The sequence below is a fragment of the Salinicola endophyticus genome (assembly GCF_003206575.1).
GTDB lineage: Bacteria > Pseudomonadota > Gammaproteobacteria > Pseudomonadales > Halomonadaceae > Salinicola > Salinicola endophyticus.
Genome location: NZ_PZJO01000001.1, coordinates 338,546 through 452,300, shown reverse-complemented (window position 1 = coordinate 452,300; position 113,755 = coordinate 338,546). Strand labels below are relative to the sequence as shown.

The 113,755-nt window shown below is 66.6% G+C and carries 97 protein-coding genes (1 of these 97 only partly in view); 43 read left to right on the top strand and 54 right to left on the bottom strand.

The features are described 5' to 3' along the window. Nucleotides 1-187: 187 nt before the first annotated feature. From DOM66_RS01990 to DOM66_RS01975, 4 genes are read left to right on the top strand one after another with little or no spacing between them, the layout of a single operon-like run. On the top strand, nt 188-622 hold the full coding sequence (locus tag DOM66_RS01990) for a type 2 periplasmic-binding domain-containing protein (RefSeq protein WP_110675683.1): 435 nt from the start codon (nt 188-190) through the stop codon (nt 620-622). Further along, the gene (locus DOM66_RS01985) at nt 615-1,808 is read left to right on the top strand and encodes a hypothetical protein (protein WP_245392341.1); all 1,194 of its coding nucleotides are present in this window, start codon (nt 615-617) and stop codon (nt 1,806-1,808) included. Before DOM66_RS01990 ends, DOM66_RS01985 begins: the two co-directional genes overlap by 8 nt. 2 nt (nt 1,809-1,810) lie before the next feature. After that, nucleotides 1,811-4,636: a bifunctional diguanylate cyclase/phosphodiesterase gene (locus DOM66_RS01980; protein ID WP_110689089.1), complete on the top strand. Its 2,826-nt coding sequence runs from the start codon at nt 1,811-1,813 to the stop codon at nt 4,634-4,636. A 33-nt stretch (nt 4,637-4,669) separates the two neighbouring features. Further along, nucleotides 4,670-5,446 (top strand): PEP-CTERM/exosortase system-associated acyltransferase, encoded by a 777-nt coding sequence (locus DOM66_RS01975; RefSeq protein WP_110675679.1) that lies wholly within the window; start codon nt 4,670-4,672, stop codon nt 5,444-5,446. Between the two features lie 154 nt (nt 5,447-5,600). On the opposite strand, the gene DOM66_RS01970 is transcribed toward DOM66_RS01975, so the two are convergent. Further along, on the bottom strand, nt 5,601-6,677 hold the full coding sequence (locus tag DOM66_RS01970; RefSeq protein WP_110675677.1) for a tartrate dehydrogenase: 1,077 nt from the start codon (nt 6,675-6,677) through the stop codon (nt 5,601-5,603). 238 nt (nt 6,678-6,915) lie between these two features. Between DOM66_RS01970 and DOM66_RS01960 the strand changes: the two genes are divergently transcribed. After that, the gene (locus DOM66_RS01960; RefSeq protein WP_110689088.1) at nt 6,916-7,830 is read left to right on the top strand and encodes a LysR family transcriptional regulator; all 915 of its coding nucleotides are present in this window, start codon (nt 6,916-6,918) and stop codon (nt 7,828-7,830) included. Between the two features lie 241 nt (nt 7,831-8,071). Here the strand turns inward: DOM66_RS01960 and DOM66_RS01955 are convergent, their stop codons facing one another. Then, complete coding sequence (locus DOM66_RS01955; RefSeq protein WP_110689087.1) at nt 8,072-9,013, bottom strand: ABC transporter substrate-binding protein; 942 nt, start codon at nt 9,011-9,013, stop codon at nt 8,072-8,074. 48 nt (nt 9,014-9,061) lie between these two features. Continuing rightward, nucleotides 9,062-10,285 carry a TauD/TfdA family dioxygenase gene (locus tag DOM66_RS01950; protein WP_245392340.1) on the bottom strand — a complete coding sequence of 408 codons (1,224 nt, stop codon included), beginning with the start codon at nt 10,283-10,285 and terminating at the stop codon, nt 9,062-9,064. Between the two features lie 317 nt (nt 10,286-10,602). Here DOM66_RS01950 and DOM66_RS01945 point away from each other — a divergent pair, with 317 nt between their 5' ends. Together DOM66_RS01945 and DOM66_RS01940 are read left to right on the top strand one after the other, a co-directional pair. Then, nucleotides 10,603-11,466, top strand: coding sequence for a LysR substrate-binding domain-containing protein (locus DOM66_RS01945; RefSeq protein WP_110675668.1), 864 nt, complete (start codon nt 10,603-10,605; stop codon nt 11,464-11,466). Nucleotides 11,467-11,531: 65 nt separating this feature from the next. Continuing rightward, nucleotides 11,532-11,996: a hypothetical protein gene (locus DOM66_RS01940; RefSeq protein WP_110675666.1), complete on the top strand. Its 465-nt coding sequence runs from the start codon at nt 11,532-11,534 to the stop codon at nt 11,994-11,996. Nucleotides 11,997-12,014: 18 nt separating this feature from the next. Here DOM66_RS01940 and ltaE read toward each other — a convergent pair whose 3' ends face one another. Together ltaE and DOM66_RS01930 are read right to left on the bottom strand one after the other, a co-directional pair. Next, nucleotides 12,015-13,031, bottom strand: a complete 1,017-nt coding sequence (gene ltaE, locus DOM66_RS01935; RefSeq protein WP_110689085.1) for a low-specificity L-threonine aldolase — start codon at nt 13,029-13,031, stop codon at nt 12,015-12,017. Between the two features lie 76 nt (nt 13,032-13,107). Beyond that, complete coding sequence (locus tag DOM66_RS01930; RefSeq protein WP_110675662.1) at nt 13,108-13,971, bottom strand: sirohydrochlorin chelatase; 864 nt, start codon at nt 13,969-13,971, stop codon at nt 13,108-13,110. Nucleotides 13,972-14,188: 217 nt separating this feature from the next. On the opposite strand from DOM66_RS01930, the gene DOM66_RS01925 reads away from it, so the two are divergent. Together DOM66_RS01925 and DOM66_RS01920 are read left to right on the top strand one after the other, a co-directional pair. After that, complete coding sequence (locus DOM66_RS01925; protein ID WP_110689084.1) at nt 14,189-14,485, top strand: YciI family protein; 297 nt, start codon at nt 14,189-14,191, stop codon at nt 14,483-14,485. 5 nt (nt 14,486-14,490) lie between these two features. Beyond that, nucleotides 14,491-14,838, top strand: a complete 348-nt coding sequence (locus DOM66_RS01920; protein ID WP_110675658.1) for a hypothetical protein — start codon at nt 14,491-14,493, stop codon at nt 14,836-14,838. 144 nt (nt 14,839-14,982) lie between these two features. Here DOM66_RS01920 and DOM66_RS01915 read toward each other — a convergent pair whose 3' ends face one another. From DOM66_RS01915 to DOM66_RS01905, 3 genes are all read right to left on the bottom strand, one after another. Beyond that, on the bottom strand, nt 14,983-15,903 hold the full coding sequence (locus DOM66_RS01915; RefSeq protein WP_110689083.1) for a methylenetetrahydrofolate reductase: 921 nt from the start codon (nt 15,901-15,903) through the stop codon (nt 14,983-14,985). 521 nt (nt 15,904-16,424) lie between these two features. Next, on the bottom strand, nt 16,425-17,222 hold the full coding sequence (locus DOM66_RS01910) for a M90 family metallopeptidase (protein ID WP_232825217.1): 798 nt from the start codon (nt 17,220-17,222) through the stop codon (nt 16,425-16,427). A 44-nt stretch (nt 17,223-17,266) separates the two neighbouring features. Further along, on the bottom strand, nt 17,267-18,829 hold the full coding sequence (locus DOM66_RS01905; protein WP_110675655.1) for a bifunctional GNAT family N-acetyltransferase/carbon-nitrogen hydrolase family protein: 1,563 nt from the start codon (nt 18,827-18,829) through the stop codon (nt 17,267-17,269). Between the two features lie 258 nt (nt 18,830-19,087). Here DOM66_RS01905 and DOM66_RS01900 point away from each other — a divergent pair, with 258 nt between their 5' ends. From DOM66_RS01900 to DOM66_RS01890, 3 genes are read left to right on the top strand one after another with little or no spacing between them, the layout of a single operon-like run. Then, nucleotides 19,088-20,248: a porin gene (locus tag DOM66_RS01900; protein WP_110675653.1), complete on the top strand. Its 1,161-nt coding sequence runs from the start codon at nt 19,088-19,090 to the stop codon at nt 20,246-20,248. Nucleotides 20,249-20,258: 10 nt separating this feature from the next. Continuing rightward, on the top strand, nt 20,259-20,675 hold the full coding sequence (locus DOM66_RS01895) for a hypothetical protein (RefSeq protein ID WP_157958844.1): 417 nt from the start codon (nt 20,259-20,261) through the stop codon (nt 20,673-20,675). A 3-nt stretch (nt 20,676-20,678) separates the two neighbouring features. After that, nucleotides 20,679-22,271 (top strand): diguanylate cyclase domain-containing protein, encoded by a 1,593-nt coding sequence (locus tag DOM66_RS01890; RefSeq protein WP_110689082.1) that lies wholly within the window; start codon nt 20,679-20,681, stop codon nt 22,269-22,271. A gap of 7 nt (nt 22,272-22,278) precedes the next feature. Here the strand turns inward: DOM66_RS01890 and DOM66_RS01885 are convergent, their stop codons facing one another. The 6 genes from DOM66_RS01885 to DOM66_RS01860 form a co-directional block, all read right to left on the bottom strand. Then, a complete protein-coding gene (locus tag DOM66_RS01885) occupies nt 22,279-22,899 on the bottom strand; it encodes a flavin reductase family protein (protein ID WP_110689081.1) in 621 nt (206 codons plus the stop codon). 78 nt (nt 22,900-22,977) lie between these two features. After that, a complete protein-coding gene (locus tag DOM66_RS01880) occupies nt 22,978-23,691 on the bottom strand; it encodes a dienelactone hydrolase family protein (RefSeq protein ID WP_110675645.1) in 714 nt (237 codons plus the stop codon). 275 nt (nt 23,692-23,966) lie between these two features. Next, a complete protein-coding gene (locus DOM66_RS01875; protein ID WP_110675643.1) occupies nt 23,967-24,632 on the bottom strand; it encodes a GntR family transcriptional regulator in 666 nt (221 codons plus the stop codon). A gap of 30 nt (nt 24,633-24,662) precedes the next feature. Continuing rightward, nucleotides 24,663-25,574, bottom strand: a complete 912-nt coding sequence (locus DOM66_RS01870) for an aminotransferase class IV (RefSeq protein ID WP_110675641.1) — start codon at nt 25,572-25,574, stop codon at nt 24,663-24,665. A gap of 32 nt (nt 25,575-25,606) precedes the next feature. Further along, nucleotides 25,607-27,019, bottom strand: coding sequence for a Na+/H+ antiporter NhaC (nhaC, locus tag DOM66_RS01865; protein WP_110675639.1), 1,413 nt, complete (start codon nt 27,017-27,019; stop codon nt 25,607-25,609). 355 nt (nt 27,020-27,374) lie between these two features. Continuing rightward, complete coding sequence (locus tag DOM66_RS01860) at nt 27,375-28,064, bottom strand: glutathione S-transferase family protein (RefSeq protein ID WP_110689080.1); 690 nt, start codon at nt 28,062-28,064, stop codon at nt 27,375-27,377. 146 nt (nt 28,065-28,210) lie between these two features. Between DOM66_RS01860 and DOM66_RS01855 the strand changes: the two genes are divergently transcribed. After that, complete coding sequence (locus tag DOM66_RS01855; RefSeq protein WP_110689079.1) at nt 28,211-28,879, top strand: IclR family transcriptional regulator; 669 nt, start codon at nt 28,211-28,213, stop codon at nt 28,877-28,879. A gap of 151 nt (nt 28,880-29,030) precedes the next feature. After that, nucleotides 29,031-30,113, top strand: a complete 1,083-nt coding sequence (rluF, locus tag DOM66_RS01850; protein WP_110689078.1) for a 23S rRNA pseudouridine(2604) synthase RluF — start codon at nt 29,031-29,033, stop codon at nt 30,111-30,113. A 9-nt stretch (nt 30,114-30,122) separates the two neighbouring features. Here the strand turns inward: rluF and DOM66_RS01845 are convergent, their stop codons facing one another. The 6 genes from DOM66_RS01845 to DOM66_RS01820 form a co-directional block, all read right to left on the bottom strand. Continuing rightward, nucleotides 30,123-30,524 carry a GlcG/HbpS family heme-binding protein gene (locus DOM66_RS01845; protein WP_106419363.1) on the bottom strand — a complete coding sequence of 134 codons (402 nt, stop codon included), beginning with the start codon at nt 30,522-30,524 and terminating at the stop codon, nt 30,123-30,125. Between the two features lie 40 nt (nt 30,525-30,564). Beyond that, nucleotides 30,565-31,821, bottom strand: coding sequence for a glycolate oxidase subunit GlcF (gene glcF / locus DOM66_RS01840; RefSeq protein WP_110689077.1), 1,257 nt, complete (start codon nt 31,819-31,821; stop codon nt 30,565-30,567). A 9-nt stretch (nt 31,822-31,830) separates the two neighbouring features. Further along, complete coding sequence (glcE, locus tag DOM66_RS01835; RefSeq protein ID WP_110675629.1) at nt 31,831-32,976, bottom strand: glycolate oxidase subunit GlcE; 1,146 nt, start codon at nt 32,974-32,976, stop codon at nt 31,831-31,833. A gap of 23 nt (nt 32,977-32,999) precedes the next feature. Further along, nucleotides 33,000-34,499: a glycolate oxidase subunit GlcD gene (gene glcD / locus DOM66_RS01830; RefSeq protein WP_110675627.1), complete on the bottom strand. Its 1,500-nt coding sequence runs from the start codon at nt 34,497-34,499 to the stop codon at nt 33,000-33,002. 247 nt (nt 34,500-34,746) lie between these two features. Next, complete coding sequence (locus tag DOM66_RS01825) at nt 34,747-36,444, bottom strand: L-lactate permease (protein WP_110675625.1); 1,698 nt, start codon at nt 36,442-36,444, stop codon at nt 34,747-34,749. 476 nt (nt 36,445-36,920) lie between these two features. Then, nucleotides 36,921-39,272, bottom strand: a complete 2,352-nt coding sequence (locus DOM66_RS01820) for an FdhF/YdeP family oxidoreductase (protein WP_110689076.1) — start codon at nt 39,270-39,272, stop codon at nt 36,921-36,923. Nucleotides 39,273-39,542: 270 nt separating this feature from the next. Here DOM66_RS01820 and DOM66_RS01815 point away from each other — a divergent pair, with 270 nt between their 5' ends. After that, on the top strand, nt 39,543-40,256 hold the full coding sequence (locus DOM66_RS01815) for a glutathione S-transferase N-terminal domain-containing protein (RefSeq protein WP_110675621.1): 714 nt from the start codon (nt 39,543-39,545) through the stop codon (nt 40,254-40,256). A gap of 52 nt (nt 40,257-40,308) precedes the next feature. Next, the gene (locus DOM66_RS01810) at nt 40,309-40,995 is read left to right on the top strand and encodes a glutathione binding-like protein (RefSeq protein ID WP_110675619.1); all 687 of its coding nucleotides are present in this window, start codon (nt 40,309-40,311) and stop codon (nt 40,993-40,995) included. A 252-nt stretch (nt 40,996-41,247) separates the two neighbouring features. Here DOM66_RS01810 and DOM66_RS01805 read toward each other — a convergent pair whose 3' ends face one another. The 8 genes from DOM66_RS01805 to DOM66_RS01770 all read right to left on the bottom strand — a co-directional run bounded on the left by DOM66_RS01805 (nt 41,248) and on the right by DOM66_RS01770 (nt 49,834). Next, nucleotides 41,248-42,210 (bottom strand): D-2-hydroxyacid dehydrogenase family protein, encoded by a 963-nt coding sequence (locus DOM66_RS01805; RefSeq protein WP_245392339.1) that lies wholly within the window; start codon nt 42,208-42,210, stop codon nt 41,248-41,250. Nucleotides 42,211-42,277: 67 nt separating this feature from the next. Beyond that, nucleotides 42,278-43,102 (bottom strand): amino acid ABC transporter ATP-binding protein, encoded by an 825-nt coding sequence (locus tag DOM66_RS01800; RefSeq protein WP_110689075.1) that lies wholly within the window; start codon nt 43,100-43,102, stop codon nt 42,278-42,280. Beyond that, a complete protein-coding gene (locus tag DOM66_RS01795; RefSeq protein WP_110675281.1) occupies nt 43,095-43,760 on the bottom strand; it encodes an amino acid ABC transporter permease in 666 nt (221 codons plus the stop codon). Before DOM66_RS01795 ends, DOM66_RS01800 begins: the two co-directional genes overlap by 8 nt. Before the next feature lie 22 nt (nt 43,761-43,782). Then, entirely contained in the window at nt 43,783-44,424 is a 642-nt protein-coding gene (locus DOM66_RS01790; RefSeq protein ID WP_110689074.1) for an amino acid ABC transporter permease, read from the bottom strand. 100 nt (nt 44,425-44,524) lie between these two features. Further along, nucleotides 44,525-45,433 carry a transporter substrate-binding domain-containing protein gene (locus DOM66_RS01785; RefSeq protein WP_245392338.1) on the bottom strand — a complete coding sequence of 303 codons (909 nt, stop codon included), beginning with the start codon at nt 45,431-45,433 and terminating at the stop codon, nt 44,525-44,527. A 419-nt stretch (nt 45,434-45,852) separates the two neighbouring features. Further along, nucleotides 45,853-46,794 (bottom strand): CobW family GTP-binding protein, encoded by a 942-nt coding sequence (locus DOM66_RS01780; RefSeq protein WP_110689073.1) that lies wholly within the window; start codon nt 46,792-46,794, stop codon nt 45,853-45,855. Further along, the gene (locus tag DOM66_RS01775; protein ID WP_110689072.1) at nt 46,794-48,434 is read right to left on the bottom strand and encodes an amidohydrolase; all 1,641 of its coding nucleotides are present in this window, start codon (nt 48,432-48,434) and stop codon (nt 46,794-46,796) included. The genes DOM66_RS01780 and DOM66_RS01775 overlap by 1 nt, the downstream gene beginning before the upstream one ends. Continuing rightward, on the bottom strand, nt 48,431-49,834 hold the full coding sequence (locus DOM66_RS01770; RefSeq protein ID WP_110689071.1) for a sodium/glutamate symporter: 1,404 nt from the start codon (nt 49,832-49,834) through the stop codon (nt 48,431-48,433). Before DOM66_RS01770 ends, DOM66_RS01775 begins: the two co-directional genes overlap by 4 nt. 280 nt (nt 49,835-50,114) lie before the next feature. Here DOM66_RS01770 and pdxR point away from each other — a divergent pair, with 280 nt between their 5' ends. Beyond that, complete coding sequence (gene pdxR, locus DOM66_RS01765) at nt 50,115-51,575, top strand: MocR-like pyridoxine biosynthesis transcription factor PdxR (RefSeq protein WP_110689070.1); 1,461 nt, start codon at nt 50,115-50,117, stop codon at nt 51,573-51,575. Between the two features lie 194 nt (nt 51,576-51,769). Here the strand turns inward: pdxR and DOM66_RS01760 are convergent, their stop codons facing one another. Further along, a complete protein-coding gene (locus DOM66_RS01760) occupies nt 51,770-53,134 on the bottom strand; it encodes an aspartate aminotransferase family protein (protein WP_110689069.1) in 1,365 nt (454 codons plus the stop codon). A 322-nt stretch (nt 53,135-53,456) separates the two neighbouring features. On the opposite strand from DOM66_RS01760, the gene DOM66_RS01755 reads away from it, so the two are divergent. Together DOM66_RS01755 and DOM66_RS01750 are read left to right on the top strand one after the other, a co-directional pair. Further along, nucleotides 53,457-54,227: a sulfite exporter TauE/SafE family protein gene (locus tag DOM66_RS01755; protein ID WP_223161866.1), complete on the top strand. Its 771-nt coding sequence runs from the start codon at nt 53,457-53,459 to the stop codon at nt 54,225-54,227. A 51-nt stretch (nt 54,228-54,278) separates the two neighbouring features. Beyond that, entirely contained in the window at nt 54,279-55,037 is a 759-nt protein-coding gene (locus DOM66_RS01750; RefSeq protein ID WP_110675274.1) for an SDR family NAD(P)-dependent oxidoreductase, read from the top strand. Nucleotides 55,038-55,128: 91 nt separating this feature from the next. Here DOM66_RS01750 and DOM66_RS01745 read toward each other — a convergent pair whose 3' ends face one another. Continuing rightward, nucleotides 55,129-57,684, bottom strand: coding sequence for a membrane-bound PQQ-dependent dehydrogenase, glucose/quinate/shikimate family (locus DOM66_RS01745; RefSeq protein ID WP_110689068.1), 2,556 nt, complete (start codon nt 57,682-57,684; stop codon nt 55,129-55,131). 311 nt (nt 57,685-57,995) lie between these two features. On the opposite strand from DOM66_RS01745, the gene DOM66_RS01740 reads away from it, so the two are divergent. From DOM66_RS01740 to DOM66_RS01710, 7 genes are all read left to right on the top strand, one after another. After that, nucleotides 57,996-59,291 carry a hypothetical protein gene (locus DOM66_RS01740; RefSeq protein WP_110675272.1) on the top strand — a complete coding sequence of 432 codons (1,296 nt, stop codon included), beginning with the start codon at nt 57,996-57,998 and terminating at the stop codon, nt 59,289-59,291. Between the two features lie 433 nt (nt 59,292-59,724). Further along, nucleotides 59,725-60,852: a branched-chain amino acid ABC transporter substrate-binding protein gene (locus DOM66_RS01735; RefSeq protein WP_232825189.1), complete on the top strand. Its 1,128-nt coding sequence runs from the start codon at nt 59,725-59,727 to the stop codon at nt 60,850-60,852. 100 nt (nt 60,853-60,952) lie between these two features. After that, on the top strand, nt 60,953-61,867 hold the full coding sequence (locus DOM66_RS01730; RefSeq protein WP_035471257.1) for a branched-chain amino acid ABC transporter permease: 915 nt from the start codon (nt 60,953-60,955) through the stop codon (nt 61,865-61,867). Nucleotide 61,868: 1 nt separating this feature from the next. Beyond that, complete coding sequence (locus DOM66_RS01725; protein ID WP_110675270.1) at nt 61,869-62,858, top strand: branched-chain amino acid ABC transporter permease; 990 nt, start codon at nt 61,869-61,871, stop codon at nt 62,856-62,858. Nucleotides 62,859-62,868: 10 nt separating this feature from the next. Beyond that, the gene (locus DOM66_RS01720) at nt 62,869-63,645 is read left to right on the top strand and encodes an ABC transporter ATP-binding protein (protein WP_110675269.1); all 777 of its coding nucleotides are present in this window, start codon (nt 62,869-62,871) and stop codon (nt 63,643-63,645) included. Continuing rightward, a complete protein-coding gene (locus DOM66_RS01715; protein ID WP_110675268.1) occupies nt 63,642-64,427 on the top strand; it encodes an ABC transporter ATP-binding protein in 786 nt (261 codons plus the stop codon). The genes DOM66_RS01720 and DOM66_RS01715 overlap by 4 nt, the downstream gene beginning before the upstream one ends. Nucleotides 64,428-64,462: 35 nt before the next feature. Then, a complete protein-coding gene (locus DOM66_RS01710) occupies nt 64,463-65,497 on the top strand; it encodes a trans-3-hydroxy-L-proline dehydratase (protein WP_110689067.1) in 1,035 nt (344 codons plus the stop codon). A 66-nt stretch (nt 65,498-65,563) separates the two neighbouring features. Here DOM66_RS01710 and DOM66_RS01705 read toward each other — a convergent pair whose 3' ends face one another. From DOM66_RS01705 to DOM66_RS01675, 7 genes are all read right to left on the bottom strand, one after another. Next, complete coding sequence (locus DOM66_RS01705) at nt 65,564-67,633, bottom strand: FUSC family protein (RefSeq protein ID WP_110689066.1); 2,070 nt, start codon at nt 67,631-67,633, stop codon at nt 65,564-65,566. Between the two features lie 4 nt (nt 67,634-67,637). Next, nucleotides 67,638-68,663, bottom strand: a complete 1,026-nt coding sequence (locus tag DOM66_RS01700; protein ID WP_110675265.1) for an efflux RND transporter periplasmic adaptor subunit — start codon at nt 68,661-68,663, stop codon at nt 67,638-67,640. Then, nucleotides 68,663-68,881 (bottom strand): DUF1656 domain-containing protein, encoded by a 219-nt coding sequence (locus DOM66_RS01695; RefSeq protein ID WP_110675264.1) that lies wholly within the window; start codon nt 68,879-68,881, stop codon nt 68,663-68,665. Before DOM66_RS01695 ends, DOM66_RS01700 begins: the two co-directional genes overlap by 1 nt. Before the next feature lie 195 nt (nt 68,882-69,076). Beyond that, complete coding sequence (locus tag DOM66_RS01690; protein ID WP_110675263.1) at nt 69,077-70,660, bottom strand: GGDEF domain-containing protein; 1,584 nt, start codon at nt 70,658-70,660, stop codon at nt 69,077-69,079. Beyond that, nucleotides 70,630-71,205 (bottom strand): molybdopterin-dependent oxidoreductase, encoded by a 576-nt coding sequence (locus DOM66_RS01685; protein WP_198651762.1) that lies wholly within the window; start codon nt 71,203-71,205, stop codon nt 70,630-70,632. Before DOM66_RS01685 ends, DOM66_RS01690 begins: the two co-directional genes overlap by 31 nt. 38 nt (nt 71,206-71,243) lie before the next feature. Next, a complete protein-coding gene (locus tag DOM66_RS01680; protein WP_110689065.1) occupies nt 71,244-71,708 on the bottom strand; it encodes a GNAT family N-acetyltransferase in 465 nt (154 codons plus the stop codon). 138 nt (nt 71,709-71,846) lie between these two features. After that, nucleotides 71,847-72,716, bottom strand: a complete 870-nt coding sequence (locus DOM66_RS01675; protein WP_110675261.1) for a DMT family transporter — start codon at nt 72,714-72,716, stop codon at nt 71,847-71,849. Nucleotides 72,717-73,072: 356 nt separating this feature from the next. Between DOM66_RS01675 and DOM66_RS19425 the strand changes: the two genes are divergently transcribed. From DOM66_RS19425 to DOM66_RS01650, 6 genes are all read left to right on the top strand, one after another. Beyond that, nucleotides 73,073-73,243: a hypothetical protein gene (locus DOM66_RS19425; protein WP_157958818.1), complete on the top strand. Its 171-nt coding sequence runs from the start codon at nt 73,073-73,075 to the stop codon at nt 73,241-73,243. Then, entirely contained in the window at nt 73,227-73,757 is a 531-nt protein-coding gene (locus tag DOM66_RS01670) for a DUF192 domain-containing protein (protein ID WP_232825188.1), read from the top strand. Before DOM66_RS19425 ends, DOM66_RS01670 begins: the two co-directional genes overlap by 17 nt. A 476-nt stretch (nt 73,758-74,233) precedes the next feature. After that, the gene (locus tag DOM66_RS01665; protein ID WP_110689159.1) at nt 74,234-75,208 is read left to right on the top strand and encodes a TAXI family TRAP transporter solute-binding subunit; all 975 of its coding nucleotides are present in this window, start codon (nt 74,234-74,236) and stop codon (nt 75,206-75,208) included. 315 nt (nt 75,209-75,523) lie between these two features. Next, complete coding sequence (locus DOM66_RS01660; protein WP_110675259.1) at nt 75,524-78,115, top strand: TRAP transporter permease; 2,592 nt, start codon at nt 75,524-75,526, stop codon at nt 78,113-78,115. A 94-nt stretch (nt 78,116-78,209) separates the two neighbouring features. Continuing rightward, entirely contained in the window at nt 78,210-78,647 is a 438-nt protein-coding gene (locus tag DOM66_RS01655) for a DUF4385 family protein (RefSeq protein WP_110675258.1), read from the top strand. 47 nt (nt 78,648-78,694) lie between these two features. Then, nucleotides 78,695-79,486: an MOSC domain-containing protein gene (locus DOM66_RS01650; RefSeq protein WP_110689064.1), complete on the top strand. Its 792-nt coding sequence runs from the start codon at nt 78,695-78,697 to the stop codon at nt 79,484-79,486. A 221-nt stretch (nt 79,487-79,707) separates the two neighbouring features. Here the strand turns inward: DOM66_RS01650 and DOM66_RS19420 are convergent, their stop codons facing one another. Then, nucleotides 79,708-79,905 (bottom strand): hypothetical protein, encoded by a 198-nt coding sequence (locus tag DOM66_RS19420; protein ID WP_157958817.1) that lies wholly within the window; start codon nt 79,903-79,905, stop codon nt 79,708-79,710. Nucleotides 79,906-80,063: 158 nt separating this feature from the next. On the opposite strand from DOM66_RS19420, the gene DOM66_RS01645 reads away from it, so the two are divergent. Both DOM66_RS01645 and DOM66_RS01640 read left to right on the top strand, forming a co-directional pair. Further along, nucleotides 80,064-80,708 carry a carbonic anhydrase gene (locus DOM66_RS01645; protein WP_110675256.1) on the top strand — a complete coding sequence of 215 codons (645 nt, stop codon included), beginning with the start codon at nt 80,064-80,066 and terminating at the stop codon, nt 80,706-80,708. Nucleotides 80,709-80,750: 42 nt separating this feature from the next. Beyond that, entirely contained in the window at nt 80,751-82,334 is a 1,584-nt protein-coding gene (locus DOM66_RS01640; RefSeq protein WP_110675255.1) for a SulP family inorganic anion transporter, read from the top strand. Nucleotides 82,335-82,459: 125 nt separating this feature from the next. On the opposite strand, the gene DOM66_RS01635 is transcribed toward DOM66_RS01640, so the two are convergent. Both DOM66_RS01635 and cra read right to left on the bottom strand, forming a co-directional pair. Beyond that, a complete protein-coding gene (locus DOM66_RS01635) occupies nt 82,460-84,397 on the bottom strand; it encodes an alkaline phosphatase D family protein (protein WP_245392336.1) in 1,938 nt (645 codons plus the stop codon). Nucleotides 84,398-84,418: 21 nt separating this feature from the next. Beyond that, nucleotides 84,419-85,399 carry a catabolite repressor/activator gene (gene cra, locus DOM66_RS01630; protein ID WP_110675253.1) on the bottom strand — a complete coding sequence of 327 codons (981 nt, stop codon included), beginning with the start codon at nt 85,397-85,399 and terminating at the stop codon, nt 84,419-84,421. Nucleotides 85,400-85,729: 330 nt separating this feature from the next. On the opposite strand from cra, the gene ptsP reads away from it, so the two are divergent. The 5 genes from ptsP (at nt 85,730) to DOM66_RS01605 (ending at nt 92,992) form a co-directional block, all read left to right on the top strand. Continuing rightward, the gene (gene ptsP / locus DOM66_RS01625) at nt 85,730-88,618 is read left to right on the top strand and encodes a phosphoenolpyruvate--protein phosphotransferase (protein ID WP_110689062.1); all 2,889 of its coding nucleotides are present in this window, start codon (nt 85,730-85,732) and stop codon (nt 88,616-88,618) included. Further along, nucleotides 88,618-89,595, top strand: coding sequence for a 1-phosphofructokinase (pfkB, locus tag DOM66_RS01620; RefSeq protein ID WP_110689061.1), 978 nt, complete (start codon nt 88,618-88,620; stop codon nt 89,593-89,595). Before ptsP ends, pfkB begins: the two co-directional genes overlap by 1 nt. Beyond that, nucleotides 89,592-91,406 (top strand): PTS fructose-like transporter subunit IIB, encoded by a 1,815-nt coding sequence (locus DOM66_RS01615; protein ID WP_110689060.1) that lies wholly within the window; start codon nt 89,592-89,594, stop codon nt 91,404-91,406. Before pfkB ends, DOM66_RS01615 begins: the two co-directional genes overlap by 4 nt. Nucleotides 91,407-91,608: 202 nt before the next feature. After that, complete coding sequence (locus tag DOM66_RS01610) at nt 91,609-92,370, top strand: class I SAM-dependent methyltransferase (protein ID WP_110689059.1); 762 nt, start codon at nt 91,609-91,611, stop codon at nt 92,368-92,370. Nucleotides 92,371-92,458: 88 nt separating this feature from the next. Continuing rightward, nucleotides 92,459-92,992, top strand: a complete 534-nt coding sequence (locus DOM66_RS01605; RefSeq protein ID WP_110675248.1) for an O-acetyl-ADP-ribose deacetylase — start codon at nt 92,459-92,461, stop codon at nt 92,990-92,992. Nucleotides 92,993-93,014: 22 nt separating this feature from the next. On the opposite strand, the gene DOM66_RS01600 is transcribed toward DOM66_RS01605, so the two are convergent. The 4 genes from DOM66_RS01600 to folB all read right to left on the bottom strand — a co-directional run bounded on the left by DOM66_RS01600 (nt 93,015) and on the right by folB (nt 96,238). Continuing rightward, nucleotides 93,015-93,707: a response regulator gene (locus DOM66_RS01600; RefSeq protein ID WP_110689058.1), complete on the bottom strand. Its 693-nt coding sequence runs from the start codon at nt 93,705-93,707 to the stop codon at nt 93,015-93,017. Continuing rightward, entirely contained in the window at nt 93,707-95,179 is a 1,473-nt protein-coding gene (locus DOM66_RS01595; RefSeq protein ID WP_110675246.1) for an ATP-binding protein, read from the bottom strand. Before DOM66_RS01595 ends, DOM66_RS01600 begins: the two co-directional genes overlap by 1 nt. A 181-nt stretch (nt 95,180-95,360) precedes the next feature. After that, nucleotides 95,361-95,885, bottom strand: coding sequence for a 2-amino-4-hydroxy-6-hydroxymethyldihydropteridine diphosphokinase (folK, locus tag DOM66_RS01590; RefSeq protein WP_110675245.1), 525 nt, complete (start codon nt 95,883-95,885; stop codon nt 95,361-95,363). Then, the gene (gene folB / locus DOM66_RS01585; RefSeq protein ID WP_110675244.1) at nt 95,885-96,238 is read right to left on the bottom strand and encodes a dihydroneopterin aldolase; all 354 of its coding nucleotides are present in this window, start codon (nt 96,236-96,238) and stop codon (nt 95,885-95,887) included. The genes folK and folB overlap by 1 nt, the downstream gene beginning before the upstream one ends. A gap of 186 nt (nt 96,239-96,424) precedes the next feature. Here folB and DOM66_RS01580 point away from each other — a divergent pair, with 186 nt between their 5' ends. After that, nucleotides 96,425-97,102: a glycerol-3-phosphate acyltransferase gene (locus DOM66_RS01580; RefSeq protein ID WP_110689057.1), complete on the top strand. Its 678-nt coding sequence runs from the start codon at nt 96,425-96,427 to the stop codon at nt 97,100-97,102. A gap of 75 nt (nt 97,103-97,177) precedes the next feature. Here the strand turns inward: DOM66_RS01580 and tsaD are convergent, their stop codons facing one another. Continuing rightward, entirely contained in the window at nt 97,178-98,206 is a 1,029-nt protein-coding gene (gene tsaD, locus DOM66_RS01575) for a tRNA (adenosine(37)-N6)-threonylcarbamoyltransferase complex transferase subunit TsaD (RefSeq protein WP_110689056.1), read from the bottom strand. A gap of 439 nt (nt 98,207-98,645) precedes the next feature. Between tsaD and rpsU the strand changes: the two genes are divergently transcribed. From rpsU to rpoD, 3 genes are all read left to right on the top strand, one after another. Beyond that, nucleotides 98,646-98,861, top strand: coding sequence for a 30S ribosomal protein S21 (gene rpsU, locus DOM66_RS01570; RefSeq protein ID WP_081919436.1), 216 nt, complete (start codon nt 98,646-98,648; stop codon nt 98,859-98,861). A gap of 240 nt (nt 98,862-99,101) precedes the next feature. Further along, complete coding sequence (dnaG, locus tag DOM66_RS01565; protein ID WP_110689055.1) at nt 99,102-101,039, top strand: DNA primase; 1,938 nt, start codon at nt 99,102-99,104, stop codon at nt 101,037-101,039. A 319-nt stretch (nt 101,040-101,358) separates the two neighbouring features. Beyond that, a complete protein-coding gene (gene rpoD, locus DOM66_RS01560) occupies nt 101,359-103,221 on the top strand; it encodes an RNA polymerase sigma factor RpoD (RefSeq protein ID WP_110675240.1) in 1,863 nt (620 codons plus the stop codon). A gap of 185 nt (nt 103,222-103,406) precedes the next feature. Here the strand turns inward: rpoD and DOM66_RS01555 are convergent, their stop codons facing one another. The 9 genes from DOM66_RS01555 to DOM66_RS01515 all read right to left on the bottom strand — a co-directional run. Then, complete coding sequence (locus tag DOM66_RS01555) at nt 103,407-104,525, bottom strand: porin (protein ID WP_110675239.1); 1,119 nt, start codon at nt 104,523-104,525, stop codon at nt 103,407-103,409. Nucleotides 104,526-104,585: 60 nt separating this feature from the next. After that, entirely contained in the window at nt 104,586-104,888 is a 303-nt protein-coding gene (locus DOM66_RS01550) for an EF-hand domain-containing protein (protein WP_110689054.1), read from the bottom strand. Between the two features lie 379 nt (nt 104,889-105,267). Continuing rightward, entirely contained in the window at nt 105,268-106,869 is a 1,602-nt protein-coding gene (locus tag DOM66_RS01545; protein ID WP_110689053.1) for an ABC transporter ATP-binding protein, read from the bottom strand. Nucleotides 106,870-106,879: 10 nt separating this feature from the next. Then, the gene (locus tag DOM66_RS01540) at nt 106,880-107,851 is read right to left on the bottom strand and encodes an ABC transporter permease (RefSeq protein WP_110689052.1); all 972 of its coding nucleotides are present in this window, start codon (nt 107,849-107,851) and stop codon (nt 106,880-106,882) included. A gap of 76 nt (nt 107,852-107,927) precedes the next feature. After that, nucleotides 107,928-108,854 (bottom strand): oligopeptide ABC transporter permease OppB, encoded by a 927-nt coding sequence (gene oppB, locus DOM66_RS01535; RefSeq protein ID WP_110675235.1) that lies wholly within the window; start codon nt 108,852-108,854, stop codon nt 107,928-107,930. Between the two features lie 46 nt (nt 108,855-108,900). Next, nucleotides 108,901-110,481 carry a peptide ABC transporter substrate-binding protein gene (locus DOM66_RS01530; RefSeq protein ID WP_110689051.1) on the bottom strand — a complete coding sequence of 527 codons (1,581 nt, stop codon included), beginning with the start codon at nt 110,479-110,481 and terminating at the stop codon, nt 108,901-108,903. 61 nt (nt 110,482-110,542) lie between these two features. After that, nucleotides 110,543-112,138 carry a peptide ABC transporter substrate-binding protein gene (locus DOM66_RS01525; RefSeq protein ID WP_110689050.1) on the bottom strand — a complete coding sequence of 532 codons (1,596 nt, stop codon included), beginning with the start codon at nt 112,136-112,138 and terminating at the stop codon, nt 110,543-110,545. Nucleotides 112,139-112,312: 174 nt separating this feature from the next. After that, nucleotides 112,313-113,293: a C40 family peptidase gene (locus DOM66_RS01520; RefSeq protein WP_110689049.1), complete on the bottom strand. Its 981-nt coding sequence runs from the start codon at nt 113,291-113,293 to the stop codon at nt 112,313-112,315. 31 nt (nt 113,294-113,324) lie between these two features. Beyond that, nucleotides 113,325-113,755, bottom strand: partial view of a peptide ABC transporter substrate-binding protein gene (locus DOM66_RS01515; RefSeq protein ID WP_110689048.1) — the end only. The gene runs 1,168 nt beyond the window's last position; the window shows 431 of its 1,599 coding nt (coding positions 1,169-1,599); its start codon lies beyond the right edge, outside the window; its stop codon occupies nt 113,325-113,327.

Below are 113,755 nucleotides of genomic sequence, written 5' to 3'. Positions count from 1 at the left end.
AAATGATACAAGCTGTTATTTTAGGTCTGAGAAGTCCGAGTTACTCCGGAGGAGTGTCTCCGCAAGGAGTGGCGTGGGAGGCCGGCATTGCGGTAGCGCGACGGTCAATTTCGGAGTCGAACGTGTCCTTGGTGATGAGCAGACCAACAATAAGCATCCAGGGGATCGAGCTGCGGAGTCGCATGACATGCGGCAACCGCTGATCGCTTGTATCTGCCTCGTAGCGGCGCTTCTCTTTACCGTCAAGAGCCGCGGCGACGACCCTATGGTGGTCCTGATCGCCAACCCATCAGTCATTCAGAGCTCTTTATCGCTGGAGACTGTCAGGGCGATTTTCGCCATGCGCCAACGGACCCTGGCCGATGGGCAGGCGATACACGTCTTCGTGCTGCCGGACGGCGACCCGCTGCACGAGGCCTTTGCCAAAAAGATACTCGGTGTCTATCCCCATCAACTTCGTCTGGCCTGGGACAGGGCTGTCTTTTCCGGTACCGGACAGGCGCCGAACGAGGTCGCCACGGCGGCGGAGATGGTGAAGGCCGTGGCCACCACGCCTGGTGGCATCGGCTACGCCTACCGTTCAGAACTGACGAATCAGGTTCGGGTGATCGACATTGATTAATGTATTGCGAAGCGCGACGCAGCGCTGGCTGAGTGTGCTGGGTGTGACGTTCGCGGCTCAGGCGCAGGCCGTGGAAATGCCGGACACCTTCCAGGTCCACGGTTTCATGAGTCAGGCACTGATCTTGACCGATCACAACGACTTCTTCGGTCCGAGCAGTCGCGATACCGGAAGCCTGGAGTATACCGAACTGGGACTCAACGCCTCCTTCCGGCCGCGCAGCAACGTACTCGTAGCGGGACAGGTGCTGAGTCGCAAGGCGGGGGGGTACGGCGATGCCTGGAAGCCGACTCTCGATTACGGTGTCATCGACTATCAACTGCTCTCGGGAGAGCGGCGCGTCCTTGGACTCCAAGTAGGCAGGTTCAAGAATCCGTTTGGTATCTATAATCAAACCCGTGACGTGCCCTCGACCCGTGCCGGCATTCTGTTGCCTCAGTCCATCTATTTCGATAGAAGTCGCTCGCTGGGACTGGCATCCGATGGCATCACGGTTTATGACGAAGAACGCTTCTCTAGGGGGACGCTATATATCCAAGGGGGGTTAGGTATTCCCCAGGTCAATGGCGATGCCGAGATATCTCTATCTCCAACCAAGCCCTCCCTGGATGGTCGGATTTCCTCCATTTTGCAGGTGCTTTATGCCCACGACGGCGGTCGTGTCAACTTGGGTGTCAGTGCTGCCAGGGTCAGGTCTTCATTCCAGTCGCGGCAGAACCCGAGTGCTAAAGGGGAGTTTGTTTTTCAGCCGGTCATTTTGTCTGCGCAGTACAATGCAGAAAGATGGAGTTTGACGGCTGAGTATGAATATCAGCATAAAGAGCTGAAAGATTTCGATAATGATATCTATAACAGCACTGCCGACGGGGAAAGCTGGTATGTGCAATATCAGTTTCGCCTGACGCCAGACTGGCAGTGGTTGCTTCGCTATGATCAGACGGTGAGTGATAGAAATGATCGGGAGGGTAGCCGCTATGCGAGTGAAGGTAGAGGGCCGAGCTATTCCAGATTTGCGCGAGACTTGTCAACCGGCATCAAATGGTCGCTCAGTTCGAGATGGATGGTTCAGGCGGAGTGGCATCATGTCGATGGCACCGCATGGCTCCCAAGGCAGGACAACGAGAGTGACGAAGAGACGACCAGGCGCTGGAATATGCTGCTTTTTCAGACATCCTATAGCTTCTGATAATGAGCAAAAATGAAAAGCCGTACCGGCTCAGCTTGAAGTGGAAAGCCTTTGCGCTGACGAGCTTGGTGCTGGTGAGCCTGGCCTTGCTGATCAGTTGGATCAGCTACCGAAGCCTCATGTCACAGTTCGACGAAAATCAACTGGCCAATCAAGAGAGGCAGCGGCACCAAATCAGTGTGGCGTTACGTAGTTCCGCGTCCGAGTTGAAGCAGCTGGCCGCGATCGTCGCCGCGTCGGAAGCCCTGAAAGTCTCATTGAGTCAAGAGGGGAGTGTGCCGGTTTCAGAGGCATTGGATTCGCAATGGCCGACGTTACAGCTCGATGCCGGCGTCGATGAGCTGGTGATCTACGACACGCAAGGCGAGCATCTGGCGACCTACGGTGGCCTCTATAGCGAAGCCCCTGAAGTACCGCCCGAAAAAAGCTGGCTGATGAACATCATTGCCAGCGAGAGCCCTGACGATAGATTGATATGTAAGATGACGTGCCGCCAATACGTCGCCGTGCCCATCTTGGTCGAGGGGGACAACGCCGGCGTTTTGCTGCTGTCCAGATCACTGGTCGATGTGATGGGAGAGTTCCAGAGAAGCTCTGGTGATGACCTGGCGCTGCTGTCCGAGGGAAAGGTCAATTTGGAGAAGACGGGGCTGCACGCTGATCATCGGCTGCAGCCCTGGAACTCCTTGGTACTGGCGATGACCCACTACGACGAGACCCTGCCTCTCTTGCGCGAGGCGTCGCGCCACTTGTCGTTACCAGCACTCGTGAAACGCCATCGCAGTATCGAGTTTCGAAGGCAGCAGTACATGATTGGCGCCGTCGCGTTGAACCAAGCCGGTTCATCAGGTGGCGGGGGTGGTTATTTCATTTCTTTCGATAATGTGACGCAACAGTTGGCTGAAATAAAAGCCTCGACGCGATCTGTTGCGCTGGCCAGCGTGACGGGATGGCTCTGGGCCGAAGCTTTTCTTTTGCTCATTCTGTGGCGCCCTACACGAAGAATTCGCACGCTCAGCCTGTACCTTCCCGGCCTCGCCAAAGGGGAGTTCGAGGACGTTAGAGGACGAATCTCTCGCCACTATTCCGGCAAGGCCCGCGATGAGATCGACGTGCTTTCCGATACGGCCGTCGAGCTTTCCTTCCAGTTGGAAGCCCTGGAAATGGAGGTAAAGTCTCGAGGCATCGAGCTGGAAAACCAGGTGGATGCGTTGGAGAGGGAGCGGGATCTCGTCAATAATCTCATGAACTCTGCCCAGGTTCTGGTCGTCGTCCATGATGGTGACGACAAGATACTGCTGGCCAATCGCTATGCCGCTTTCATGGTCGGCAAGGTGAGTGACGAGTTGATGGGGCAATCTTTCAAGAGCTGTTTCTTGCCTCTGGGTGGTGAATGGGGTTTGTCGTCACTCCCGGGGCGCTCTGAAGAGAGCGAACTGCATGCGCCGGATGGCTCGAGTAAAGCGATTACCTGGAGTCATGCGCCGCTCGTATCCTGGTCGAGCGCACCGGGCGCGATGGTGTCCGTCGGGGTGGATATCACGGAACGCAAGAATGCCGAGATTCGACTTGCCTGGTTGGCCCATCGTGACCCCTTGACCGAACTCTATAATCGACGTTATTTCGAAGAGGCGTTGGCCAGAGCCGTCACACCGCACAATAGCGGGGCCATGCTCTATCTGGATCTGGATCGATTCAAGGAGCTGAACGAGCTCGGCGGTCACCAGGCCGGTGATAGATTGCTCGTGATGATTTCCGATCTGTTTCGCGGTCAATTCAGTCATATTGGTCTAGTGGCGCGGCTTGGCGGTGATGAGTTTGCTGTATTGCTGGAGAACGCCAGTGCTGACCGAGCCGTCGAGGTGGCAGAAAAAATCATACTGAATCTGGATGAAATCAGTCTGGATGTGGATGGACAAAAGTATCGTGCTGTCGCCAGTATTGGTGTTGCATGCTATCCCGAAAATGGGGGGTCACCCAAAGAGCTCATGGCGAGCGCCGATTTTGCAATGTATCGCGCCAAAGAGGATGCGTTGAAAAGATGGCATCTGCTGTCGTCCACGGCGGATCGGGAGTCTCTGCAAAAGCGCGTCTATTGGGAAGAGCAAATAAGGCTCAGCCTGGAAAACGATGGTTTCGAACTTTGGCGTCAGCCGATCAGGAGTGTCAGCGGAAACGAAGCGGAGCACTATGAGCTTTTGATCCGCATGATCTCGCCGGACACTGGGGAGCTCGTTTCGCCTGGCCTCTTTATCCCTGTTGCGGAGAGGAGTGGTCAGATTCTGGCGATCGACCGCTGGGTCATTTCGAACAGCCTGAGCATGATGCGGTCGATACCGAACTCGTCGACGCGGTTTGCGCTCAACATCTCTGGCCAGTCTCTTAGAGACGAGACGCTGACTGCGTTCCTGGGGCAGCAGTTGCACGACAGTGGCGTGGCGCCGGAAAGGCTGATCATCGAGGTGACGGAAACAGCGGCAGTGACAGATTTCTCGACGGCGCGCGCGATTCTTCAGGACATCCGGAAAATGGGGTGTGCGATAGCGCTGGATGATTTTGGTGTCGGGTTCAGCAGTTTTTACTATCTGGATCAGCTGCCTGCTGACTATATCAAGATCGATGGCTCTTTTATTCAGGATCTCCCGGAAAATAGAAGGAGCCAGATGCTTGTCAAAGGTATCGCTGAAATCGCCAAGGGGTTCGGTAAGTGTACAGTGGCCGAGTTTGTCGACCGACAGGAAGTCTACGACATTCTCAAGATATACGGCATTGACTACGTTCAGGGATATTGGGTGGGGCGCCCTGAAAAGGCGTTTCCTGACAGTTAACGCAGCTTTCAGAGTGCCACGTATGGGGAGCGTATGAACCTGTACGATCAGTTCAATGATCAATTTGAGTTTGTCCTGGCGATCAACGAACAGGAGCGACATCAGGTATACCGCCTGCGCTATCAGGTCTATACCCATGAATTCGGGCATGAGATGCCTGGCGATCCGCAGCGCGGGCTCGAATACGACGCCTTCGATCAGTCTGCGCTGCACTGCTTTGTCAGACGGCGTGACACGGGCGAGGCAGTCGCCTGCATTCGGGTTATCTACCCTGGCAGCGATCAGGGGGAGCTGGCCTCGATGCCTATCGAATCGAACGCTGCAGGATACTTCGTCAATCCCTTGCTGACGCCCTGCAATTTACCCCGACGACTGATCTGTGAAGTCTCCAGGGCAGCGATACTCGGCAGGTACCGCAAAAAGCGCGCGACTGACAGGAAATGGGAAGGAGCGGAGTCGGATTTTCCCTCTTCCGAGCAGGACTATCGGGTAGCGTCGCTCTTGGGCGTCTCGGTCTATCTGGCGTCGACCGTGATGATCGGCTTGTTGGAGAGGCAGCACGCCTTTGCGCTGATGGAGCCCAGACTGGCCAGATTGCTCAGACGCTTTGGCTTGAACTTCCTCCAGATCGGCGCCGAGCAGCAGTTCAACGGCGTGCGCGCGGCCTACTACGTGGATCAGCATCGAGCCCGGGAGAACCTCAAGGAGGATCTGGCGCGCTTCTATAGAGGCATCGCCCGCTCACTCGCCAGTCAGTTCAGGCAAGACATCCGGCCGAAACCAAAAGCGATGGCCTTTGGGCAGCGATGACCGGTGTGATGGCTGTCTTGCGGCTGATCAGGCAAGACACTGTGCGTGCCTCCTTCACTTCTATCAGCGCCTTTGACTGATTGCTTGCCTGATTCCTGCCGCCGGGCGCGACGGGAGGGCGCATCCAACCCGGGATGCGCCTGTCGCGGCGGTGTCAGAGCGCCTCGGCGATCGCCCGGCCCAGGCTCTCGGTGGTGCCCTGGCCCTTGATGTCCGGGGTGAGCAGCGTGCGGTCATCGCTGGCCAGCACGTGCTCGATGGCGCTGACGATGGCGGCGCCGGCGGCGTCGTGACCCAGATGTTCGAGCATCATCGCGCCGCACCAGATCTGGCCGATCGGATTGGCGATGCCCTGGCCGGCGATGTCCGGGGCGCTGCCGTGGACCGGTTCGAACAGGCTGGGGAACTTGCCCTCGGGATTGATGTTGGCCGAGGGCGCGATGCCGATGGTGCCGGTACAGGCCGGGCCGAGGTCGGAAAGAATGTCTCCGAACAGGTTGCTGGCGACAACCACGTCGAACCAGTCCGGGTGCAGCACGAAATTGGCGGTCAGGATATCGATATGGAACTGATCCACGCCGATTTCCGGGTAGTGCGCTGCCATCGCCTTCACCCGCTCGTCCCAGTAGGGCATGGTGATCGAGATGCCATTGGATTTGGTCGCCGAGGTCAGCTTCTTGCGCGGGCGGCTCTGGGCCAGCTCGAAAGCGTACTTGAGCACCCGGTCCACCCCGGTCCGGGTCATCACGGTCTCCTGCATCACCGTCTCGCGTTCGGTGCCTTCGAAGATCTTGCCGCCGATGCTCGAGTACTCGCCCTCGGTGTTCTCGCGCACCACGTAGAAGTCGATGTCGCCGGGATGGCGGTCTGCCAGCGGGCTCTTGATGCCCGGCATCAGCCGGCAGGGGCGCAGGTTGATGTACTGGTCGAAATGGCGCCGGAACTGCAGCAGCGAGCCCCACAGCGAGATATGGTCAGGCACTTTCTCCGGCCAACCCACCGCACCGTAGAAGATCGCGTCGAACCGCGACAGGATGTCGAACCAGTCGTCCGGCAGCATCTGGCCGTGCTCGAGGTAGTAGTCGCAGCTGCCGAAGGCGAACTCCTCGAACTCGAGCTCGATATCGAAACGACGGGCGGCGGCCTTGAGCACGCGCAGGCCTTCCGGCATCACCTCGGTGCCGATGCCGTCGCCGGGAATGACGGCGATGCGATGGGTCTGGCTAGCCATGGGGATTACCTCATGAAGTCGATGAGATGATGGAGCGCGCCGGCGGGCGTCTCCTCGGGAGCGCAGGGCAGGTCCTCGCCGTCGACCCGGGCGACCTCGATGGTGAAGTGCGCGAACCCCGGAAACAGGCGCGCGTCTCGCGTGCCTGCCTGCAGATATGCCTGCAGTGTAGGCCCTCTCTTCCTGGCGATAATCGGGCTATCATGCAATCCATTGTTGAATACAGGTGGAGAATGGCGTGGCAGCGCTCGACGATCTGGCCTTTTTCCAGCATATCGCCCGGGCGCGCAGCCTGACCGGGGCGGCACGCGAGCTGGGGGTATCACTCTCCGCGGTCAGCAAGCGCCTGCAGCAGCTGGAGCAGCGGCTGGGTGTGGCATTGGCGACCCGCACCACCCGTCGCCTGACGCTCACCCCGGAGGGGGAGCGCTACCTGCAGCGCGGCGCACTGATCCTCGACGATCTCGGTGAACTCGAGAACTCGCTGCGCGAGCAGGGCTCGGCGCTGAGCGGGCGGTTGCACGTCAACGCCACCTTCGGCTTCGGCCGTCGCCACGTGGCGCCGCTGCTCTCGCGCTTCGCCGCCTGCCACCCTCAACTCTCGCTGCAGCTGGAGTTGAGCAACTTCCCGCGTGGGCTCGACGCCCAGGGCGTGGATATCCACATCCGGGTGGGCGAGCCGCCGGATGCGCGCTGGATCGCCCGGCGGCTACTCGCCAACCGCCGTATCCTGTGTGCCGCCCCGGCCTACCTGGCCGGCCGGCCACCGCTAAGGGTGCCGGAGGATCTGGCCCAGCACGACTGTCTGGTGATACGCGAGAACGATACCGACTATGCGCTGTGGCGCTTCGAGTCCAGCGCGGATCCGCGCGAGCAGCGTACGGTGCGCGTGCACGGCCGGCTGTCGAGCAATGACGGCGAGGCGATGACTCGTCTGGCGCGTGATGGCCACGGGGTGCTGCTGCGCTCCTGGTGGGACGTACATGGGCTGCTCGCGCGCGGTGAACTGGTCGAGCTGCTGCCCGAGTGGCGCGGAGTCGCCGCCGACTTCCATCTGCTCTACAGCGCGCGTGCCCGCGAGAGCCTGCGGGTCAAACGCTTCGTCGAGTTCATGGTGGCGGAGATGGCGGGGCGGGTGCCGCCGTTACCCTAGCTTGGAGACGACGCCTGGCGGCACTCGTCGATCTGGCGCAGGGAGCGGCGCCCGGGCTCGACCTGGAAAACAGTCAGGCAAAAAAATGCCCACCAGGGGATGGTGGGCAAGTAAGGGATCATTCAAGGGAACACCTACTCAGAGTGCCGCTGTGTGGCTTAGTTCCCGGCGAGATCAAAAAATCTCGGAAAAAATGTAACGCTTGTGTGCTATGGCGCCAGGCTGTGCTCGGCGCGGCGCCTCACAGCGAGAACGCCGCCTTCACCGCCGGCCAGGCGGGCTCGCCGGCGGTGGTCTCGACGTCCTTCAGCATCGCCTGCACCTGCTCCGGATGCGCCGTGATCCACGTCTTGGCCACCGCCTGCTGCGACTCGCCGACCTGACCGTACTGCTGGATCATCCAGCTCTGCGCCGCGGCGGAGAAGGTGAACTGATCGAAGAAGGTCACCAGGTTGGGATGTGTCTCGGCGTAGGCGCTGGCGATCAGCGTGCGCACGTCGCTGGCGCCGTTGCCCTTGCCGAACAGATTCTTGCTGTCGCTCAGATAGCGCATCGGGAACTCGAGATTCATCCAGTGCGGCTTCCAGCCGACCCACACGATCGGTTCGTGGTTGTCGATGTGGCTCTTGACCGCGCTGAGCATGCCCACGGTGCTGGTGTCGACCAGCGTCCAGTCGCCCAGCCCCCAGGTGTCTGAGTCGATCGCCTTGTGCAGGATCTCGCTCGCGGCGGAGCCGGCACCGAAGCCATAGATCTCGCCACCGAACTCGTCGCGATGGGCGTCGAGATCGGCGAACGAGGTGATGCCACTCTCGTAGACAGACTTGGGCACTGCCAGCGTCATCTGCGCGCCGGTCACGTTGGTGGCCAGGCGGCGCACGCTGCCCTTCTTCTCCAGCGGCTCCAGCATCGGCTGCTGGGCCGGTAGCCAGGCCCCCAGGAAGAGGTCGACGTCACCACTATCCAGGCCCTGGTAGATGACCTGCAGCCCGATCTCCTCGGTCTTGGGGTGATAGCCGAGGGCGCCCAGGAGCTGACTGGCGATCTCGGTCTTGACGCTGATGCCGGGCCAGGCGGGCGCCCCGAAGACGATGGTGTCGTCCGCAGCCTGGGCCGCCGGCATGGCGCTCAGGCCCAGGCCGGTGCCCAGCAGCAGGGCGGACAGGGTGGTCGCATATCTCATTGTCGTTCTCCTTGATGGCGGGGAAGGGCTCGCGTCAGCGGCAGCCTGTCAGCGTGTCAGCACGCGCAGATGCGACTGCAGCATGTCGAGATCGAGATAGGTGCCCTGGAGGTGGCGCTTGCCGGTGTTGGGGTCGAAGGCGTTACGCCCATGCAGCACACGGCGATTGTCGAACGCCACCATCTGCCCCGGCGCCAGGGTCAGCTCGACCCGGCGCTGCGGCTCGCGCAGCACCTGCCAGAAGGCGTGGTAGGCGTCGTACCAGGCATCGATCTGCGCCAGCGGCAGGCTCAGGGTGTCACGAATCCAGTTGTTGAAACGGATCTCGCACGGCTCGCCGTCGCTATCCAGGTCGATCACCGGTTGGCGCACGGCGATATCGTGGCCATCGTCCTGGAAGCGGAAGTCGATCGGAGTCTCGCTGAGCAGGCGAAACGCCTGCGGATCACGCTCACGCAGCTCGCGCGCCGCGGCAAAGCCGTCGGTGAAGCTCGACTCGCCGCCCTCGGCGTCGTTCTCCAGGCAGTAGAGCAGCTGGATGTCCGGCGGCTGGCGCCAGTTGGGGAGATCGGTGTGCAGCGCCAGGCCGATCGCGGTATAGGCCGCGTTGTTCGGATTGGGCACCGAGCGCACGTCGAAGCGGGCACCGAAGTTGGTCGCGCGCTGCGGGCCGATCTGCTCGGCGATCCGGGAGACCGTCTCCAGCTCGCGCGGGCCATCGTCGAGCAGCACCAGGCCGTCGCGCAGCAGCGCCTCGATCCAGCGCTGGCGCCCGGCTTGGCTGTCGCTGAACTCGGCGTGGCTCACGTGGTGCGGGGAGAAGTCGAGTTGCCACGGCGCGGCGCGGGGCAGCAGCGTGTCCAGCGCCTGGCCGGGACGGCGCTGATGGAGCCAGCCGGCATCGAAGCGCGAGCGATGGCCATCGGCCCAGGTCAGGCTCAGGCAGTCGGCGGCGACCTCCAGCTCGGCCAGGGCGTCGTCGGTGCCGAGAGTTGTCCACAGTGGGTCGTCGAGCAGCGAGTAGAGCCGTTCGCGGGTCAGCGGGTGGCGGCACGCCGAGCAGGCGCAGTGATCGCGCAGCCAGCGCTGAGGAAATTCGCCGTGACTGCCATCGGCCCAGCTCAACCCCACCTGGCGTGACTGCCGCCTGGCCTCCACCAGGGCGACGTCGGGCGCGCCCTCGCCCTGGCGGTAGCGGCGTAGCTCGGCCATCTCGACGCGCGCCTCGGCGCTCGGGGTGGAAGCGGGGGGAAAGGCATTACCGGATGACAAGACTCGAACTCCCGATGGCGTGGCCATCTCTTGTGGGCGAATGACGGATGAGCGGATCAGCGATGGGCGAGTGAAAGGCGCGCGTCGACGCCTCGCGTCTCGCGGTATCGATACAGGATGCGGATGGCGGTGAAGGGTGACAAACGATTAATCTGTCGGCTAAGGCCAAGCTGAGCTAATACCCTGCTTAGGCTATGGCCTATGCCATGCGCGTTCGCGGTCTGTTGCAACATCTCCCATGATCCGTGTCGATGCCGAAGTCGACAGCGATGTCGAAGCCGGAGCGCGATCACAGGGAGAGACGAGGAGAGAATTCCATGGCCCAACTACCTCCGGTGCTCTGGCTACATGCGTTCGAGGCGGCCGCGCGTACGCTCAGCTTCACCGCCGCGGGGCGTGAACTGGGGGTGACCCAGTCGGCGATCAGCCAGCGTATCCGGCTGCTCGAGGATCGCGTCGGGCAGCCGCTGTTCGTGCGCCATCCGCGCAGTCTGGCGCTGACCCCGGCCGGGCGCGCCTGGCTGCCCAGCGTGCAGGACGCTTTCACGCGGCTGGCCGAAGGCACCGCCGAGGTGTTCGGGCCGAGCCCCGATGCGCCGGTCACCCTGCGCGCCACGCCAGCACTCCAGCAGACCTGGCTGGCGCCACGGCTGCTGCGTTTCCAGCAGGCCCACCCGCAGGTCACCCTGCGCCTGGTGAGCGCGATCTGGGCAGATGACTTCGGTGCCGAAGGGGTGGATCTGGAGCTCCGCTATGGCCATGGCGAGTGGCCCGATCTCACCGCGCAGTGCCTGGGGGAGGAGCGCCTGCTGCCGGTATGCAGCGCGGCATTCGCCCAGCGCCTGCGTGAGCCCGCCGATCTGGCCGGCGAGACGCTGCTGCACGCCGCGGGGTTCGCCGCCGGCTGGCCGAGCTGGCTGGCCCTGGCGGGGGTCGCCGGGCTCGAGAGTCGCTGTCGGGCGATGATCTGCGATACCCACGTGACTACCCTGGCGCTGGCCGGCTATGGCGGGGGGATCGCGCTGTCGCATCGCCGCCTGCTCGAGGCGAGCCGCGACCTGGTGGCGCCCTTCGCCCTGGACATGGCCACCGACGAGGCGTTCTGGCTGGTGCGTCCGGCCAGCCGTCAGCTGCGGGCCCCGGCAGCGGCGCTGTGGGATTGGCTGCTGGCGGCGAACTGAGCCGGGCCGGCCGCGGCGCAGGTGCGCTATGCTGAAAGCCTTTCCCGCCAACTCCGAGGTGGAACATGTCTGTGATATCGCGATCCCGCCGCCCGCTGGCCACGGCGTTGCTGACGCTGAGCCTGGCCCTGGTGGCGGCGCTGCCCGCGGCCGGTGTCGCGCTGGCGCAGAGTGTCACCGGTATCGACCCGCACACCGGCAAGCGCGTGCAACTGCCCGACAACAACCACGACGGCCGCGCCGACTATGTGCCGCGGCGCCTGGAGATCCAGGTGGTGCCCGGCATCAATACCGCGCCCAACCCGCCGCCGACGCGGGACGACTCGGCCGGTGGCACGATCTGCCATGGCCGCGACGGCGGCACCACCATCTCCACCGCGCGGCGGGTCTGCGATCCCGACGCGCCGAGTGGTGATGGCGGGCCAGGGGCCAGCTCCACCACCACCCGCTCGACCACGACCACCACGACCACCACGACGCGCTCCACGCCGACGCGTCCCGCTTCCGGCTCGTCCACCCGGGTCGACTGAGTGAGCCGTCGGTGCGGATCAGTGGCTGGCGAAGTAGCGCGCGAAGGCGTCCACCACCTGATCGATATCCGCCTCGGAAACATCCCGGTGGGTGACGAAGCGCGGCGCGTAGAGCGCGCCGACCAGGATGTCGCGCTCCCTCAGCCAGGCGTGCAGGTGCTCGGGGTCGAAGGTGTCGCCGCGGTTGAAGCGCACGAATACCATGTTGGTCGCCTGCGAGGTCACCTCGATGCCGTCGATGGCGCCGAGTCCTGCCGCCAGGCGCTCGGCCTTGGCATGATCCGCGGCCAAGGCCGGCAGATGGTGTGTCAGCGCATATTCGCAGGCCGCTGCCAGTAGCCCCACCTGGCGCATGCCGCCGCCCACCACCTTGCGCCAGCGCCGGGCCTGATCGATCAGCGCCTGGCTGCCCACCAGTACCGAACCGGCCGGCGCGCCGAGACCCTTGGAGCAGCAGATCGAGACGCTGTCGAAGGGGGCACACAGCGCTTCCAGCGTCGAGCCGCTGGCGGTCACGGCATTGCCCACCCGGGCACCGTCGAGATGGGTGGCGAGGCCATGGCGGCGGGCCAGCGCGGTCGCCTGATGGACGTAGTCGGCATCCAGCACCTGCCCATTGAAGGTGTTCTCCAGCGCCAGCAGCCGGGTCCGGGCGAAGTGCGGGTCGATCGGCTTGATCGCGGCAGCGATCTTCTCCATCGGCAGGCTACCGTCGGCGGCGTTGTCGATCGGCTGCGGCTGGATGCTGCCCAGTACCGCCGCGCCGCCGCCCTCCAGGCGATAGGTGTGCGCCTGCTGGCCGACGATATATTCGTCGCCGCGCTGGCAGTGGCTCATCAGCGCGACCAGGTTGCTCTGGGTGCCGGAGGGAAAGAACAGTGCCGCCGCCTTGCCGGCCTGGGCGGCGGCGTAGTGCTGCAACTGATGGACACTGGGGTCGTCGCCCCAGACGTCGTCACCCAGGGGAGCGTCGAACATCACCTGGCGCATCTCGGCGCTGGGTCGGGTCACGGTATCGCTGCGTAGATCGATCATGGGAAGCGCCTTTGAAGTGTCGTTGCAGAGGGTCGTGCTGAGGGTCGCCTCGGCCAGGCGCCTGGTCGGGCGTCGCTCACGCCGGCGGCGACGCCGAGGCGAGCGCCATCAGCAGGGGACCACCGGCGAGTGCCTGCTGCAGGCGAGTGGCAAGGATCTCGACGATGGCGTCGTTCTCGCCCACCAACCGCGTTGTTTCCACGCTCAGGCCGGGGGAGCGGGACATCGCCTGGGTGCAGATCTCGGCGATATCGCCTCCCTCGCCGGCGTGGCGGCCCGGAGAGAGAAACAGCATCGCGAGGATCACGTCACCCTCGGCCAGGGCCGGGGAGGCGAGCAGATCCTCCAGCAGTGGCTCGTTGAATCGGTAGGCATCGCCCTCGCGGCGCTCCATCGAGGCAAAGGTCACACACGCGACCTCATCGGCCAGCAGCGCGCTCAGCTGCCCGGTGAGGTAGTTGCGCACCGCCGTGACCTCGGGGATCGGGCTGCCGTGGTCGACCAGCACGACCTGCGGGCGGGGCCGGCCTGTCATGCGTTCGCGCACGTTGTCGGCGAGAAGCTGTGCCAGGCGCAGATCCGGCGCCAGCAGCGTATCGATCAGCGGCGGGGCGACCTTCACCGAAAGCTGGGGGTAGTTGGCCTGCACCTCGGCCAGCCGCTCCGGCAGATAGCGCGTCAGCGCCTGGCTCGGCCCGAAGAAGAAGGGCAGGATCAGCAGCTCGGTCACGCCCGCGGCGGCATGGCGCTCGGCCAGCGGGCCCAGCGAGACGGCCTTGTGCCCGCCGAGCTGCTCGGGTGGAATCTTGAACGAGTGCAGCAGCGAGGTGGCCTCGACCGCCTCGCCACTGGCCTGGCTCAGGGCCTCGGCGAGCCGGCGCAGGTTGAGCGTCGCGGCGGGGCGCAGGGAGCCGTTGTCGACGAGCAGAATCTTTCGCATGAGACCTCTAAGTGGATGCGGGCATTCGGTACGGCAGCGGGCGCCGAAACATAGCCGCAGCAGGGCGAGCTTCATCTGGCTAGCATACCCGAGCGCAGGCGCTTGGCTGAACCTGGCGGATGGGTCACCGGCATCTCGGATGTCGGTTTGTTCACGCCGAGCGCTTGGCGCATGATGCCGACTCTATCCAGTGGCGAAACAACGAGGAGAGCAGGGCATGACACAGTACGCGGTCGTGGCGCACGACTACACCGATGACGGCGCGCTCGACCGCCGCCTGGCCAATCGCGAGGCCCATCTGGCCGGTATTCAGGAACTCGCCAGGCAGGGAAAATTCCTGAGCGGCGGGGCATTCCTGGATGAGAACGGCAAGATGATCGGCTCCAACGCGCATTTTCAGTTCGAAGATCGCGCCGCGCTCGACGCCTGGCTCGAGACCGAGCCCTACCTGACCGGCCGTGTCTGGGAGCACGTCGATATCCGCGAGGTAAAACTGTTCGACCCTGACGCCTGAGCCCGATGACCCAAGATTCCGCACTTCCCCAGTGCATTCGCCACTACCTGGAGGCGGCTCCCCGCGAGGCGCTACCGATCACCTACCAGCAGCTCGCCGAGGCGCTGGGCTTGCAGCCGCCGCGCACCATTCAACGCGTCGCCCAGGCGCTGGAAAGCCTGATGCGTGAAGACGCCGAGCACGGCCGGCCCTTGATCGCCGCGCTGGTCGTCAGCCGCCGCGGAGAAGGGCTGCCCGCCCAGGGCTTCTTCGATCTTGCCGTGGAACTGGGTCGGTTCCCCGTCGATCCGGCGCGACAGGCCGGGGCTTGGCGGGAGGCGTTTGAGCGCGTGATGGCAGCGAGATCGGTGTAGAGGCGATCCCAATTCTATTCGACACGCTGTCCGTCGGGCGGAGGCGGGCTATCCGATACGCGGTATCTTGCCGGCTACCGGTGGGTCGTTGGCTACCGGTGGGTCGTTGCTAGAGAGACGGCGCCGACGGGGCGATGACCCCGGTCATCCTCGAGTTTGCGCGAAACGATTGGCCCACTTCACCGTGAGATCGAACGCACCCAGGGCATAAAAGTGGAAGCCCGCGAGGTTGCTGGCCGGATCGCGCTCTTTGGAGGCAGCCAGTGCCTTGACGATCCGGCCCGGATCCTGACCTCGCCAGCTCAGGCTCAGCAATCCTCTCAATCCGGTCATGTTCCTGCGCAGCACCTTGACCGAGGAACCGACCCCGCAAGCCATGGCGTGCTTGAGCAGGCTGGGGCCACTGGCCAGACCGTGCAGGCCGGCATGAATCGGCAACCGATTGCCTTGCTCCCGAATACGACGCTCCCAGGCAATGAAAGGGTCGGCATCGAAGAAAAACTGGGTGACGATGTAGAGTGGTATACCGGTCTCGACCGAAAAGGCATTCTTGATCGCCAACGCACGGTCGAGCGCTTCCTGCGTCGCCTCGGGGTGACCCTCCGAGTGCCCCGCCACACCGATACGCCGTATGCCGACACGCTCGATGATACCCGACTCCAGCAGCTCGAGCGTGTTGCCGAGCTGGCCGCGAGGCGTGTCGTCGCCGCCGGCCAGCAGCAGGATCTCATCGACGGCGGTCTCTTCCACCAGTTTCGATAGCAAACGCTCGAATGCACGCTTGTCGGCCAGGCTACGTGCGGTCACATGGGGTACCGGTTTGAACCCCATGCCCTGCAATCGCTTGGCGCACGCCAGCATCTCCTCGTGCGTATTCTTCGGGAATTGGGGGATGAAAATGCGGGTTTCCTCGGGGACGGCGCCCCATTCGACCCTGTCTCCAAGTATTGCCTTCGGTGTGGCCTCTATCGAATATCCCTGGAACAGCGGGATGAATGGCACGCAAGGCCCCTTGTTCAGCGGTGTCGTCACCGCGTCTTTGGGCTTGGCGAATGGCGCCGACATCTTGATCCTCCATCCGGCGATTTTTTACGCTATTGCGTTCGAATTTTAACCAAGAAAGATACGTAAAAAATGCTCCAGTATCATTTCATGATGCGCCTTGGTGAGATCAGATCACGACAGGACGTCAGGTCTTTTTCGAGGATTGATCTAAGATGCCTGAAAAGGTGAGAATTTCCGATGATTTGCTGTCATTTTTCCAATAGATAAGTGTTGGATACTGTATGTCCCATCATCTTATGGCCACTTTTTCATCGCACGTCAACGTGCGGTAATTAGCAGGGAAGAACGAGCATGTCGTCTCGTCGAAAAACCCGCATCAAACACCTTTTCGAGAAAAAGCAGCGCGTGATCAAGCGGGAGGATGATAGGGAGCGATCACCTCACTCTGCTCGCTTCTACTGAGGAACCTCCTCGATCGCTACCGAACTTTCCGGCCGATGAAGACGAGGCGCAGGCGCGTGGCACGCCGAGAGGGTGTTTACAGAATGCCTGCGCTCAGCAATACGGCGTTGAAATCGGCCTCAGGCGGATGGCGGGGGGCGTGTGAAGCGCGTCATGGCATCCTGCCCGAAGTAGCGCTTCAGCAGGTCGTAAAGCTCGGGATAGACCTCGAACAACTGATCCGGGGCGGTGAAGAAGAGTTCGCAGCAGACCGCGAAGCACTCGCCGGGGTGGGTGGCGGCGTAGTCGTCGATCGGCGTCTCTGCGCCGCGGGCGAGGTGCGCCTGCAGGTCGTCCCACACCGCGGTGAAGATGCGATGCCACTCCTGGGCGGTGACATCGCTCGCGGCGGCGAGCGGCGGGAAGCCGTCGACGTCGTGGGAGTTGCCCAGGTCGAGCTTGTGGGCGAACTCGTGGATGATCACGTTGTAGCCGGAGTAGTCGCCACTGGCGCCGACCTCGGGGGTGGCGAGCACCACCGGGCCGCGCCAGGAGGTCTCGCCGGCACGCTCATCCTCGTACTCGTGCATCACACCGAAGTCGTCCAGCTCCGTCACGCGGCGGTGGAAGGCATCGGCGACCAGCACGATGTCATGCACGTTGGCGAAGGCCGCGCTGGCGTCGTCGTCGCTCCAGGCCAGCGTCAGCAGGCAGGCCTGGGCGGCGATTGCGAGCTGGGCGGCGAGATCGTACTCGACCCCCTCGGAAGTCGCCCACTGCCAGCGGTGCAGCTGCTGCCAGGCGCGTGCGCCCAGCCGTGCGGCCTCGCTGTCCTCGAGGTCGGCGAGCAGTGGCAGGCCCTGGCGCACCGCCTGCCAGCACGCCTCATCGAACGCGGGGGCGCCACGCCGGGCGGGCCACAGGCCGGGCCACTTCACCCGTGCCCCCTGGGTGCGGTGTCACGCTCGCCCCGAGACATGGCTCAGCTCTCTTCCTGACGTGCCCCGGACTTCCACGACCAGTCACGCAGGCGCAGGTCGTAGAGGTCCAGCCGGCGATCCTTGAGGTTGGTCACCGCACCTTCGGCCCGCACCAGCTTGAGCTTGTTCAGGTCGAGATCCGAGAACATCACCATCTCGGTATTGGGGGTGGTCTCTGAGAGTACCGCGTCATGGGGGAAGGCGAAGTCCGACGGCGAGAACACCGACGACTGGGCGTACTGGATGTCCAGGTTCTCGATTGACGGCACGTTGCCGACGCTGCCGCACACCACCACGTAGCACTCGTTCTCGATCGCCCGGGCCTGGGCGCAGTGGCGTACACGCAGGTAGCTGTTCTTGGTATCGGTCCAGAACGGTACGATCAGCACGTCCATGTCCTGCTCGGCGAGCAGCCGCGGCAGCTCCGGGAACTCCACGTCGTAGCAGATCAGGATGCCCACGCGGCCGGCATCTGTCTCGAACACGCACAGCTCGTCGCCGCCCTCGACCACCCAGTCGCGGCGCTCCTGGGGGGTGATATGGAGTTTGGCCTGGCGGTCGACGCTGCCGTCCCGGTGGCACAGGTAAGAGACGTTGTAGAGCTTGCCGTCGTCACCTTTCTCCACCATCGAACCGGCGACGATGTTGATGTTGTAGGAGACCGCCATGCGCGAGATCTCGCTCTTGAAGCGCTCGGTGAAGCCAGCCAGGAACTGGATCGCCTCGACCTGGTCGGTCTGGTCGGTCAACCCCATCAATGGAGTGTTGAACAGCTCAGGAAAGACCGCGAAGTCGCTCTGATAGTCGGAGATGGCATCGACGTAGAACTCGACCTGCTTGAGCACCGATTCGACCGAGTCGAACTCGCGCATCTGCCACTGCACCGCACCGACCCGGATCTGGGTACGACGGGTGTCGATCACCAGGCTGGCCGGTTCGTAGAGGATGTTGTTCCACTCCAGCAGGGTGGCATAGCCCATCGACTTCTCGTCTTCGGGCAGATACTTCTTCAACAGCCGCTTGACCAGGAAGTCGTTGGCCAGCTGGAACGACAGGATGGGGTCGTAGAACTCCTTGCGTGCCACCCGATCGATGTACTCTGCCGGCGACATCTCCGACGCGTGCTGGTGATAGTTGGGGATGCGGCCGCCGGCCAGGATCGCGCGCAGATTCATCGAGCGGCACAGGTCCTTGCGCGCTTCGTAGAGGCGCCGACCGAGACGATAGCCGCGGTAGGCGGGGTCGATCAGCACGTCGAGGCCGTAGAGGGCGTCGCCATCGGGCTCGTTGAGGATGATCTCGCGGTGGCCGATCAGCTCGTCGTACTTGTGCGGATTGGAGAAACGGTCGTAATCGACCCGCACGGTGAGCGCCACGCCGACGATCTTGTCGTCGTCCTCGATGAGGATCTGGCCGTCGGGGAACTCGTCGATCAGCTTGTCGATGGTGTGCTGGGACCAGGCACCCCCGATGTCGTCGTAGACGGCGTCCATCAGCCGCTTGAGCTGCGGGTAGTCCTCGCAGGCGAGGTTGCGCAGGTTGAGATGCAGTTCTTCCAAAGACATTGAGCGGCTATCTCCATCCGGGCCAAACAGGGATCGGCGCGAGTTGGCGTGAGAAAGGGGCTTATAGAGACAAAGTCTAACACGTCGTGCTCCCCTGCGAGTGGCGCCGCCTGGGCGGGGGAAGCGGCCCGCGCCTGCGCCGTCCGTGGGGATACCGACTTCAGAAAGGCTGTCATCTGCCGACAATAATTCAGACTTTCTAATTTTTCTTCGAGCGGTGGCACGCAGCATGTTCGCGCGTCGCCCCTGAGAACCGATATGCAGCGATGGCGACAGATAGGGTTGGGGCTCGCGTTGATGTTGGCGAGCCTGGCAGCTCAGGCATTCCACCCGAGCGACGACGATCGCCTCACGCTGAGTGGTTTCGGCACCCTGGGGCTGGTCCACAGTGACAACTCCGAGGCCGAGTTCCTGCGCGATATCAGCCAGCCCAGGGGCGCCGGGGAGGGGTGGAGCGCACGCGTGGACACCCTGCTGGGGGGGCAGCTCGGGTGGCGTGTCGATCCGCGCTGGGATCTGGTGGTGCAGGGGATCAGCCGCTACCACGACACCGGCGACTTCCGCCCCGAGCTGAGCTTGGCGTTCGTGCGCTATCGCCCTGACCCCGCGCTGCAGCTGCGTGCCGGGCGTCTGGGCTGGGACGTGTTCCAGCTCTCCGACTCGCGCTACGTGGGGTATGCCTATCCCTGGGTGCGGCCACCGGTGGATCAGTTCGGCATTCTGCAACTGACCTATATCGACGGTGCCGATGTGACCTTCAAGCAGCCGCTGGGCAGTGATCTGGTAAGGCTCAAGCTCTATGCCGGGCGCTCCGACAGCCGGATCTACGTGCGCGACGATCTGATCGCGGACTTCGACGCCGACGCGGTCTACGGCGGGCACCTCGACTATGAACACGGCCCGTGGCGCCTGCGCACCAGCTATACCGAAGTGCACTCGGACGTGGACTACTCGGGGCCACTCATAGATGAGATCGACAGTCTGCAGCTACCGGGGCTGGATGGGGAACGGCAGATCGAGAGCGTACTCGGTTTCTCTCGGTTACGGCTGTTCTCGCTGGGGGCGCTATATGACAGTGGCCCGCTGCAGGTGCAGGCGATGGTCAACCGTACCCGCACCGAGCGCCAACGCGGCCGGATCGACTCGGCGCTGCTCTCGGCCGGCTACCGTCTGGGGCAGGTGACGCCCTACGTTGCTGTCTCCCGCATCATGACCTCATCCACCCACCCCGACGACACCGATATCGATCAGCGCACCTGGACGCTCGGCACGCGCTTCGACGTCGCCAGCGACATCGCGCTGAAAGCGCAGTTCGACCGCATCGACACGCGCAGGCCCGGCTTTTTATGGCATACCGACAGCGACTGGGAAGGCGGCTGGAGCTCCGTTTTCAGTCTCGGTCTGGACTTCATCTTCTAGAGGCCTGGACATGATCCGAGTGCGTTGTTGTCTTCTGGTGGCGCTGCTATCGCTGGTGATGCCGGCGATGGCCGATATCGCCATCGTGGTCAATACCGGCAGCGGCGTCAGCCATCTCACCCGCAGCGATGCGGTCAATATCTTCATGGGCCGCTATCGCAAGCTGCCCAGCGGCAATCCGGCGCTGCCACTCGATGTGGCCCCGTTCAAGGCGCGTTTCTATCGAGCGCTGGTGAACAAGAATCTGGCCGAGATCAACTCCTACTGGGCGCGGCTGGTGTTCTCGGGCGAGAATTCGCCGCCACAGCAGGTGGCGACGGTTGACGAGATGCGCCAGATCGTGACGAGCAACCCCGGCGCTGTCGGCTATCTCGATAGCCGCGAGGTGAGCCCCGATCTGCACGTCGTGCTGATACTGAGCGAATAAGCGATGTCGCGACTGCTGATGCTATTACACACCCGCCTGGCGCTGCGTACCACCGCGATCATCCTGCTGATCGTGGGGCTGCTGGGTATCGCCTTCCTGCTCCTGGCGGTGCACTTTCGCGCCCAGAGCGTGCATCAGGAGCAGCAGGCCCGGCTCGAGGGGCTGCTGAACACGGTCGAGCGCACGGCGCAGATCGCCTGTTTCCTGGACGACGAGCAGTTGGCGCGGGAGCTCGCCGATGGCCTGCTGAGCAACGACATCGTGCATGCGGTGCGCGTCCAGTCCCTCGATGGCAAGCTGTCGATCGACAGGGGGGGGGCGCTCGATAGTGCTCGCGATGCCCTGTTCACACGCGAGATCGCCTCGCCATTCGAGCCCAGGACGACGGTCTGCCGACTGACCATCGACCCCGATCAGCGTTACATCGATGCCCTGGTCGGCCAGGCGTCGCGTTTCGTCGGCGGCGCGCTGCTGCTGCAGCTGCTGGGCATCGGCTTGTGCGTGGTGGTGGTGGTGGTGCGCTACGTGACCCGGCCGATCACCGGGCTGTCGCAGCGGCTGCGAGCGCTCGAAGCGGAGACCGGGCAGAAACTGCAGGCGCCGCGGGGCAACCGCGACGACGAGATCGGCCAGTTGGTGAACAGCGTCAACGCCATGATCGACAATCTGGTCCAGAGCCTCGATGCCGAGCGCTGCCTGCGCCTCGAGCGTGAAGTCGAGGAGCGCCGCTACCGGGCGATCTTCGACAATGTCGAGACAGGCATCTTCGAGGTCGATGACGACGGCGCGATCCGGGTCGCCAACCCCGCTTTCCGGCGTCTGTTCAAACTGCCTGCCAAGCGTGACCTGAACCTTCATCCGATCGATTTCGCCACCCTGGTCGATCCTGAGGGCACCTTTGGCGCCAGCCCGGCCACGGTGGTGGCCGGCGGTCGCGGGCGGCAGTGGGAGGTAGCGCTCGGCGACGAGGAGCCGCGGCGCTGGGTCAGTCTGGTACTCAACCCGCTGGAGGCGGGACGTCTGCAGGGGGTAGCGCACGACGTCACCGCGCGCAAGCGGGCCGCCGACGCGGCCGAGCAGCTGGCGGTGACCGATCCGCTCACCGGGCTCGGCAATCGGCGCGGCTTCGACCGTCGCCTGGCGGTGATGGGGCGCCACCATCGGCTCTATCCGGATCGTTGTCATGCGCTCGTGCTGCTCGACTTCGATCACTTCAAGCAGATCAACGACGCCCACGGCCACCACGCTGGGGACCGGGTACTGCGCCTCGTCGGCGGCGAGCTGGCGGCGCTGCTGCGCCAGCGCGACTACCTGGCGCGGCTGGGTGGTGACGAGTTCGTGCTGCTGCTGGAAGGGTGCGGACGGCGGGATGAGGTGGAGGCGCTGCTCGGGCGCTTCGTCGCGCGTCTGCAGACCCCGATCGCGCTCGAATCGGGGGTAGAGGTCACCATCGGGGTCAGCATCGGGGTAGCGCTGCTCGGGGTGGATACCGAGGAGCCGCAGCAGGCGCTGCTGCTCGCCGACCGCGCGATGTACGCGGCCAAGCGCGCCGGGCGCAATACCTGGCGCTTCCACGCGCCCGGCGGCAACGGCTGAGCTGTGCTCAGCCCGGCCGCTGCATCTGGAAACGCTGCGCCTCGGCGGCCTCGAAGTAGTCCGCCGGGCCGCCGCCGCGCAGGATCGGGCGCGCGGCGGCGGTCTGATAGATGCCATCGACCAGCAGGGTCGGGTCGATGTGCACGCCGACCACCTCACCCAGCACCAGCCAGTTGTCGATCTCTTCGCCGGCGGCGGAGCGCAACCGTAGCGTCTGGCTCAGGCGGCACTCGAACACCACCTGCGCTTCGCCCACATGGGGCACCGCCACGACCTTTGACGCGCTCGGGGTGAGCCCGGCCAGGTTGAACTCATCGACCTCGGGGGCCACCGACGCTGCGCTCTGGTTCATCGCCTCGGCCAGCGGTCGGGTCGCCAGCTGCCAGCAGAACTCGCCGGTGCGTTCGATGTTGCGCACGCTGTCCTTGTAGCCCGAACTGGAGAAACCGATGATCGGTGGGGTATCGGCGAAGGCGTTGAAGAAGCTGTAGGGCGCCAGGTTCAGCTGTCCTGTCTCGTCCTGTGAGGAGATCCAGCCGATCGGGCGCGGGCCGATGATCGCCTTGAACGGGTTGTGCGGTAGGCCGTGCCCCTGCTGGGGCTGGTAGAAGTGGGCATTGCTGGGCATAGCAAGAGTTCCTGAGGGATCACGATGACGAGAGGGGGGAGCCGCCACTGGCGCCATGCCAGTCGCGGCGGTGATGCTTCAGGCTTTGCGGCCGGCGAGGAAGATGAGCGTGCGCCCATGAGCCAAAGCCGCCGCCTGTTGGTGGTAGCTTGCCCGTGACCAGCAGTTGAAGCCGTGCTCGGCGCCGTCATAGAGATGCACCTCGACCTCTGGGTTGGCGGCGAACGCCTCACGGGTCTGCTCGACGTGCGCGAGCGGGATATGGTCGTCTTCGGCGCCGAAGTGGAACTGGGCCGGTACCGTCAGCGCCTCGGCGCGGTCGAGATACTCGGTGATGCCGCCGGCGTAGTAGCACACCGCGGCGTCGACGCCCGCGTCCAGTGCACACAGGTAGGAGAGGACACCGCCCATGCAGTAGCCCACCGAGGCGATCGGTCCGTCGCACACCGGGCTTGCGCGCAGAGCCCGGGTGGCGGCGCGCAGGTCGCTGATCACGGTGGGGTAGTCCAGCGCCTGCTTATGCGCCACGGCGGCCTTCCAGTCGTCGCCGTCATAACCCAGCTCGACCCCGGGCGCTTCGCGCCAGAACACATCGGGGGCGATGACGCTGTAGCCATCCATGGCGTACTGCTCGGCGACGCCGCGAATATGGCCATTGACGCCGAAGATCTCCTGGATCAGCAGAATGCCGGGGCCCTTGCCCTTGTGGGGCAGCGCCTGATAAGCCTTGAACGTCTTGCCGTCCTCGGCGGTGATCTCGATCCATTCGGTCTTGATGTGGGTCTGGGACATGTCTGGTTTCCTGTGGGGATAAATGACCTTGGCCAGCCAGGGACGTCTGGCTGGCCGGTGTCGATGTAGCGGAGCCCGGCGGCGAACCGGGGAAACCAGGAAAAATTATAGCAGGCTATCTAGCATCGGCCCGGTCGCGCGCAGCGAGAAAGAGGGCGGCTAGCAGAGAGGGTGGCTAGCAAAGAGGGTGGGTAGAAAGAGAGCTGCGAGAAAGAGGGCAGCGAGAAAGCGTCGCCGGCATCGATGGGGACCCGACGGCAGCCATGCCGGCGCGTTCAGCCCAGAGTCTGAATGACCTGCTCGAAGCCCTGTTTCATGTGTCGCGCGATGTAGGCGAGCGTTGCCTCCAGCGAGTCGCCCTTGGCGTGTTCCAGGTAGCTGTCGTGGGACTGGCGGGCAGGTCCTGCACGCTTGTGCGCGCGCTGGTGCAGCACGAAGTAGCACTGCAGATGAGGTTTGATACGCGACCAGGCATCGAGCAGCAGCGGATTGCCGCTGAGTTCGTAGCACCACTGGTGTAGCGCGAGTTCGCGATCGATCGCCAGCGCACCATCGCCGGCATCGATGGCCTCGAGCAGGCGTGCATGGCGCTGATCGAGGTCGTCGAAGCTGGCCGCGGTGCGCTTGTGCCAGAGGCCCTTGAATGCCATCTGCTCGAGGCCGGTGCGGTACTCATAGAGCTGGTGCAGCCCGTCCGGCGTCAGTTCGAGCACCCGCACGCCCTTGTAGGGTTCGCTGATCAACAGGCCGATATTCATCAGGTGGCGTATCGCCTCGCGCAGTGGCGCACGGCTGACGCCGAGCTGCTGTGCGAGCGCATTCTCTGTCAGCCGTGTGCCGGGGGCGATGGTGCCATTGGCGATCAGCGTTTGCAGTCGCTGGGCGGTCTGTTCCCAGAGCGTCTGGCGAGCCGGAATCTGCGCGATATCGGTCGAGAACATGCGTATCCAAAAGTGGCGTGATGGGTGACGTCAGCCGCGGAGGTAGTCGTCGTAGAGCGCTGCCAGGCGCTGCATCAGGCTGGCGTCGCGACGGTTTACGATAGCATGTCCGTCGATGCGATAGACCGGTGTCAGGCCGCCCAGAGTACCGGTGACGAAAGCCTCGTCGGCGGTGTAGGTCTGGGCCAGGGTGAAGTCCAGCTCGCGGACCACGATACCCGCCTCCCGCGCCAGGCGCATGACCGTCTTGTGGGTGATGCCATTGAAGTTGTAGCGTCCGGTCGAGGTCCACAGTTCGCCATCGCGAACGATGAAGAAGTTGGTCGAGTTGCAGCTGGCGACGAAGCCATGGGGGTCGAGCATCAGCGCCTCGTTGGCGCCGGCATTGATCGCCTGGATCAGCGCCTGGATGAAGTTGAGCCGACTGTGGGAGTTGAGGCGGAGATCGAAGACGTCTGGGCTGCTGCAACGGAAAGTCGAGGTGAACAGCGTCAGGCCCTGCGCCTTGGCCGTCTTGTCGACTACCTTGTGCTCGGCGACGATGACGATGGTGGCCTTGCCGCGCAGAAAACGCGGATCCTGATTGGGCGTGCTCTTGAGTCCGCGACTGACCATCAGTCGAATATGCACGCCATCGTGCATGTCGTTTCTGTCCAGCGTTTCCCGAATCAGGCCGACCAGCGCTTCGCGGGTGACACCGATATCCAGAGAGATCGAAGCGGCGCCTTGATAGAGCCGCTCCATATGCTCGTCGAGTGCGATCAGTCGGCCTTCGACCAGTCGTATGCCTTCCCAAACGCCGTCACCGAGGACGAAGCCACTGTCGAAGATCGATACTGTCGCCTGGTGCTTGGGTTTGAATTCGCCGTCGACGTAGACGATCACGTCTTCGTTGCGGGTATCGGCCACGTAGGACTGCGAGCTACCGGTGGTATTGGTCATGCGTTTTCCTTCCCTTCTATGCGGTTATGCGGTCAAGCGGTGGGTTCTGTGGCGGGGGCGGGCTGCGGTCGTTTCCACATGGCGAAGCCGGTGAAGCCGTAAAGTAGCGAGAACACCATCACCAGCCAGTGGTACCAGAGGAACGGCAGGTAATCGGTGGTGGCCACGCCGGTGGTCGTGGCCATGAACACTGCGCCGCTGGTCCAGGGAATCATCGGGGTCGAGAGCGTGCCGCCGGCCTCGACGTTGCGCGACAGCACTACCCGCTGCAGCCCGAGCCGGTCGTAGATGTTTCGCGTCATCGAGGCCGCGGTGAAGATCGCCACGTAGGCGGCGCCGCCGAAGATCGTGCCGAAGAAGCCACACGCCATGGTCGCCAGGGTCAGCCGGCCTGTGCTGCGGTGGACCATGCGGGTGAGCGCGTTGGCGATGGTTTCGAGGACACCGATACGCTCCATCAGGCCCCCCAACCCCAGCGCGAAGATGACGATGGCGATCACCGGCAGCATCGAGACGATGCCGCCGCGATTGAGGATGCTGGCGAGATAGCCCGTGCCGTAGTCGCCCTGATTGCCGGCATATAGCGTGGTCACCGCCTGCAACGGGGTAACGCCCTGGGCCAGCCAGGCACAGATCACGCCCAGCACGGCGCCGGTCGCGATCACCGGGAGGGCGGGCTTGCGCAATGCCAGCAGCACCAGCGTGGCGAGGATCGGCATCAACAGCCAGGGGGAGAGCAGGAAGTGAGCCTGTAGCTGGGCCATTACCGCGTCCGCCTGCTGCATGTCGTAGCCGCTGCGGGAGAGGTGGTTCCCGGCCAGGGCGAAGCCGATGGTGGCCAGCGTGACGCAGGGCACACCGGTATAGAGCATCGAGCGCACGTGATCGATCAGCGGCACCTCGCACAGCGAGGCGGTGAGTACCGTGGTGTCGGAGAGCGGTGAGAGCTTGTCGCCCACGTAGGCGCCGGAGATGACCGCGCCGGCGACAAGAGGCAGCGGCAGTTCGAAGCCGTGGCCGATACCCATCATGGCGATACCGATGGTGCCCACGGCGCCGAACGAGGTGCCGGTCACCAGCCCGGTGGCGGCGCAGATCAGGAAAGCGGCGGGCAGGAACCAGGACGGATCGATCAACGCAACGCCGTAGTAGATCACGCTGGGGACGATGCCCGCGGCGATCCAGGCGCCGATCAGTGCGCCGACGGTAATGATGATCATCACCCCCTCGAGGCCACTGCGAATACCGTCGAACGCGCCTTGCTGGAGTGAGTCATAGGCATGGCCGAGGCCCTTGCCGATGGCGAACATCGCGAACCAGGCAGCGAACAGCGCCAAGGCGACGGGCATCTTGAGCAGCAACACCGTCGACATGATGGCAGCGAAGCTGGCGAGAATCAGACAGAGCGCGAACAGGCCCGGGCGGCGGGCAGATTGTGGCCTCATGGGGGCACCTCGAACGTTTTTGAGTTTGTTATGCGCTGTGCGGCAATAAATTGTATACAGCATACAATGTGTATGACTCAAGCCGACAAGCGTGAAAAGTGACCGGATGAGGCGCGCGCAGGAGAAAGCCGCGCCGGTCAGGTTCGGGCGGATCGTCCCAGGCAGTCGAGAAGGTGTCTGTCACCAGACAGAGCAGGCAGCGTGGGTCACAGCGCGTGGCGAGTCGGCCGGGCGTGACGAGGGGAGCGGCGTGGCAGAAGCGGGGCCGCGCCAGTGTTGATGGGGGGCGGGAGACGCGTGCGGCCAGCAGTTCGCATGGCCGCCTCGACTGGCGAGACGGCCCGGCGCTGACGCGTTACGCCGGCTGGCGGCGGTCTTCGATGACCTGGCGCCCGCGGATGCAGTCGGCCTCGTGGGGTTCATCGACCCAGGGCTCGGCGATGCCCTGATCGATCCAGCTCGCCACCGCCGGGTGCGCCAGCAGACGCTCGACGTAGTCGCGGGACGGGGAGCCGAGGGTGATGCCGTAGCCGCGTACGCGGACCGCTACCGGGGCGAACATCGCATCCACCGCGGTGAACTGCTCACCCGCCAGCCAGGGACCGCCGAAGCGCGTGATGCCCTCCTGCCACAGCGCCTCGAGGCGGGCGATGTCCCGGGCCAGGGCGGCACCGGGCTCGCCCAGGTCGATGCGCAGGGCACAGTTCATCGAACACTCGTTGCGCAGGGCCGGGAACCCGGCATGCATCTCGGCGCTGGCGCAGCGGGCCCAGGCGCGTGCCTCGCGCGCCTGTGGCCAGGCCGCCGGATGAGCCTCGGCGATGTACTCCATGATCGCCAGCGACTCCCACACCGCGCTGTCGCCATCATGCAGACAGGGCACCTTGGCGGTGGGTGAGAACGTCGCGAAGGCGCTCTGCTGGCCGTCACCTTCGAACGGGGTCATGACCTCCTCGAAGGGAATGTCCAGCGCGCGCAGCAGCGCCCAGGGGCGCATCGACCAGGATGAGTAGTTCTTGTTGGCGATAAAGAGCCGATACGTCATATCCACCTCCGGAACTGTGTCGCCACGAGTATGCGGCGCCATCCCCGGTGGCGGAAGGGGGCTGCCGTGTGTCGCGTTGCAATAGGATTTCGTCTGGCGCAACATCCGACGCGAATCGATTTTTCATTCCGGTGAAGAGAGTCCCCATGGCACAACGACGAGTCGAGGCGGTGGAGCGTGCCCTGACGCTGCTCGGTGCGTTCTCGCGAGATCGGCGCGAGCTCACGCTGACCGAACTGGCTAATGCCAGCGGCTTCTACAAGAGCACCATCTTGCGATTGATGGCCTCGCTCGAGTATTTCGGCTACGTAGTGCGTGACGAACGTGGTGTCTATCGAATCGGCCCGGCGGTGCTGACGCTGGCGCCGCTGGCGGTGGAGGGGCCGCAGTTGGAGGATCTGGTGCGACCGGTTCTGGTGGCGCTGCGTGAGGCCAGTGAAGAGACTGCGGCGTTTCACGTGCGCGATGGCGAAGCACGGATCTGTCGATTGTGCGAAAACGGCCGCCTCCAACTGCGCCACCATCTCGATGAGGGCGCGCGCGTGGCACTGGGGGAAGAAGAGGCGGTCGACCAGGCACTCGGTGGCGAGCTGCCGCCGGGTCGGGTGGCACGCTCCCACGGGGGGCGCCAGGCCGGGCTTTCGACGGTGGCGATTGCCATCCATGATGACGCCGGCGAATTGAGAGGCGCGCTGTCACTTTCCGGCCCCAGCGCGCGTTTCGACGCGCGGATCGAGGCTCACCACGCGCCGCTGCTGATCGAGGCGGCGGCGCGTCTGACTCACGCCTGGCCGCGCATGCTGGGGCCTATCTAATACCGCTTCGGACATCTCGTCCCTGCGCCGGTTTTATCGGCACCGCGGACGCGTCAAACTAGACAGGTTCACTGGCGCTTTGCGGGTCGGTGCCGGCTCGCCGCTGGCTACCCGCAGCCGAGCCCTCTTTTTTCTGGCTGGACGACCCTTTATGGCGTTACGACAATCGACCCGGATCAACAAGTACATCAGCGAAAGCGGGATGTGCTCACGCCGTGAAGCCGATCGCTTCGTGGAGCAGGGCAACGTGTGGATCAACGGCCGCCGCGCTACCACTGGCGATCAGGTGGTGGCGGGGGACCGGGTCAAGGTCAATGGCCAGGAGATCGAGCCAAGAGAGGCGGAGGATCGGGTCCTGATCGCGCTGAACAAGCCGGTGGGGATCGTCAGTACCACCGAGTCCAGCGAGAAGGACAACATCGTCGAGTTCGTCAAGCACGGCGCGCGCATCTTCCCGATCGGCCGGCTCGACAAGGATTCCCAGGGGCTGATTCTGCTGACCAACGATGGTGATCTGGTCAACAAGATCCTGCGTGCGCACAACCATCACGAGAAAGTGTATCGGGTGACCGTCGACAAGCCGATCACCGACGACTTCATCGAGGGCATGCAGCAGGGGGTGCCGATCCTCGGTCAGGTGACCAAGCGCTGCCAGGTCAGCCGCGAGTCGACCTTCGTCTTCACCATCACCCTGGTGCAGGGGCTCAACCGCCAGATCCGCCGCATGTGCGAGTACTTCGGCTACGAGGTTACGCAGCTGATCCGTACCCGGATCATGAACATCTCGCTCAAGGGACTGGCGCTGGGTGACTGGCGGGATCTCACGCCGCAGGAGATCGATACGCTCATCGCGCTGACGCGTGATTCCGGCAGCGAGGCCGAGCCAGCACGGGCGGCCAAGCCCGCGCGCGGCGGCAAAGCTGCGAAACCGGCGGCCAAGGGGCGTCAGTCGGCGGGCGGCAAGCCCCACGCCAAGGACAGGGCGGCCGGTGGCGGAAAGCCTGGCACCAAGGGCAAGTCGGGCACCCATGGCAAACCCGGTGCCAAGAGCAAGCCGGTCGCAAAGGGTAAACCCGGTGCCAAGGGTAAGCCGGTCGGCCAGGGTAAACCCGGCGCCAAGGGCAAGCCTGCCACCAAGGGCACGCCGGGCGCCAAGCCCGCGACCAAGGGGCGCGGCGGTAAGCCGAGCACGCCTGCCGCCAAGCGCACTCGGGGCAGCGGCAAGAAGCGCTAGCTCAGGCGCTCAGCCAATGGCCTTGACCGCGGCCTTGGCCACCTGCACGTCCTGGTCCGGTTTGACCCCGGAAATGCCGACGCTGCCGATCACTTCACCGTCGACAATCACCGGCACGCCGCCGGCGAGCAGCGCCTGCATGGGCGCGCTGACGAAGGCGGTGCGGCCGCTGTTGATCATCTCTTCGAAGACCTGGGTCTCCTTGCGGCCGATGGCGGCATTGCGCGCTTTCTCGCTGGCGATGCCGGCGCTGAAGGGGGCGGCGCCGTCGAGCCGGCGCAGGCCCAGCAGATGGCCACCGGCGTCGGCCACGGCGATGGTGACCGCCCAGCCCTGAGCATCGGCTTCGCGCTGGGCGCTGTCCAGCAGGGCGTTGACGTCGGCGAGTTCGAGTACGGCTTGGGTCTTCATGGCGTGGCTCCGGTGCGTGCTGAGGGTAAGAATTCGAGGGTCATGAGTCGGATGTGGCCAGACGCTCGTCGACCAGTTCGATCCAGTGGCGTACCGGGGTGCGCCCGGCGCCGTCGAGGTGGCTCTGACAGCCGATATTGGCGGTCACGATGGTGTCGGGCTGGCCCGCCTCCAGCGCTTCCAGCTTGGCGTCGCGCAGCTGGCGCGAGAGCACCGGCTGGGTGATCGAGTAGGTGCCCGCCGAGCCGCAGCAGAGATGGGCATCGCGTACCGGCGTGAGATCGAAGCCGAGGCGCGTGAGCACCCCCTCCACCGCACCGCCGAGCTTCTGCGCGTGCTGCAGCGTGCAGGGGCAGTGGAAGGCGAGACGCTGGGCGTCGTTGGCGGGTGAATCGGCCACCAGCGCCTCGAGATCCTCCTTGCGCAGGATCTCGACCAGATCCTTGGCCAGTTCGCTGACGCGTCGGGCCTTGTCCGCGTAGACCGGATCGTCGGCCAGCATCTCGCCATACTCCTTGACGAAGGCGCCGCAGCCGCTGGCGGTCTGCACGATCGCCTCGGCGCCGTCTTCGATCAACGGCCACCAGGCGTCGATATTGGCCTGCATGCGTGCACGCCCCGCCTCCTGGGCGTTGAGGTGGAAGTCGATCGCGCCGCAGCAGCCGGCTTCGCGCGCCGCGCGGACGCCGATCCCCAGGCGGTCGAGCACGCGCGCCGTGGCGTCGTTGGTGTTCGGGGCCAGACCCGGCTGCACGCAGCCTTCCAGAATCAGCATCTGGCGCGGATGGCGCTCCGGTGCGGGGCGTGCCCGGCGCGGCGCCGGTCGCGGCGGGATCTTGTCACGCAGCGCCGCCGGCGCCAGCGGACGAAAGGTCTGGCCCAGGGCCAGCAGGGCCTGGAATCGTCTGGGCTCTGCCAGCGCGGTGCGCAGCCCCAGACGCAGGGCGCGCTCGCGCGGGGTGCGTCCGACCCGGCGGTCGACCTCGGCGCGGCCGATGTCGAGCAGCTTGTGATACTCGACCCCGGAGGGGCAGGTGGTCTCGCAGTTGCGGCAAGTGAGGCAACGGTCGAGATGCAGCTGGGTCTCGCGGGTCACCTGGTCGTCGCCGGCATCGCTCTCCAGCAGCTCCTTGATCAGATAGATGCGCCCGCGCGGGCCGTCGCGCTCGTCCCCCAGCAGCTGATAGGTGGGACAGGTGGCGTTGCAGAAGCCGCAGTGCACGCAGGTGCGCAGGATGCGATCGGCTTCGCGAATCGCGGGCCGTTCGCGCGCGGCGTCGGTGAAGTGTGTCTGCATGGTGGCTCCTCACCAGTCGGCGTAGAGCCGGCCGGGATTGAAAATGGCGTGCGGATCGAGACGCGTCTTGAGCTGCTGGTGATAGCGCGCCAGCACCTTGGGTAGCGGCGAGAACGGCGAGGCGTCGTCGTTCGGGGCGTCATCGAGGGCGGGGCCGAAGCGTGTGGCGTGGCCGCCGACAGCCATGCTGGTCTCGTGCACGTGTGGTGCGGGCTCGTCGCTGCGCAGCCACTGCTGGGCCCCGGCCCAGTCGCACAGCCAGTCGCCCGCCAGCGCCGGGCGTCGGGCGCGAGCCGGCAGTGAGAGCCGCCACAGTGGCCGTGGGTCCTGGGGCGAGAAGAAGGCCAGACGCTGCTCGCGCAGATCTTCCCAGAAGGTGGCATCGTCGGCGTCGCCGCCCAGACGCTCGCGGGTCGATGCCACCGAGCCTTCGCCCCCTTCGAGACGCACATGCAGTACGCCGTCGGCGAAGGCGGCACCGCTCAGCGGCAGCGGCTCGCGGCCCCATTCGCGCAGGCATTCGAGCGCGCGCGCTTCGTCCATCTCCAGACGCAGGCAGGCGCTCGCCGGCGGTAGTGGCAGTACCTTGAACGAGACCTCGGCGAGCACGCCCAGGGTGCCCTGGGCGCCGACCATCAGCCGCGACAGGTCGTAGCCGGCGACGTTCTTCATCACCTCACCGCCGAAGCGCAGCAGCTTGCCGTCGTGAGTGATCACTCGGGTGCCGAGCACGAAGTCGCGCACCGCACCGCTCCAGGGGCGTCGTGGCCCGGAGAGACCGCAGGCGACCATGCCACCGACGGTGGCCGTATCACCGAAGTGCGGTGGTTCGAACGGCAGCCGCTGGCCGCTGGCGGCGAGCGCGCTTTCGAGTTCGGAAAGGCGCGTGCCGGCGCGCACCGTGACCACCAGTTCGACCGGATCGTAGTGGACGATGCCGCGATGCTCGCCGAGGTCGAGACGTGTCTCGGCGGCGATCCGGCGGCCGTAGAACGCCTTGGTACCGCCGCCCTGGATCACCAGCGGCGTGCGCTCCCGGTGGGCTTGGCGCACCTGCTCGCAGAGCGCGTCGCTCAGGTCCTGGCCGCTGTCCAGGGTGGGCCCGGCCTGGCCCGCGGGGGTGAATTCGGGGCGCTGGTCCTGCGGGTGTGGCATCACGTATCTCCTGACTCGAACGACTAGAAACGGGGCAGCTCGGGGTGGGGCAGCTCGCCGTGATGCACGTGCATGGCGCCGAATTCGGCGCAGCGCGCCAGCGTGGGAATGTTCTTGCCCGGATTGAGCAGGCGATGCTCGTCGAAGGCGAACTTGACCGCGTGGAACTGGGTCAGCTCGTCGGCGGCGAACTGGGTGCACATCTGGTTGAGCTTCTCGCGCCCGACGCCGTGCTCGCCGGTGATGGTGCCGCCGACCTCGACGCAGAGCTCGAGAATCTTGGCGCCGATGGTCTCGGCGGTCTCCAGCTCGCCGGGGCGATTGGCATCGAACAGGATCAGCGGATGCAGGTTGCCGTCGCCGGCGTGGAAGACGTTGGCGACGCGCAGCCCGTAGGTCGTGGAGAGCTCGTTGATACCCTTGAGCACCCGCGGCAGCTCACGCCGGGGGATGGTGCCATCCATGCAGTAGTAGTCCGGCGACATCCGCCCCACGGCAGGGAACGCCGCCTTGCGCCCGGCCCAGAACAGCTGGCGCTCGGCGTCGTCCCGGGCCAGCCGGATCTCGCTGGCGCCGGCGCGTTCGAGCAGTTCGCGCACACGTTCGCAGTCGGCGTGGACATCGGCTTCGACGCCATCGAGCTCGCACAGCAGGATCGCCTCGGCCTCGACCGGATAGCCGGCGTGGACGAAGTCCTCGGCGGCCCGAATCGCCAGGTTGTCCATCATCTCCAGGCCACCGGGGATACAGCCGGCGGCGATGATATCGCCCACCGCCTTGCCGGCTTGCTCGACATCGTCGAAGCAGGCCATCAGCACCTTGGCGACCTGGGGCTTGGGCAGCAGCTTGACGGTGACCTCGGTGATCACCCCGAGCATCCCCTCCGAGCCGGTGAACAGCGCCAGCAGATCGAAACCGGGGGCGTCCAGGGCTTCGCTGCCCAGGGTCATGCGCTCGCCCTCGATGGTGATGATCTCGACGCTGAGCACGTTATGCACGGTGAGCCCGTACTTGAGGCAGTGCACCCCGCCGGCGTTCTCGGCGACATTGCCGCCGATCGAGCAGGCGATCTGCGATGAGGGGTCGGGGGCGTAATAGAGCCCGTGCGGTGCGGCCGCCTCGGAGATGGCCAGGTTGCGCACCCCCGGCTGCACCCGAGCCAGGCGCGCCTCGGGGTCGAGTTCGAGGATGCGGTTGAAGCGCGACATCACCAGCAGCACGCCCTTGGCCAGCGGTAGCGCGCCGCCGGAGAGCCCGGTGCCGGCACCGCGGGTCACCACCGGCACGCGCTGGGCGTGACACACCCGCATCAGTGCTGCCACCTCGTCGAGGGTCGCCGGCAGCGCCACCAGCAGCGGCAGCGTGCGATAGGCGGAGAGCCCGTCGCACTCGAACGGGCGCAGATCCTCTTCGCGTGCCAGCAGGGTCAGCGCCGGGGCCTCGGCGTGAATCGCCGCCATCAGCGAGGGCTTGTCGACGCTCGCGATCTCGCCGTCGAGTCGTTCATCGTAGAGCAGGGTCACGGTCTACTCCCTGGGTCGCAGTCGTGGGGTGCTTGTCTTGGAGCGGCGTCTCTGCGGACGCTCGCACGTGGCGCCTCTGCCAAGAGATGCCGGTGCCGCGCAACGTTGTGGAAAGTATTTCCATACTCATCTCTGGCATTGTGAGAAAGCGACAGGGGGCTCACCATTAGCCAAAAGACGTAGATGTTGTTAATTGGTCAGACCATGGCGATGCCGGGACATCGCCATGGTCCGGGGCGGGTGGTGGTCAGCCACCCATCAGCGGGTCGCCGATATGGAACACGTAGAAGGCGAGCAGGCCGACGATGCCCGCGAACAGGCAGTAGTAGAGCGTCGGCAGGATCGTCTTGCGCAGCGTGGTGCCTTCGCGTCCGAGCAGACCCACGGTGGCCGAGGCCGCAACCACGTTGTGAATGGCGATCATGTTGCCGGCCGCCGCGCCCACCGCCTGCAGCGCCACCATCATCGCAGTGGAGACGCCGAGCGCCTCGGCCACGTTGAACTGGAACGCCGAGAGCATCAGGTTGGAGACGGTGTTGGAGCCGGCGATGAAGGCACCCAGTGCGCCCACCGCGGGGGCGAACAGCGGGTAGACGTGGCCCATGCCGTCGGCCACCAGCTGAGCCATCGCCACCGGCATCGAGACCAGGTCGGACTCGTTGACACCGGAGTTGATCAGGATGCGCACCATGGGGATGGTGAACAGCAGCACGAAGCCGGCGCCGAAGAGGGTCTTCGAGGACTCGGCGAACGCCGCCTTGACCTGGCTGGCGCGCATCTGGTGGAGGAAGATGGTGCAGATCACCGCGATCAGGATGATGCCGCCGGGCAGATAGAGCCACTGCACGCTGCCGGAGATACCCTGTTCGCCGAGGATGTTGCTCCAGCCGGTGCTGACCGAGGAGAGCGCTGACTTGACCGCCGGCACGGTACGCGAGACCACCAGCAGCACGGCGACGATCACATAGGGCATCCAGCCGCGCAGAGTCGACATCGGGGCGCGCCCGGCGACATCCTCGACCTTGATCTCGATCGTGCCCAGCCACTCGGCAGGCCACTGCGAGCGCGGCGGGAAGTCCCAGGTGTCCTTGGGCAGCAGGAAGCCCTTGCGCGCCGCCGGTACCACCACTGCCAGACCGATCAGGCCGCCCAGCAGCGACGGAAACTCCGGCCCCAGGAAGACCCCCACCAGCATGTAGGGCACCACGAAGCAGACCCCGACGAAGAGCGCGAAGGGGGCGATCGAGAGACCCTCGCGCCAGGAGCGATTCTCGCCGAAGAAGCGCACCATCACGGTGACCAGGATCAGCGGCATGAACACGCCGATCAGGCCGTGGGTGAGCGCCACTTCCGAGGTGATCAGACGGAAGAAGGTCTCCCAGCTCGAGCCGTCGGCGGCGAGCTGTTGGCTGATCGCCGCCTGGTTGAGCCCGCCGGAGACGCCGACCACGATCGGCGTACCCACGGCACCGAAGGAGACGGGGGTCGACTGCAGCATCATCCCCACCACCACCGCGCCCAGCGCCGGGAAGCCGAGTGCCACCATCAGCGGGGCGGCCACTGCGGCCGGCGTCCCGAAGCCCGAGGCGCCCTCGATGAAGCAGCCGAACAGCCAGGCGACGATCAGCGCCTGCACGCGGCGATCCGGGCTGATGCCGGAGAAGCCGTTGCGGATCGCCATGATGCCGCCGGAGTGCTTGAGGGTGTTGAGCAGCAGAATGGCGCCGAAGATGATCCACAACAGCGCCACGGTCAGGATCAACCCCTGAAAGGTCGATGCCAGTACCCGGTTGGCGGTCATGTCCCAGGCGAACAGTGCGATCAGCACCGCCACCACGAACACGATCGGCATGGCCGTGCGCGCCGCCATGCGCAGGCCGATCAGCAGTACCCCGGCCAGGATCAGCGGCAGGAAGGCAAGCAGTGACAACACCGTGTGGTCCATAGCGAAAGCCCTTGTGTGATTTTTATGAGAGCGTGGTTGTTCGGAAGCGTGGTTTTCAGGGGCGAGCGGTCTTCGCGATCGTGTTCTTGATCCGCGTGTGAGCACCGGGAACACCTCGTCCTCCGCTGCCTCGCCCGCCCGTCCTCCGTCCCTGCCGCGTGGCAGGGACGGATGCCGGCACGATAGCCAGCCCGCCGGGTGGGCGCCATCCGTGGATAAGTGGTCAGACCAGAGTGGTTCGTGGGGTGTGTTCCCCGCAGGCCTCACGCCGCAAGGCTTGCATGGGGGTGCCGGGGCGCATCCCGGGGCCGCCGGGGTATCGAGGATGCGACTAATGGACGGCGCGGATGTCCATGGCCGCCGGCCTGCAGAGACCTAAAAAGGCGCCGGGGAATCCCCCCGGCGCCTCTGTCCTTGCGCATCATGCCGATGGCGTGTCCAACGAGTCGTACGTCTCGGGCGCTGCCGGTGGTCTCTCAGCCGGTGGCGAGCAGGCCGGTATCGGCCTCGATCTGCTCGGTCGACATCAGCGTCACGTTCACCGGAATCGACTTGGCCGCCAGGGTGTTGCTGCCGGTGTCGCGGTTGGCCACCGGGATCAGGTCGTTGACCTCGGGGTAGTAGGCGCCCAGACAGTTCTCGGGCAGGTCGTAGGCGATGATCTTGAAGCCGGAGACGGTGCGCTCGATGCCGTCGTCGCTGAGCGCGCTCAGGGTCACCTTGTTGCCCGCCTCGAAGCCGTGCTTCTCGATATCGCGGGGGTTCATCATCAGCACCATGCGGGTGCCGTAGATGTCGCGATAGCGGTCGTCATAGGAGTAGATGGTGGTGTTGTACTGATCGTGGCCGCGGATCGAGAGCAACTGGAAGTGGGCATCGCCGGGTTCGGACTCGTCCTCGGTCAGGTGATCCTGCGGGAACAGGAAGTGCGCCTTGCCGGAGTCGGTGTTCCACACCCGGTCGCGGGCGGCGATATCGAGATGGAACACGCCGTCGGCGGCGAGCCGCTGGTTGAAGTCGTAGAAGGTCTCCGGCTGGCTCGCCTCGATCTTGTCACGGATGCGCGCGTAGTCCTCGGCCAGCCACGCCCAGTCGACCTTGGGGTTGGGCGCCAGGGTCGCCCGCGCCAGTCCGGCGACGATCGCGATCTCCGAGCGCAGGTGCTGGGAGGCCGGCTCCAGCGCGCCCTTGGAGCCCTGCACGTTACACATGCCATCCTCGATGGTGATGGTCTGTTCGACCCCGGCCTGGACGTCCTTCTCGGTACGCGCCAGTGCCGGCAGCAGGTAGGCGGCCTGGCCGTGGATCAGATGGCTGCGGTTGAGCTTGGTCGCAATCTGCACGGTGAGCGGGATCTTCTCGACATGGGCGCAGACCCGGGCCTGATCGGCGATGGCGCGGAAGAAGTTGCCGCCCATGCCGAGGAAGGCGTCGACCTCATCGCGCAGGATCGCCTCGCAGCAGAGCGCCACGTCATGGCCATGTTCGCGCCGGCACTCGATGCCGAAGAGCTCGTCCAGCTTCGAGAGGAAGGCTTCGCCGGACTTGTGGAAGATGCCCACGGTGCGGTCGCCCTGGACGTTGGAGTGGCCGCGCACCGGGCAGGCGCCGGCGCCGCGCCGGCCGATATGGCCGCCCATCAGCAGCAGGTTGAGGATCTGGTGGATATTGTCGCCGCCGCGCATGTGCTGAGTGATGCCCATGCCCCAGCAGCAGATCACCCGCTCGGCCCGAATCCACGCCTCCGCCGCCTCGCTGATGGCGGCGCGGGTCAGCCCGCTGTGGCGCTCGATGCGTTCCCAGGGCAACTGGCGGCAGTGCTCGGCGAAGGCCTCGAAGCCATCGGTGTGCATGTGGATGAAGTCGTGGTCGATCACCCGCTTGCCGCCGTTGTCACGGGCGTTGTCGTCGGTGGCAATGAGGTACTTGCAGATGCCCTGGATGGCGGCGATATCACCGCCGATGCGCAGCTGGTGGTACTGGCTGCTGATCGGCACGCCGTGGTTGGTCAGCATGTCCTTGGGCGTCTGCGGATTGGCGAACTTGACCAGCGCCCGCTCGCGCAGTGGGTTGAAGGTGATCACCTCGGCGCCGCGCAGGCGCGCCTCGTGCAGCAGGCCCATCATGCGCGGGCTGTTGGTACCGGCGTTCTGGCCGAACAGGAAGATGCAGTCGGCGTGCTCGAAATCCTCCAGCACCGTGGTCGCCTTGCCCACGCCGATGCTCTGCGGCAACGCCACCGTGGTGGTCTCGTGGCACATGTTGGAGCAGTCGGGAAAATTGTGGGTGCCGATCATGCGGCCGTAGAGCTGCCACAGAAAGGCGGCCTCGTTGGAGGTGCGCCCGGAGGTGTAGAGCTCGACCCGGGTCGGGTCGTAGGTCTGGATGCGCTCGCCGATCTCGCGATAGGCGGTCTCCCAGTCGATGGGATCGTACTTGTCGGTGGTAGGGTTGTAGCGCAGCGGGTGCGTCAGCCGACCCTGCTTCTCCAACGCGTGATCCGACCAGGCGAGCAGTTCGCTCACGCTGTGCTGGGCGAAGAACTCCGGAGTGGTGCGGGCCGCGGTCGCTTCCCACGCCACCGCCTTGGCGCCGTTCTCGCAGAACTCCAGCGGGCCGGGCTTCTTGGGATTGGGCCAGGCGCAGCTGGGGCACTCGAAGCCGCCATCCGGCTGGTTGATCTTGAGCATCAGCGAGTTGCCCTTGAACGGCACCTTCTCGCGCAGAAAATGGGTCTCCGTGGCCTGCACCGATTGCCAGCCGCCGCCCGGGGCATCGTGCTCGCCCTGCTTGCCGTGCAGTTCATCATCCTTGAGTTGATGTGACATGACCGTGGTCTCCTTGATCGACCTGCGAACTGCCGCCACAGCGTTGCCAAGTCAATCGCGAACCCATGCCGTGGCGGCTACCCGTTACAGTATGGCAACGCTTTCGCGTTTGCCCAGTTCGGTCTTGGCCCCGAGCCGCCTTGGTCCATGACGCTATTGCACCAGGGCGGGCCTAGTTTCCGTTTGACGCCCATCGGCCCCTTGGACATGCTGAGTCACGTCGATTGACCTCTTGTCACATTGATTTCCCGTCACGAGGAGATGCCTGTCATGGCGCTTAAGATGTTCGATCTTCGCGGTCGCGATGAGCGGCTGCGGTTCTCGCCCTACTGCTGGCGCGTCAAGTTCGCCCTGGCCCACAAAGGGTTGGCGTGTGACTTCGTGCCCTGGAAGTTCACCGACAAGGAGGCGCTCGCCTTCTCCGGCCAAGGGCGCGTGCCGGTGCTGGTCGATGGCGAGGAGACCGTCGTCGACAGCTACGAGATCCTGCGCTATCTGGATCGCGCCTATCCCGAGCGGCCGCTGCTGGGCGAGGGCGCCGCGGCGGAGCGCGCGCGTTTCTTCAAGTTCTACAGCGAGCGCTCGCTGGCCCCCGGGATCGTGCGCACCATCCTGATGGATGTCTTCAACACCATTCACCCGGACGACCGCGACTACTTCCGCACCTCGCGCGAGAAGGCTTTCGGCCGCACCCTGGAAGAGATGCACTCGCCGAGCCAGGGCCTGACCATGCTCGACCGCGCCCTGGAGCCGATGCGCGGGCGCCTCGACGAGAGCGAGTTCCTCGACGGTGAAGCGCCGGGGGCCGCCGACTATCTGGTGGTGGGCATGTTCATGTGGGCGCGGGTCTGCTCGGGGGCCGATCTGATCTCCAATGCCGACCCGGTCTATGCCTGGTATCAGCGTATGCTCGATCTCTACGACGGGCTGGGCCGCAACGCCACCCGTCTCGTCGATGTCGAAGGGGCGTACCAGAACGTGTGAGTTCGATAGCGGCGGCGCGATCTCGCGTCGCCAGCGGCGACAGGAGCAGGCCATGATCGATCTGTACTACTGGACCACCCCCAATGGGCACAAGATCACCCTGTGTCTCGAGGAGGCCGGGCTCGACTACCGCATTCGGCCGATCGATATCGCCAAGGGTGAGCAGTTCAGCGCCGAGTTTCTGGAGATCTCGCCCAACAACCGCATCCCGGCGATCGTCGACCGCGCGCCGATCGACGGCGGCCAGCCGTTGGCGCTGTTCGAGTCCGGCGCGATCCTCGAGTATCTCGCCGACAAGAGCGGCAAGTTCTTGCCCAAGAGCGGGCGCCAGCGCTACCGCGTGCTGCAGTGGCTGCACTGGCAGGTGGGCGGGCTGGGGCCGATGGCGGGGCAGAACCATCACTTTCGCCACTACGCGCCGCGCAAGATCGAGTATGCGATCGAGCGTTACACCAAGGAGACCGCGCGGCTCTATGGCGTGCTCGACCGCCAGCTGGAGGACAACGACTTCGTCGCCGGTGACGACTACTCGATCGCCGACATGGCGATCTGGCCATGGATTCGCTCCTATGAGAAGCAGGGCCAGGAGCTGGACGACTTCCCCGCGCTGCAGCGCTGGTTCGAGCAGATCCAGCGGCGCGACGCGGTGAATCGGGCCTATGCCCGGGCGGTGGAGGTCAATCCGGACAACGATGTGGCGATGACCGACGAGGCGCGCGGGTACTTGTTCGGGCGCTGAGAGAGTGCTTACAAAATGCCTGCGCTCGGCAATACGGCGTTAAAATCGGCCTCGTACGCGAGCCCGGTCAAAATGCTCATTTACCCCGTGTAAACTCCGCTTTCTCGACCGATTTTGCCTTAGCTACGCGCCCCGGTCTGGCCTTCGCTCGCCGAATTTGTAAACACCCTCTGGGTGCCGCCAGGAGAACCAGGGAGTCCAGGAAAACTAAGAGAGAGGCCCGGTATTCACCGGGCCCTTCGCGTTTCTAGCTCAGCGCTCGGCGTCGAAGAACGTCTTGACCTGCTGGAAGGCAGTGGCGAAGTAGCGCTCGTAGGTATCCTTCTCGACGAAGCCGATATGTGGCGTCGCCAGTACCCGTGGATGCGCCTGATAGGCGCGGGCGCCCTCCGGCTCCTGCTCGAACACGTCCAGTGCCGCGCTCCCCGGGCGTCCGGCATCGAGGGCGTCGAGCAGGGCACCGTCGCGGATCAGTTCGGCGCGGCTGGTGTTGACCAGCAGCGCGTCGGCGCGCATGGCGGCCAGCTCGCGTGCGGTGATCATGCCGCGGGTGTCATCGTTGAGCCTGAGATGCAGTGTGACCACGTCGCAGCGGGCGAGAAAGGCGTGGCGATCGGGCTCGAACGCGATACCCAGTTCGAAGGCGCGGCCGGCGCTCGATTCGCGCCCATGGGCCACCACCTGCATGCCGAAGGCAGCGGCGTAGCCGGCCACCAGACCACCGATCTTGCCCAGCCCCCAGATGCCCAGGGTACGCCCGTGGAGCGCATGTCCCAGCGACTCCGTCTCCAGGCGCTCGGTGGTGCGCTGCCACTCGCCCTGGGCCTGGCGCGCCAGATAGCCGCCGAGCCGGCGGCAGCCGGCCATGATCAGCAGCCAGGTCAGCTCGGCCGGGGCGATGGGCGAGCCGGAGCCCTCGCGCACCGCGATTCCCAGCTCGCGGCACGCCTCCAGGTCGATCGCCGACGCCAGGCGGCCGGTCTGCACCACCAGCTTGAGCCGCGGCAGCTGCGCCAGCACCTCGCGGGTGAGCACGCTGCGTTCGCGGATCAGGATCACCGCATCGCTCTCGGCCAGCCGTGCCGCCAGCGCCGACGGCGAGATCCGCGCGTGCTCGATATCCAGGCGCACGTCGCAGCCGTCGAGTTCGCGTACGGCATCGAGAAAGCCGCAGCAGCCCTGATAGTCGTCCAGCACCGTTACCGTCATTGCCATGGCAGCGCCTCCCCGGCAGTCGCACTGCCTGCCATTGTTGGCACGTCGAGGGGTGGCTGTCGAGCAGTCACTGGTGGCGTTCGAGAAAGCGCTGAACGCGCTCGGTGCGGGGCCGGGTGAAGAAGGTTTCGGGATCGGCCTGCTCGATGATCAGCCCCTTCTCGAGAAACACCACCTGATCGGAGACGGCGCGGGAGAAGGCCATTTCATGGGTCACGATGACCATGGTGTAGCCCTCGGCCGACAGCGCCTTGATCACCCCCAGCACCTCGCCTACCAGCTCCGGGTCGAGCGCCGAGGTGGGCTCGTCGAACAGCATCACCTCCGGCTGCATGGCCAGCGCACGGGCGATCGCCACGCGCTGCTTCTGGCCACCGGAGAGGGTGTTGGGGTAGGCATCCTGCTTGTGCGACATGCCGACCTTGTCGAGCAGCTCGCGGGCACGTGCCTCGGCTTCCTGGCGCGGCTGGCCGAGCACGTGGATCGGCGCCTCGGTGACGTTGTGCAGCACGTTGAGGTGCGGCCACAGGTTGAAGCTCTGGAACACCATGCCGGTCCTGGCGCGCACCCGCGCCAGCGCCTTCACCGACATCGGGCGCCCGTCGGCGTTCATGCCGATGCGCTCCCCGGCGATGTGAATGGTGCCGCGCTCCGGCTGTTCCAGCCAGTTGATGCAGCGCAGAAGCGTCGACTTGCCCGAACCGGAGGAGCCCAGGATGGTGACGACGTCGCCCTGCTTGACCTCCAGATTGACGTCGCGCAGCACCTCGACGTCGTCGAAGCTCTTGGATAGATTGCGGATCGAGACCGCGGCCGTAGTCACGTGGGAATTGCCCGCCGCTGGCGGCTCGGGCGTCGCCTGACGGCCGGCCGTGGCGTGAAGATCAGACATTGTCGAACCCCCGTCTGCTACCGAAGCGCCCACACTGCTTGACGATGACTTCCATCACGATGCTGACCGCCCAGTAAAAGCCGATCACCACGATGAAGGCTTCGGTGGGAATGAAATAGGTACCGGAGAGGCTGTTGGCCGCGGCCGTCAGCTCCTGCACGGTGATGATGACCAGAAAGGCCGTGTCCTTGAGCGCGTAGATCAGTTGATTGCCCAGCAGCGGGCGGGTCTGCATGACGATCTGCGGCAGGATCAGGCGCAGGAACATCTTGCTGCGGGTGAAGCCGTGGGCCTGCGCCGCTTCGATCTGGCCGGGCGGGAAGGTCAGCCGGCTGCCGCGGAAGATCTCGGCGATATAGCAGCCGTGGTAGACCGCCAGGGCGCCGACGCCCGACCACCAGGCGTCGAGCCGGATGCCGAAGCTTGGCAGGCCGTAGTAGAGCAGGTAGGCCAGGATCAGAAACGGCAGCATGCGCATGCCGTCGATGAACACCCGCAGTGGTACCGCCAGGCGAGGGCGGCTGCCCTCGAGTAGATAGAGCAGGACGCAGCCGATGACGAACGCGGCGCTGATCGCACAGCCGAAGATCGTCATGGTGCTGAGAAAGCCGGACCAGAACTGATCCCGCGCCTGCCACAGAATTTGCCAGTTGCTCATGACACTCTCTCCTCGCGATGCCCTAGACGGCGAGCCGGTTGGCGCGGCGTTCGGCAACGCGCTGGGCCCATACCAGGCCGCCGATGATCGCCATGTAGAGCACGCAGGCGACCAGAATCGGCGGCAGCGGCTCATAGGTGACCGCGGAGATGCGGTTGGTGACGCGGGTCAGGTCGACGATGCCGATCACCGCGATCGCCGGGCTGCCCTTGATCAGAAACGACATCTCGTTGATCAGCCCGGGCAGGCTGGTGATCACCATCTGCGGCAGCATGATGCGGCGGAAGGTGATCCAGGGCGTCATGCCCGTGGCCATCGCCGCCTCGCGCTGCTCGCGCGAGAAGTTGCGAAAGGCGCTGCGCCAGATCTCGGCGTTGAACGCGGTGGTATTGAGGGTGAGGGCTAGAATCCCCGCCACGTTGCGGTCCAGTTGAAGGCCGAAGGTCGGGGCGCTGAGAAAGATGAACAGCGCCAGCGTGACCAGGGGCGTGGCACGGGCCAGGCTGATGTAGAGCACCAGCAGCTGATCGATGACCGGGACCCTGGCGAGTCGGATCAGCGCCAGGATCAGCCCGGCGGTGACCCCCATGGCGATGGACACGCCGGAGATCCAGAGCGTGGTCCAGGCTCCCTCCAGCAGCATGTGCCAGGCACTGGCGTTCATGATGATCTCTCCACAGAGTGGTCGCTGGCAGCGCACCGCGGGCAGGCCGCGGCGCGCTCGGGTCGACGAGAGGTGCTCGCGGCGCCGCCGCGGTGACCTGCTACTGGCTGCTGGCCTGCAGCTCGTGGAACTGCTCGACGCTGGTCAGCGGCACCGTGGGCAGGTTCGGGAAGCTCTCGCCGAACCACTTCTCCTGCAGCGCTGCCAGCTGGCCGCTGTCGCGCAGATGGTCGAGGAAGCCATTCATGTAGGCCAGCAGCTCGGGGCTCGACTTGGGGATCGGCCAGGAGACATAGCCCGGGCCGGATACCGCCGGCCCCTTGGCGAAGACGTTCGGCTTGGAGGCCACCAGGGTGTTGACCGGTACCGCCGAGTCGATCACGAAGTCGAGCCGGCCGTTGGCCAGGTCGGCGAAGGCTTCCGGGTAGGATTCGTACTGCACCACCTTGCCCAGCTCACCGCCGCTCTCCTTGAGCATCTTCTCGAGTTCGGGCAGGCGTGACAGCAGCACGCTGCCGGCCTGGACCCCCAGCGTCTTGCCGCTCAGATCGGCCACGCTCTTGATGCTGCCATCGCCGGCACGGGTGATCGCGAAGTGCTGGGCGGAGGCGTAGGGCGCGGTGTAGTTGAAGACGCGCAGGCGCTCGTCGGAGACCGAGGCGCCGGTCAGTGCCATGTCGTACTGGCCGGTGGAGACCGCTGCCAGCAGGCCGGTCCAGGGCAGGATGTCCTGCTTGACGTCGAAGTCGGCGTACTCGCGCAGCGCCACCAGCACGTCGGCATTGAAGCCGACCGGCTGGCCGTTCTCGATGTAGTTGAACGGGGCGTAGTTGTCCTCGGTGGCCACGCTCATGCTGCCGCGGCTCTCGATCTCGGGCAGATCGGCTGCCATGGCCCAGGGCGGCGTGGCCATGGCCAGGGCCAGCAGGGCGCCGCCCACCAGGGTGGCGAGGCGTGCGCCGGAACGGTGCGGGGTCGGTGTCGTGGAACGGATCGGGAAGCGCATCATGAAGAACCCTCTCGAGGTGTTGTTATGGCGTGACGTCTTGGTCGCGTGACGCCGCTATCGAGTGATGTCGTTGTCGTGATTGTTGTTATTGCGTCGTTGTTATGGCGTCGCTGCTATTACATCGCTGCCATGGCGGTCGTTGTCATGGATTGCCCCGCCGGGGCGGCCGTCGGCGACGGCGCGGCCCGTGTGGCGGTGGTTTCACCCTAAAGAACTCGCTGCCCCGTCTCGTAGAGCCAGTTGGCCGGCGGCGGCTGGCCAGACGCCACGCGCGTGGCCTGAGGCTGGCCAGCCGAGGCTCCGGCGTCGAGGCGTAGCCGCGGGCAGTCACGTGACGGATCCATGACCCGCGCATGTCTCATCAATGACTGATGCAAAAGATTTATGCAGGTTCCGTGCCAGATGTGGCTGGGCAGGGGTCACGCCAGTGCTTCGAGCGCGGCGATCAGCTGCGTCAGCGCGACGCCGCGAAAGCCGATCCCGGTGAGCTGGCTCGGCCCGCCGCGACCCGGCGCCGTGGGTGTCCACGAGGGGCGCCCGCCGCTCCACTGGAAGACGTAGCGACGCCCCGCGCAGTCGACGAACCCTTTGGCCCGCACGAGGGCGTCCCGATGCACGGCGAGCAGCGCCTCGAGGGTTTCGCGGCGCAGCGTCGCCGGCAGCTTGACGCGGAAACGCTGCCAGTCTGGGCTGGAGCCAGGAGCGGGGGCAGCGCCGGAGACGGCCGTCGCAGGGCGGAACGCCTGCGTCGGTGTGCCCCCCGGCCCGGCTGCCGCGGCCAGCGGCGTCATAGTGGCTTGGCGGGCGTCAGGGGCAAGGGCGAGTGCCCTCAGCCGCTGCCAGGCGGCCTGCCGCGATGCCGGGGGCAGCAGCGACTCCCGGTTCACCGCGAGTTCGGTGGCGCTGATGATCTGCTCGGCGACCAGGGCGCCGACCCGGCGGTCGTCGAGTCGAGCGCTCAAGGTGGAGAGATCCACCAGGGTGACGGTGCGTTCCAGGTGGTAGCGCCGCGCCACCCGGATGAGATCGGCGATCCGTCCGGGGCGGGCCACGCCGCTGGTCTCGATGATCAGCGTCGAGGGCGGTTGCGGCCAGCGCGCCAGGCGTGAGAGCTGGGCACCGAGCTCGTCACTCAGCGAGCAGCACAGACAGCCGCTGCTCAGCGCGAGCAGGCGCTCGCCCTGGTGCTCGATCAGCTCGGCGTCGACGTTGAGAGTGCCGAAGTCATTGACCAGCACCAGCGTATCGGCGCCGCCTTCCTTTCGCAGGTGCGCGTTGAGCCAGGTGGTCTTGCCGGCGCCGAGATAGCCGGCGACCAGCGTGACCGCGGTGGTGCCGGCGGCGGCGTCGGCGTCCGTCATCAGGGCTCGGCCGGCGGATTGGGATAGACGATGCCGCCGACCACGGTCGCCGCGACGCGCAGCGTCGGCAGCTGCGCCAGCGCTACCTCGCGTGGGTCCTCGTCCAGCACCGCCATGTCGGCGAACTTGCCCACCTCGAGGCTGCCGATGCGATCATCGAGCCTGAGCGTATAGGCGGCATCCAGGGTGATGAGCTTGAGCGCCCGCGTCACGCTGAGCGCTTCGTGGGCGCCCAGTACCGCCCCGCTGGCGGTCTGACGCGCCACCGTGCACCAGGCGGTGAAGAGTGGCGACAACGGTGTGACCGGAGCGTCGCAGTGCGCAGCGATGGGGATGCCTAGACGCTCGGCCGAGGCCAGCGGCTCCAGGCGCTGGCTGCGCTCGAAACCCAGCGTCCGCGCGCGGTGAATATCGCCCCAGTAGTAGAGGTGGTTGGCGAACATGTTGAGGCAGACCCCGAGGCGGGCCGCGCGCCGCATCTGCGCCTGATTGATGATCTGGCAGTGCTGCAGGGTGTGGCGATGATCGGGGCGTGGCCACAGCTCCAGGGCGGACTCGATCGCATCCAGCATCAGATCCACGGCTTCGTCGCCGTTGGTGTGGATATGCAGCTGCAGCCCGGCCTGATGGTAGCGCTGGACCACCTCGATGAGCCTCTCCGGCTCCGCGTTCCACAGCCCGTTGGGCATGCCGTCGTGGTAGCCCGGCCAGTTGAGTCGGGCGCTGTAGCCCTGGATCGAGCCATCGGTCATCAGCTTGACCGGCCCGAAGTGCAGCTTGTCGGTGCTGAGCTGGCGGCACGCCAGTACCCGCTCGATGCCGACATCGGTGGGGTAGGTCAGTGCGCTCATCGCCGGCACCAGGCGCATCGGCACGTCGTCACGGGCACAGGTGGCGAGCATGCTCTCGACGCCGTGCTCGCTGAGCGGATTGTAGAGATCGGTCAGGGTGGTGACGCCGTGGCGCTGCGCGATCCGGGCATAGCGGGCCAGCGTCTGCGGCTCGCTGCCACGGTCGAAGAGATCCAGCGACAGCGTATCGAAGATGGCGAACATCGCCGCCATCTCCCGCAGCTCGCCGTTGGGATGGCCATCCGCGTCCGTCATCACCCCCTCGATTCCGGCGTGCCGGTCGAGACCGGCGTGGCGCAGCATGGCCCCGTTCACCGTCATCATGTGCAGGTTGGCATGGATCACCACCATGGGGCGTTCGGCGTCGACCGCATCCAGATCGTGGCGGTCCAGGCGCCGGTCGGGGAAGTAGATCGGATCGAAGCCCCAGGCGATCAACGCGGTCCCGGCGGGGAGGGTGTCAGCCTGCTGACGCAGGCGCGCCTGCAGCGACGCGATGTCGGTCAGCCCCGGCCAGGAGTTGCCTTCGGGGTCCTGGCGGGCGAAGAACCCGGCATAGACGTACTCCCACAGCGCCCCCTCCAGCGCATGGCTATGCCCCTCCACGAACCCGGGCAGGATCACCTTGTCGGCGAAGCGCTGATCGACCTCGTGGGCGCCCAGGTCGGCCAACGCCTCCCGCGTGCCGACTCCGAGCACGCGCCCATCGCGCACGGCGATATGGGTCGCCTCCGGCAGGCTCGGATTCATGGTCAGGATGCGGCGCGCGGCATAGATACGAAGGCTCATGTCGGGGTCGGCTCCTGATCGGCCGGCACGCGAGCCTCAAGTCGGCGTTGCCAGCCCCGCAGCAGCGGGATACAGGAGAGGGCGGCCACGGCATAGCCACCGAAGATCGCCAGGTAGGTCCAGGTGCCCAGGGAGGGGGCGATCGGCGCGAAGAAGAACAGGGTCGGAATGTTGACCACGATGATCGCGATGTTGAAGAACGCCAGCTCCTTGGGCACCGAGGTGCTGAAGTCCGCATCGAGCATGCGCAGCAGCAGCAGGCCGGTACCGGTGGAGCCACAGCAGCAGCCGAAGGCGGTCACCGTGCGTTCCGGGCCGAGTCGCCCACTCAAGCGGCCGATCGCCACCGCGCCCAGCAGAGTGACGAGGGTGACGCCGGCAGCGACGATCAGGATCGGGACCAGCAGCGCGGTGAGTACCGCCACCTGAACGCTCATCAGCGTGGCCACCACCATGAAGTCGACCGAACCGCTGGTGATGCGCTTGAGGGTGTCGTCGTCGACCTTGCTCGACCAGCCGCAGCGGTCGATCAGCAGGCGCATCAACACGCAGATCGTGAGGCCGTGGATGAAGAAGAGATTGAAGCTGAAGAAGACCGACAGCACCTGGTTGCCGGCGACCAGCGGCTGCATGAACGACAGCCAGGCGTAGGTGATGACGTAGGCGACCCCGAGCAGACCGAGATGCCAGGCGAGGGAGTCGACGTTGCCCGGGTGGGTGACCTGCCGACCGCTGGCGGGCTGACGTTCGGGGGCGTGGAAGCCGGCGATGAAGTCGTCATCCAGGGTCGACTCGCGGTTGCTGTTGAGGCCGCGCTTGAGGAAGTGGCGCGCCACCGGCACCCCCACCGCGAACGCGGCGATGAAGCCCAGCGAGGCGAAGATGACGCCGACCTGGGCGGCATCGGCGATACCGTAGCGGGTCTCCCAGAGGGTGCCGTAGGTCAGTGCCTGGCCCGGCCCCTGGGTGAAACCATGGGTGACGATCGCCCCCAGCAGCGGGTCGAGGTTGGCGCCACTGATTCCGTCGTAGCCCGCCATCAGGGCGAAGCCGAGCACCGCCTGCCCCCCCAGGCTGGCGGTCCAGATCAGGGTGAGCCAGAGCCCGCCGCCGACCACGCTCTGTCGGCCCTCCCGGGCCGCCGATTTTGGGCTGCCGGTCAGACACAGCGACATGAAGCTCAGGGTGAAGAAGTGAAAGGCGAGGGCGGTGAAGTCCCCGGGTCCGTAGCCGGGGATCAGCCCGCACGAGAGCAGCAGGAAACCGAGCACGCCGGCGACGATGCTACCCGGCACCAGGCTGGCGCGCAGCCAGGCGAGGCGACTGCGCAGTAGGCTTCCGGCGACCAGTAGCGCCGCCATCAGCGCGAAGGCGATGATGCCATGAAAGGTACTGCCCATGTTGCGATCCTCACGGTTGATATTGTTGTTGGCGCGTCCCGCGGGGCGGGCGCCGCGCTCTGGGCGCTATCGGCGATGGTAAGGTCGGGCCGTGGCGATGCCACAGGACAGATGCCGGGGATGGTCGAGACAGCGGCGGGCCCAGGGGGGAGAGCCTGGAGGGGGCAGCCTGGGTAGTGCGGGGGCAAGCGATGACAGGCGCAGGCCGACGTTCGGTGGCGTGGTTCTTGCAGCGTAACAACCCCTAGCGCGACGTCACGGCTGGCCAGCGAGGTGCACCATGCTCGATCACTACTTTGCGCTCGATTTCGACGCCCCGCGGGGGCTGCAGGAGCAGCTGCGCGAGGCGCTGCTCGATGCCATCCATACCGGTACCATTCCCGCCGCGGAGGCGCTCCCCTCCTGCCGCCGGCTGTCGAGCCAGCTGGGGATCTCGCGCAACACCGTGGCGCTGGTCTACGAAGGGCTGGTGGAGGATGGCTATCTGGTCAGCCGGCCGCGCAGCGGCTACTACCTGCACACCGCCTATCACATGGCGGCGGGGGAGCCAGCGAGCCAGCCGAGTGCAGCGCAGGCGCAGGATGCACCAGGATGGGACGCGCGCTTCACCCATCGGCCCAGCCATTTCCAGGGCGTGCTGCGCCCCAGTAACTGGATGCACTACGACTATCCGTTCGTGTATGGCCAGCTCGATACCCGGCTGTTTCCGCTGGAGCAGTGGCGCGAGGCCTCCCGCCGGCTGCTCGGCGGGCAGCGCGAGCGCCACTGGCTGAGCGACCGCTACGATCAGGACGATCCGATGCTGATCGAGCAGTTGCGCACCCGGGTGCTGCCCAAGCGTGGCATCCACGCCCGCAGTGACGAGATTCTGATCACGCTGGGGTCGCAGAATGCGCTCTTTCTGATCGCCCAACTGCTGTTCGATGCGCGCACCCGGGTCGCGGTCGAGAACCCCGGCTACCGTGAGGCGGCCAACGTCTTCCTGCGTCAGGGGGCCCGGCTCAGCTATCAGCCGCTGGACGACGAGGGCATGTGCCTGGATGCGGCGGCGGCCGACTGCGACTACCTCTATGTCACCCCGAGCCATCAGGGGCCCACCGGGGTGACCATGAGCCGGGCAAGGCGGGAGGCGCTGATCGAGCAGATCCAGCGTCGCGATCAGATCGTGCTGGAGGATGACTACGACGCCGAGGTGAATTTCGACCACCATGCGCTGCCGGCGCTGAAGGCGAGCCGGGCGGGTGCCCGGGTCATCTACATGAGCAGCCTCTCCAAGCCGCTATCGCCGGGGCTGCGGCTGGGCTATCTGGTCGCCGATGCCGAGCTGATCGAGGAGCTGCGCGCGCTGCGCCGGCTGATGTACCGGCACCCGCCCTCGAGTCTGCAGCAGCAGCTGGCGCAGTTCTTGTCCCAGGGCCACTACGACCGCTATCTGCGTGTCTTCGCCGAGGAGATGTACCGCCGCTGGGAGACTCTCGATGCCTGCCTCCAGCGCGATCTGCCGAGATGCCGACGGGTGGGCGGCGACCACGCCAGCGTCTTCTGGCTGCAGGCGCCGGCCGAGATCGATACCCAGCGCCTGGCGTGGCGGGCGGCCCAGTACGGGGTGCTGATCGAGCCCGGCTTCCAGCACTTCTTCGACCGGGTGCCACCGCGACACTTCATGCGGCTGGGATTCGGTGCCATCGATGTGGCGCGTATCGGCCCGGGGGTCGAGCGCCTGGCACGGGCCATGGGGTGATGCCGGCGGAGGGGCTGTCTGGGGGGCATCCCTGGTAAGCCTGCCTGGGGTGCCTGCCTGGGATGCCTGCCTAGAGAGCCTGGCTCCCCCGGCATCCGTCTTGAGCGCCGAACCCGGGTCCGCTTCTTATCAAGCACAACGCCGGCTGCAGGCCGGCGTCTGTGTGTCAGCGGTGTCGCTACTCCGGGAGTGGCTCAGCTGGCGGCGCCCAGCACCTCGTCGAGAATCGCCAACCCCTGCGCCACCTCGGCCTCGTTGACGATACAGGGCGGGGTGACGTGGATGCGGTTCTCGACCACGAACGGCAGCAGCCCCTTGTCGATCAGGGCGCGCTTGATCTTGGCCATCTCGGCCCCCGGCAGCGGCGCGCGGGAGGTGCGATCGCTGACCAGCTCCAGGGCATGGAACACGCCGACACCGCGCGTCTCGCCGATGATGGCGTGATCGCTGGCGAGCTGCGAAAGCCCCTTGGCGAGCGCGCCGTTGCCGACCCGGTCGGCGTTATCGACGATCCCCTCTTCGGCCATCGCATCCAGAGACGCGACGATCGCCGCCATGGCCAGCGGATGGCCGGAATAGGTGAGCCCACCGTAGAACATCTGGTCGTCGAAGTGGCGGCAGATCGGCGCGGAGACGATCACGCCGCCCGCCGGCACATAGCCTGAGTTGACGCCCTTGGCGAACACGATCAGGTCGGGGCTGACACCGAAGTGCTCGAAGGCGAACCAGCGCCCGGTGCGGCCGAAACCCGCCATCACCTCATCGAAGATCAGCAGAATGCCGTAGTGATCGGCCAGCCGGCGCACGCCCTCGAGATAGCCCTTGGGCGGGATCAGCACGCCGGCGGTACCGGGCACGGACTCGAGCAGAATGGCGGCGATCGCCCCTGGCCCCTCGCACTCGATCACCCGCTGCAGATGCTGCAGGGCGCGTTCGCACTCCTGCTGCTCGTCGCCGGCCCAGAAGTCGCTGCGATAGAGGTAGGGGTTGAAGAAGTGGGCATGCCCACGGGCGAACTCGTTGGGGATGCGCCGCGGGTCGCCGGTCGCGGCAATGGCCGCGCCGGTATTGCCGTGGTAGGAGCGGTAGGCGGAAAGGATCTTGTCGCGGCCGGTGTAGGCCCGCGCCATGCGGATGGCGTTCTCGTTGGCATCGGCGCCGGCGTTGGTGAAGAAGACCTTCTCGAAGCCCTGGGGCGCCCGCGCCAGGATGCGCTTGGCCGCTTCGCCGCGGGCCAGGTTGGCATGCGCCGGCGCCACGGTGGCGAGCGCGCCGGCCTGGGCCTGGATGGCGGCGATCACCTTGGGATGCTGGTGGCCGATGTTGGTGTTGACCAGCTGGCTACTGAAATCGAGATACTCCTTGCCCGCATAGTCCCACACCCGGCAGCCGCTGCCGCCGGCGATCACCAGTGGGTCGAGGGTGGCCTGGGCGGACCAGGAGTGGAACACGTGCCGACGGTCGAGCTGGCGCACATAGTCATTGTCGATTGCGTCGTGGTTGATCGCATCGCTGCTGATGGCGTCGTTGCCGAGGGTGGCGGTCGAGGCTTGGGTCATGGTCTGCATCCTGTGTCGCCCGGCGCCATCGGCACCAGGGGGAAAGGCGGATTGCGCCTCGGGCGCTGTGCTCGCGCCCAGACGCGTCTGGCTCAGGTTCAGACTAAGCGGCGCCGCGGTATCGTCTTAGAGCCAGAACCTCGTCGCGCTCGTGACAGCCGGCACCATGTCCCGAGGAGTCGCCGCAACTGGCTCTACAGCCCCTGGGGCCGCGGCGCTTAAGGTGCTCGCCTATGACAGCCCGGTTTTCCCAGCCCGGTTGTCACGATGAGAGGGCGACGATGGTGACGTTGATGCGGACTGGGCCGGGGAGTGTGCGGCGGTGAACGTCGCGGCGATGATGCCGGCGCTGCCGTCGCTGGGTGGAGTGCTGGCACTGGCGTATCTGGCGGGTGCGGTGCGCGGCTACTGCGGCTTCGGCTTCGCCATGCTGCTGGCGCTCGGGCTGATGCTCGTGCTGCCACCGCTCGAAGCCGTACCGCTGGCCCTGCTGCTCGATCTGATCACCAGCGCGGGGCTGTGGCGGCGCGCCTGGCGCCTGGCCGACCGCGACCGGCTGCGCCGTCTGATCGGCGGCATGGCGTTGGCGACCCCGCTCGGCGTGTGGCTGATGGCGAGCATTCCGCCCACGCCGCTGCGCGTCATCGTCGCACTACTGGCCCTGGCCGGGGCGCTGGCGCTGCTGCTGGGGCGCGCAGCGGTACCGAACGCGGCGCGCGAGCTGCGCGCTGGCACTGCCTGGTTGGCCGGGGTGGCCTCGGGGCTGTGCCAGACGCTCGCCTCGTCGGGCGGCCCGCCGCTGATGCTCTATCTGCTACAGCAGCGGCTGCCGCCGGCGGTGCTGCGCGCCACCGCGATCCTGTTCTTCGCCGTCAGCAGCAGTGCGGCCCTGAGTGGCCTGTGGCTGGCCGGTGCGCTGCACGCCCAGACGCTGACGCGCGGCGCCTGGCTGCTGCTGCCGGCACTGCTCGGCAACGCGCTGGGGCAGTGGGCCTTCGAGCGCTCGCCGCCGCGCTCGATGCGCTGGAGCGTGGCGCCGCTGCTGATCGCGCTCTCGCTGTGGGTGCTGGCGCGGGAGACCCTGTTGCGCTGAGCGCACCGCGACACGGACGCAACGATCGACAATCAAGCCGAGGAGACAAGCATGCAAGACGTCGTTTTCATTACCGGTGCCACCTCCGGGTTCGGCCGCGCCGCCGCCCGGCGCTTTGCCGAGGCCGGCTGGGCGCTGGTTCTCGCCGGGCGCCGCCAGGAGCGGCTCGAGGCGCTGGCCCAGGCGCTGTCGAGCCAGGTCGAGGTGCACACGCTGGCGCTCGACGTGCGCGATGACCAGGCCGTGAGTCAGGCGATCGAGGCGCTGCCCGAGCCGTTCAAGCGGGTGCGCGCGCTGATCAACAACGCCGGCCTGGCGCTGGCGCCGGAGCCGGCCCAGCAGGTCAAGCTCGCGGACTGGCACACCATGATCGACACCAATATCACCGGTCTGGTCAACGTGACCCATGCGCTGCTGCCGACCCTGATTGCGACCGGCGAAGGGGCGAGTATCGTCAATGTCGGCTCCATCGCCGGTCAGTGGCCCTACCCGGGGAGCCACGTCTACGGGGCGTCGAAAGCCTTCGTGCAGCAGTTCAGCTACAACCTGCGCTGCGATCTGCAGGGGAGTGGCGTGCGCGTCACCGATCTGGCCCCGGGCCTGGCCGAGACCGAATTCACCCTGGTGCGCACCGGCGGCGACCAAGCGGCATCGGATGCGCTCTACCGCGGCACCACCGCGCTCAGCGCAGAGGATATCGCCGAGCAGATGTTCTATCTGGCCACGCTGCCGGCGCATATCAACATCAACCGGCTGGAGGTGATGCCGACCCGTCAGGCGTGGTCGGCGTTCGCGGTCGATCGCGATTGAACAGGTAAGGCGCCCTGGCGTCTCGCTGAAACGCATCGCCCCGGCCAGTTGGCCGGGGCGATGAGGTCTTGCGGTGAGCGTAAAGCGTCGCTCAGCTATCGCGCTGCTTGGGCAGGGCGTAGGCGATCACGTAGTCGCCGGTGGGGGTCTGCATGAAGTGGTGGCCGGTGGCGACGATCACCAGATACTGGCGGCCGTCGGCTTCGTAGACCATCGGGTTGGCCTGGCCGCCGGCGGGCAGGGCGGCCTGCCACACGGTCTCGCCGCTCTCGATGTCGATCGCGCGGATCAGATCGTCGGTCGCCGCGGCGATGAAGATCAGGCCACCGGCGGTGACCACCGAGCCGCCGTTGTTGGGCGTGCCGATGTCGATCGGCAGGCCCGAGCGAATGCCCCAGGGACCGTTGGCGCGGGCGGTGCCCAGCGGGCGGTCCCACAGCGTCTTGCCGCTGGAGAGCGCGATGGCGCGGATATGGCCATACGGCGGCTGCTTGCACAGCAGGCCGGTATAGGGCACCCGCCAGCCGGCGTTGACGTTGATCGCGTAGGGGGTGTTGGCCTGCGGATCCCCCGCGCCTTCGGCACCGCCGCGGTCGGATTTCAGCTCCTCACGCGGGACCCAGCCCAGCTTGTTGGCGACGTCGCGCGGCACCAGCTCGTTGTAGTTGGGCATGTCATTGTAGTTGGCGATGATCACCCCGCGCTGCGGGTCGACCGCCACGCTGCCCCAGTCGGAGCCGCCGTTGTAGCCGGTGTACTCGACCCACGGCTGCTCGGCGGTGGGCGGCGTATACATGCCCTTCCAGCTGGCCTGGTGGTACTGGATCCGACAGAAGAGCTGGTCGAACGGTGACATGCCCCACATGTCCTTCTCGGTGATATCGGGCTGGCGCAGGGTGGCATAGCGCGAGAAGGGTTGGGTCTTGCTGCGCTGCTCCGGCTCGGCGCCGCCCTGGGGGACCGGACGCTCCTCGGCGCCGCCGCCGAGCAGTTCGCCGGTCTCGCGGTTGAACACGTAGATCTCGCCCTGCTTGGTGGGCATGATCAGCGCCGGCACTTCGCCGTTGTCGGTGGGGAAGTCGATCAGCGTCGGCTGCGAGCCGGGGTCGTAGTCCCAGACGTCCTTGTGCGCGGTCTGGAAGTGCCACTTGGGCAGGCCGGTCTCGACGTCGAGTGCGACCATCGAGCTGGCCCACGCGTTCTCTTCCGGGGTGCGCGAGCTGCTCCAGTAGTCGGCGGCGCTGTTGGCCATGGGCAGGTAGACCAGCCCCAGCTTGCTGTCGCCGGCGGCGGTGGTCCACATGTTGGGCGAGCCGCGCACGTAGGTCTCGTCGCCGGTCAGCGGTTCACTGCGGTCGGGGCGGGCGGCATCCCAGGCCCACTGCAGCTCGCCGGTCATGACGTCGAAGCCCTTGATCACGCCGGAGGGCGGATAGCGGCGCTGGCCGTCGAGCACCTGGTGGCCGGTGACGATGACATCGCGCACCACCACCGGGGCGGAGTTGATCGAGACGTAGCCCGGCGGGGTCTCGCCCATGTTGCGCTTGATATCGACCTGGCCGTTGTCGCCGAAGTCGGTGCACGGCTTGCCGGTGGCGGCGTCGACTTCGATGATGCGCCCGTCGAGGGTGCCGGAGATGATCCGGGTGCGGCAGGCGATGGCGTCGCTGGCGGCCATCGCGGCGTCACTGTTCGGATCGCCGCCGTTCTGAGCGTCACTGCCCTGGGCGTCGTCTGCCTGGTTGCCGCTGGCCGCCGCCTGTTGGGTGTCATCGGCGCTGTCCGCGGTGGGCAGGCGATCCGCCGGCACTTCGTAGTAGGTCACGCCGCGGCAGGCGGCGGTGTAGGGAATGGCGTCCTTGGAGACCACCGGGTCGTAGCGCCAGTTCTCCTCACCGGTGGCGGCATCGAGGGAGATCAGGATATTGCGCGAGGTGCACAGGAAGACGTCATCCCCCACCTTGAGCGGGGTGGTCTCGGCGCCCCAGCGATGATCCAGCAGGTCGCCGGTGCGGTACTGCCAGGCGACCTGGAGCTGGTCGACGTTGTCCGGGGTGATCTGCTCCAGCGGCGAGTAGCGGGTCGCCGCCGAGTCGCGGCCGTAGGCGGTCCAGTCGCCCGGGGCGGGGACGTCCGCCGGTTGGGCATTGCCGACGTCGGTGGCCAGCGAGCCATCGGCGACCGCCGGTACCGGCGCCAGGTTCTGGTAGCCGCGCCCGGGCAGGAAGGCCAGCGCACCGGCGACGATCAGCCCCACACAGAGCACGCCGGCCAGGGCGAAGCCGACCCGCGGACGTGGCCCGCCACGCAGGGCGGGCGCGACCAGGGCGACCAGGATCGCCAGGATCAGGACCAGGTCGAAGCGCGGAATCCAGCGCCAGTAGTTGAGCCCCGACTCCCAGGCAGCCCACAGGAAGGAGCCGACGAAGACCAGGGCGTAGAGCCAGGCCCCCGAGATCCGGCCGCGCCACAGCTGGATGCCGGCGAGCAGCATCACGACACCCGCCAACAGGTAGTACCAGGACCCTCCGAGTAGTGCCAGATAGAGCCCGCCGCCGCCCAGAGCGAGGCCGGCGAGCGCGACGATGAGACCCACGATGCAGGAGAACAACCTGCTCGCACCGCGAGACGAGGTGGATTTGGCCACTGTTCTCTCCCTTGAATGTCCGTATTCTTTTAACCGCCCGCGTGCTGTGGCGCGTGGCTGGTTTGTTGGTCTTGGTGGCATGCCGTCCGTGTCACGTCGGGCCGCCTGCTTTCAGCGTAGTCAGCCTACGCCGAGCTGACGAATCCCGCGCCCCGCGGGCCTTTCGCCAGATGTCAGACGCGTAACGGATTCGTTACGGAAAATCCGAGAAATTGCCTATCCTTCCTGGGACGCGTCTTGTTGCGTGAGCGCGGCGCGATCTCTCGACGGCCCGACAGAGGCTGTATCAACAACGACAAGGGAATAACAACGTGACTCTCAAGACCTACTCAACCCTCGGCCTGGCCGTGGGCCTGATGGCCTGCGCCCCTGCTGTCTTTGCCCAGACCCACCAGGATAGCGAAGCGATCCAGCGCCGGCTCGATGCGCTCCAGCAGCAGGTGCAGGAGCTACAGCGCGAACTCGCCGCCCAGAAGGCGAGCCAGCAGCGCGAGAACACGCAGACACGCCAGCTGGCGGAGAAGAACAGCTCGCTGCTGGATAACGTCGGCAAGCCGCAGTTCAGCGGGGCGATCGAGCTCGGGTACACCTTCAACGACTGGAGCGAGTCGAGCAAGGACACCGTCGGCGACATGGACTTCGGCAAGTTCATCCTCGGCATGGAAGGCGGTGAGGGGCCGCTCTCCTACTCCTTCCAGTACCGTTTCTACGACGGCTATCGCTTTCTGCAGCACGCCTGGGCGGGCTACGCCTTCAGTGACGCTGACACGGTCAAGCTCGGCCTGGTGCAGACCCCGTTCGGCAACATGGATTACGGCTATCTCGGCTGGTACGGCAACCTGCCGTATCTGGCGGGCTTCAACGACAATCAGAACGCCGGCATCAAGTGGGATCACTCTCAGGGCGCCTGGGACACCACGCTTGCATTCTTCAAGAGCGACCAGCTCGGCGACGGCAACGAGCACTACGGCGCCAACGCGATCGGCGACAGCCCCCAGGGCAACAGCGAAGAGAATCAGCTGGCCGCACGCGCCGCCTATACCTTCGGCAAGGGCTCGGACTACACCACCGAGCTCAACCTCTCGGCCAAGGGGGGGCAGCTCTACAACCACAATACCCAGAAGAGTGGTGACAACTGGGCCGTGGCGCTGGGCATGAACGGCAACTACGGCAACTGGACCACGCTGTTGCAGGCGACCAGCTACCAGTACAACGCCAAGAACCCCGACGAAGCGGTATCGGGTGTCTCGGACAATGCGTTGCAGGTCGGTGCCTTCGGCTTCAACTATCTGATTCCGGCAGAAGGGCAGATGTACTCGGCGAGCCTCGCCTACAGCATGGATGTCGACTGGGGCGTGGTGGAGAACCTCTACTTCTACAACGACTTCAGCTATATCGCGGCGTCGGGTGACTACTCACCGGTCAACGGCGGCTTCGGCGACATGGACGACCCCATGCTCAACGACCTGGGGGTGAAGGTCACTGCCGGACGCTACTACGCCTGGTTCGATATCGTCACCAACAAGAACGGGCTGAACTACTTCGGCTCGCCGGTGGACGATGGCTGGCACACCAGCGTGCAGAGCCATTTCGGCCTGACCTACTGAATCAGCCAAGGCGTCGCCGGGCTACCGATGCCCCGTCGAGTTCGCTCGGCGGGGCATTCGCGTCTCTGGCGCCGGGGATTGTCGAGGCCAGGGAAGAGCGGGCAGCGCGCGGCGGATGATCTTCGGTTCTTTTTCTGCGGTGCTGGCCGGGTATTCGAGGATTTCCCTGCCGTCATGGCAAAGAATGAACTCTTTCTCCTGCTTCACTGGCAGCGATTTTTCTATTTCTCTATGTAAGCCCTGGTGCATGTTGAGCGTATATTTTATACAAAAGGTGTGCTATCAGTGCCTCATGCGCCGTGTCAGGGTGGATCGGTGGATGGCCGGATCGCTCTGGCCGCGCGGGTGCCCACCGTCATGCACGAGTGGCCTCCTGATCAGCGTCGTACCAACAACCATAAAGCGCAAAGCGTCGAAGGGAGTAGTGGCAATCATGACCATGAGAACAATCCTCAAGCTCATCGCCTCCACGGCGGCCCTCCATCTGGCCGCGAGCGGCCCGGTACTGGCCCAGGACGAACCGATCACCATCGGTGTCCAGGCGCCCACCACCGGCTCCGAAGCGACCTACGGCAAGGACATGCTCAACGCCATCGGCCTGGCCGCCGACGAGATCAACGCCAAGGGCGGCCTGCTCGGCGGACGTCAGATCACCCTGGTCAGCGGCGATACCGCCTGTGACCCGCAGCAGTCGGTCAACGCGGCCAGCCGGCTGGCCTCGCAGGAGGTGGTCGGCGTGGTCGGCGGTTATTGCTCCGGCGCCACCCAACCGACGCTGAAGATCTATGGTGACGCCAATATTCCGTTCGTGATCGTCGCCGCCAACTCCACCCAGCTGATCCCGGCCAACCCCGGCAACGCCTTCATGATCAATTCGACCGGGGCCGACCAGGCCAAGACCGCGGTCGACTTCTTCGCGGGCAAGGGCATCGACAAGCTGGCGATCGTCAACCAGGGCGATGCCTACTCCCAGGATCTGGCCAACCTGACCCGCGACGCCTGGAAGGCGGCCGGCCACGAGGTGTCGGCCTTCGAGTACGTCAACAAGGGTGAGCAGGACTTCTCGGCGTTGGTCAACAAGATCCGCGGCTCCGGCGCCCAGGCGGTGTTCTGGACCGCCTACTACGCCGATGGCGGCCTGCTGATCCGGCAGCTGCGTCAGCGCGGCTTCCAGGGCACCATCGCGGTGGGCGACGGCTCCAACTCGCCCAAGCTGTTCGATATCGCCGGACGGGCCGCGGAGGGCGTCTACGCCTTCTCCAACCCCACCGCCGACTTCCTGCCGGCGGCCAAGCAGTTCATCAGCGACTATCAGGCCAAGTTCGACACCGCGCCCGGCCCCTACGCACCGCTGGCCTATGACGGCATGCAGCTGATGGCCTGGGCCATCGACAAGGCGGGTTCGACCGACGCCGACGCCATCATCAAGGCGCTGGGCAGCGCCGACGGCAAGGAGTGGCTGGCCGGTCCGATCAGCTTCACCCCGCAGCACACCCTGGCACGCAGCAACTTCGTGGTGCTCGAGGGGCAGGACGGCAAGTGGACCCGCTACCAGCCCTGATCCACGGCCGACCGTGGTGACCCGCCCGCCGCCCGCGTAAAGCGCTGCGGGCGGCGCTGCCACGGTTGCCTCCTCCTTCGCTGCCCAGGGACGCATGCCCATGACCTGGTACGACTCTCTGCTCCAGCAGCTCGCCGACGGGCTGGTGCTGGGCTCTTTCTATGCGCTGGTGGCACTCGGTTACACCATGGTGTTCGGGGTCATCAAGCTGCTCAACTTCGCCCATGGCGATCTCTACATGACCGGTGCCTTCGCCGGCTTCGGCGGTCTGTCACTGGTCTCCGGGGTGCTCGGCGCCGGCTGGCTGGGCATCTTCGTGGCCATGCTGCTGGCGATGCTGGCGGTGGGCTGCCTGGGGGTGGTGATCGAGCGTATCGCCTACCACCCGATGCTGGCGGCGCCGCGGCTGTCGATCCTGATCACCGCGCTGGCGGTGTCGCTGGTGCTGCAGAACGCGGCGCTGTCGCTGACCGGCGGCCAGTACACCGCCTTTCGCACCGACCTCGGCTTCGGCGGGCTCAGCCTCGGCAATCTGTTCATCTCCTATAACCAGATCGTGCTGGTGGCCACGGCGGCGGTATTGATGATCGCGCTGGAGCTGTTCGTGTCGAAGACGCTCTACGGCCGCGCCATGCGTGCGGTGGCGATCGACAAGGACATGTGCCGCATGCTCGGCATCAACGTCTCGGCGGTGATCGCGATCACTTTCTTCATCGGCTCGGGGCTGGCCGCCGCCGCCGGCACCATGGCCGGCGCCTACTACGGCAGCATCTGGTACTTCATGGGCTTCCTGATCGGGCTGAAGGCGTTCACCGCGGCGGTGATCGGCGGCATCGGGAGTATCACCGGGGCCATGCTCGGCGGCCTGATCCTGGGGCTGCTGGAGTCGTTCGGCACCCATATCCCGTTCATCGGCAGCGAATGGAAGGATGTCTTCACCTTCGCGATCCTGATCCTGGTGCTGGTGTTCAAGCCCACGGGGCTGCTCGGCAAATCCGAAGTGGAGAGGATGTGACATGGCCAATCCGACCCCCGTGGCGCCGGAAGGGCGCCCCCGTGGCAACCTGGCCCAGCGCCTGTATGCCGCCTTCGACTCCCCCGGCCGGCGGCGCGCGCTGCACCTGGTGCTGCTCGCCATCCTGATCGTCACGCCGTGGCTATCGAGTCAGTACGTCACCGTGATCCTGACCAACGCACTGCTCTACGTGGTGCTGTGTCTGGGGCTCAACGTGGTGGTGGGCTATGCCGGGCTGCTCGATCTCGGCTATGCCGCCTTCTTTGCCGTGGGCGCCTATACCATCGGCATCCTGACCCAGCAGTTCGGCTTCAACTTCTGGGCCGCGATCCCGTTCGCGCTGCTGGCGGCGGCGCTGGCCGGGGTGATCATCGGCGGGCCGACGCTGCGCCTGCGCAGCGACTACCTGGCCATCGTCACCCTGGGCTTCGGCGAGATCGTGCGCTTCACCGCGCGCAATCTGGAGATCACCGGTGGCGCCAGCGGGCTGTCGCACATCCCCGAGCCGTCGCTGTTCGGCTGGTACATCGATAGCTCGATCGACTTCTACTACGTCTTCGCGGCGCTGGCGGTGCTCGCCTACATCGCCAGCCAGCGGCTGTTCGACTCGCGCCTGGGGCGCGCCTGGCTCTACGTGCGCCACGACGAGGATGCCGCCGAGGCGATGGGCATCAACCGTGTCGCGGTCAAGCTGGCGGCCTATGTGATCGGCGCGATCTTCGGCGCCGTCGGCGGCATCTTCTTCTCGGTCAATCTGGGCGCGATTTCGCCGGAGAGCTTCAGTTTCCAGCAGTCGGTGCTGATCCTGATGGCGGTGGTGCTGGGCGGCATGGGCAAGATCCCCGGGGTGATCCTGGGCGCCTTCATCGTGGTGCTGGGGCCGGAGCTGCTGCGCGAGTTCGACACCCTGCGGCTGCTGATCTTCGCCGTGCTGCTGCTGCTGATCATGCTGTTCCGGCCCAGTGGTATCTGGCCCGAGAAACGCTCCTGAGGAGGTGCCGATGCTACTGCAACTCAACCAGGTCTCGCTGAGCTTCGCCGGCAACAGCGTGCTCGACGAGGTCGCCTTCGGGGTCGCCGCGGGGCGCATCCAGAGCCTGATCGGCCCCAACGGCGCCGGCAAGACCTCCCTGTTCAATGTCATCACTGGCTTCTATCGGCCCCAGCGTGGCGAGATCACCTTCGACGGCGAGCGCCTGGTCAAGCGCAAGCCGCACAGCGTGACCCGCCTGGGCATCGCGCGCACCTTCCAGAACGTGCGTCTGTTTCGTGAGATGTCGGTGCTCGAGAACGTGATGGCCGGCCAGCACTGCCGCTCCCGCGCCGGGGCGCTGGCGGCGGTGCTCCGGCTGCCCAGCCAGCGCGCCGAGGAGCGGCGGATTCGCGAGACCAGCCTCGAGTGTCTCGACTTCGTCGGCCTCGCCGACAGTCAGGAGCGGCTGGCGACCAACCTCGCCTATGGCCACCAGCGCCGGGTGGAGATCGCCCGTGCGCTGGCCACCGAGCCCAAGCTTTTGCTGCTCGACGAGCCGGCGGCGGGACTCAACGGCAGCGAGAAGGAGGCGCTGGTCGAGCTGATCCGGCGCATTCGCGACGAGCGTGGCATCGCGGTACTGCTGATCGAGCATGACATGAGCCTGGTGATGAGCGTCTCCGAACACATCAGTGTGCTCGACCACGGCAGCCTGATCACCGAAGGCACGCCCCAGGCGGTGGCCAACGACCCTAGAGTGATCGAGGCCTACCTGGGTCAGGACGACGAGGAGTTGGCGCTATGACACAGACGGCGACGAGAGACGACGACGTGGCGGCGGGCCCGCGGGCGTCCGCGGAACGCCAGGGCGACGTGCGTCTGAGTCTACAGGGGGTGGATGCGTTCTATGGTCAGATCCAGGCGCTGCGCGGCGTCTCGCTGGAGGTTCGCCAGGGCGAGATCGTGACCCTGCTGGGCAGTAACGGCGCGGGCAAGTCGACCACGCTGAAGACCATCTCCGGGCTGGTGCGGGCGCGCCAGGGCGATGTCTGCCTCGAGGGCGAGTCGATCGCCAGGCTGCCGGCGCATCAGATCGCCCGACGCGGGGTGGTGCATGTGCCCGAAGGCCGGCGCGTGCTGCGCGGGCTGACGGTGAAGGAGAATCTCGAGCTGGGCGCCTTCACCCTCAAGGACAATGCGCTGCGCCGGCAGCGGCTGGAGGAGGTGTATGCGCTCTTCCCGATCCTCCATGAACGGCGGCATCAGGATGGCTCGCTGCTCTCCGGGGGGCAGCAGCAGATGCTGGCGATGGGGCGGGCGCTGATGCACGGCCCCAATGTGATGCTGCTCGACGAGCCGTCGATGGGGCTGGCGCCCAAGCTGGTGACCGAGATCATGCGCATCATCAAACGCCTCAACGAGGCCGGTACCACCATCCTGCTGGTCGAGCAGAACGCGCGTCTGGCGCTGCGCCTGGCGCACTACGCCTATGTGATCGAGAACGGCGAGATCCGCATGCAGGGCGATGCCGCGGCGATGCGCGAAGACGCCTCGGTGGTCAAGGCTTACCTCGGCCTGGGCGACTGATCCCGTGGCGCAGACGGACCTGACGGAGTGACACGATGCAGAGCAGACGTGTGATCCACAGCGTCAGCTGCCACGCCGAGGGCGAGGTGGGTGATGTCATCGTCGGCGGCGTGGCGCCGCCCCCGGGGGAGACCCTGTGGGCGCAGTCGCGCTGGATCGCTGCCGACGCCACGCTGCGCGACTTCATGCTCAACGAACCCCGCGGCGGGGTGTTTCGCCACGTCAATCTGCTGGTACCGGCCAAGGACCCGCGCGCGCAGATGGGCTTCATCATCATGGAGCCGGAGGATACGCCGCCGATGTCCGGCTCCAACAGCCTGTGCGTCGCCACGGTGGTGCTGGAGACAGGCATCCTGCCGATGCAGGAGCCCTACACCCACCTGGTGCTCGAGGCGCCGGGCGGGCTGATCGAGGTCACCGCGCGCTGTGCCCAGGGGCAGGTGGAGGAGGTCAAGGTGCGCAATCTGCCGGCCTTCGTCGCCCGCCGCGACCTCGCTCTGGAGGTCGCCGGGCTGGGTACCCTGCGGGTGGATACCGCCTTCGGTGGTGACAGCTTCGTGATCGTCGACGCCGAGGATCTGGGCTTCCAGGTGACCCCGGACGAAGCCCCCGAGCTGGTCGATGTCGGCATGCGCATCACCCGGGCGGTGAACGAGCAGGTCGGTTTCTTCCATCCCCTCAATCCGGAGTGGCGCCACGTCTCGTTCTGCCAGATCGCGGCGCCGCTGGTGCGCGAGCAGGGTGCCTGGGTGGGACGCAACACGGTGGCGATCCAGCCGGGCAAGCTCGACCGTTCGCCCACCGGTACCGGCTGTTCGGCGCGCATGGCGCTGCTCCACGCCCAGGGCCGGCTGGCGCCCGGGGAGCGTTTCATCGGCGAGTCGATTCTGGGCTCGCGCTTCCACTGCCGTATCGAGGCGACCACCGACATGGGTGGGCAGCCGGCGATCGTGCCCTCGATCAGCGGGCGCGCCTTCATCACCGGCACCCATCAGCACACCCTCGATCCCCGCGACCCGTGGCCGGCCGGCTATCGGATCGCCGATACCTGGCCGCGGCGCCTCTCCTGAGCTTGCGCCAGTGCGCGGTTCCCCGCCCGGGGCGTCGTCTGAAGACTCGACGCGCGCACTCCTTTTTCAGGCGCTGCCCGGCTGACGGCGATCGGCGTCGGCGGCCTTGATATGCGGGCGCTCGACCATGATCCTGGCCAGGCGCTCCAGCGCCAGTTCGAGGCGTTCGATCAGCCCCTCCAGCAGCACGCGGCGATCCGCGGGGACGTCGCCGTGCTCGGCGATCATCGCATCCAGGCGCTGGCCGGCCTCATGCACGCCCTGCGGCGGGCGGCCGTTGGCGGCCTCCTCGAAGCCGCTCGCCAGGGCCCTCAGCAGCTGCTGGTGAGCGCGCCGGATCAGCGGATGCGGCGCCTCATCTAGGCGGTCGCGCAGGCGCAGGGTGGCGCTGCCGATATCCAGGCCGGTGAGGCCGAGGATGAACAGGTGGCGCTGGTCCTCCGGCAGCATGTCGTCGTGCTGCGCCAGCTGCAGCATGCGATCCGCCATGTGGCCGCTGAAACGGGTCTCGGCATCGCGGATCGAGCGTCGCCGCAGCTGGTGGATATCCTGGGAGATGGCCTTGATCAGGCGGCGGCGGCGCAGCCGTGTGCCCAGACCCGGCAGCAGACGGAATCCCATCACCACGCAGCTCAGACCGAGGATCACCGCCAGCGCGCGGTTGGCGAAGCTGTCGAAGGAGAAGTTCATGTTGTTGCCGGGCATGGTCAACAGGATGTTGAAGATGGTGAAGGCGAGGCAGTAACCCATGATCTTGGGGTTGGTTGCGCCCATCAGCCCGAGGAACAGCGGCGTACCAAAGAGCATCGCCAGCATCGGGAAGCCGTGAGCCTGCGACAGCAGCACATGGCCGAACAGGAAGGCGCTGGGGATCGCCGCGAGCATGCCCTTGTAGAACATCAGGGTGATCGTTACCGGATTGTCGCGGCTGGCGAAGAACGCCGAGAACAGCGTGCCCAGCAGCATCGCCACCAGGGCACTGTTCCAGGCGGTGAGGATCCAGAATGCGGCCAGGATGGTGAACACCAGCCCGGCACGCACGGCGTTGATGCCGGCCGCCAGATGGTCGCGGTGCCACGCCAGCGGCGCCGAGCGCAAACGGTGGCGGCCCGGGTCGGCGATCGCCTCGCGCGCGTCCAGCATCACCATGGCGTGGCCGATCGCTTCGCGGATGCCCAGGCGCACGCGGCGGTCGAGCGGCGCCAGGCCGGACTCGTTGCTCTCGTGGACCAGCCGGCGCAGCGCGCGCAGCTCTTGCCGCGCCTGGGGCACACCCTTGCCGTGCTCCGCCTCGCGGAAACCGTCGGAGACCCGGCGCGCGATATCGACGCTGCCCGGGTCGAGCTTGTCGGCGTGGTCGTGCAGCAGCTGGTGCAGTGCGTGCAGCGTGGCCATGAAGCGCAGCGTGCGGCGTGTCAGCACATGGGTGGCGCGCATGCGCCCGGGGCCTTCGGGGCCTTCGAAGCGGGCCGCCTGGCTGTCGGTCTCGAGCATGATGAGCGGCCCCAGGCTGCCGCGCAGGGCCTGCTGCATGGCGGGGATGTCGTCACTCGCCGCCAGGCGTAGGGCGGCGTGTTCGAAGGCCTGGTTGATGACGCTGTCGGCCTGGGTGGCGAGGTGCTCGCCGACCCTCGAGGGCCACAGCAGCGAGCTCACCAGGGTGGCGCATACCGCGCCCAGGCCCAGCTCCGAAAGCCGCGCCACGGCGATGTCGAAAATCCCGCCGGGGGAGCTGCCGTTGGAGATCACCACGATCAGCATCGCGGTGACCGCGCCCATGATGCAGCCATAGGTGTAGTTGTTGCGCCATAGCGAGCCGACATAGGTGCACAGCATGATCCACAGCGTCAGCGCGGTCAGCGCCGGTATCCGCGCCTGGGCGAACAGCGCCATGATCCCGATCCCGACCAGGGCGCCGATCAGGGTACCGCCGATCTGGCAGATCCCCTTTTCGATCACCATGCCGCTCATCGGCCGGATCTGCAGAAACGCCGCCGAGATCAGCGCCCAGTAGGGGCGATCGAGGTTGAACCAGAGCGCCAGATAGAGCGCGATCATCATCGCCAGGGTGGTCTTGATCGCGAACTTGACCGCCGTGGCATCCGGCATCAGGTAGTGCTTGAGCAGCGTCGGCATGGGGTCAGTGCACGTCGTCGGTGGCGCGCTCGGTGGGGATCGCGTCGGGTAGCTGCGACTGCGACTGCGACTGCGACTGCGGCGTGGGGCGGCGATCCACGCCGCTGCCGGCCGGGGTTGCGGTACTGGCGGGCTTGGCCGGTGCCTGCCCGGCGTCGTTGCGCTCGGCATCGGCATCATGCTGGATGCGGATCGTCGCGGTCATGCCGGCGCTCAGCAGGGTCTGGTCGGGCATCTTGTCGAAGGTCACCAGTACCGGGATCCGCTGGGCCAGACGCACCCAGTTGAAGGTGGGCTGGACCTGCGGCAGCAGTTGACTATTGAGATTGGTGTTGCTGTCGGCGATGCCGCGCCCGATGCCGGCGACATGGCCGTGCAGATGGGTGTCCCCGTTCATCAGGATGATGTCCGCCGGATCGCCGATGGCGATCGATGACAGCTTGGTCTCCTCGAAGTACCCCATCACGTAGTAGGAGCGCGCCTGCACCAGCGCCATCACCGGGGTGCCGCGGGTGACGTAGTTGCCCGCCGCCAGCTGCAGGTTGAGCACGTGGCCGCTCACCGGCGCCACCACCTGGGTGCGCTGAAGATCGAGCTTGGCGCTGTCGAGGGTGGCCTGGGCCTGTGCCAGATTGGCCTGGGCGATGCGCGTGTTGATCTGCGCGATCTGGCGATCCTCGGCGCTGATCGAACGATTGCTGAGCTGGTTGCGGCGACGCTCCTCGGCGCGCTTCAGGTCGAGCGTGGCCTGATTGTTGGCGACGCTGGCCTCGGCCTTGTCGAGGGCGGCCTGATAGCGTGAGGGGTCGATCTCGAACAGGGTATCGCCCTGGGAGACGTAGCCGGTGTCGCTGACATTGAGCGAGCGCACCCAGCCGGAGACGTCCGGGGCGATGGTGATCACTTCGGCGCGCACGCGGGCATCCCGGGTCCAGGGCGTGAACAGATAGTAGTTCCACAACCAGACACCGGCAGCGATGGCGATGGCGACGATGATCAGGGTCAAGAGGATACGTAGCGAGTTGCGCATCAAGAGCTCTCGAGCAGGACGGTAAACAGAAAGGTGATCGCGGCGGTGAATATCACGAACAGCGAGACGTCGAACCAGGCTTCGTACCACAGCGCGCGGTGTCCCACGAGCCAGTGCAGCAGGGTGCGCGTGACCAGGGTCGCGATGAGACCCAGCACGGCATAGATCAGTAGGGGGCTGAGATAGATGCCACCTAGCGCAATTTCCTGAAGACCCATGGCACTCCTTAGCCCGTCCGTCGAAGCGGCGATAATGTTAGCATGCTTAATAAATCGCCGACAGGCGCCATGACAGGCCGCGCGTGGCGCCTCTCTGCGCTGGCGTCTCTTCGAAGGTGTCGCTGTGGTAGCGTCACTGCGCGTGTCGATCCCCGGCGAGAAGAGAGAGTTTAGACCGAAATCGGCGCGTCCGTCTCAGCCCTCGCTCTGGACCACGCGATCGCGGCCGCTGTGCTTGGCCTGATACAGATGACGATCGGCACGGCGCATCATCTGCTTGAGCGACTCCCGCGGGCGACGCTCGGCCGCACCGATGCTGAGGGTGAGCGCCAGGACCGGCCCTGACGCCAGCGCCAGCGGGGTCGTGGCCACCAACCGGCACAGGCGTTCGGCGACCGTCACCGCCTCGGCCAGCGGGGTCTCCGGCAGCACCACCGCGAACTCCTCGCCACCCACGCGTCCGACCAGAAGGGGATCGCGCACCGCGCTGCGCAGCTGGTTGGCGACGACGCGCAGCGCTTCATCGCCGACATCGTGGCCATGGGCGTCGTTGACCCGCTTGAAGTGGTCGATATCGATCAGCAGCACGCTCAGCGCCATGTCGCGGCGCCGGCGCAGGTGTTTCACGGTCGCCTTCAGCAGCGCACGGCGGTTGCTCAATCCGGTCAGGTCATCGGTATCGGCGCGCCGGGTCAGGCGCTCCTGCTGGCGCCGGCGCTGGGTGATGTCGAAACACCACACCAGCCAGGCTGGCTGTTCGCCCACCTGCAGCTGGCGCGCGTTGAGCAGCGCCCAGTAGGGCGCCTTGGGGCACAGCCTGGCCTCCATCTGATAGATCAGCTCGCCGCGTTCCAGCCGTGCGACGAAGCGCGCGTGCTCGGCGGGGTCCACGAACAGCGCCGCCAGGCTGAAGCGACTGGCGTGTTCGGCGCCGCTCTGGATGAGTAGGCTATCGCTGACATAGAACACCTGCTGCTGATCGGCGCCGATCAGAGTGACATCGCTGGGCGAGGAGTCGAGGATGGTCTGCAGCAGCGCCTCGCGGTCGCGCAGGGCCTGGGTCCGCTCCTGAATGCGGCGTTCCAGCGAGAGGTTGAGCTGGTGCAGATCGTTGGCCAGGCGGCGCGCACGTCGCTGGTCCAGGATGATCTTCAGCGCCAGCAGCGCACAGCCCGCGGCGAGCAGCAGCAGTGCCAGCGAGAGCCAGTGGAAGGTGCGTTGCAACGCCTGGCGCTGGCGGTCGGAGTGAGTGGCGACGGCGATATTGGCGGCCACGATCAGCGCATGCAGGTCCGGTTCTTCGTCGGAGAGGTCTGCGGCTATCGTGGCGGCCAACCGGCGTGAGGCTGCCACATCCTGCCAGCTCAGCTCACGATCCCAGCGCCGAGTCGTCTGGTCGAGATGGGCTAGAGTGGCCTGGATCTGCGGACGCTGCGCGTTCAGTTCCTCGAAGATTTGCGTCTTCAACAGCGGCAGCAGGGCGGTGCGCATCACCCCCAGGCGCAGCTTGAGCCGTATGGGGGGCTCGACACCGCTGGCCACGGCGTCGGCGGTCGCGGCCAGATTCATCACCTGGCGGCTGAGACTGTAGCTCTGCCACACCTCGTTGTAGCGGCCGGGCGAGGAGAACTCCTGGCCACGGTCGGCCACCGTGCGCAGCCCTGCCAGCGCGACCCCCATCATGATGCCGGCCAGCAGCATCAGCGCCAGCGCGTGCCAGTGGCGGCCGCCGTCCGGTACCGCCGCCTTCAGCGCAGCCGCAGTTCGTCGAGTTGCCATACGGTGCGGTTGTAGTAGGTACGGGTATAGAGCTCGGGATAGCTATCGTAGGGGTACATCACGATCAGCGGGCCGTAGGCGTCCACCGGGAGATAGTGGCCGTCACGCCGGTAGGCGACGATCGGGTCGTAGCGGGTGAGATCGCTCGCGGGAATGATCGCATCGTAGTCGTTGAGGGCGTAGGCGTGCAGGCTCTCCGGCAGGGGCAGATGATACTTGGCCAGCAGCGTGCGCAGGGAGACACCGTACCAGTGGGACGAGCCCAGGCCACTATCCGGAATCGGCCCGACCACCTCGCGGCCGGGCAGCGCTTCGAGATCGCCGAGCGTCAGTGCGGCGAGCGGCTTGCCGGCGGCGTCGGTCAGCCGCAGCAGCTGCATGTCGCGTGGATAGGGTGTGGCGTCGCGCGTAGCATCGGACGCGATATCGGGCGAATCCGCGAACGTCGGCAGGGCCGCGAAAGCCGCCAGCGCCAGCAGCAGCCAGGCGCACGGCAGTCGCCGGCGTGGCGCGCGGTAGGTCGAGCAAGCAGAGAGTATCGACATCTTGGGGTCGGCTCCTGGCTATCGGGTGGGCGCCTTGCTCAGGCGTTGGGATCGTCGACCAGCAGCCGCGAGAACCGGACGATCTCGGCGTTGCGGTTGGACCACCCCAGATGTGTCCAAAAACGGTGGGCATCGGCGTTGTCGGCCAGCGTATCCAGGTGCACCTTTTCTATGCCGGCCGCCAGTAGCGCCTGCAGGCAGCGCTCGGTCAGCCGGCGCCCCAGGCCCAGCCCGCGGCACTCTGGGTCGACCATGACGTGCTGCAGATAGCCGCGGCGGCCGTCGTGCCCTGACATGGCGCAGCCGACGATCCCCGCTCTGCCGGGCCAGCGGGCGACGAAGCTCATGCCCGGGTTGCGCGCCAGATAGCGCGCGGTGGCCTCACGGCCATCGGCCTGGCGCAGCACCACACCCGGGGTGCGCTGCATCATGGCGACGAAATCGGGGTGGTCGTCCAGGCTCATGGTGGCGATCGTCACGCCGGGGTCGACGGCTTGGGGCATGCGGGCTCCTCGATGATGAAAGGGGGCGGGCGGCGACACGCTCCGGGCGCCTGTCCCGCGACGCCGATTCTCGGGGCGTCGATCCCGGAACGGCTGCCGCGGAATCTCAGCGCTGGGTGAGGCTTGCGGTGGTCGGCGTCACGGCGTCCGGCGGGCGAGCGTCAGCCGCCGCAGGGGCAGATTGATCACGGCGAGACCCGCGATCACCAGCAGCCCGCCGAACACCTTGTGCACGCCCAGCGGATCGTCCAGCAACCACACCCCCAGCGCTACCGCGAATACCGGCATCAGCAGCGTCAACGGTACCACGCGGTTGACCGGATGCTTCTGCAACAGGTGATACCAGAGTCCGTAGGCGGCGATCGAGGACATCACTGCGGTGTAGACCACTGCGCCCCAGCCGGCCCAGCCGGCATGCTGAATGGCTTGCCACTGATCGGATTCGAACAGGGCGCTGCCGAGTGCCACCAGCGGCGTGGCAAACAGCGCGATCCAGCCGGTCAGGGTCAGTGGCGGAATCGGCGGGGCCAGCTTGATGATCAGTGTCGAGACCGCCCAGGCCAGCGCACTTGCCAGCAGCAGCGCGGTGGAGAGCGGCGGCGGCAGCGAGGGCCCGCCGGCCAGGACCACCACGCCGCCGAACGCCAGCACCAGGCCGGCGAGCCGTCGTGGCCCCAGCTTCTCCTTGAGGAAGAGCGCCGCCAGCAGGGTCGCGAAGGGCGTGCCCATCTGTACCAGCAGCGCCCCGGTGCCTGCCTCGGCGTGCTCGAGACCGACGAACAGCAGCGGGAAGTGGAGCCCGCCGAAGGTGACCGAGAGCAGCAGGACCCAGCGCAGCTGCGCGCGGGTGATACGCGTGAACGGTACCACCAGCGCGGCGACCAGCATGAAGCGTAGCATCATCACCAGCAGCGGCGGCATCTCCGCGACCCCGAGCTTGATCACGATGATGTTGAGTGCCCAGATGGCAATCACGCCCAGACCGATCGACAAATCCTTGAGGGGCACGCGCTGAGTTCCTTTGATATGGCTGGGCTAGGCTTTGCAAGAAAACTACCTGCGCTCGGCAATACGGCGTTAAAAATCGGCTAAAAATGCTCATTTACACCCCGTAAACTCCGCGTTTTCGCCGATTTTTGCCTTAGCTACGCGCCCCGGTCTGGCCGTCGCTCGCTGACTTTTCGTAAAACCCTAGTGGGCTCGTAGGCCCAGACTTTCAACGCCGCGGGCGTGGCCGTCAAGGGGCGTCCGGCGCACCGGGCCGGGTGAGGGCGGCGGAGGCGATGACGGGGGCTATGGCAAATCCGACCAACACGGTATCTTGAGCCCGGCGCTTGCCGCCGTCGACCATCGAGGATACGAAGATGTGGAAGGGAATCGCGATCTGTCTCTGCTTGCTGGTGGCTCAGCTGACCATGCTCTCCTGGATCGACCACCGCCTGGGCGGCAGTGAGTCTGCCCAGCGCCAGGTCACCAGCGTCCAGGCGCCGCCGCGTGCGCGCGAGGATGACGATGACGATGCCGCGCTCGGTTGAGGCCGCCCGGCGGCGCGCCGCGCCGGCGGGGCGTTGGCGGCCGGTGCAAGCGCTGCAGCTGTGCGCCACGCTGGCGCTGCTGACATGGGCTGGGCTGGCGGGCGCCGCGGAGCGGGGGCATCTGGGCCTGAGCGGGGCGGGCGGTGACTACACGTTGCGAATCGAAGTGGCGGCCACCGCCGATCAGCGGGCGCGGGGGCTGATGGCGCGCGACTCCCTGCCCGAGGATGCCGGCATGCTGTTCCTCTACCGTGCCGAGCAGCCCGGCAGCAGTGCCTACTGGATGTACCGCACGCGGATTCCGCTGGACATCGCCTTTCTCGGCGCGGATGGCACCATCCGCGCGCTGAGAACGATGCCGCCGTGCCGTGCCGAGATGCCCAGCCGCTGCCCGGCCTATGCGGCGGGTGTGGCGTTTCGTGCTGCGCTGGAGACCAACGCCGGCTACTTCGCGCAGCGGGGGCTCGGTGTCGGTGACCGGGTCGACCTCGGCCCCTGGCTCGCGGCGCCCTGACGTCATGCCGGTCGCGCATGCCCCATAGCGGTTGTGCTCGACCCGCAGCGCCCGTCGCGGCTGGCGGCAAAGAAATCCTCTTCTTCCGGCGTCTCTGGTGCTATTTCCTTGGCGCGCCCTGCGCAGACCCGGTGATAGAAGCGGCAGGTTGCGGGTTTTGCCAGCACGAAACTCTCTATAAGATGGCTCGCCGTCAGGATAAGCTATGTTACAGGCAGTGCTGTCGAGCCGGGTCCCCGTTCCGAGGGCCGAAACGGTCGTCGGCACATGCTCCAGACCGCTCTGCATGACGCGCTCCAGGCCGTCAGGCGAGGGCAGCGGGAGGCATAGCGAGCCCGCCACGCTCCACCAAGGGAGGGCGCGGCAGGCATGACGAACCGGGATAGAATCAGCACAAGCCCGGTCCACGTCACCGCTCGACGTCCGGGGTCGCCAGATCGGCCTCACACAATAAACGGGAAACTCGAGGTATGCGCATGAAACGCCACGCTTTGACTGCAGCCTTACTCTCTTCTGCCCTGATGGGTGCGGCCACGCTGTCCGCCCCTGCCATGGCGCAGGATACCCAGTACATCACCATCGGTACCGGCGGCCAGACCGGCGTCTACTATGTGGTCGGCCAGTCCGTCTGCCGGATGGTCAACCGCAGCGCCGAAGAGAGCGGCATCCGCTGCAACGCGCCCTCCACCGGCGGCTCGGTGGCCAACATCAACGGCATCAAGTCCGGTGAGCTGAACATGGGCGTCGCCCAGTCCGACGTGCAGTACAACGCCTACAACGGTGACGGTCAGTTCGACAAGCCGATGAAGGATCTGCGCTCGGTGTTCTCGCTGCACGGTGAACCGCTGACCATCCTGGCGCGCAAGGATGCCGACATCCACTCGATCCAGGATCTCAAGGGCAAGCGCGTCAACATCGGCAACCCGGGCTCCGGCCAGCGTGCCACCATGGAAGTCCTGATGAACGCCGAAGGCTGGGACACCAGCGTGTTCTCGCTGGCTTCCGAGCTGGGTGCCGCCGAGATGGCCTCGGCGCTGGCCGACAACAACATCGACGCCATGGCCTACGTGGTCGGTCACCCCAACGGTGCGATCCAGGAAGCGACCACTACCGTCGCCGCCAACCTGGTGCCGCTGGACGATGACGCGGTCAAGGGGTTGGTCGACAAGTACCCCTACTACAGCATGTCCACCATCCCCGGCGGGATGTACGAGGGCAATCCGGACGACGTCCAGACCTTCGGTGTGCGCGCGACCTTCGTGACCTCGGCCGAGGTGCCGGACGAAGTCGTCTACCAGACCGTGAAGGCGGTGTTCGACAACTTCGACCGCTTCAAGCGTCTGCACCCGGCGTTCGCCAACCTCAAGCCGGAAGACATGATCAGCGCCGGTCTCTCCGCGCCGCTGCATGACGGTGCCAAGCGATATTACCAAGAGCAGGGCTGGCTCTGAGGAAACACTGCACAAATGCCTGCGCGGGTGAATCGCTGCGTTGCGCGGTGCTCAGAATCCTCACATATACCCCATATGCTGCGGTTCTTGTGCTCCGGGCGCCTTGCGCTTCATCCCGCTCGCCGATTTGTTCAGCGTTTTCCTAAGCACGCGTGGGCGGGCGTCTCGCCGAGACGCCCGCCGCCGCGCCTTGGAAGGGGCCGGACGCTGATGTCCGGCCCCGACCGCGAAGCGTTGCCGCAAGCAGATGCTTCTTCCCTGCCGTGAGCGGGCCACTTCCTCGGCGCCTGCGTGTTTCCCTGTCAGGATCTCACCATGACCGATACCAAGACTTCCGGCCCCGATCAGGCCAAGCTGGATGAGCTGGCCGCTACCGACACCGGTGGCCGCAAGCTGACCGGCTTCCCCAACCGATTGCTACTTGGCGTTGCTGCAGCCTGGTCGCTGTTCCAGCTGTGGATCGCCTCGCCGCTGCCGTTCTTGTTCGGCTTCGGCGTATTCAGCGCCACCGAGGCGCGCTCGATCCATCTGGCGTTCGCCATATTCCTCGCCTTCATGGCCTATCCGGCGTTCAAGCGCTCGCCGCGCGAGCGCATGCCGTTGCCCGATTGGGCCATGGCCCTGGTGGGCGCGTTCTGCGCTTCCTATCTCTACTTCTTCTACGGCCAGCTGTCACAGCGCCCCGGTGCGCCGATCCTGCAGGATGTGATCGTCGGCGTGACCGGCATCCTACTGCTGCTCGAGGCGTGCCGCCGCTCGCTGGGGCCGCCGCTGACGATCATTGCCCTGATCTTTCTGATCTACTCGCTGGCCGGGCCCTACATGCCGGGCATCCTGGCCCATCGCGGGGTGAGCTTCTCGGGGCTGGTCAACCACCAGTGGCTGACCACCCAGGGTGTGTTCGGTATCGCCCTCGGCGTCTCGACCAGTTTCGTGTTCCTGTTCGTGCTGTTCGGCGCGCTGCTCGACAAGGCCGGTGCCGGCAACTACTTCATCAAGGTCGCGTTCTCGCTGCTGGGCCACTACCGTGGCGGCCCGGCCAAGGCGGCGGTGGTCTCCTCGGGGCTCACCGGACTGATCTCCGGCTCCTCCATCGCCAATACCGTGACCACCGGTACCTTCACCATCCCGATGATGAAGCGGGTCGGCTTCAGCGCCACCAAGGCCGGCGCGGTGGAAGTCTCTTCTTCGGTCAACGGCCAGATCATGCCGCCGGTGATGGGCGCTGCGGCCTTCCTGATGGTCGAGTACGTCGGCATCCCCTATATCGAGGTGATCAAACACGCCTTCCTGCCGGCGGTCATCTCCTATATCGCGCTGCTCTATATCGTTCACCTGGAGGCCCTCAAGGCGGGCATGCAGGGGCTGCCGAGCGGTAATCCGCCGCGTCCGCTGCTGACCAAGATCTTCGGTTTTCTGACCGGGCTGATCGGGGTGATGCTGCTGGCGGCGCTGGTCTACTACGGTATCGGCTGGCTCAAGCCGGCCCTCGGCGAGTCCGCCTCCTGGGTGATCGGCGCCGGGGTCATCGCGGTCTACGTGCTGCTGCTCAAGCTCGGCTCGAACTACCCCGAGCTGGAGGTCGACGATCCCAACCAGGAGATCACTCAGCTACCGCGCACGCGGCCGACGGTGCTCGTGGGTCTGCACTATCTGCTGCCGGTGATCGTGCTGGTGTGGTGCCTGATGGTGGAGCGTCTGTCGCCGGGGCTGTCGGCGTTCTGGGCCACCGCCTTCATGATCTTCATCATTCTCACCCAGCGGCCGATCGATGCGCTGTTCCGCGGGCGCAGCGACTTCGCCGACGATCTCAAGCGCGGCGGGCGCGACCTGTGGGAAGGCTTGGTCGACGGCGCGCGCAACATGATCGGGATCGGTATTGCCACCGCCACCGCCGGCATCATCGTCGGTGCGGTGGCGCAGACCGGGGTCGGCCTGGTGCTGGCGGATCTGGTCGAGACGCTGTCGATGGGCAATCTGCTGCTGATGCTGCTGCTCACCGGGGTGCTCAGCCTGATCCTCGGCATGGGACTGCCGACCACCGCCAACTATATCGTGGTATCGGCGCTACTGGCGCCGGTGATCGTGCAGCTGGGCGAGCAGAACGGCCTGATCGTGCCGCTGATCGCGGTGCACCTGTTCGTGTTCTACTTCGGCATCATGGCCGATGTCACGCCGCCGGTGGGGCTGGCCTCGTTCGCGGCGGCGGCGATCTCCGGCGCCGACCCGATCCGCACCGGCTTCCAGGCGTTCTACTACAGCCTGCGTACTGCCGCGCTGCCGTTTCTGTTCATCTTCAACACCGACCTGCTGCTGATCAATGTCGATCTGTGGCACGGTATCGTGATCTTTATCGTCGCCACCGCGGCGATGCTGATCTTCGCCGCCGCGACTCAGGGCTTCATGCTGGTCAAGAGCCGCTGGTACGAGAGTGCGCTGCTGCTGTTGGTGGCCTTCACCCTGTTCCGCCCCGGCTTCTGGATGGACATGGCCGATGCGCCCTACCGTGAGGTGCCGCCGGCCCAGTTCGAGCAGGCGTTGGGCGAGATCGGCCCGCGCGACCACCTGATGGTGCGGGTCGATGGGCTGGATGCCTACGGTGCGCCCACCAGCTTCGTGGTGCAGGTGCCGGCGACCGAGGGTGCCAGCGGCAGCGAACGTCTCGATAGCCTGGGGCTGCACCTGATGCAGGAAGATGGCAAGGTGCTGGTCGATACCACCGACTTCGGTAGCCAGGCGGAGAAGCTCGGCTTCGATTTCGATCAGCAGATCGTCTCGGTACGGGTGCCGCGCGATCAACTGCCCAAGGAGTTGATGTGGATACCCGGGCTGCTGCTGTTCGCGCTGATCGTGCTGCTGCAGCGACGCCGCCGCGGCTCCGGGAAAGCGCGCGAGTCGCTTGCCTGAGGACACGCTACGACCTGTCGACGCACAGCCTGTCGATGTGATGCAGACGACCGCCTCGCCAGAGGCGGTCGTCCTGTTTTGAAGGAGAGCGAAGATGGCGTTTCCCGACAGCCGCATCGATTACCGCCGCCATCCCGAGGCCTACCGCATCGGTCGCGGCGAGCGGGGAGTATTCCACGTCCAGCCCTACAAGGACGAACTGCTGCCGCTGTGGGCGATCCGCAACGAGGCCGACGCCCGCGCAGCGGTGACGGCGCTCTCGGCGCGCTTTCGCGACTACCGCAACGATGGCGATTTCGTCGGCATGGACATGGCACGCAAGTATCTGCAGATGGGCTACACCCGGGCGCGCCGCTATGCCCGCTACCCCGGTGGACGCAAGCGCGACGCCCAGGGGCGCGCGCTCGCCCCGCGCGACGCCGATGCCGAGAAGGCACGCATCGCCGAACACTACCAGCGTGCACTCGATGCGGTGCGCGACGACACCACCTACAAGCGCGCCAAGCGCGCACATCAGCAGCGCCGCCGCTGATGCATCTTGACCTCTTGATGAGCTGATTTCCTGCCAGGAGCCCAACCATGCCTACGCTCTCCGCGATCTACCGCTACCCGATCAAGTCCACCGCCGGCGAGTCGCTGACACAGGCCCGGGTCGAGGAGGAGGGGCTGGTACTCGATCGCCGCTTCATGGCGATCAAGCCCGACGGCACCTTTCTCACCGCGCGCACCCACCCACAGCTGCAACGGGTGCGCGCGAGCTTCGACGGTGCTCGCCTGACGCTGACCCACGATAGCCTGTCGCCGCTCGATGTCGCCTGCGAGGCGTTCAGCGGCGAGGCGGTGACCACTCAGGTGTGGGGCGATGAGTTTTCCGCGCTGGCCACCCACGCCTCGCTCGACGCCTGGTTCAGCGAGGTGGCCGGCGAGCCGGCCCGCCTGCTGTGGCTGGGCGAGCGCTCGCCGCGCTACCGCGACAACATCGGGGTACGCGTGAGCTTCGCCGACGGCTACCCGCTGTTGCTGATCTCGCAGGCGTCGCTGGACGACCTTAACCAGCGCACCGATGGCACCCACGTGATGGCCCAGTTCCGTCCCAATCTGGTGGTGACGGGCACCGAGCCCTACGCCGAGGATGGCTGTCGGCGTGTGCGTATCGGCGAGGTGACGTTCCGTGTCGATGCCCCCTGCTCGCGCTGTGCCATGGTCACGGTGGATCCGGCGCGTGGCGAAAAGCGTGCCGACCGTGAGCCGCTCAAGGCGCTGGCGGGCTATCGCCGAGGTGAGCGCGGCAAGGTCTATTTCGGTCAGAACCTGGTGGCCGAGAATGCCGGTAGCGTGACTCTCGGCGATGCGCTGGTGGTACTCGAGTAGGGTAGAGGACACCACCGGCTCAGGGGTGCCTTCAACGGTGCCCCTTCACCCGGATGCACGCCGATGGACGAGCTGACATGAAGGTCGAATGGCCTGTTTCGATGAACGCGAGATGAATCGACGTGTCTACTCTACATTCATGTTTCCCCTCGAAAATCGGCGTCATAATGGGGGTGTCGTATTGTTCATGTTGGCGTCAGCTAATCGCGACTTCTGTTACATTATTTTTTATTAAATTTTAAACGTTCTTCTCTCCCTGCTGCCTGCATGAGTGCCCGATTCATGCGGTATTCATCTTGATGATATTTTCGAATCGAAAAGTCTCGAAATAATCCCGCTATTCCGTTTTTCGAGGCCAATTCGGCGCTGATTGTCGCTTCTCTTTCTGTCGTCATCGTTGGCGTCGAGTGCACAATCATTCACCTCACCTTACAAAATTTTCGGTGTGCAAATCGGTTAATGGTTGCCGTCGGCCTGGCTCTCCCGTTACGACTTTAGATGTAGCCGACGCCGCCATTTCAAGCATCGCCGCGGACGGCTCCTGTCATCGCCATTCAATCGCTGCCGAGGAGTTCCCATGCAATTCACCGACCGTCTGCTACTCGAGAACCGCGCCTGGGCCGCTGGCATGCAAGCCGCCGATCCGGAGATCTTCACGCGCCTGCATCAGGGCCAGGCACCGGGTGCCCTCTGGATCAGCTGCTGCGATAGCCGGGTACCCGCCGAGCAGATCTGCAACGCCAGCCCCGGCGAGCTGTTCATCCATCGCAACATCGCCAATCTGGTCAACGAGCACGACGCCAACGTGATGAGCGTGATCGAGTACGCCCTCAACGCCCTCGAGGTCGAGCACATCATCGTCTGCGGTCACCGCGGCTGCGGCGGTATCCAGGCTGCGATCAGCGGCGACGAGGCGTTGAACGCGCTGCCCCGGGTCGAGGCCCATGTCGGCCAGCTCAGGCAACTGGTGGCAGCCCACGCGAATGAACTGAACCGCTTCACCCGGCTCGGTGACAAGGTCGATCACGTGGTCGAGCTCAACGTTGCCGCCCAGGTCGAGCGCCTGGCCGGGCTGTCGCTGGTGCGCGAGAGCTGGGCGGCCCGACGTGCGCCGACCCTGCATGGCTGGGTCTACGACCTGGCCAGCGGCCAGATCGACGACGTGGTGAGCCGCGCCGCGACGGACGCCGATGCCGACGGCTGGCGCCGCGCGGCGAGCTGAGGCTGACGCCGACGACGGACACTCAAGGTCAAGGACAAGACAATGACGACTCAGACTTCTACCGACGCTCACGTGGAGCGTGCCGATACCCTCTCTCTGCGCCACCTGGGGCGCGATCTGCCCGCGGGCATCGTGGTCTTCCTGGTGGCGATTCCGCTGTGCCTGGGGATTGCGCTGGCCTCCGGCGCGCCGCCGCTGGCGGGGCTGGTGGCGGGCATGGTCGGCGGGCTGGTGGTGACACTGTTCAGCGGCTCGGCGCTCTCGGTCAGCGGCCCCGCCGCCGGGCTCACGGTGATCGTGCTCGATGCGATCGACACGCTCGGCAGCTTCTCGGCCTTTCTCACCGCGGTGATCCTGGCCGGGGTGCTGCAGCTGGCGATGGGGATCTTTCGGCTCGGGCGTATCGGCGCCTTCGTGCCGACCGCGGTGATCAAGGGCATGCTGGCGGGGATCGGCTTGATCCTGGTCCTCGGCCAGTTCCCCATGGCGCTGGGCCACCCCCTGGACGACATGCCGGCGATCACCGATCCGGTGGCACTGTTCAGCGACGTCGCGCCACTGGCGGTGGTGATCGCGCTGTTCAGTCTCGCCGTGCTGGTGCTTTGGGAGCAGCCGCTGATCAAGCGCCAGCGTTGGCTGAGCCTGGTGCCCGGGCCGCTGCTGGCGGTGCTCGGTAGTATCCTGATCGAGCGCCTGGTGGGCGGGGCGATGCCGGCGCTGGCGCTGGATGCGGCGCACCACGTGCAGCTCGGTGGGCTCAGTGGCCCCGGGGATCTGCTCGCCGAGATGACCCGCCCGACCCTGGGGGCGCTGGCCAACCCGGCGGTCTACACCGTGGCCATCACCATCGCCATCATCGCCAGCCTGGAAACCCTGCTCAGCCTGGAGGCGGTCGACAAGCTCGATCCGCTCAAGCGCCACTCGCCGCCGCATCGCGAGCTCAAGGCCCAGGGGATCGGCAACATGGTGTGCGGCCTGCTCGGCGCGCTGCCGGTCACCGCGGTGATCGTGCGCAGCTCGGCTAATGCCAATGCCGGCGGGCGCACGCGGATGGCGAGCCTGATCCACGGTGGGCTGCTGCTGGTGAGCGTCGCCTTCCTGGCGGTATGGCTGGAGCTGATCCCGCTGGCGACCCTGGCGGCGATCCTGCTGCACACCGGCTACAAGCTGGCCAAGCCGTCGCTGTTCATGGCCCACTACCGCGAGGGCATGCGCCGCTTCGTGCCGTTCACCGTGACGGTGGTGACGATCCTCGCCACCGATCTGCTGATGGGCGTGCTGGTGGGGCTGGTATGCAGCCTCTACTTCCTGCTGCAGTCCGGCTACCGCTCGGCGATCGCCCACACCCGGCGCGGTGACCATGTGCTGCTCAAGTTCCAGCAGGATGTGTCGTTTCTCAATCGCGAGGAGATGCGCCAGCACCTGGACGCCGTGCCCGACGGCGGCGAGCTGATCGTCGATGCCACCGGTGCCAACTACGTCGACCCGGATATCCGCGAGGATATCGCCCGCTTCATCGACAGCGCGCCGAGCCGCGGCATCGTGGTCGAACTGCGCGACGTCGAGGGCACCAGCGGCACCTATGGCGATCTCGATCGCGACGCCGCGCTGCTGCGCCCGGCCTGAGTGGCGACCGCCACACCGCCACGGTCGCGCCGCGACAGCCATCCTATACGCACCACCATCGCCGCCGGCTCGCCAGCCGGCGGCGATGACGTTGTGCGCCGGGCGCCCCTGAGGAGGCCGTGGTCTCAGCGAGTGTCGCGCTCGAAAGGGGTATCGACGTCATCGGCGCCCAGTTGCCTGACCTCGCTCGGCGCGCCCTCGGCGTCGAGCCGCACGTAGCCGATACCGGCGCGATTCCACAGCCGCTCCCCGTGGCTGGCGTGTGCCGGACGGTAGGGTTCGATCAGCATGCGCCGGCGCTTGGTCAGCCAGTTGAGCGGCGACCAGGGCGCGTAGAGCCAGCGGTTGAGACGGTCGAACCCGTCGAGCAGGGTGGCGGGGAAGGTGTTCTTGAGGCCGCTGCTGGTCACCTGCCACATCCGGGGGCTGTGGCGCCGCTGGCGCAGGGTGATGGCGTAGACGAAGGAGTAGTGGACGTCGCCGGAGAGGATCACGTAGCGCTGCGGCGTGCGGCTGTGGCGCAGGATGTTGAGCATGGTGTGGGCGGCGCCCGGGTGCGCCATCCAGTTCTCGGCATCCACCATCAGCGGCTTGCCCAGGGCGGTGAAGAGCCGCTGCACCCCTTCGATCAGCTTGACCCCGAAGATCGGCGCCGGCGAGACGATGATCACCGCCGACTGTTCGAGCAGATCCTGCTGAAACTCGCTCAACGCTTCCCAGTCCATCAGCCCCGAGGGGCGGTGGCGCTTGCGCTCGCTGCGCCAGCGCCGGGTGCGGGTATCCAGCACCACCAGGCGCGGCTGGGTATCCAGGGTGTAGCCCCAGCCGGTGAAGCGCAACAGCTGCGTGATCAGCTCGCCGTGGCGGGCGCAGTCGAGCCGGCCCTCGGCGTCGCGCTGGGCGAGCCAGTCGCGGGTCGCCGCCAGCGGTGCAGCCAGGCCGTCGGGGTCGTTGCCCCAGCCCTGGCACAGCAGGTAGGCGAGCAGTGCGTTGCCGACGATCCGCCGCGAGAAGGGGTGGCCGTAGACGGCGGCTTCCCAGGCCGCGGTCAGGTTCCAGTCGTCGGTGATGTCATGGTCGTCGAAGATCATCAGCGTCGGCAGATGCGCCAGCAGGCGCGCGACCTGCGGCAGCGTGGCGACGAAGTCATCGATGTGGCGCTGTTCGCGGCGGTAGCGCGCCTGCGCCGGGGCGTCGAGGGTGGGCATCTCGCGCGGGATCAGTTGCCAGGGTGTCGGCGACCACACCAGCAGATACATCGCCATCACCTCGGCAAAGGTGATCAGGTGGTTCTCGGCGCTGGCCGTGGTGAAGATTGGCTTGCGCTTGCCGCCGAAGAACTTCTCGCGCAGGGCGGCGTTCGACGTCGCCGCAGGGAGCAGCTCGTCGCGGTGGTAGTAGGTGTCGTCGCGGGCGTAGAGCGCCTCGCCGGTGGCGATCTCGGTACCTTCGAGGCACTCGTCGTAGAGCCCCAGCCGCGCGATCAGCGCATGGATGGCGGCGAGCATGGGGCCGGCGACGTCGTCGGCGTAGATCTGGTCACCGCTCAGGATCAGTGCTGCCGGGCGGGCGGCGGCGTCCTGGTGGCGTTCGCTCAGCCAGCGATCGCCGCGGGCCAGACCATCCGGGCCGGCGTGGTGGGGCTTGCGGCAGGAGCCGTGGAGCAGGGCGTCATGGCGTGTTCGCAGCACCAGGGTGGGCAGCGTCTCGCCGGGGTAGGCGAGCGCCGGGCCCCACTCGCGCAATGAACACCAGGCGCCGTGGCGATCGCGATAGGCCAGGTCGTAGGCGATCCGCGTCTCCTGGGGCAGCGGCGTCTCCAGCACCAGGTCGATCAGGTGACAGTGGGCGTGGTCGCCGACGGCCAGACAGGTGGTGGCCTCCGCGAGGTCGTGCGTGGGCGACGCGCCGTCGACGCTCAGGGTCAGCTGCAGGGCGAGCGGACGTGAAGCCACCAGCCACAGCACCAGGCGCTGGGGTTCGCAGCGTCGCAGCAGCGGGCCGACCAGGATATCGGGCAGGGTCTCTTGCATGAACGCTTCCAGCACGGGGTGGCGGGACATGGCTTGCGCGGATGAACGCGATCAGCGGCGGCGTTTGAGGGTTCGCTCGATCACTTCGAGCCCGGGGCGGTAGTCGCCGCGCACCGCCTGCAGCGCGCGTGCCAGCGCCTGGGCCGCGACGCGGTCGTGGTCCTGCGGCAGCGAGTTGACCCGGCACGGCAGGAAGTCGAGCAGGCGATCGTCGCCGAAGGTCGCCAGGCCCAGGTCTGCGGGCAGTTCGCCGCGCTCGAGCAGGGCATCGAGCAGCCCGTCCAGCAGGGTATAGGAGGCGGTGACGATAGCATCGGGTAGCCCCGATTCGTGCAGCAGCTGGCGCATGGCCGCGGCGCCGCTGGCACGATCGTAGCGCTCGGCGCTGACGCAGCGGTAGTCGCCGGTGAAGTCACTGCAGGCGTCGAGAAAGCCCTGGCGGCGCTCGGTGCTGATCGACAGCTGGGGCACGGCGTCGAACCAGACGATCTCGCGCACCTCGGGGACCAGTACCGAGCGCGTCAACGCCTCGCCGGCGCTGCGGCCGTTGGTCACCACGCTGATGAAGTAGCGCGGATCGAGCGGCCGGTCGACCGCGATCACCGGAAGCCCGGCGGCGAGCAGCTCAGCGTAGAAGTCGTCGTCCGGGGCCAGGCTGCTGGCGACGATCAGGGCGTCGCAGCGCTGGGCGCGCAGCGAGCGGGCCAGGGTGCGCTCGCGCTCGGGGTCGTCGTCGGAGCCGACGATCAAGAGCTGGTAGCCCTGGCTGCGCGCACCGTGCTCCAGGCGCTTGGCCAGGCGCGCATAGCTGCCGTTCTCCAGGTCGGGCACGATCAACCCCAGGGTGCGGCTATCGCCGCCGCGCAGCGCCGCGGCCTGGGCATCGATACGGTAGTCGTGGTCGCGGGCGACCGTCAGCACCCGCTCCACCGTGGCCTCGCTGATGCGCCGCGCGCGCGCCTGTCCGTTGAGGACATAGCTGGCAGTGGTGCGGGATACGCCTGCCAGGCGGGCGATATCGGCGAGCTTCATCACGGGGTCTCCGGGTCGTGCGAACGCTTGGCACCATAACCCGTCGCGGCGGGGCGGCCCAGCCCCGGGCATACGGTCGGTGTCGTGGACGGCGGCGTCCTGCGAAGGTCTAGCTTGTCAAACGCCGGCGTAACGACGAGCATAACGCCATTAGGTGACACGATTCAGCTCATTCTGATCGACGCCGCGGCCGGGCTCGAGATCGCGGCGTCGGCCCCGCGCTTGCCGGCGGTGATCGTCGCGTCCAGAGCGACAGCGGTGACGCCGCCGACCGCGACTGAGTAGAGTGGGCTCTGAGCGTCGCCAACACCGCTTCCGGGAGAGACCGACATGCTGACCCTCACGCCGCAAGATGCGGCCCTCGACTGCCGCGCCGACGGCTGGCAGGACGCCCTCGACCAGGCCGCGGCGTCGCTCCATCAGGCCGGGCTGGTCGAACCCGCCTATCGCGATGCACTGCACGCCCGTGAGGCCCAGGGCTCGACCTATCTGGGCAGCGGCATCGCGATTCCCCACGGCACGCCGGAGAGCCGCAGCCAGATCCACCACACCGGCGTGCGGCTGCTGCAGTTCCCGCAAGGGGTCGAGTGGCACGATGGCAATCGCGTCTATCTGCTGGTGACCATTGCTGCCTCCAGCGACGAGCACCTCGACGTGCTGCGTCAGCTGACCCATGTGCTCGACGCCGAAGGGGTCGCCGAGCGCCTGGCCGCCGCCGACAGTGCCGAGGAGATGATCGCGCTGCTGTCGCGTCCGCGGCCCAAGGCGCGCCTGGATGCCGACACCCTGTGTCTCAACTTCCCCGCCCGCGACCGCTTCGAGCTGGCGCTGGCAGCGGCGGCACGGCTGCGCCAGGCGGAGTGTGTCGATGCCAGCTTCGTCGCGGCGATCAACACCCAGGAGCCGGTCGCCCTGGGGCAGGGCCTGTGGCTGGTCAGCGCCGACTGCGGCGTCAAGCAGCCGGCGCTCTCGCTGGCGACGCCGGAGCGCGCCTTCAGCGGCCCGCGCGGGCCGGTCAACGGCGTGTTCTGCGTGGCGGCCCTCGATGACGCCCACCGTGATCTGCTGGCGCGCCTTGCCGATCTGCTCGACAGCGGGCAGGGCGAGGCGCTGGTGGATGCCGACGCCGACGGGGTGCTGATGCGTCTCTCCGGTGAGTCGAGCAGTGCCCAGACCGCCCGGGTCACCCTGCTCAACGCCCATGGCCTGCACGCGCGGCCGGCCAAGCTGCTGGTGCAGACGGCGCGCGAACAGGCGCTGCCGGTGCGTGTGCGCCTGCTCGAGGGCAGCGCCGAGTCGGTCTCGGCGGCGAGTCTGACCAAGGTGATCGGGCTCGGCGCGCGGCGCGGCCAGACGCTGATCTTCTCCGCCGAAGGCGAGGGCGCCGAGACGGCGTTGGCTGCGATGGTCGCGGCGGTGGAGAGCGGGCTGGGCGAGGCGGTGAGGCCGCTCGCCGAGGCCGCCGCCGCTGGTGCCAGCCGCGCCGCCCGGCGCGAGGTCGAGGCGCCGCTCGAACCGCTCGAGGATGATGGCGTGCTGCCGGCCACCGCCGCCTCGCCGGGCCTGGCGATCGCTCCGGCCTATGTGATGCGCGCGCCGGACTTCGATTACCCCGAGCGCGCCCGCGACCTGGCCGCCGACAAGCAGGGCCCGGCGGAGCGCCAGCGTGAACGCCTGCAGGCAGCGCTCGACGAAGCGCGGCGCCAGCTGCAGGCGCTGATCGGCACCGCCAAGGGCGGTGACGTGGCCGAGATTCTCTCCATGCACGCCGAGATGCTCGACGACCCGGAGCTGCACGAGGCGGCGTTCGAGGGCATGCGTGATGGCCTCAGCGCCGAGGCGGCCTGGTGGCAGGCGATCGATACCGCGGCCCGCGCCCAGGAAGTGCTGGCCGACCGCCTGCTGGCCGAGCGGGCCGCCGACCTGCGCGATGTCGGCCGCCGGGTGCTCGGCGTGCTGTGCGGGGTGGAGCTGCCGACACCGCCGCAACGCCCCTATATCCTGGTCACCGACGATATCGGCCCCTCCGACGTGGCGCGGCTGGATACCGCCCAGGTGCGCGGGCTGCTCACCGCGCGTGGCGGCGCCACCTCGCACAGCGCGATCCTGGCGCGGGCGCTGGGCATCCCCGCGGTGGTCGGCGCCGGCGAGCGGGCGCTGACCCTGAACAACGACGACGACCTGATCCTCGACGGCGATCTCGGGCGTGTCATCGTGCGTCCCTCCGCCGAGCGCCGCGACCGTGCCGAACTGCGGCTCAAGGAGCTCGAACGCCTGCGCCGTGAGGCCCACGGGGCGCGCTTCGAAGAGGGGCGCACCGCCGACGGCAAGCGGATCGAGGTCGCCGCCAACCTGGGCAATACCGCCCACGCCGCCGACGCGGTGGAGCAGGGCGCCGAGGGCGTGGGGCTGCTGCGCACCGAGTTCATCTTCATGGCGCATCCGGAAGCCCCCGATCTGGAGACCCAGATCGGCGAGTACCGGCGCGCCTTCGACGCCCTCGACGGACGCCCGCTGGTGGCGCGTACTCTGGACGTGGGCGGTGACAAGCCGCTGCCCTACTGGCCGGTGCCGGCCGAGGACAATCCCTTCCTCGGCCTGCGCGGGCTGCGCCTGGCGCTGACCCGGCCCGAGGTGCTCGAGACCCAGCTGCGGGCGCTGTTGACCGCCGCTGGTGAACGCCCGTTGCGGATCATGTTCCCGATGGTCAAGGACGTCGACGAGTACCGCCAGGCGCGTGCCATCGTCGACCGCCTGCAGGCGGAGATCGGCGCCGGCGACGTCCAGGTCGGGGTGATGATCGAGATTCCCTCGGCGGCGCTGCTGGCGCCTAGCCTGGCCGCCGAGGTCGACTTCTTCTCCATCGGCACCAATGACCTGACCCAGTACACCCTGGCGATCGACCGCGGCCACGCGACCCTCTCGGCCCAGGCCGACGGCCTGCACCCGGCGGTACTGCGACTGATCCAGATGACGGTGGATGCCGCCCATGCCGAGGGCAAGTGGGTCGGGGTGTGCGGCGAGTTGGGCTCGGATGCCGCCGCGGTGCCGGTACTGGTGGGGCTGGGCGTCGACGAGCTGTCGGTCTCGGTGCGCCAGGTGCCGATGGTCAAGGCGCGCCTGCGCGGCATCACCCAGGAGAGCGCCCAACACCATGCGCGCACCGCCCTGGCCCAGGCTACCAGCCAGGCCGTGCGCGATGCCCTGGAGGCGCTCTGATGGCGAGTGCACACGAGATTCTGGTGGTGACCCTCAATCCGGCACTGGACCTGTCGATCGGGCTGCCGGCGCTGACCCTGGGGGCGGTCAACCGCACCCAGTCGAGCCAGCTGGCGGCCGCCGGCAAGGGGCTCAACGTGGCCCGGGTGCTGGCGGCGCTGGGCCATCGCGTGACGCTCTCCGGGCTGCTGGGGGGCGACAACGACGCTCCTTTCGTGGCCGCCTGCGCCCAGGCGGGGATCGAAGATGCCAGCCTGCGCCTGCCGGGCGAGACGCGCATCAACGCCAAGATCGCCGAAGACGACGGCCGCGTGACCGATATCAACGGCCCTGGGCTGCACGTGTCTTCCGAGGCGCTCGAGGCGCTGCACCAGCGTCTCTCGGCACACTGCCGCGAGCGGGCACCAGGGGCGGTGGTTCTCACCGGTAGCCTGCCGCCGGGCGTCACCGCGGCGGATTTCGCCGCGCTGGTGGCCATGCTCAAGGCCACCGGCGTGGCGGTCTGGGTGGATACCAGCGGGCCGGCGCTGGAGGCTGCGCTGGCGGTGCCGCCCAGCGCAGTGAAGCCCAACGAGCATGAGCTGGCAGCCTGGGCCGGCGCCACGCTCGACACCCGCGAGGCGCAGTGCGAGGCGGCGCGGCGGCTGCATCGGGCAGGCGTCGAGGAGGCGCTGCTGTCGCTCGGCGGCGAGGGCCTGATCTGGGTCAGCCGACGCGGCGAGTGGCTGGCCGAGCCGCCTCGGGTGACCGTGGTCAACACCGTGGGTGCCGGCGACACCCTGGTCGCCGGCATGCTCCACGGCATCCTCGACGGCCAGCCGCCGGCACAGGTGCTGCGCTTCGCCACTGCGCTGGCCGCGGACGCAGTAAGGCATGTCGGTGTGGGTCGGCCCGAGGCCGCAGATTTTTCCGAACTACTTCAAAAAACGCGCGTGCAGCGGCTCGACGAGACGACGCACGCGGGGGAGAGCGCATGAATGTCATTCTGATTACCGCCTGCCCCAGCGGCATGGCGACGACCTTCCTGGGTGCGCGGCGGCTCGAACAGGCCGCCAAACGGCTGGGCTGGCAGGTGTCGGTGGAGATGCACGGCGAGCTGGAGGCGGTGACCCCGGTCTCCGCCGAGGCCATCGCGGCGGCCGAGCTGGTGGTGGTCGCGGCCGAGAGCGTGCCTCAGCCACAGCGCTTCGACGGCAAGCGGCTGTTCCGCGCGCCGATCCATCAGGCGCTGCCCGATCCGGATGCCTTCCTCGAACGCGCCGCGCGCGAGGCGGCGACCTTCGAGGCCGCCACCGCTGGTGACAGCGCGGCGGCAGCGACCTCGCCCCAGGCCGCGGCCAGCGCCGGCCAGCGGCGCATCGTCGCGGTGACCGCCTGCCCCACCGGGGTGGCGCACACCTTCATGGCGGCGGAGGCCCTGGCCCAGGCGGGCAAGGCGATGGGGCACGCGATCCATGTCGAGACCCAGGGCTCGGTGGGGGCGCAGAACGCGCTGACTGCCGACGACATCGACGCCGCCGACGTGGTGGTGCTGGCCTGCGATATCGAGGTCGACGACACCCGCTTCGCCGGCAAGCCGATCTACCGCACCTCCACCGGTGCCGCACTCAAGCAGCCCAAGCAGACTCTGGAGACGGCGCTGGCCGAGGCCCAGGTCGAGTCGAGCGGCGCGCCCAAGAGCGGCAGCGCAGGGGCCGGCGGCGGTGCGCGCAAGAGCGCCAAGGAGCGTGGCCTCTACAAGCACCTGCTGACCGGGGTGTCGTTCATGCTGCCGATGGTGGTGGCGGGCGGTTTGTGTATCGCGCTCTCGTTCGTGTTCGGGATCAAGGCCTTCGAGCAGGAGGGCACCCTGGCCGCGGCGCTGATGCAGATCGGCGGCGGCACGGCGTTCAAACTGATGGTGCCGGTGCTGGCCGGCTATATCGCCTACTCGATCGCCGACCGCCCCGGCATCGCCCCGGGCATGATCGGCGGTATGCTGGCCTCGACCCTGGGCGCCGGCTTCATCGGCGGGATTCTCGCCGGTTTCCTGGCCGGTTATTCGGCGTCGGCGGTGACCCGCTACGTCAAGCTGCCGGCGAGCGTCGAGTCGCTCAAGCCGATCCTGATCATCCCGCTGCTGGCGAGCCTGTTCACCGGCCTGGTGATGATCTACGTGGTGGGCACGCCGGTGGCGGCGATCCTCGCCGGGCTGACCCAGTTCCTCAATAACATGGGCTCCACCAATGCGGTGCTGCTGGGGATGCTGCTGGGCGCGATGATGTGCTTCGACATGGGCGGCCCGGTCAACAAGGCGGCCTACACCTTCGGCGTCGGTCTGCTCTCCACCGAGACCTACATGCCGATGGCGGCGATCATGGCCGCCGGCATGGTGCCCCCGATCGCCATGGGCATCGCTACGCTGCTGGCGCGGGGCAAGTTCTCGCAGCCGGAACGCGAAGCGGGCAAGGCCTCCTTCGTGCTGGGGCTTTGCTTCATCACCGAGGGGGCGATCCCGTTCGCCGCCAAGGACCCGCTGCGGGTGATTCCGCTGGCGATGATCGGCGGCGCGGTCACTGGTGCGCTGTCGATGTGGTTCGGGATCAAGCTGATGGCGCCCCACGGCGGCCTGTTCGTGCTGCTGATCCCCAACGCGGTCAACATGGCGCTGCTCTATCTGGTCGCCATCGCCGCCGGGTCGCTGGTCACCGGGATCGGCTATGCGCTGCTCAAGCGCGGCGAGAGCGAGCTGCCGGCGGTCGCCGACGAGGGCACTGGCGCCCTCGGCAGCGGCCAGCGCGCCGGCTGAGGCCGAGCGCGGTTCGCGGTATCGACGCCGGCGCCCTGCGCCGGCGTCTTGCGTTTCAGGGGGGCGCTGTCACTACTGCCATGCGCTACCCTATAGCCTTGCGCTCAGGCGAAGAGGCTATCTGCCATAGGGGCGCCATAGCGGTGCGTGGGTGGCTGTATGCCTGACGCCACCCTGCCAATCCCGAACCCGGGCCCATCCGATGAAGCAGAATATCTACGACAATCCCGATTTCTTCAGTGGCTACATGGCGCTTCGCGAGCGCGAAGGCGGTCTCAATGCTGCCCTCGAAGAGCCCGCCGTCCGGCGTCTGCTGCCCACGCTGAACGGCCTGGATGTCCTCGATCTTGGCTGCGGTTTCGGCAAGTTCTCCGGCTACTGCCTGGGACAGGGCGCGCGGCGCTACGTTGGCGTCGATATCTCGGAAAAGATGATCGCCGAGGCGAGACGGCACTATCGGGACGAGCGCATTCGTTTCCAGGTGAGCGCCCTGGAGGACGCCGAGTTCGACGCCGAGGCCTATGATGTGGCGGTAGCTTCGATGTGTCTGCACTACGTCGAAGACCTCGGACGTGTCATGGATAAAGTCGCCGCCGCCTTGCGGCCCGGCGGGCTTCTCGTACTCTCGGTGGAGCATCCGGTTTGCACCGCGCTGCTCGCTGGCTGGCACGACTCGGCGCAAAGACCACGACTGCACTGGCCGGTAGACGACTATTTCCTCGAGGGACGGCGCGCGACCACCTGGTTCGTCGATGGCGTGATCAAATATCACAGGACGCTAGAGACCTATCTGGGCACGGCGCTGGCGGCCGGACTGTCGATCGCCCGGGTTCTCGAGCCTCAGCCCACGGCGGAGGCCCTCGCGGCGCAGCCACGGCTGGCCGAACATCTCAGGCGTCCGCCGATCCTGGTCATGGCGTTCGACAAGCAGTCGCAGGAGAGCAAACAGCCTCAGGGCCGATAGCCGGCCTGGCGTCGGGCGCTGGTGCCGTGTTGGTCGTGGGGCGAGGTCGGGGCTAGAGTGAGGACGACAGCCTTCAGAGGAGGTCGCGATGCAGATTCACCACCGCCAGGGGCGCCTCTCGGTCGCCGAGGGCGATATCACCCGTTTCGACGGCGATGCCATCGTCAACGCGGCCAACCGCAGCCTGCTGGGGGGCGGTGGCGTCGATGGTGCGATTCACCGTGCGGCCGGGCCGCAGCTGCTCGAGGCGTGTCGAGAGCTGCGACGCACGATCTGGCCGGACGGGTTGCCGGTGGGCCAGGTGGCGCTGACCCCCGGCTTTCGGCTGCCGGCAGAGTACGTCGTCCATACCGTCGGGCCGGTGTATGCCGAGTCCGAGGAGCCGCGCGGGCAGCTCGCCGCCTGCTACCGCAACGCCCTGGCGCTGGCCGCCGATCAGGGCTTCACGCGGCTGGCCTTTCCCGCCATCTCCACCGGGGTCTACGGCTACCCGAGCGCCGAGGCGGCGAGAGTGGTCGCCGACGTGATGCGCGAGCGTCTCCCCCAACTGCCGGCCCTCGAGGTCACCTTGATGTTCTTCTCCGCGGCGGACGCCGAGACCTTCGTGCAGGCGGCCAGTTGAGCGTGTCGTCACCGCGCCGCCTTCACTCCTCCGGCTGGTACTTGTAGCCGACGCCGTAGACCGAGCGGATGATGTCGCGTTCGGGCCAGATGTCGGCGATCTTGCGCCGCAGCTTCTTGACGTGGCTGTCGACGGTGCGCTCGGAGACGATGCGGTGGTCGCGGTACATGTGATCCATCAGCTGATCGCGGGAGAAGATCCGCCCGGGGCTCTGCATCATCACCTTGAGCAGCTGGAATTCGACCGCGGTCAGGCCCAGATCCTGGCCGCCGGCCAGGGCGCGCCAGCCATCCTCGTCGAGCACCAGGCGCTCCTCCTCGGCCAGCTCCGTCTCGGCGCCTGCCGCGCCGTGGGTGCGGCGCAGCACCGCCTTGACCCGGGCGACCACCTCGCGCGGGCTGAACGGCTTGCAGATATAGTCGTCCGCACCCAGCTCCAGCCCCAGCAGGCGGTCGACCTCCTCGACCCGGGCGGTGAGCATGATCACCGGCAGCGCCGGGTAGCGCTCGCGAATCTGACGGCACAGGGTGAGGCCGTCGGTGCCCGGCAGCATCAGATCGAGCAGGACCAGCATCGGCGTCTGCTCGGCGAGCCACTCCATCACCGCGTTGCCGTGGTCGATATGGTCCGAGGCGTAGCCGCTCTTGGAGAGGTAGTCGGCGATCAGCCGCGCGATCTTGGGTTCGTCCTCGACGATCAGAATGGTGTCGTTCATCAAGCCGGCTCCTTGTCGGATGGCGTCGTTGCCATCTCCAGCGGAAAGGATAGGGTCCAGCGCAGCCCGCCGAGGGGCGAGCGCGAGGGTACCAGGGTGCCGCCCTGGGCCTCGATCAGGGCGCTGGCGATCGACAGTCCCAGGCCGCTGCCACCGCTGCGGCGGTTGCGCGACCCCTCCACCCGGTAGAGACGCTCGGTGAGCCGCGGCAGATCGCTCTCGGCCACGCCGGGGGCGGTGTCCTCCCAGATCACTTCGGCGTGGCGGGCCCGGCACCTCAGGCTGACCCGCAGCGAGCCGGGGCTGTCGGTGTAGGCGATGGTGTTGGAGAGCAGGTTGTCCCACAGCTGGCGCAGGCGCTGGCTATCGGCGCGCACCAGGGCAGGCTCGGTCTCCAGGGTCAGCGTCAGGCCGCGACTCTCCAGGCGCAGGCGGCTGTCGTCGAGACGCTGAACCAGTGAATCCTCGAGGTCCAGCGGGATCAGATGCATGTCGAGCGCCCCGGCATCGCTCTGGGCCAGCAGGCGCAGGTCCTCGACCAGATGGCCGAGCTGGTCCACCTCCTGCTGCAGCGAGCCCAGGTTGTCCACGCTCAGCTCGCGCACGCCGTCCTGCATCGCTTCGATCTCGCCGCGCAGCACCGCCAGCGGAGTGCGCAGCTCATGCGCGATATCGGCCACCCAGCGCTGGCGCGCGCGGCGGTTGGCCTCCAGCGTTTCGGCCAGCTGGTTGAAGTCGGCGGAGAGGCTGGAGAGCTCGTCGCGGCCGCGCTCGGAGAGGCGCACGCTGTAGTCGCCCAGGGTCAGCCGGCGGGTAGCCAGGGTCATGTGGCGGGCGCGGCGCCCCAGCCACCAGGCCAGCCCGCTGGCGAGCAGCAGCGAGGCCAGGAACAGCGAGCCGACGATGATCATCAGGTTGCGCTGCTGGCGGTCGAGAAAGATCTGGTCCATGCGCGCCATCAGCCGCTCCGGCGGCAGGTAGCCGAGCTGGCCGACGGTCTTGTCGCCGCTGCGGATGGGCACGAAGTGCGGCTCCGGCGGCGGCGGCAGGTTGGGATCGCGCTGCGGCGGCGGGTCGAGCAGCGGCTCGCCGATCACCGGATTGCTCAGCTCGTCGAGCAGCACATAGCCGCGGGCATCGCTCAGCTCGCGATCGATGCCGCTGGGCGGGCGGCGCTCGCTCGACCACAGCTGGCTGCGCACCAGGCTCTGCCAGGCGCGCGGATTGTCGCGCAGCCAGCGCCAGCTGCCGCGGCTCGCCCACTGCTCGCCGAGGGCGTTGGCCAGGGTCTCCGCGCGGGAGGCCTGACTGCGTTCGAGATAGCTGACGAAGCCCTGGTCGAGGCTGCGCGAGACGAACACGAAGACGAGGCCGCTGATCAGCACGTTGGTCAACAGGATGATGACGAAGAGCTTGAGGCTGAGTCGTGACAGGCGCGGCCAGTCGCGCGGGCTTTTGAGGGTTAGCGCCATGGGGTCGGTTTTTTTCACGAACCGGGGAGACCTCGTCAGTATGCCGCTGCGCGATGCAGCGATGATCCAGCCAATGGGTAAAGATCGTGGAGATCACCGTCGCCGGCGGGTGTGGCGATCGGGACGATTGTGACGTGTCCGGCGCTGGCGTGCATCTGGGCTGACGCCAGCGTCGGTCGCGTCAGTCGGGCGCCGATATCTCGCGGCCGTGCCAGGTGAAGGCGACCGCCCAGTGCGGCTGCGTGCTGGCATCGAAGCGCGCCCACAGCTCGGCGAAGGTGAGGCCCAGGGTGGGATGGCGCTGCTCGGGCAGCAGCTCTGCCAGCGGATGCAGCACGAAGGCGTAGCGCGCGACATCCGCCCGCGGCAGGGCAGTGTCGCCGTAGCGCCCGCACGCCTCGCCCCACAGCAGCAGGTCGATGTCTAGGGTGCGCGCGATCTGCTTGGTGGGCCCGGCGGGGCGGCCGTGGTCCTGTTCGATCGTCTTGCAGCGGGCGTTGAGCGCATCGGGCGCGAGCGGGGTGTCGAACGCCACCACCAGATTGTAGAAGTCGCGCGGGTCGCTGAAGCCCACCGGCGGACTCTCGAACACCCGCGAGACGCGCAGTGTCGCCGGATCGGCGAGTGCTGCCAAGGCGTCCAGGGCGCCGACCAGATGGCGCTGACGCTCGATGCTGCTGCCGAGTCCGAGTACCGCCAGCGGCATCAGCCGGCCTCGCGCTCGATGCGCACGCCCACCGCGCGGGCGCTGGCGACGGCGCCGGGCTTGCGCACGGTCAGGCGCAGGCGGCGCACGCCGAATTCGGCGATCACCAGTTGGGCCACGCGCTCGGCAAAGGTCTCGACCAGGCCATGGGCGTTGTCGGCGGCATAAGTGGTGAGACGCTCGCAGATGGCGGCGTAGTCGAGGGTGTGGGTGAGATCGTCGTCGCGTGCCGCGGCACGGATGTCGGTGGTGAGTTCGAGGTCGAGCTCCAGCCGCTGCTGCACGTGGCGCTCCCACTCGTAGACGCCGATGACGGTCTCGACGCGCAGCCCTTCGATCAGTACTTCATCCATCCTGGTTCGGTCCACATCCGGTTGATTCGGTCCACGCGCCGCCGGTGGGGACACATCGGCGGCCTCTACGACGAGCCGGGATGCCACGTGATGGGCTCGCGAGCGTCGATTGTACGTCATGAGAGTGGCAGAATCAGGGCTCGCGTCGTCCGCGACCCAAGCCGATCGTCCACTGCCGGAGGGCGGATGCCGTCATCCACGCTCATCACCATCGCGCTGGCCTCAGCCGGCTATCTCAGCGGCTCGCTGCTGGGGGCGATCTGGGTCTGCCGGCTGTGGGGCCTGGGCGACCCGCGCCGGGCCGGCTCCGGCAATCCCGGCTTCTCCAACGTGCTGCGCGCGTTCGGCTGGCGCCCGGCGCTGGCGACACTGGTGATCGACGCAGGCAAGGGCATGCCGGTGCTGTGGCTGGCTGGCAGCGCGTCGCTGTCGGTGTGGGCGCAAGGACTGGTGGGGCTGGGCGTGCTGCTCGGTCACAGCTGCCCGGTCTGGCATCGCGGCCACGGCGGCAAGGCGGTGGCCAGCGCCTTCGGCGTGCTGCTGATGCTGGCGACCCCGGTGGCGCTGATCTGCGCCGGCTGCTGGTTCCTGCTTGCCTGGCGGGTGCGTACCGCGGCGGTAGCCTCGCTGGCCACGGCGCTGATCGCACCGCTGCTGAGCTACTGGCTGGTACCGCCGATGAGCGGGGTGATCTGCGTCTTCTCGACCCTGGTGCTCATCCGCCACGCCTTCAATATCCGTACCTGGCGCGAGCGCCGTCGCGAGACCGTCGCGCCGGCGCTGGCCGACCCGCTCGACGAGGAGGACGCGCTCGAGGATCGGCGTGACGCCCGCCCGGGCCGCCGGCGGGCCGGCGGCGACTAGGTTCTGTACGAAAAGTCAGCGAGTGCAGGTAGTTTTCGTACAAAACCTAGCCAGGCCCTGCGGCGACGCGGGGAATCAGGGCTGCGGCGGGGTGAGTTCGGCCAGTGGCCAGCGCGGCCGCGGCTGGGGGGTATCGCTGCGCTGCCCGGCGAGCAGGCGCTGGGCGCCGGCGTAGGCGATCATCGCGCCGTTGTCGGTGCAGAAGCGCCCACGCGGGTAATAGGCGCGGGCGCCGCGCTTGGCCAGCGCCGCATCCAGGGTCGCGCGCAGCCGGCGGTTGGCACTGACCCCACCGGCCACCACCAGGCGCTGGCGCCCGCTCGCCTCGAGCGCGCGGCGGCACTTGATCACCAGGGTATCGACCACCGCATCCTCGAAGGCGCGGGCGACATCGGCGCGTGCCTGGGCGTCCAGCGCCGCTTGCTGCTCCAGGGTGCGCAGCGCGGTCAGGGTGTGGGTCTTGAGACCGGAGAAGCTGAAATCGAGACCCGGGCGGTCGGTCATCGGGCGCGGGAAGCGGAAACGGCTGCTGTCGCCCTGTTCGGCCAGGGCCGCCACCTGGGGGCCGCCGGGGTAGGGCAGATCGAGCATCTTGGCGACCTTGTCGAAGGCTTCGCCGGCGGCGTCGTCGACCGACTCGCCGAGCAGGCGGTAGTCGCCCAGCCCGCGCACATCGACCAGCTGGGTATGGCCGCCGGAGACCAGCAGCGCCACGAACGGAAAGTCCGGCGCCTCCGGCTCCAGCATCGGCGCCAGCAGGTGCCCCTCCATATGGTGCACGCCGAGGATCGGCACCGCGAGCGCCCGGGCCATGCCGTGGGCGGTGCAGGCGCCGACCATCAGCGCACCGACCAGCCCCGGGCCGGCGGTATAGGCGATGGCGTCGATGTCGCCCTTGATCAGGCCGGCATCCGCCAGCACCTGATCGATCAGCGGCAACAGCTTGCGGGTGTGGTCGCGGGAGGCGAGCTCCGGCACCACGCCGCCGAACTCTGCGTGCAGCGCGATCTGGCTGTAGAGTGCATCCGCCAGCAGACCCTGCTCGCTGTCGTAGAGGGCCACGCCGGTTTCGTCACAGGAGGTTTCGATGCCCAGCACGCGCATGGTCGAGGGTTCCGTCGCTAATCAAAAAGGGGGATGCCAAGGCGCGCTATTCTACGCGCTGGCGGTGGGCTTTGCATGGTCCCGCGAGCGTGTCAGCGCAGCCACACGGGTATCCGCACGTGGCCGGGCGTGGAGCCACAGGCGTAGAGAGAGGTGGGGCGGCAGCCACTCGAACCGCCCGGCGTCGGTCTGGAAAAGTCATTTGCAAAGCGTGAAGACGGACACTAGAATACGCTGCTCTGCAGGACTGGGTCGTGCGCTCTAACGCCCCTTGAGCGGTCTCCAAACGGGTTTTCCGGTGGGAGACTCCGCAAGAGGCGGATCCGGGATTGCGACGCGGCACACCCTCAGGGTGAGCCGTAGCGCCGTCTGAATCCCCTCGGATCATCATGGGCGTGCGTTCAAACCGAACTCAATTCCCAAGGTAGGTGAGTGCTTAATGCCTTCTGTCAAAGTACGTGATAACGAGCCGTTCGACGTCGCGCTGCGTCGCTTCAAACGTTCCTGCGAAAAAGCAGGGATCCTGTCTGAAGTCCGCCGTCGCGAAACTTACGAAAAGCCCACTTCCGTGCGCAAGCGTAAAGCTGCCGCGGCCGTGAAGCGTCACGCCAAGAAGCTCCAGCGTGAGCGTAAGCGCTTCGAACGCTTGTATTGATCCGTACTGGGGGTGATGCAAGTCACTCCAGAGGGATAGCCCAAACGGCCGCCGTCTCGGTGGCCGTTTGTTTTTGTTCCTCGCCCCCGGAGGGTGTTTACCCAGCCGGCGGGCCCGGCCGCGAGATGCGGCTCGTGTGCCGTCACTGGGTAAGCCCTCTCTCCTCGACTGTCCCATTCTCGAGACAGTGGCCGTCGGCGCCAGACGCCTGCGGCCGGCGCAACGAGAGCGTTTGACGCCATGGCCGGACAGATTTCACAGCGCTTCATCGATGACCTGTTGGCGCGGACCGATATCGTCGACGTCGTTTCCGAGCGCGTGCAGCTCAAGAAGAGCGGGCGCAACCACAGCGGTCTCTGCCCTTTCCATCAGGAGAACTCGCCCTCCTTCACGGTCAGCCATGACAAGCAGTTCTATCACTGCTTCGGCTGCGGGGCGCACGGTAACGCCCTGCGTTTTCTGATGGAGTTCGACAACCTGCGCTTCCCCGAGGCGGTGGAGCAGCTGGCCGGCCGTGCCGGCATGCAGGTGGAGCGCGAGGGCGGCGAGGACCCGGGGGCGGCCAAGCGGCAGCAGAAGCGTGAAGAGGGTGTCAATCTGCTCGAACTCGCTTCACGCTTCTTCCGCGAGCGGCTGGCGCTGGGTCAGGGCAAGACGGCGCGCGCCTATCTCGAGCGGCGCGGCCTGAGCCAGGAGGTGATCCGCGACTTCGGCATCGGCTACGCCGAGGACGAGTGGGAGGCGCTCAAACGCTACCTGGGCGCCCAGGGCATCAGCGAGGCGGTGCAGGTCGAGTACGGGTTGCTGGTCCATCGCGAGGAGACCGGGCGCACCTATGACCGCTTCCGTGATCGGGTGATGTTCCCGATCCGCGACTGGAAGGGGCGCACCATCGCCTTCGGCGGGCGTGTTCTGGGCGACGCCAAGCCCAAGTATCTCAACTCGCCGGAGACGCCGGTCTTCCACAAGGGGCGCGAGCTCTACGGGCTCTTCGAAGCGCGCCAGGCCAATCGCCAGCTCTCCCGAGTGCTGGTGGTCGAAGGCTACATGGACGTGGTGGCGCTGGCCCAGTTCGGCATTCGCAACGCCTGCGCCACCCTGGGCACCGCGCTCACCGCGGATCACCTGCAACGGCTGTTCCGGCTGGTCGATGAGGTGGTGTTCTGCTTCGACGGTGACAATGCCGGGCGTCAGGCGGCGCGGCGCTCGTTGACCACGGCCTTGCCGTCGATGATCGACGGCCGCCAGGTACGCTTTCTGTTCCTGCCCGAGGGCGAGGACCCGGATACCCTGGTACGCCAGGAGGGGCGCGAGGCATTCGAGAATCGAGTCACCTGCGCCAGTCCGCTGTCCGAGTTTTTGTTCGAGCAGGCCGCCGAAGGGCACGATCTCAAGCAGGTCGAGGGGCGCGAGCGTTTCGTCACCGCCGTGCTGGAGGCGCTGAAGCGGCTGCCAGAAGGGGTGTTGAAGTCGCTGCTGCTCAAGGAACTCTCGTCGCGTAGCGGCATCGAAACCTCGCAATTCAGTGACTGGTTCGCGACCCATGCCCCGCCCGCGCCGCGGCCGACGGCACCGGCCGGTGACGACGGCTTCGAGGCGATGATGGCGATCTCCGGCGAGGCCGAGTCGGAACCGGCGCCGATGGCCGAGTATGGCGATGGGGCCGGATATGGAGAAATCCGCGGCGGCACGCACGCGCCCCGACGCGGGCTGACGGCGGCGCGTGGCGGAACTGCTACGCTTTCCTTGAGCTGGCCGGCGCGTATCGTGCAGTTGCTGCTGCACGAGCCGGGGCTGGCCGAGACGCTGCCGGAGAGCCTCGACTGGTGCCCCGAGGCGCAGCCCGACGGGCGCCTGTGTCGCGAGGTGGTCAAGCTGCTGCGGGCCGGGCGCTACCGCAGCCCGCAGGTGCTGCTGGCCCACTTCCACGGCACGCCCGAGGGCGAGCGACTGGATCAGCTGGCGCGGCGCGAGATGGCGATTCCGCGCGAGGTCAGGGCCAGCGAGCTGGCCAACTGGGTGCGCCATCTCGAGCGCCAGAGCGAGCGCCTGACGCCGGCTCAGGAGTATCAGCAGCTACTGGCGAAGAGTCGCCAGCCCGGCGCGCTGAGTGCCGAGGAGAAGCAGCGCCTGCGCGAGCTGATCGGCATGCTCGCCACCGGCGGCGGATCGGCATGAGACGGGTGACGTCGCGATGGCTATATATTGAGAGAGACAGGTCGATATTGAAGGCAGGCCGCGCATTCGGCAGGCCGAATGGCAACAAAAAGCACACAGAGTACGACAGGGAAGCGTGAAGAACCGCGGCAGGAGCGTCGAAGCGGTTGAAATGGCGGCGAAAGCCTCCAAATAGGGTAACCAAACACACTAGCACACCTGGCAGACAAGGCAAACAGATACTGGCAGCAAAATGCCGGTACGCGCTATACTAGCAGGCTTTTGGGGCGTCGCGCTGTCACCCCAGGTGCTTCATTCTTCTTCGTCGAGTAGGGTTTCTATGGCTGGACACGCACAGCAGTCACGTTTGAAGGAGCTGATCGCACGCGGCAAGGAGCAGGGCTTCCTGACCTATGCCGAGGTCAACGATCACCTCCCCGAAGATATCGCCGATCCCGATCAGGTGGAAGACATCATCTCCATGATCAATGACATGGGGATCAACGTCGTCGAGGAAGCGCCTGACGAAGATACCCTCATGATGTCCGACAACTCCACCGACGAGTCGGCGGCGGAGGAAGCGGTCGCGGCCCTGGCCGCGGTGGAGAGCGATGTCGGACGGACCACCGACCCGGTGCGCATGTACATGCGCGAGATGGGGACGGTGGAACTGCTGACGCGGGAAGGCGAGATCGAGATCGCCAAGCGCATCGAGGAGGGCCTGCGCGAAGTGATGTCGTCGCTGGCCTATCTGCCGGGCGCGGTCGACTCCATCCTTGCCGCCTACGATCAGACCCAGGACGAGGAGGCCCCGGGCCGCCTCTCCGATCTCTTCTCCGGCTTCATCGACCCCGATGAGGGGATCCCCGGCGTCGCCGAGGTCGAGTTGCCGGAAGTGGAAGAGAGCAGCCTCGCCGCGGGTGACGACGACGACGAGGATGAAGAAGACAAAGAAGACGAAGAAGACAGCGACGACAACTCCAGCGAAGGCGGCCCCGATCCCGAAGAGGCCCGCGTACGCTTCGAGCAGATCCGCCAGCAGAACGAATCGGCCAAGGCGGCCGTGGCCAAGCACGGCTTCGACGCCGACGCGGCCCGGGCAGAGCTTGCACGTCTGGCCGAGCTGTTCTCGCCGATCAAGCTTTCGCCCAAGCATTTCGAGCGCCTGGTGGGTCAGGTGCGCATCAGCGTCGAGCAGGTGCGCGAGCAGGAAAAGGCGATCATGCAGGTGTTCGTCAAGCAGGGTAAGGTGCCGCGCAAGACCTTCATCAGCGCCTTCCTCGGGCATGAAGCCCATGACGCCTGGTTCGACGACTTCGTGGCCAAGCACGCCAAGTATGCCGATCGGCTCCGTCCGTTCCGTGGCGACGTCCAGCGTGCCCAGCGCAAGATCGGCTTCGAGGAGGAGATGGTCCAGCTCCAGGTGAGCCAGCTCAAGGAGGTCAACCGTCGCCTCTCGATCGGCGAAGCCAAGGCGCGCCGGGCCAAGAAGGAGATGGTCGAGGCCAACCTGCGTCTGGTCATCTCGATCGCCAAGAAGTACACCAACCGCGGGCTGCAGTTCCTGGATCTGATCCAGGAGGGCAACATCGGCCTGATGAAGGCGGTAGACAAGTTCGAATATCGCCGAGGCTACAAGTTCTCGACCTATGCCACCTGGTGGATTCGCCAGGCGATCACCCGCTCGATCGCCGACCAGGCGCGGACCATCCGTATTCCGGTGCACATGATCGAGACGATCAACAAGCTCAACCGGGTCTCGCGCCAGATGCTGCAGGAGATGGGCCGCGAGCCGACCCCGGAAGAGCTCGGCGAGCGCCTGGAAATGCCGGAAGACAAGGTGCGCAAGGTGCTCAAGATCGCCAAGGAGCCGATCTCCATGGAGACGCCGATCGGCGACGACGAGGACTCGCACCTGGGTGACTTCATCGAGGACAGCACCATGGTGCTGCCGATCGATTCCGCCACCGGCGAGGGCCTGATCGAAGCCACCCGCAACGTGCTCGGCGGCCTGACCGCGCGCGAAGCCAAGGTGCTGCGCATGCGTTTCGGCATCGACATGAACACCGACCATACCCTGGAAGAGGTCGGCAAGCAGTTCGACGTCACCCGTGAGCGTATCCGCCAGATCGAAGCCAAGGCGCTGCGCAAGCTGCGTCATCCGTCGCGCTCCGAGCCGCTGCGCTCGTTCCTCGACGAGTAATACCCGGGCTGCGTGCCCCCTCGACGACCCCGGCAGCCCAGCGCTGCCGGGGTTTTTTGTGTTGGCGCTGCGCTGTGTCATGACGCGCGGGCGACAGGCCTGAGCCGCTGACACGAAAAAGCCGCTGCGCGGGGCAGCGGCAAACGATCGTGCAGTGGGGCATGCGGCCCCGGAACCGGCAGTACTCAGAAGTCGTAGCGCACCAGCAGGTCGGTCTCGTCGTGTCCGGTGTGGCTGTCGTCGGCCTGGCGGGAGTCGTCGAACTTGCGCTCCACCGCCAGGATCAGGTTGTCGTCGAACAGCAGCCAGGCCGCGCCGGCGAGATAGAAGGCGCTGCGTGCATCGGAGTCGCGATCCTCGAGGCGGTTGAAGCCGGTGTAGAGCTGCACCGTACCGGGGACCTGCTGCTTGACGTTGTAGAGCGCCACGCCCTCGTAGCCGCGGGCCTTGTCGACGATCCCGTCGCTGTTGGCGACGCCCTCGAACTCACCGTCGCGGACCAGGTTGTGGTACTCGCCGGCGGTCAGCGCAAAGTACCAGTTGCCCGGGGTCCAGCGCGCCGCGAGCAGGCCGGCGTCGACGTTCTCGTCGCGGTCGCTGCCGCTCTTGAGCTCGCCATCGATCTCGCTGTGGGTGTAGGTCAGGCCGAACGCCCAGTCGTCGCTCGGCTGATAGACCGCGGCGCCCTGGGCGGTGTACTTGCGCTCGAGGTCGACGAGATTGCCGCTGTAGCCCACCGAGCGGGGCACGTCGTTGCGCGAGGTCTGGTAGAGCACGCCCAGGGTCCAGTCGCCAAAGCGATTCTGATAGGAGATGGCGTTGTCGGGGCGGCCGTTGCCGTCGAAGCCGCCGTCGCTGGAGGCGCCGTTGAAGCTGCCCTGGGCGGTGGCGCCGTTGTACCAGAACCAGTCGGTCCAGTAGGCGACCATGTTGTACCACAGCGAATACTGCTTGCCGATCAGGATGGTGCCGTAGTCATCGTTGCTGACACCGGCGTAGAGCAGGCGTTTGTAGTGGTTGTCGGTTCCATCCTCGAAGAAGGGGTCGAAGGCCCACTCGGCGCGGGCGATCGACGACCAGCCGTCGGCGAAGTTGTGTTCGTGGATCAGGCGTACGCGGGAGCCGGCATTGGTCGGGTCGTGGTCGTCGTGGGTATCGTCGACGAAGCTGCTGCCGGCGGCGATACGCCCGCTGAAGGTGAGCTTGTCCTGCGCGGTTTCATAGAGCGTCAGAGCGAGGGCCGAGTGGCTGGCCAGCAGCGTGCCGGTGGCGACGAGACTCGCCATGAGGGTCTTGTTATCCATGGTGAAGCATTACCTGTTTATTATTGAAGGAAAAAATGGGTTCCCAAGTGGGTCGGAGGATCAGGGCGCCTCGGTGGCCTGGCTGTCGAGGAACTCTTCGAGCGATAGCTGGCGGTCACCGTCGCGGTCGGCAGTGCCGAAGGCGCCCATCAGGTCGGCGTCCGAGCGCGCTTCGGTGGGATCGATGACGCCGTCACCGTTCTTGTCGATCTGATGGAAGCGCGCCACCAGCGCCGGCGGTGCGCTACCCTCCCGCTTGGCGCGCTCGAAGCTGCCGGCGCCGTCGCCGAAGGGCAGGGTGTTCTGGCAGCCCGCCAGTGCCACCAGGATGGCGGCGCTCAAAAGACCTTGTGTCGTGGTCATGGTTGTCTCCCTTGAAGACGTGGATAGTGGGGGCTGAGCCCCGTTTTTTGGCCGCAGTTGTCCGTGGCGCCTGCCACAGGGCAAGCGCGGCCAAATTCTGGATGAATGAAAGGAAGCGGTTTTTAGATCCGGTGCGGACCGTCGTCTATTGTCATCGTGTCTCTTCCAGGGCGAACGGCGGCGCCTATTGCGTGGCGCCGCCGCTCACGCTCAGCGGCTTATCAGAGAGTGTTTACAAAATGCCTGCGCTCGACGATACGGCGTTGAAATCGACCTCAAAGTACTCATTTACACCGCGTAAACTCCGTCGTTTCGGCCGATTTCTCCTTAGCTACGCGCCCCGGTCTGGCCTTCGCTCGTCGAATTTGTAAACACCCTCTCAGGCCGCGTCGTCGTCGAGGAATGCAGCCTTGATCAGCGCCTGGGTGTAGGTCTCGCGGGGGGCGGAGAAGAGCTGCTCCGTCGGGCCCTGCTCGATCACCTGCCCCTCCTTCATCACCAGCACATCGTCGGAGAGCGCGCGCACCACCGAGAGGTCGTGGCTGATGAACAGGTAGGTGAGGCCGTACTTCTGCTGCAGATTGCGTAGCAGATCGATCACCCGTACCTGTACCGAGCGGTCCAGTGCCGAAGTCGGCTCGTCCAGCAGCAGCAGTTCCGGTTTGAGGATCAGCGCGCGGGCGATGGCGATGCGCTGGCGCTGGCCGCCGGAGAACTCGTGGGGGTAGCGGTTGCGCATCCCAGGGTCAAGGGCGACCTCCTCGAGGGCAGCGATCACTTCGGCCTCGCGCTGGCGCCGGTTCAGCTCCGGGTGGTGAACCTTGAGCCCTTCGCTGACGATGTCGCCGACGGTCATGCGCGGCGACAGCGAGCCGAAGGGGTCCTGGAACACCACCTGGAGTCGCGAGCGCAGCGGGCGCATGCCGGACTTGTCCAGCGCCGAGAGATCGGTCTCCCCGAGACGGATATCGCCCTCGGACTTGAGCAGCCGCAGCAGCGCCCGGCCCAGGGTCGACTTGCCCGAGCCCGATTCGCCGACGATGCCCAGGGTCTCGCCGCGTCGGACGCTGAGGTCGATGCCGCGCACCGCGTCGAAGTAGTCGCTCTTGCCGAACAGACGCTTCTTGAGTGCGAAGCGCACCTTGACGTCACGCGCGCTCAGCAGCACTGGTGAATCCGCCGGGGCGGGGATCTTGCGCCCGCGTGGGATGGCATCGAGCAGCATGCGCGTGTAGTCGTGGCGCGGGGCGTCGAACACCTCGTGGGTGGGGCCGCTCTCCACCACTTCGCCGTAGCGCATCACGCACACCTTGTCGGCGAAGTGGCGCACGATGCTGAGGTCGTGGGTGATGAACAGGATCGCCATGCCGTACTTGGCCTGCAGCGACTTGAGCAGGTCCAGGATCTGCGCCTGGACGGTCACGTCGAGTGCCGTGGTCGGCTCGTCGGCGATCAGCAGGCGCGGTTCGCAGGCCAGCGCCATGGCGATCATCACCCGCTGGCGCTGACCGCCGGAGAGCTCGTAGGGGTAGCTGTCGATGCGTCGCTCGGGCTCGGGGATGCCGACCTGTTGCAGCAGATCGAGCACCCGGCGGCGCTTGGCGCTGCCGTGGAGCCCCTTGTGCTTGGTCAGCACCTCGCCGATCTGGCGCCCGACCCGGTGCAGCGGGTTGAGCGAGGTCATCGGCTCCTGAAAGATCATCGAGATGTCGTTGCCGCGGATGCGGCGCATGCGCCGGGGCGTGACCGCGAGCAGGTCTTCGCCGTCGAAGCGGATCGCGCCTTGGGTCTGGGCCAGCTCCGGCAGCAGGCGCAGGGTGGCGGTCGAGGTGACCGACTTGCCCGAGCCGGACTCGCCCACCAGCGCCAGGGTCTCGCCCTCGGCGATGCTGAGGCTGACCTCCTTGACCGCCGTCACCGCGCCGGTGGGGAGCTGGAAGGTCACGCTGAGCTTGTCGATTTCCAGTAGTGATTGCGTCATCGAGTCATCCTCAGCGGGTCTTGGGATCGAGGGCATCCCGCAGCCCATCGCCCAGGAAGTTGAGACAGAACAGCGTGGCCGCGAGGAAGAACGACGGCACCAGCAGCATCCAGGGGGCACTCTCCATCATGTCGACGCCCTCGGAGATCAGCACGCCCCAACTGGTCAGCGGCTCCTGCACGCCGAGGCCCAGGAACGACAGAAAGCTTTCGAGCAGAATCACCTTGGGCACGGTCAGGGTGACGTAGACGATCACCGGGCCGATGGCGTTGGGGATCAGGTGGCGGGTGACGATCTTGCTGTCGCGCACGCCCAGGGCATGGGCTGCTTCGATGAACTCGCGGCGCTTCAGGGCCAGGGTCTGGCCGCGCACGATACGCGCCATGTCGAGCCACTCCACCGCGCCGATGGCGGCGTAGATCAGGAAGATATTGCGCCCGAACACCACCATCAGCAGGATCACCAGGAACATGAACGGCAGCGAGTACATGATGTCGACGAAACGCATCATCAGGCTATCGACGCGCCCGCCGACATAGCCGGAGATGGCGCCGTAGAGCACGCCGATCACCAGGCTGACGAACGAGGCCACCAGCGCCACCGAGAGCGACACGCGGCCGCCGTAGAGCACCCGGGTCAATAGATCGCGGCCGTTGGCGTCGGTACCCAGGTAGTGGGCGTTCTCCAGGGTCGGGCCGGTGCCGAAGGCGTTCCAGTCGACTTCTGCCAGACCCCAGGGCAGGAACCAGGGGCCGGCGATGCACACCACAACGATGGCGATCAACAGGCCCAGGCTGGCCATGGCTGCCCGGTTCTGGGTCAGCCGGCGCCAGGCATCCTTGGCCAGGCTTTCCCCCACCGGCGCGTCCGCGGCGCGCGGGTCGGGCGTGGGGTCCGGGCCCGGCGGCGGCTTGGGGCCGCCCGCGGGCAGCGGGGCGCCATCCCGCTGTTCGCCGCTGTAGGGCTTGGAATCAGACGTCATTGGCGGCCTCCCCGGTGGCACGAATGAATGGCGTTGAGGCTCGGTCGTTGTTCATGAGTCGGTCACTGTTCATGAGTCAGTCGTCGTAACGAATTTGCGGGTCGAGCGCGGAGTAGAGCAGATCGACGATCAGGTTCATCAGCACGATCAGCACGCCGTAGAAGACCACGGTTCCCATCACCAGGGTGTAGTCGCGGTTGAGCGCCCCCTGCACGAAGTAGCGGCCGATGCCGGGGATGCCGAAGATCTGCTCGATCACCACCGAGCCGGTGATGATCCCGGCGATCGCCGGGCCCAGGTAGGAGACCACCGGCAGCATCGCCGGGCGGATGGCGTGGCGCCAGATCACCTCGGTCTCGGAGAGCCCCTTGGCGCGGGCGGTGCGGATGAAGTGGCTGCCCAGGGTCTCGATCATGCTGGCGCGCATCATGCGTGCGATATAGGCGATCTGCTGGATCGACAGCGCCACCACCGGCAGTACCAGGTTGGGCCAGGCGCCACCGTTCCAGCCGCCGGCCGGCAGCCACGCCAGCAGCACGCCGAAGACCAGAGCGAAGATCGGCGCGATGACGAAGTTGGGTACTGCGATGCCGGTCAGCGCCGTGCCCATGACCAGGTAGTCGACGGTGGAGTTGCGTCGGATCGCGGCGGCGATCCCCAGTGGCAGACCCACCAGCAGGGCTAGCAGGATCGCCAGTCCGCCGATCTCCAGGCTCACCGGGAAGCCCTGCATGATCAGCTCGGTGACGCTGAAGTCCTTGTACTTGAACGAAGGTCCGAAATCGCCTTCGAGCAGATTGCCCATGTAGCGCAGGTACTGCATCGGCAGCGGTTCGTCGAGATGGTAGGCCGCCTTCAGGTTGGCCTCGATCTCCGGTGGCAGCTGTCGCTCGCCGTCGAACGGCCCGCCGGGGGCCACCCGCATCAGGAAGAACGAGATAGTGATCACGATCAGCAGTGTGGGGATCGCCATCAGCAGTCGCTTCAGGGTGTAACTCAACATGCCGGCGCACCTCGCAGCGCGCGGGGCGGGGTCTGGGCATCGATCATCAGTCGCGCTCCTCGAGATAACGCAGCGGGTGGACGTCCATCGGGTTGCTCTCCCAGCCGCCGAGTCGCGGCGAGACCAGATGCACGGAAACGTAGTCGTAGAGCGGCAGCAGGGCGTAGTCGTCGAGTAGCCGCTGCTGCGCCTGGGTCAGGGTGCGCTGGCGCGTCTGCGGGTCGAGCTCGCGGGTGCTGCGGGCCACCAGGGCGTCATAGTCGGCGTCGTGATAGCCGCTGGCGCGGCTGGCCGAGCCATCCTTGGCATAGGCGCCGAGGAAATCGAACGGGTCGTTGATCGTTGCCACCATGCCGTAGCGGGCGACCTCGAACTTGCCCTGGCGGATGGTGGCGTAGTGCACCGCCGCCTCCGAGTTGACCAGCGCGACCTCGACGCCCAGCGGCTTCCACATCGCCGCCACGGCTACCGCGATCTTCTTGTGATCCTCGAGGGTGTTGTAGTTGAGCGTCAGCCGCAGCGGATGGTCGGGGCCGTAGCCCGCTTGCTGCATCAGCTTCTGGGCGCGCTTCAGGCGGGCTTCCATCGGCATGTCGGCGAAGGCCATCTGGCCGCTCGGCGCGTTGGCGGTGCCGTGCGGGACGTACCAGGTCGAGGGGGGCTGTCCCTGGCCCAGGATCTGGCCGGTGATCACCTCGCGGCGCACCGCCAGGTTGAGCGCTTCGCGCACGCGACGGTCGGCCAGCGGCTGACCCTCGCGCAGGTTGAACATGTAGAAGTACTCCGCGGTCAGCGGCCCAACCTGCAGGGCGTCCGAGAGATGCTGCTGGGCCCAGGCGAAGCGCGACGACGGTACGCTGGAGTAGGCGATATCCATCTCGCCGGTGCGAAAACGGTTGAGCGCCGAGCCGGCATCGTCGATCGGATAGAAAGTGGCCCGATCCAGGGCAACGTCCTGGGCGGCGTGGAAGTGCGGGTTCTTCTCGACCACGATGCGCGCCTGGGGCTGCCACTCGCTCAGGGTGAAGGCGCCGCTGGAGACTGTCTTGCCCGGCTCGACCCAGTGCTCACCGGCGGTGTCGATGGCGTGCTCCGGCAGCGGTGCCGCCTCGGTCATCGCCAGCGCCTGCAGGAACCAGGCGGTGGGCTGGGTCAGGTGGATCTTCAGGGTGTGGGCGTCCGGCGTCTCCACGCCCAGACTTTCCGCGGCGGCCTCGCCGGCGTTGATCGCCCGCGCGCCGACGATGGGGTAGTAGAGGTTGGCGTTATGATTGGCGATCGCCGGCTCGAGCACCCGGCGCAGGGCGAACGCCGCGTCCTCGGCGGTGATCGGTTCGCCATCGGACCACTCGGCATCGCGCAGGTGAAAGGTGTAGGTCTTGCCGTCGGCGCTGATCTCCCAGCGCTCGGCCAGCCCCGGCACCAGGCTGCCGTCGGCGGTATAGGTGACCAGCCCCTCGAACAGCGCGCGGGTGATGCGCGTCTCCCAGTTGCCGCTGGTCTTCTGTGGGTCGAGGGTGCCCGGCTCGGCACCGTTGGCGATATTGACGCTGAAGGCCTGGGCCGAGCTGGCCAGGGCGCCGAGCGCGAGTCCGCCGAGGGCGGCAATGAGCTGTCGTGAAAGCATCGTCTTGGCGTTCTTGTCGGGCCGCCGCGCGGATCGTCGATCTCCGGCGGCGGGGTGAATGTCAGTCGCCGCGGGAGATCCAGCGCGAGAGATGGCGATTGAGCGCGTTGTCCTGCCAGCCCGAAAGGTCGGGGGCGACCAGGTTGCGCGAGACGTCGATGTAGATCGGCGCCATGGCGTAGTCGCCCAGGGCCTGGCGCTCGGCCTGCTCGAGCAGCTGTTGGCGGGCATCGGCGTCGGTCTCCTGGTTGGCCGCGCGCATCAGCGCGTCGAACGCCGGGCTGCGATAGCCGCCGTAGTTCTTGGGCGCGCCACTCTGCAGGATGCCGAGGAAGTTGCTGGCGTCGTCGAAATCGGCGACCCAGCTGGCACGGCCGACGTCGAAGTTGCCGTTGGCCAGCTCGGCATAGTGGACCGCGCCCTCGGCGTTGATCAGCTGCGTCTTCACCCCCAGAGGCTGCCACATCGCCGCCAGAGCCACGGCGATGCGCTTGTTGGCCTCGGTGGTGGAGTAGCGCAGGTTCAGTTCGAGCGGGTGGTCCGGGCCGTAGCCGGCATCCTCGAGCAGGCGCCTGGCCTGGGCAATCCGTTCATCCCTCGGCCGATCCAGGCCGGGCATGCGCTGGGCGTCGTAATGGCTGACGCCGCCGGGGACGAAGCCACTGGCCGGGGAGACGACACCGCCCATGATCTTGTCGGCGATCACGTCGCGGCGGATGGCCAGGTTGAGCGCTTCGCGCACGCGCTTGTCGGCCGTCGGATGGCCATCGCGCTGGTTGAGCGCGAAATAGTAGTTGGCCAGTTGCGGCGCCAGATGGACGGCGTCGGGCAGATTGTCTTGCAGCCACTGATAGCGATCCGGCGAGAAGTCGCGGACGATATCCAGGCCCCCGGCGCGGAAGCGCTGCAGCGAGGCGCTGCGATCCTCCACCGGGTAGTAGTCGACGCCGTCGAGGGCGACCTCGTCGGCGGCATGGAACTCGGGGTTCTTGCGCGCCGCGATATGGTCGTGGGAGACCCACGAGGTGGGCGTGAAGGCGCCGTTGGTGACGATGTGGTCCATCTGGGTCCAGGCATCGCCGTAGCGCTTGACCACGTGGGCCGGCACCGGTGAGGCGGCGATATGTGCCAGCAGTGTCGTGAAGTAGGGCGTAGGGCGCTCGAGGGTGATCTCGAGGGTCTTGGCGTCGACCGCGACGACGCCCAGCGGTGGTGCGTCGGCGGCGCCCTTGGTGCGCGCCTCGGCCCCGCCGATGGGATAGAACAGATTGGCGTAGACGGCACCGTTGGCAGGGTCGAACAGGCGCTGGAAGGCAAGCACGAAGTCCGCCGCTACCACCGGCTGACCGTCGGACCAGTCGGCGTCGTCGCGCAGATGAAAGGTGTAGGTCTTGCCATCGTCGCTGACTTCCCAGCTGCGGGCGACGCCGGGGACATAGTGGCCGGCCGGGTCGAGGGTGACCAGCCCCTCGAACAGATCGCCCAGCACGTCGTTCTCCCAGGTGGTACCGCCGATGCGCGCGCTGTCCAGCGAGGCGGGCTCACCCTGGATGCCGATGGCGAGCGTCGCCGCCGACAGCGGGGCGGAGAGCGACAGCGCCCCCAGCAGCAGCGGGATACAGCAGGCCGTGAGACGGCGTGTGCGTGAATCGAACATGATCGAGTCCTTGTGTTGTTATGGTCGCTGCCGGCTTGGCTCGCCGGTCGGGGGCAAGACGTCTGGACGTCTGACCTGTCTCGATCCTATGTCATCCCGGGGAGACCGGCACTCGATAGCGCTGAGGGCTCTCTATCGGGCGGCGCTCCGGGGCCTGTGCCGATGGCGACGCACTCAGCCGAGGTGGCGGCGTACCGCACACAACTGCTCGGCGTAGTGGCTGCCGCTGAGCCGGCGGCGTTCGACGCGGGCGTTGTTGGTCGGCGCGTGGAGCAGGGTGTCTTCACCCAGATAGAGCCCCACGTGGTCGACCACCGGGCGCCCGCTGGCATCCGGCTTCTCGAAGTAGAGCAGGTCGCCGGCGCGGCGCGCCTCCAGAGCCACCGGCGTGCCGGTGGCGAGCTGATCGCCGGCGTCCCGCGGCAGCGCGATCCCGATCGCCGCGAACAGGCTGTGCACCAGCCCCGAGCAGTCATAGCCGAAGCTCGAGTTGCCCGCCCACAGATAGCGCAGTCCCTCGAAACGTTGCCCCAACTGGGTCAGGGTGGCGGCATCCGCGGGCAGCGGCGTCTCCGCCGGCTGTACGCTGTCCCGGGACAGCCAGCCGCGACCCAGCGGCGAGATCACTTCGACCCGCGTCGGCGTCATCGCCAGCCGACGCAGCCGGGTCAGAAAGCTCAGCGCCAGCGGGCCGTCTCCGGCTGCTGACCCACCCTGACGCGGAGAGGTCAGCACCAGCTCAGCGCGGCTGGCTGTGACCACCACCTCGCCCTCGAGATCATCTTCGCCGACACCATCGGCGAGGCCACCGACGTCTCCCGCGGTCTCCGCCGGGCGCTCCTCGGCAAGCTGCACGGCCGGCAGCCAGCCGGGATAGCCACGCGGATCGAGGGCGCTCGCCTGGCTCGGCACCACCACCCGGCACCAGTCGCGGCCGGTCTCATCGGTGGTGCGTTCGAGCACCGTCACCGGGGTATCGAACAGCACCTGGCTGACCAGCAGCTTGTCGCGACACAGCGCCAGCCGTGTGGTGTCGTCCAGCGCCGCGAGCCAGGCCTCGAGCTGGACCGGCGCTGACAGCGCCGGAGCGTCGATGGGGCGCGCTGCCTGCGGCGAGCGCCACAGGCCGGCAACGGAAACGGCGATACGCGGCATGGTCGGTTCCCCCGGTGCGGCGCGAGCGCGCTCAGTCCTTGAAGCTCACCCAGCGTGACGGATGGTCATCCTCGACGTTGTCTTCCCAGCCCTGGAGGTCAGGGTTGACCAGATTGCGCGTAACGTAAGTGAGTAGTGGCACCAGTGCGTAGTCGTTTAGCGCCAGATCCTCGGCCTGTTCGAGCAGTTTTTCGCGCGCATCCAGATCCAGCGTCTGTGCCGCCTGATCCATCAACTTGTCGTAGGCCGGGTTGGAGTAGGCGCCGTAGTTGTTGCCCACCCCGGTATGCAGCAGGGCCAGGAAGTTCTCGGCGTCGTTGTAGTCGGCGATCCAGCCGGCCCGGGCGACGTCGAAATCGCCTTGGGCAATCGTCTGATAGTGGACGGTGGCTTCGGAGTTGATCATCTGCACATCGACCCCGAGTGGCTTCCACATCGCGGCCACGGCGATGGCGATCTTCT

Excerpts from the sequence above, each read along its gene's own strand:
- DOM66_RS01990 (WP_110675683.1), top strand. The coding sequence starts at position 188 with ATGCGGCAACCGCTGATCGCTTGTATCTGCCTCGTAGCGGCGCTTCTC.
- oppB (WP_110675235.1), bottom strand. The coding sequence starts at position 108,854 with ATGTTGAGTTACACCCTGAAGCGACTGCTGATGGCGATCCCCACACTG.
- rluF (WP_110689078.1), top strand. The coding sequence starts at position 29,031 with ATGGCGTTACGACAATCGACCCGGATCAACAAGTACATCAGCGAAAGC.
- DOM66_RS01825 (WP_110675625.1), bottom strand. The coding sequence starts at position 36,444 with ATGGACCACACGGTGTTGTCACTGCTTGCCTTCCTGCCGCTGATCCTG.
- DOM66_RS01660 (WP_110675259.1), top strand. The coding sequence starts at position 75,524 with ATGACCGATACCAAGACTTCCGGCCCCGATCAGGCCAAGCTGGATGAG.
- DOM66_RS01655 (WP_110675258.1), top strand. The coding sequence starts at position 78,210 with ATGGCGTTTCCCGACAGCCGCATCGATTACCGCCGCCATCCCGAGGCC.
- DOM66_RS01680 (WP_110689065.1), bottom strand. The coding sequence starts at position 71,708 with ATGCCCCAAGCCGTCGACCCCGGCGTGACGATCGCCACCATGAGCCTG.
- DOM66_RS01980 (WP_110689089.1), top strand. The coding sequence starts at position 1,811 with ATGAGCAAAAATGAAAAGCCGTACCGGCTCAGCTTGAAGTGGAAAGCC.
- DOM66_RS01810 (WP_110675619.1), top strand. The coding sequence starts at position 40,309 with ATGATCGATCTGTACTACTGGACCACCCCCAATGGGCACAAGATCACC.
- DOM66_RS01715 (WP_110675268.1), top strand. The coding sequence starts at position 63,642 with ATGACACAGACGGCGACGAGAGACGACGACGTGGCGGCGGGCCCGCGG.
- DOM66_RS01695 (WP_110675264.1), bottom strand. The coding sequence starts at position 68,881 with ATGGGTCTTCAGGAAATTGCGCTAGGTGGCATCTATCTCAGCCCCCTA.
- DOM66_RS01860 (WP_110689080.1), bottom strand. The coding sequence starts at position 28,064 with ATGACGTATCGGCTCTTTATCGCCAACAAGAACTACTCATCCTGGTCG.
- DOM66_RS01795 (WP_110675281.1), bottom strand. The coding sequence starts at position 43,760 with ATGAGCAACTGGCAAATTCTGTGGCAGGCGCGGGATCAGTTCTGGTCC.
- DOM66_RS01815 (WP_110675621.1), top strand. The coding sequence starts at position 39,543 with ATGGCGCTTAAGATGTTCGATCTTCGCGGTCGCGATGAGCGGCTGCGG.
- DOM66_RS01710 (WP_110689067.1), top strand. The coding sequence starts at position 64,463 with ATGCAGAGCAGACGTGTGATCCACAGCGTCAGCTGCCACGCCGAGGGC.
- DOM66_RS01635 (WP_245392336.1), bottom strand. The coding sequence starts at position 84,397 with ATGTCCCGCCACCCCGTGCTGGAAGCGTTCATGCAAGAGACCCTGCCC.
- DOM66_RS01600 (WP_110689058.1), bottom strand. The coding sequence starts at position 93,707 with ATGAACGACACCATTCTGATCGTCGAGGACGAACCCAAGATCGCGCGG.
- DOM66_RS01975 (WP_110675679.1), top strand. The coding sequence starts at position 4,670 with ATGAACCTGTACGATCAGTTCAATGATCAATTTGAGTTTGTCCTGGCG.
- DOM66_RS01750 (WP_110675274.1), top strand. The coding sequence starts at position 54,279 with ATGCAAGACGTCGTTTTCATTACCGGTGCCACCTCCGGGTTCGGCCGC.
- DOM66_RS01530 (WP_110689051.1), bottom strand. The coding sequence starts at position 110,481 with ATGCTTTCACGACAGCTCATTGCCGCCCTCGGCGGACTCGCGCTCGGC.
- tsaD (WP_110689056.1), bottom strand. The coding sequence starts at position 98,206 with ATGCGCGTGCTGGGCATCGAAACCTCCTGTGACGAAACCGGCGTGGCC.
- DOM66_RS01545 (WP_110689053.1), bottom strand. The coding sequence starts at position 106,869 with ATGACGCAATCACTACTGGAAATCGACAAGCTCAGCGTGACCTTCCAG.
- DOM66_RS01760 (WP_110689069.1), bottom strand. The coding sequence starts at position 53,134 with ATGACCCAAGCCTCGACCGCCACCCTCGGCAACGACGCCATCAGCAGC.
- DOM66_RS01725 (WP_110675270.1), top strand. The coding sequence starts at position 61,869 with ATGGCCAATCCGACCCCCGTGGCGCCGGAAGGGCGCCCCCGTGGCAAC.
- DOM66_RS01770 (WP_110689071.1), bottom strand. The coding sequence starts at position 49,834 with ATGGGCAGTACCTTTCATGGCATCATCGCCTTCGCGCTGATGGCGGCG.
- DOM66_RS01895 (WP_157958844.1), top strand. The coding sequence starts at position 20,259 with ATGATCCGAGTGCGTTGTTGTCTTCTGGTGGCGCTGCTATCGCTGGTG.
- DOM66_RS01885 (WP_110689081.1), bottom strand. The coding sequence starts at position 22,899 with ATGCCCAGCAATGCCCACTTCTACCAGCCCCAGCAGGGGCACGGCCTA.
- folK (WP_110675245.1), bottom strand. The coding sequence starts at position 95,885 with ATGCCGCTGGCGGTACTCGGACTCGGCAGCAGCATCGAGCGTCAGCGC.
- DOM66_RS01875 (WP_110675643.1), bottom strand. The coding sequence starts at position 24,632 with ATGTTCTCGACCGATATCGCGCAGATTCCGGCTCGCCAGACGCTCTGG.
- DOM66_RS01615 (WP_110689060.1), top strand. The coding sequence starts at position 89,592 with ATGAATGTCATTCTGATTACCGCCTGCCCCAGCGGCATGGCGACGACC.
- DOM66_RS01580 (WP_110689057.1), top strand. The coding sequence starts at position 96,425 with ATGCCGTCATCCACGCTCATCACCATCGCGCTGGCCTCAGCCGGCTAT.
- DOM66_RS01945 (WP_110675668.1), top strand. The coding sequence starts at position 10,603 with ATGGCCCAACTACCTCCGGTGCTCTGGCTACATGCGTTCGAGGCGGCC.
- DOM66_RS01970 (WP_110675677.1), bottom strand. The coding sequence starts at position 6,677 with ATGGCTAGCCAGACCCATCGCATCGCCGTCATTCCCGGCGACGGCATC.
- DOM66_RS01805 (WP_245392339.1), bottom strand. The coding sequence starts at position 42,210 with ATGGCAATGACGGTAACGGTGCTGGACGACTATCAGGGCTGCTGCGGC.
- DOM66_RS01690 (WP_110675263.1), bottom strand. The coding sequence starts at position 70,660 with ATGGCAACTCGACGAACTGCGGCTGCGCTGAAGGCGGCGGTACCGGAC.
- DOM66_RS01640 (WP_110675255.1), top strand. The coding sequence starts at position 80,751 with ATGACGACTCAGACTTCTACCGACGCTCACGTGGAGCGTGCCGATACC.
- DOM66_RS01730 (WP_035471257.1), top strand. The coding sequence starts at position 60,953 with ATGACCTGGTACGACTCTCTGCTCCAGCAGCTCGCCGACGGGCTGGTG.
- cra (WP_110675253.1), bottom strand. The coding sequence starts at position 85,399 with ATGAAGCTCGCCGATATCGCCCGCCTGGCAGGCGTATCCCGCACCACT.
- DOM66_RS01785 (WP_245392338.1), bottom strand. The coding sequence starts at position 45,433 with ATGATGCGCTTCCCGATCCGTTCCACGACACCGACCCCGCACCGTTCC.
- DOM66_RS01905 (WP_110675655.1), bottom strand. The coding sequence starts at position 18,829 with ATGTCTTTGGAAGAACTGCATCTCAACCTGCGCAACCTCGCCTGCGAG.
- DOM66_RS01890 (WP_110689082.1), top strand. The coding sequence starts at position 20,679 with ATGTCGCGACTGCTGATGCTATTACACACCCGCCTGGCGCTGCGTACC.
- DOM66_RS01775 (WP_110689072.1), bottom strand. The coding sequence starts at position 48,434 with ATGAGCCTTCGTATCTATGCCGCGCGCCGCATCCTGACCATGAATCCG.
- DOM66_RS01925 (WP_110689084.1), top strand. The coding sequence starts at position 14,189 with ATGACACAGTACGCGGTCGTGGCGCACGACTACACCGATGACGGCGCG.
- DOM66_RS01920 (WP_110675658.1), top strand. The coding sequence starts at position 14,491 with ATGACCCAAGATTCCGCACTTCCCCAGTGCATTCGCCACTACCTGGAG.
- DOM66_RS01670 (WP_232825188.1), top strand. The coding sequence starts at position 73,227 with ATGCCGCGCTCGGTTGAGGCCGCCCGGCGGCGCGCCGCGCCGGCGGGG.
- rpoD (WP_110675240.1), top strand. The coding sequence starts at position 101,359 with ATGGCTGGACACGCACAGCAGTCACGTTTGAAGGAGCTGATCGCACGC.
- DOM66_RS01790 (WP_110689074.1), bottom strand. The coding sequence starts at position 44,424 with ATGAACGCCAGTGCCTGGCACATGCTGCTGGAGGGAGCCTGGACCACG.
- ptsP (WP_110689062.1), top strand. The coding sequence starts at position 85,730 with ATGCTGACCCTCACGCCGCAAGATGCGGCCCTCGACTGCCGCGCCGAC.
- DOM66_RS01780 (WP_110689073.1), bottom strand. The coding sequence starts at position 46,794 with ATGACGGACGCCGACGCCGCCGCCGGCACCACCGCGGTCACGCTGGTC.
- nhaC (WP_110675639.1), bottom strand. The coding sequence starts at position 27,019 with ATGAGGCCACAATCTGCCCGCCGCCCGGGCCTGTTCGCGCTCTGTCTG.
- glcF (WP_110689077.1), bottom strand. The coding sequence starts at position 31,821 with ATGCAGACACACTTCACCGACGCCGCGCGCGAACGGCCCGCGATTCGC.
- glcE (WP_110675629.1), bottom strand. The coding sequence starts at position 32,976 with ATGCCACACCCGCAGGACCAGCGCCCCGAATTCACCCCCGCGGGCCAG.
- DOM66_RS19420 (WP_157958817.1), bottom strand. The coding sequence starts at position 79,905 with ATGATTGTGCACTCGACGCCAACGATGACGACAGAAAGAGAAGCGACA.
- rpsU (WP_081919436.1), top strand. The coding sequence starts at position 98,646 with ATGCCTTCTGTCAAAGTACGTGATAACGAGCCGTTCGACGTCGCGCTG.
- pfkB (WP_110689061.1), top strand. The coding sequence starts at position 88,618 with ATGGCGAGTGCACACGAGATTCTGGTGGTGACCCTCAATCCGGCACTG.
- DOM66_RS01605 (WP_110675248.1), top strand. The coding sequence starts at position 92,459 with ATGCAGATTCACCACCGCCAGGGGCGCCTCTCGGTCGCCGAGGGCGAT.
- DOM66_RS01525 (WP_110689050.1), bottom strand. The coding sequence starts at position 112,138 with ATGTTCGATTCACGCACACGCCGTCTCACGGCCTGCTGTATCCCGCTG.
- DOM66_RS01735 (WP_232825189.1), top strand. The coding sequence starts at position 59,725 with ATGACCATGAGAACAATCCTCAAGCTCATCGCCTCCACGGCGGCCCTC.
- folB (WP_110675244.1), bottom strand. The coding sequence starts at position 96,238 with ATGGATGAAGTACTGATCGAAGGGCTGCGCGTCGAGACCGTCATCGGC.
- DOM66_RS01520 (WP_110689049.1), bottom strand. The coding sequence starts at position 113,293 with ATGCCGCGTATCGCCGTTTCCGTTGCCGGCCTGTGGCGCTCGCCGCAG.
- DOM66_RS01940 (WP_110675666.1), top strand. The coding sequence starts at position 11,532 with ATGTCTGTGATATCGCGATCCCGCCGCCCGCTGGCCACGGCGTTGCTG.
- DOM66_RS01665 (WP_110689159.1), top strand. The coding sequence starts at position 74,234 with ATGAAACGCCACGCTTTGACTGCAGCCTTACTCTCTTCTGCCCTGATG.
- DOM66_RS01855 (WP_110689079.1), top strand. The coding sequence starts at position 28,211 with ATGGCACAACGACGAGTCGAGGCGGTGGAGCGTGCCCTGACGCTGCTC.
- DOM66_RS01955 (WP_110689087.1), bottom strand. The coding sequence starts at position 9,013 with ATGAGATATGCGACCACCCTGTCCGCCCTGCTGCTGGGCACCGGCCTG.
- DOM66_RS01700 (WP_110675265.1), bottom strand. The coding sequence starts at position 68,663 with ATGCGCAACTCGCTACGTATCCTCTTGACCCTGATCATCGTCGCCATC.
- DOM66_RS01845 (WP_106419363.1), bottom strand. The coding sequence starts at position 30,524 with ATGAAGACCCAAGCCGTACTCGAACTCGCCGACGTCAACGCCCTGCTG.
- DOM66_RS01550 (WP_110689054.1), bottom strand. The coding sequence starts at position 104,888 with ATGACCACGACACAAGGTCTTTTGAGCGCCGCCATCCTGGTGGCACTG.
- dnaG (WP_110689055.1), top strand. The coding sequence starts at position 99,102 with ATGGCCGGACAGATTTCACAGCGCTTCATCGATGACCTGTTGGCGCGG.
- DOM66_RS19425 (WP_157958818.1), top strand. The coding sequence starts at position 73,073 with ATGTGGAAGGGAATCGCGATCTGTCTCTGCTTGCTGGTGGCTCAGCTG.
- ltaE (WP_110689085.1), bottom strand. The coding sequence starts at position 13,031 with ATGATCGATCTACGCAGCGATACCGTGACCCGACCCAGCGCCGAGATG.
- DOM66_RS01720 (WP_110675269.1), top strand. The coding sequence starts at position 62,869 with ATGCTACTGCAACTCAACCAGGTCTCGCTGAGCTTCGCCGGCAACAGC.
- DOM66_RS01870 (WP_110675641.1), bottom strand. The coding sequence starts at position 25,574 with ATGACCAATACCACCGGTAGCTCGCAGTCCTACGTGGCCGATACCCGC.
- DOM66_RS01610 (WP_110689059.1), top strand. The coding sequence starts at position 91,609 with ATGAAGCAGAATATCTACGACAATCCCGATTTCTTCAGTGGCTACATG.
- DOM66_RS01555 (WP_110675239.1), bottom strand. The coding sequence starts at position 104,525 with ATGGATAACAAGACCCTCATGGCGAGTCTCGTCGCCACCGGCACGCTG.
- DOM66_RS01900 (WP_110675653.1), top strand. The coding sequence starts at position 19,088 with ATGCAGCGATGGCGACAGATAGGGTTGGGGCTCGCGTTGATGTTGGCG.
- DOM66_RS01595 (WP_110675246.1), bottom strand. The coding sequence starts at position 95,179 with ATGGCGCTAACCCTCAAAAGCCCGCGCGACTGGCCGCGCCTGTCACGA.
- pdxR (WP_110689070.1), top strand. The coding sequence starts at position 50,115 with ATGCTCGATCACTACTTTGCGCTCGATTTCGACGCCCCGCGGGGGCTG.
- DOM66_RS01820 (WP_110689076.1), bottom strand. The coding sequence starts at position 39,272 with ATGTCACATCAACTCAAGGATGATGAACTGCACGGCAAGCAGGGCGAG.
- DOM66_RS01800 (WP_110689075.1), bottom strand. The coding sequence starts at position 43,102 with ATGTCTGATCTTCACGCCACGGCCGGCCGTCAGGCGACGCCCGAGCCG.
- DOM66_RS01650 (WP_110689064.1), top strand. The coding sequence starts at position 78,695 with ATGCCTACGCTCTCCGCGATCTACCGCTACCCGATCAAGTCCACCGCC.
- DOM66_RS01685 (WP_198651762.1), bottom strand. The coding sequence starts at position 71,205 with ATGTCGATACTCTCTGCTTGCTCGACCTACCGCGCGCCACGCCGGCGA.
- DOM66_RS01930 (WP_110675662.1), bottom strand. The coding sequence starts at position 13,971 with ATGCGAAAGATTCTGCTCGTCGACAACGGCTCCCTGCGCCCCGCCGCG.
- DOM66_RS01915 (WP_110689083.1), bottom strand. The coding sequence starts at position 15,903 with ATGTCGGCGCCATTCGCCAAGCCCAAAGACGCGGTGACGACACCGCTG.
- DOM66_RS01880 (WP_110675645.1), bottom strand. The coding sequence starts at position 23,691 with ATGTCCCAGACCCACATCAAGACCGAATGGATCGAGATCACCGCCGAG.
- DOM66_RS01705 (WP_110689066.1), bottom strand. The coding sequence starts at position 67,633 with ATGCCGACGCTGCTCAAGCACTACCTGATGCCGGATGCCACGGCGGTC.
- DOM66_RS01540 (WP_110689052.1), bottom strand. The coding sequence starts at position 107,851 with ATGACGTCTGATTCCAAGCCCTACAGCGGCGAACAGCGGGATGGCGCC.
- DOM66_RS01645 (WP_110675256.1), top strand. The coding sequence starts at position 80,064 with ATGCAATTCACCGACCGTCTGCTACTCGAGAACCGCGCCTGGGCCGCT.